This is a genomic window from Rhodanobacter lycopersici, from assembly GCF_040812335.1.
GTDB classification, from domain to species: Bacteria; Pseudomonadota; Gammaproteobacteria; order Xanthomonadales; family Rhodanobacteraceae; genus Rhodanobacter_A; species Rhodanobacter_A lycopersici.
This window is the reverse complement of the sequence record NZ_JBFOHK010000001.1, coordinates 830,452-945,794: the sequence shown is the minus strand read 5'-3', so window position 1 is coordinate 945,794 and position 115,343 is coordinate 830,452. Positions and strand designations below refer to the sequence as shown.

Here is a 115,343-nt window from a genome sequence, read left to right as displayed (position 1 = left end):
GCACGCAGCCGCCGGACTGGGTGAATCGCCGCCACCTGCTGGGCGTGGCGGCGCGTGCGATGCGCGAGGTGCTGGTGGATTCGGCGCGGCGCCGCAATGCCGCCAAGCGGCCGCGCGAAACCGATCGCCTGCAGATCACCGAAATCTCCATGGAGTTGTCCGACGGGGTCGACTACAGCGCCCTGGTCGAGTGCCTGGACTTGCTGGCCACGCTGGATCGTCGCCAGGCGGACATCGTGGCGATGCGCTTCTTCATGGGCATGAGTGCGGAGCAGATCGCGATGGCGCTGGAGATCTCCACCAGCACCGTGCAGCGCGAATGGCGGCTGGCGCGGGCTTGGCTGCAGCGCGAGCTGGCCAGCTGATCCGGGAGCCTGAACAGGTTCCCGGATCAGGCGTTTCCGGTTGTGGAATGCGCGCGTCGCAGCAGGTGGGCCAGCGTGTCGATGTTGTCCGTCAGGCGGTCACTGATGCGGGCCAACGACTCGGCTTCGGCGAGGCCGCCGTCTTGCTGCAACGGGACGAGCAGCGACTGTTGCAGGGCGCGCAGGTCGGGCAGGGCGTCGGGTGTGCGCCGCTCGCGGAGGGCGTTGGCGATGGCCTGCACGGTATCCGCGCAAGTGGCGACGAAGCTGTTCACGGCAGCAGGCCGCGGCGCCGGTTCGTCGCCCAGCGCTTCCAGCGCCATCGCGGTGCGTGCCAGGCGATTGCCGTTGGCGAACAGCGCGCGCGCCAGTTCCAGCAGTGACTGCGGAGTTCCCGGTTCCGCCCGCATGCGTTCGAGCGAGGCAAGCGCATTGCTGCGCGCGGTGCGCGCCAGGCTGCGCGTCTCGCGTTGCGCCTCGCGCTGCTCCGGAGCGGCCAGCGCGCGCAGGTAGCCGGCATAGGCGTCCAGCATTTCGGCGAGCGCGTCGCGGGCACGGCCACGCTCCCAGGTCGGCCAGACCAGATAGGTCAGCATCGCCATGCCGCATCCCAGCGCAGTGTTGACCACGCGATCGGCCACCGCCACGCCGGAATTGACACCTTCGAACGCGAGCAGGATCACCACGGTGCCGGTGAGCGCGGCCACCGCGATGCCGTAGTGCGCGTTGGCCAGCCAGCGGAACGCCATGCACAGTAACGCCATCAGCGCGAGATGCGCCCATGGCGAATCCGGCGTGAGGTGCAGCAGCGCAGTAGTCAGCACTAGGCCCAGCACGGTGCCCACCACGCGCAGCAGGCCGAAGTTGAAGGTGGCGGCGAAGTCGGCTCGCAGCACGATAGCCGTGGTCATCGGCAGCCAGTAGCCATGCGGCAGCTTGAGCAGGCGGGATGCCAGCAGCGCCGTGCTCAGGCAGACCGCCGTGCGTATCGCGTGGCGAAAGGCCACCGAACGCGGCGTGAGATTGGCACGCAGCATGGCCCACGCCGAGCTGCTTTGCAGCGTGCGCGGCAGTTGCGTTTCCGCCGCCGCTGCGCGCAGCTCACCGCGGCTGCCTGCCCAGTTCGTGTTGCGCACCGCGGCGGCCAGCTGGCCATCCAGTGCGCGCAGATACGGAGCCAGGCCATCGGGCGCGGTGCGCGCATCGTTGCGCAAGGTTCGCAGTGCGCGCTCCGCTTGCTGCGGCGGTTCGGCGGTTTCCAGTGCGCGTGCGATGGCCTCCAGCACGCGCGCGGCATTTTCGCGGTAGCGCGCATGCGCGGCGGGATCGGCATGCAGCGCGGAAATCGCCGTCAGTTCCAGCCGGATGCGTTCGGCCAGTTCCAGCAGCACGGTGAACGCTTCCATCGCGCGGCCATGCGCGCGATAGCGGCCGAGCAGGGTGTGCTGCAACGAAGTCATGGCGTCGGTAAGCGCGGGGTTCGTGTTTTCGTCGTCGCCCGGTTGGCGCGCCAGCGTGGCGAGGCCCGTGTACACGCCGGCCAGCGCATGGCGCTCCGGGCGATAGCGTTGCAGCGGCCAGGCAGCTACCGCGAACAGGGTGAGCAGCAGGCCGCCGCAAGCAATCAGGCCGGAAGCGAGCAGGGCGTTGCTGGACGATATCGGCGTGGCGGCTGCGATCACCAGCAGGATCATGCTGGTCATGCCCACGCGTGCCGCGTCCGTACCGAACACCACCAGCATGCCGCCACAGAAACCGAACGCGGCGGTGACCAGCAGCATCGGCAGCAACTGGCCGCCGATGGTGAAGCCCAGCAGCGCTGCCAGCCCTGCCACCAGGGCTGCCAGCAGCAGCCGGCGCATGCGCTGGCGATAGGGTCCGGGCTGGTCGGAGAACATCGTGTCCAGCGCACCGGCGCCCACGCCCAGGCCGACTTCCGGATACCCCGTGGCCAGCCCCACTCCCAGCGGCAGGACCACCGCGAGGGTATTGCGCAGCACCACCCACAGCGGTACGTCGGGCCGCTTGATGAGCGTCAGGCTTTCGACGAGCTGGGCTCGCAGGGAATAACCGCTGGCGGGCATGGGCCGAACTGGATGAGTGGGGAGTGGCGAGTATGGCAAAAACCGCCCGCGTCTCTCCCGGATTGATCAGAGCATCCCTGCTCAGGCCCTGCCGGCGAACTCCCCGGTCAGGGTGTTGACCCACACCTTCTCGTCGTTGGTGATGTATTCGGGTACCTGGATTTCCACCCCGGTGTTGAGCTTGGCGGGCTTGGTGCGCTTGGTGGCGCTTGCACCCTTCAATTCGGGTGCGGTGTCCACCACGGTGAGCACCACGCTGGTGGGCACCTGCAGGCCCACCGGTGCGTCGTCGATCAGCTGCACGTAGAAACCCTCCACGTCCTCGACGATGTAGCCGGCGTTGTCGCCCACCAGCTCGGGGCCGAGCAGGTACTGGGTGTAGTCCTCCGCGTCCATGAACACGAAGGCCTCGCCGTCCTTGTAGGAGAAGTTCGCGGCGCGGCGCACCAGGTCCATCTCTTTCAGGTCGTCGTCGGCGCGCAGGCTGAGGTCGTACTTGCGACCGCCGGGGATGGAGTACAGGGTGAAACGGAAGGTGACGTTGCCGCCGCGCGCGGTGGGCGAGCTGCGCTCGATGTCGCGTACCTGGTACACGGTACCTTCGTGCTCGACCACGTTGCCTTTCTTGACGTCGGAAGCTTTCATGGGTTGGAACCGGGTGTTGGATGATGGAAGGTTCGTCATTCCGGCGAAGGCCGGAATCCAGTCGAATACTGGCGCGAAGCACGCGGGATCAGTTTCGAGTGCTGCGCACGACATATTTCACTGGATTCCGGCTTTCGCCGGAATGACGGCAAAGAGGTTTATTTCGGTTGCAGCCGCACAGCGCCGTCGAGACGGATCGTCTCGCCGTTGATGTAGCGGTTGCCGAGGATGAAGGCCACGGTCTGGGCGAACTCTTCCGGCTTGCCGAGCCGCGATGGGAAGGGGATCGAGGCGGAGAGCGATTGCTGCACGGCCTCGGGCATGCCGTCCACCATCGGGGTCCAGAAGATGCCCGGGGCGATGGTCGCCACGCGGATGCCGAAGCGCGAGAGTTCGCGCGCCATCGGCAGGGTCATGCCGACCACGCCGCCCTTGGAGGCGGAGTACGCGGCCTGGCCGATCTGGCCTTCGTAGGCGGCGACGGATGCGGTGTTGACGATCACGCCGCGTTCACCGTCCTCGCCCGCCTCGTTGGACTGCATCAGCGCAGCGCCGGCTTTGGCCACATTGAAGCTGCCGACCAGGTTCACCATCACCGTGGTGGCGAAAGTAGAGAGCGCCATCGGGCCTTCCTTGCCCAGCACGCGGCCGGCGCCGAGGATGCCGGCGCAGTTCATCACCACGTTCAGGCCACCCATGGCCTCACGCGCGGCGGCCACGTTGGCGGTCACGCCGTCCTCGCTGGTGACGTCCGTCTTGTGGAAGCGCGCGGCGGCGCCCAGCGCCTGTGCGGCGGCCTGCCCCTTTTCCTCGTTGACGTCGAACAGCGTCACCTGGCCGCCATGGGCGACGAGGTACTGTGCCACCGCGTGGCCGAGACCGGAGGCGCCGCCGGTGACGATCGCCTTGACTTGATCGAGCTGCATGGGTATTTCCTCGAGAGGGCAGTCGGCAATGTTAACGCAGGGCCTGCCGGACGTGATGGTGAGGTGACGACGCGAATCGGCGTCCGGAATTCATGCCTGGTTGGGGAAGCCGGACGGATCGTGTGAGCGTCGCTGCCAGGGCCATGTCCTCTGGCCGGCTGCCGGGCGCGGCACGCGGTGCACGCAATGCGCCGTTCGATTCATCATCCAGGAGGTTTCCATGAAGAAGACATTGGGCATATTCGCACTCAGCAGTGTCCTGCTGGCCTCGGCCGGCATAGCCTTTGCTCAGCCGTATGTGCCGGCCCCGTACCAGGGGTATGGCCATCAGCAGGCGAACAGGTATCACGGCATGGCCGACCAGGGGCGTCATGAAGGCTGGTACAAGAAGGGCGGCCACCTGCCGGCCAACTATCGCGGCGGCCACTATGTGGTGAGCAACTGGCGCCAGGCGCACCTGCGCCAGCCGCCACGCGGCTACCACTGGGTGCGCAGCGACAACGGCGACTTCCTGCTGGTGGCGGTCACCACCGGCGTGATCGCCAGCATCATCGCGGCCAGCCACTGAGTTGGCGTTTGTGCCCGCCGGTCTTCCGCGCCACTGCGCCGGAAGACCGGCGAGGCGTTCAGGCCGGATCGACAGCCTGCGCGAGCATGGCCGTCCATGCGGGTAGCACGACCAAGGCGGCGAAGGGGATGGGCGCGGACGGTGGCGTCGCGCCGGGCTGCAGTTCCTTCTGCCATACGCCCACGTCCCACCATTGCCCCAGCTTCCATCCTGCCCGGCGCCACACGCCGGCCGGGACGAAGCCCATGGCTTCGTGCATCGCCACGCTGGCCGTGCCGGGCAAGGTGATCACGCCCACGGCCTGGGTAAGGCCTTGCAGGCGCATCGCGTCGAGCAGGATGGCGTAGAGCCGGCGCGCAATCCCGCGGCGCCGTGCGTCGGGATGCACGTAGATCGAGGTCTCGGCGATCCAGTCGTAGGCGGCGCGCTCGCGGAAGCGGCCGGCGTAGGCGTAGGCCAGCACCTCGCCACTTTCCTCCCACACCAGCCACGGGTAGTGCGGCAGGCGTGCCAGCAGGCGCTCGCGCATCGCTGCCACGCCGGGAAGGATGTTCTCGAAGGTGGCAACGCCGTCGCTGACGTGCGGCGCGTAGATCGCGTGGATCGCCTCGGCGTCACGCGGCTGGGCGATGCGGATCATCGGATGTCGGCCTTCACTTCTGGTATTTCCAGTTGCGCCGCTTGCCCTCGGCCAGCCATTCCAGCGTGGTGGCGATGCGCTTCTGGCGGGTGGCGTCGGTCTTGGCTTCGCCAATCCAGTCGGTGTACTCGCGCCGTGCGCCGGGCGGGAAGCCTGCCCAGGTCCTGCGCGCGGCAGCGTGCTGCCGTTTCGCGAGCAGCGCGGCGAGATCCTCGGGCGGCACCGGCGGCGGCTTGCTGCCTGCTCTGGGGCGCAGGTGCTTCACGCCGGCCTCGTTCAGGGCCATCGCCTTGCGGAGCAGGGCGGCCAGTTCCTGCTTCGGGGGCAGGTCCTTCAGCGCGGCGAGCTTGCCGAACTGGCCCATGCCGTCTCCATCGTTGCCGCCGGTGACTTCCTTCGACAGCCAGAAACCGAAGCTGCAGTGCTGCTTGAACGCGGCCATGTGGCACATCGGTGCGTCCTTGTAGCTGAAGAACGGCATGCCCCACTTGATGCCTTCCTCTACGCCAGGGCAGGTGACATGCACGATGGCACGCAGCTGTTCGAGGATCGGCTGGGCGAATTCGGCGGACCGGGCGATGTAGGCGTCGACGCGCGGGTCATGCTTGCTCATGGCATCGCCTCACAGTTCACGGATGAACCAGCGGTCGCAGCCGTGGTGGCCGGTGCCGCCCATCGGGGCGCAGATCGGCGCGAAGCCGTTGCGCCGGTACAGCGCCTGCGCTGCATCCATACCGGTGAGTGTTTCCAGATAGCAGCGACGGAAGCCGTGTGCGCGTGCTGCATCGAGGCAGCGCTGCATCATTGCCGTACCGGCGCCGATGCCACGTGCTTGCGGCAGGAAGTACATCTTGCGCAACTCGCACACGTCCGGTTCGCTGTCCGCCAGCGGCGCCACGCCGCCGCCGCCGACCACCACGCCATCGCGTTCGACCACGAAGTAGCTGCAGCGCGGCTGCGCGTAGGCCGCGCACATCGCATCCACCTCGGCATCGTGGATCGCGAAGCCGGGGCCGTCGGCGCCGAACTCGGGCATCACCGCGCGGATGATCGCGGCGACCGCCGCGTCGTCGCGCGGTTCGATGGGACGGATCAGGAAGGCATCGGTCATGGCGTACCTGCGGGCGTGCGGTACACCACGCCGTCTTTCATCACGAACACCGGGTGTGCGAGATCGCCGATGTGCGTGCTCGGATCGCCCGTGAAAGCGACGAGGTCGGCGCGCAGGCCGGACGCGACGCGGCCGAATACGGCCTGCTGGCGCAGGATGCGCGCGGCCACGTCGGTGGCGGCATGCAGCGCCTGCACGGGTGTCATGCCGTCGGCCACCATTGCAGCCGGCTCGCGCCAGTTCTCGCCGTGCGCGTACACGCCCACGTCGCTGCCGTTGCCGATGGTCACGCCCACCTTGAGCGCGGTGCGGAAGGCACGCGCGGATTCCTGCATGGCCGGCGTGGGCGCCGACTGCCCGGGCACATAGTGCTGGAAGTATTCCGATACGGCTTCCACCGCGGTGAGCGTGGGCTCGTAGGCCACGCCCTTCTGTTTCATCAGGCGGAAGGTGGCTTCGCTGGCGCCGTAGCCATGCTCGACGGTATCCACGCCGCCCTCCACCGCGTTGCGCACGCCGTCCGCGCTGGCCGCATGCGCGGCGACCGGGCGGCCGATCTGGTGGGCCGCCGCCACGATGGCCTTGATCTCGGCCGGGGACAGGGTGGGCATGGTCTCGCCGTGGTCGCCCACACGGTAGTCGGCGTACAGCTTGATCCAGTCCGCCCCGCGCGCCGCCTGCTCGCGCACGGCCGCCACGGCGGCATCCACACCAGTCACCGGCTGCGCGCCCTGCGGCAGGTCCAGGTCAGGCCGGAAGCCGCGCGGTCCCGGCCCGTAGCTGGCGGTGGCGACGATGGCGCGGGTGGCGACGAACATGCGCGGTCCGGGAATCAGTCCTTCCTCGATGGCGCGCTTGATCGACACGTCGGCGAAGCCGGCGCCTTCGGTACCCAGGTCGCGCAGTGCGGTGAAGCCGGCCAGCAGCGTGGCCTTGGCGTGCGCGGTGGCTTCCAGCGTGCGGTAGGCCAGCGGCTCGGTGAGCACCTGGTCGTTCCAGGATGTCTCGTTGTACGGATGCAGGAACAGGTGCGAATGCAGGTCGACCAGGCCGGGTGTGAGGGTGGCACCCGGCAATTCGACGCGCTGTGCATCGGCGGGTGCCTGGATGCTGGCGCGCGGGCCGACCGCGGCGATCACACCGTCGTGCACCAGCACGGCCCAGCCGGCGTGCGCGGCGTCGCCATCGGCGGTCCATACCCTGTCGGGTAGCAGCAGCCAGTCGCCCTTGGGTGTGGTCGCAGCAGCGGCCACGGAGCACAGTAGGAGCAGCAGGAGGGCTGCCGTCCACCGGATCATCGGGCTTGTGCGCATCGTTCGTCCCCTGGCCAATCAAGACGCCGATGATAGCGAGCGCGCCAGAGATTGCGGGAAGGTCAGCCGGCGGCCGTGCGCGCCCGGGTGACGCGGCTGGCGGTGTCCTTGTGCAATTGCGCGGACAGCCAAGCGCCGGTGGCGACCAGAAGGTCTAGGTCGACACCGGTCTGCATGCCCATGCCATGCAGCATGTAGGCCACGTCCTCGCTGGCCACGTTGCCGGTGGCGCCCTTGGCGTACGGGCAGCCGCCGGTGCCGGAGACCGCGCTGTCCACCACGCGCACGCCTTCCTCGAGGCAGGCGAGGATGTTCGCCAGTGCCTGGCCGTAGGTGTCGTGGAAATGCACGGCCAGCGCGGCCATCGGCACCTCCTGTGCCACCGCGTGCAGCATCGCGCGCGCCTTGCCCGGCGTCCCCACGCCGATGGTGTCGCCCAGCGAGATCTCGTGGCAGCCCAGTTCGTGCAGACGCCGGGCAACGCGCACCACGTCGCGCACCGGCACCTCGCCCTGGTAGGGGCAGCCGAGCACGGTGGAGACGTAGCCGCGCACCGCCACGCCGTCGGCCTTCGCCTGCTCCAGCACCGGCACGAAGCGTTCGATGGATTCGTCGATGGAGGCGTTGATGTTCTTGCGGTTGAATGCCTCGCTGGCGGCGGTGAACACGGCGACCGCGCTGGCGCCCACTTCGCGGGCACGTTCGTAACCCTGCAGGTTCGGCACCAGCACCGGATAGCTCACGCCCGGCACCTTGCGGATGCCGGTGAACACCGCGGCCGCGTCGGCGAGCTGCGGCACCCATTTCGGGCTGACGAAGCTGGTGGCCTCGATGGTCTCGAGGCCGGTGGAGGAGAGCCGGTCGATCAGCGCGATCTTCACCTCGGCCGGCAGCAGGGTCTTCTCGTTCTGCAGACCATCGCGGGCGCCGACTTCGACGATGCGCACGTGCTTGTCAGTGTTCATGGTTCGGCTCAATCCGCGAAAGTCACGGCCACGCGCTTGTTGTGGCTGCCCTTGTTCTCGATCTTGCTCACGCGCAGCGCGCCGATCTCGCCGGTGCGTGCCACGTGGGTGCCCCCGCAAGGCTGCAGGTCGACACCCGCTATCTCCACCAGCCGGATCTGCGGCAGGTGCAGCGGCGGGGTGACCGACATGGTGCGGATCAGTTCCGGCTGCGCGGCCAGTTCGGCGCCGCTGATGTGGCTGATGTGCAGTGGCGCGTCGGCGGCCACCAGGCGCTGCAGGCCTGCGGTGAGTTCGTCGGCATCGAGCGTGATCTCCAGGCCGCTGAGGTCGAAGTCCAGCCGGCCGCCATGGTCGGTGAGGTTGCCGCCGGTGACGCCGGCCTTGATCAGCGAGCCGAGCAGGTGCAGGCCGGTATGCATGCGCATGTGTCGATGGCGGCGTGCCCAGTCCAGCATCAGGGTGACGGTCGTGCCCGGAGCCAGCATCGGCGCGTCGGCGGGAAGCTGGTGCAGGATCTCGCGCGTCTCGCGGTCGCGGCGGGTGTCGAGGACGGGCCAGGCGCGGCCATCGGCCAGGCGCAGCGTGCCGGTGTCGCCCGGCTGGCCGCCGCCGACCGGGTAGCAGACGGTGTCGGCCAGCACCAGGCCGGCTTCGTCGTGGCGCAATACCTGCGTCTCGCACTCGCGCAGGTAGGGATCGCTGTAGAACAGTTCGGCCACGACAACCTCCTCGCTGGATCAGCTGGCGAAGCGCACCAGGATGGCGTCGGCCTCGACGAAGTCGCCTTGCGCGGCCGACACGCTCTCGATGGTGCCGGCGCGCGGGGCCTTCAAGGCCAGTTCCATCTTCATGGCTTCCATCACCAGCAGTTCCTGGCCTTCCTCGACGCTGTCGCCGGACCTGGCCTTCACCAGCACGATGCGACCTGGCATGGGCGCGATGATTTGGTTGCCGCCGGCGGCATCCTTCGATGCCCAGGCGTAGGCGGCGGCGCGGTCGAGGCGCCAGCGGCGGCCGGTGGCGTCGTGCAGCAGCACGCGATGCGCGTTGGTGCGCAGGTCGAAGCGTTCGGCTTCGTCGTCGAAGCGGGCACTGAGCGCAGCGTCACCCAGGCGTGCGCCGTGCACTTCGCAAACGCTGTCGCCGTGGTGCAGCCGGTAGTCGCCGGCATGGCCGTGGGCTTCGATCTCGAAACGGGCCTCCCCGCGCGTGAACGCGACGACGCGTTTGCCGGCATGTCCCACGCGCCAGGCATCGGCGCGAGCCCAGGGCGAGTGCGGATCGGCGGGATTTGCCGTCACGTGCGTCTCGTCGTGCAGCAGCGCCGCGGTGGCGGCGGCGAACAGCGTGCGTGCGTCAGGTTCGCTGTGCCCGGTGACGAATTCGTCGAGATGGCGGTCCAGGTAGCCGGTGTCGATGCGCGCCTCGACGACGGTCGGATGCCGCGCCAACCGTTCGAGGAAGGCGATGTTGGACTTCGGACCCTCGATCTCGCATTCGGCCAGTGCCTCGCGCAGGCGCTCGAGGGCTTGCGGGCGATCCTCGTCCCACACGATCAGCTTGGCGATCATCGGGTCGTAGAAAATCGTCACTGTGTCGCCCTGCACCACGCCGCCGTCGAGGCGTACGTGGCGCGAAGTCGCTGGCAGGCGCAGCGTCTGCAGCTTGCCGGAGCCGGGCAGGAAGTTCTGTTCGGGATCCTCCGCGTACAGGCGCACCTCGATGGCGTGGCCGTGCGAGGTCACCTGTTCCTGCGCAAGCGGCAGCGCTTTGCCGTCGGCGACGTGCAACTGCCATTCCACCAGATCCACGCCATGGGTGAGTTCGGTGACGGGGTGCTCCACCTGCAGGCGGGTGTTCATTTCCATGAAGTGGAAATCGCCCGCGGGGCCCACGATGAACTCCACCGTGCCTGCGCCCACGTAATTCACCGCGCGCGCGGCGGCCACCGCGGCGGCGCCCATCGCTGCTCGCGTTTCGTTCGTGAGGAAGGGCGAGGGCGTTTCTTCCAGCACCTTCTGGTAGCGGCGCTGCGCCGAGCATTCGCGCTCACCGAGGTGGATCACGTGGCCGTGGCGGTCGCCGAACACCTGGAATTCGATGTGGCGTGGCTGCTCGATATAGCGTTCCAGCAGCATCGAGGCATCGCCGAACGCGGCCTGCGCCACGCGTTGCGCGGTAGCCAGCGCCTCGGGGAACTCCGCGTCGCTGCGCACGATCTGCATGCCCTTGCCGCCGCCGCCCGCCGAGGGCTTGATGATCAGCGGGTAGCCGATCTTGTGCGCCTGTTCGGCAAGGAAGGCATTGTCCTGGTTGTCGCCGTCGTAGCCGGGCACCAGCGGCACGTCGTGTCTGGCCATCAGCTGCTTGGCGGCGGCCTTGGAGCCCATCGCCTCGATGCTTTCGGGATCGGGGCCGATGAACACGATGCCGGCTTCCTGGCAGGCGCGCGAGAAGGCGGTGTTTTCGGAGAGGAAACCGTAGCCGGGATGGATCGCCTGCGCGCCGCTCTTTTTCGCGGCATCGAGGATGGCGTCGATGCGCAGATAGGAATCGGCCGGGCGCGGTCCGCCGATCGGCCAGGCCTCGTCGGCGAGGCGCACGTGCCGGGCGTCGCGGTCCGCTTCCGAGTACACCGCGATGCTGCGGATGCCGAGCCGGCGGCAGGTGCGGATCACGCGGCAGGCGATCTCGCCGCGGTTGGCGATCAGTACGCGTTCGAACATGCGGGATCCTTGCGATCGGCCGGGGTTTGCCAAGCCCATAAAACTAGCAGATCACGCGTCGCGAACTGAGGCGCGGCGCAGCATGGCAGTCGCCTGCCGGGGCGCGACGAGTCGCGCAGGGAGCGTGATCAGCGTGCGGCGATCCATGCCGGTGCGCGCTTGTCGAGGAAGGCGGAGAGCCCTTCCTGACCCTCCGGCGACACGCGCAGGCGGGCGATCAGCGCGGCGTTGTCGTGGTCGATGCGCGCGGCGGCGGTTTCATCGAGGCCGCCCATGCGGAAGGCCAGCTGCTTGGCCTCGCGCTGCGCCTCGGGCCCGGCCTTGGCGAGCAGCCTGAGCGCAAAGTCGACGGCGTCATCCAGTGCCTCGGGTGCGACCACCTGGTGCAGCAGGCCGATGCGCTGCGCCTCGGCAGCGTCGAACACCTCGCCGGTGAGGAACAGCCTGCGCGCCTGGCGCAGGCCGATCGCGGCGACCACATAGGGCGAGATCACCGCGGGCACCAGGCCCAGCTTCACTTCGGTGAGGCCGAACTTCGTGCCGTCCGCACCGATCGCGATGTCGCAGCAGGCGACCAGGCCCACGCCGCCACCATAGGCCGCGCCATTGACGCGGGCGAGGGTGGGTTTGGGGCAGAACTGCAGGCTGCGCATCAGCCGCGCCAGGCGCAGCGAGTCGTCGCGGTTCTCCTGCTCGCCGGCCTTGGCCATGCCGCGCATCCAGTTCAGGTCCGCACCGGCGGAGAAGCTGGCGCCGCTGCCGGTAAGCACGACGGCGCGCACGGCCGGATCGCGGCCGGCCGCCTCGACGGCGGCGGCGAGTTCGGCGACCAGCGCGTCGTCGAAGGCGTTGTGCACCTCGGGGCGATGCATGGCGAGCGTGCGCACGCCGGCATGGTCGGTGGTCAGTACGGCAGAGGTCATCGACGTATCCCGCAGGGTAAAGGCCATCATCTTAAATCGTCGCGCAACGCTCCCCGGGTGGCGCTGCAGCAAACGCGAAATGTGGTTACAATGCGAACCATTCTTATTTGTAGCCGGATCTGCCGTGCGCCTGTCCGATTTGCCGAAGGGTATTTCCGCCGTGGTGGATCGCGTGGACGATGCCCACGCGGACGACCCGATCGCGCAACGCCTGCGCGACCTCGGTTTCGTCGACGGCGAGGCGGTGCGGGTGGCGGCGGTGGCGCCGATGGGCGGCGATCCGCTGCTGATCCAGATCGGCTTCACCCGCTTTGCCCTGCGCCGCGCCGAGGCGGACCGGGTCAGCGTGCGCTCCGCGGTGGCGGCATGAGCGCCGACGCGCTGCGCATCGCCCTGGTCGGCAATCCGAACTGCGGCAAGACCGCGCTGTTCAACCTGCTTACCGGCGGTCGGCAGAAGGTGGCGAACTACGCCGGCGTCACCATCGAGCGCAAGGAGGGGCGTTTCCTGGCGCCGTCCGGGCGCATGCTGCAGATCCTCGACCTGCCCGGTGCCTACAGCTTCGACACGGTCAGCCCCGACGAGCAGATCACCCGCGACGTGCTGGAGGGCAACTACCCCGGCGAGGCGCCGCCCGACCTGATCGTCTGCGTGGCCGACGCCACCAACCTGCGCCTGCACCTGCGCTTCCTGCTGGAGGTACGGCGGCTGGGCCGCCCCGTGGTGCTGGCGCTGAACATGATGGATGCGGCACGCCGGCGCGGCATCGTGATCGACGTGCCGGAGCTGTCGCGCCGGTTGGGCCTGCCGGTGGTGGAAACCGTCGCGGTGCGGCGCGGCGGCGCGCAGGCGCTGGTCGAGCGCGTGGACGGCGAGCTGCCGCTGCCCATCCCGGCGCAGGCCGACGACCCGGCCAGTCGCGCGAACCTGCATGCCGAGGTACGCGAACTGCTTGCCGCCACCGTGAGCATGCCGCGCCAGACCGCGGAACTGGACGACGCACTGGACCGCTGGGCGCTGCATCCGGTGTTCGGCCTCGCCATCCTCGCGGTGGTGATGTTCCTGGTGTTCCAGGCGGTCTATGCCGCCGGCAAGCCGATGAGCGACCTGATCGGCGACGGTTTCGGCTGGCTGGGCGGGCATCTGGCGACATGGTTGCCGGCGGGTCCGCTGCAGGGCCTGGTGACCGACGGCCTCTGCGGCGGCCTGGGCACGGTGCTGGGCTTCCTGCCCGAAATCCTGGTGCTGTTCTTCTTCATCCTCACGCTGGAGGAGTCGGGTTACCTGCCGCGCGCGGCCTTCCTGCTCGACCGCATGATGGTGGCTGTGGGCTTGACCGGACGCTCGTTCATCCCGTTGCTCTCCAGCTTCGCCTGCGCGATTCCCGGCATCATGGGCACGCGCTCGATCACCGATCCGCGCGACCGCCTCGCCACGATCCTGGTGGCGCCGCTGATGACCTGCTCGGCGCGGCTGCCGGTGTATGCACTGCTGATCGCCGCCTTCATCCCCTCGCGAACCGTGCTCGGCATGTTCAACCTGCAGGGCCTGGTGCTGTTCGCGCTGTATGCGGCCGGCATCGCCGGTGCGATGCTGGTGGGTTGGGTGATGAAGCGCATCCGCCGCGACCGCAGCGAGCATGCGCTGCTGATGGAGCTGCCTTCGTATCGCCTGCCCAAGGTGCGCGACGTGGCAATCGGCCTGTACGAGCGCAGCATGATCTTCCTGAAGCGGCTGACCGGCGTGATCCTGGCCCTGACCGTGCTGATGTGGGCCTTGTCCAGCTTTCCCGCACCGCCGGCGGGCGCCAGCGGGCCGGCGATCGACTACAGCTTCGCCGGTCATCTCGGCCGCGTCTTCGCGCACATCTTCGCGCCGATCGGCTTCAACTGGCAGATGAGCCTGGCGCTGATCCCGGCCTTCGCCGCGCGCGAGACCGCGGTGGCCGCACTGGCCACGGTGTATGCGGTAGGCGGCGAAACCGCCGCCGGCCTCGGTCCGGCGCTGGCTTCACATATCTCGCTGGCCAGCGCGCTGTCGCTGCTGGTGTGGTTCGCCTACGCGCCGCAGTGCATGTCCACGCTGGCGATCATCAAGCGCGAGACCGCTTCGTGGCGCAACGTGGCGATCTCGTTCGGCTACATGTTCGTGATGGCCTATGTGGCCTCGTTCCTTACCTACCAGATCGCGAGCGCATTGGCATGAGCACCGGCCTGCTGATCCAGTACATCGTGCTCGGCCTGGTCGTGGCGGCCAGCGTGCTGGTGGTATTCCGCAAGCTGGCGCCGCAGCTCACCAACCGTTGGCTGGCAGCAGCTTCGATCCGCCTCGCGCGTCGACGCGATTCGCACCTCGCCCAGGTGCTCAGCCGCCGCCTGCAGCCGAAGCAGGCTACCGGCAACTGTGCCGACGGCTGCGCCACCTGCGGTGCCTGCGGTTCGAAGAAGCCGGCCGCCGCCGCGCCCGCTCCCGCCGCCTCGCGTGGCCCGGGCGCCTCCGGTCACGCGCGCATGGCGGTGGAGCCGATGCCGCTGCATTTCCGGCCGCGTTCGCGCTAGCCGTACCCCGTCCTACATCCGGAACACGCCATAGCGCTGCGGCTCGATCGGCGCATTCATCGACGCGGAGATTGCCAGTCCCAGCACGCGACGCGTGTCGGCCGGATCGATGATGCCGTCGTCCCACAGGCGGGCACTGGCATAGTAGGGATGGCCCTGGCGCTCGTACTGCTCGCGGATCGGTGCCTTGAAGGTTTCTTCTTCTTCGGTGCTCCACGACTTGCCGCTGGCTTCGATGCCGTCGCGCTTCACCGTGGCGAGCACCGATGCGGCCTGTTCGCCGCCCATCACGCTGATGCGCGCGTTCGGCCACATCCACAGGAACCTTGCGCCGTAGGCGCGGCCGCACATCGCGTAGTTGCCGGCGCCGAAGCTGCCGCCGATCACCACGGTGAACTTGGGCACGTGCGAGCAGGCTACCGCGGTGACCATCTTGGCGCCGTCCTTGGCGATGCCGGCCTGTTCGTACTTCTTGCCTACCATGAAGCCGGTGATGTTCTGCAGGAACACCAGCGGCACGTTGCGCTGGTTGCACAGCTCGATGAAGTGCGCGCCCTTGAGCGCGCTCTCGGCGAACAGGATGCCGTTGTTGGCGACGATGCCCACGGGGTAGCCGTGGATATGCGCGAAGCCCGTGACCAGGGTCTTGCCGTAGCGCGCCTTGAACTCGTGGAACTCCGAGCCGTCGACGATGCGCGCGATCACTTCGCGGATGTCGAACGGGCGGCGGGTGTCCTCGGGGATCACTCCATACAGTTCCTCGGCCGGATACTTCGGCTCCAGCGGTTCGCGCAGCGCCAGCGGCATGTCCTTCCTGCGGTTGAGGCTGGCCACGATGTCGCGCGCGATGCTCAATGCATGCGCGTCGTTCTCGGCGTAGTGGTCGGCCACGCCCGAAATGGAGGTATGGACATCCGCGCCGCCCAGCGTCTCGGCGTCGACCACTTCGCCGGTGGCGGCCTTCACCAGCGGCGGGCCGCCGAGGAAGATCGTGCCTTGTTCGCGCACGATGATGGTCTCGTCGCTCATCGCCGGCACGTAGGCGCCGCCGGCAGTGCAACTGCCCATCACCACGGCGATCTGCGGAATGCCCAGGCCGGACATGCGTGCCTGGTTGTAGAAGATGCGGCCGAAGTGTTCCTTGTCCGGGAATACCTCGTCCTGCAGTGGCAGGAAGGCGCCGCCGGAATCGACCAGGTAGACGCAGGGCAGGCGGTTTTCCAGTGCCACTTCCTGCGCGCGCAGGTGTTTCTTCACCGTCATCGGGAAATAGGTGCCGCCCTTTACCGTGGCGTCGTTGGCGACCACCACCACCTCGGTGCCGCGTACCCGGCCGATGCCGGTGATGATGCCGGCAGCCGGCGCCGCATCGTCGTACATGCCGTGCGCGGCCAGCGGCGACAGCTCCAGGAACGGCGAGCCGGGGTCGAGCAGGGCGCGGATGCGCTCACGCGGCAGCAGCTTGCCACGGGCGACGTGCTTCTCGCGGGCCTTGGCGCCACCACCTTCGGCGCTATGTGCCAGTTCGCGCTGCAGATCTTCGGTCACGGCACGCAGCCGCACGCTGCTGGCCTGGAACTCGGGGGAACGCGGATCGATCTGCGAGACGATGACACTCATGTGCGGCTGCCGTCGAGATGAAACCGTGGATGATACCGGTTGCGTCGCGATGGCGAAAAACACACACAAAAAAACGGCCGCTACTCGCGGCCGTTTTCGAACCACTAAGGCGTGGATCAGTGACCCTTCATCGCGCCCTTCGCGGTGCTGGCAGCAGCCGGAGCGGCGGCGGTGGAAGCCGGGGCGGCGGCGGGAGCAGCAGGAGCAGCAGCGGTGGAAGCCGGAGCAGCCGCAGGAGCGGCGGTGGTGGCGGCCGGAGCAGCGGCAGCCTTCTGGGCCTGGTCAGCGGACTGCTGCGCCTGGTCAGCAGACTGCTGGGCGTTCTGCGCGGAATCCTGCGCGCCGTTGCTGCAAGCCGCCAGCAGCGCGACGAGCGCGGAGGCGAGTAGGGTACGCGTAAACTTCATGGTGGATCTCCTTTGCCGTGGAATGCCGTTTGGCCGTGTATTAATACCGCTTTCCAGTGTCGTGCGCCATATCTTTCGGTGTACCGCTTCAGGCTCTGTTGAAAGCCGGTTCAACGCATTTTCAGCGGGTCAGTATCAAGACGCGGCCGTTATGGCCACGTGATTCAATCCAGGCACTCCACCGCGATCGCCGTGGCTTCGCCGCCGCCGATGCACAGGCTGGCGATGCCGCGCTTGAGGCCGCGGGTCTTAAGGGCATTGAGCAGGGTCACCACCAGGCGGGCACCGCTGGCCCCGATCGGGTGGCCCAGGGCGCAGGCGCCGCCGTTGACGTTGAGCTTGGCGTGCGGAATCCCGAGTTCCTTGATGGGTGCCATGGCCACCACCGCAAACGCCTCGTTGACCTCGAACAGGTCGACGTCGCTGACTTTCCAGCCGGCTTTCTCCAGCACTTTCTGGATCGCACCCACCGGGGCGGTGGTGAACCATTCCGGCTCCTGCGAGTGGGTGGCGTGCGCCACGATGCGGGCCAGTGGCTTGAGGCCGCGCGCCTTGGCATCGTCGGCCGACAGCAGCACCACGGCCGCGGCACCGTCGGAGATGCTGGACGAGCTGGCGGCGGTGATGGTGCCGTTCTCCTTGCGGAAGGCAGGCTTCAGCGTGGGGATCTTGCCGATGTCGGAACGGCCGGGCTGCTCGTCGGTGTCCACCACCACGTCGCCCTTGCGGCCGGCCACGGTGACCGGAACGATCTCGCCGGCGAAGGCACCGGACTGTTGCGCCGCCAGGGCGCGCTTCACCGATTCCGTCGCGAACGCGTCCTGGTCCTCGCGGCTGAAGTGGTACTTGTCGGCGCACAGCTCGCCGAACACGCCCATGGCCTTGCCGTCATAGGGGTTGGTGAGGCCGTCCCAGGCCATGTGGTCGACCAGCTTGCCGTCGCCGTAGCGGATGCCGGTGCGGGCCTGCACCATGTGCGGCGCGTTGGTCATCGACTCCATGCCGCCGGCCACCACGACCGCCGCCGAGCCGGCCTTGATCAGGTCATGGCCGAGCATGATCGCCTTCATGCCCGAGCCGCACACCTTGTTGATGGTAGTGCAGCCGGCGGCCGGCGGCAGGCCGGCTTCCAGCGAAGCCTGGCGGGCCGGTGCCTGGCCGAGGTTGGCCGGCAGCACGCAGCCCATGATCACCTCGCCGACGTCGGCGGCGCCCACGCCGGATTGCTCCAGCGCGGCGCGGATCGCCGTGGCACCCAGCTTCGGCGTGGGTACGCCGGTGAACTGGCCGAGGAAGGAGCCGATGGCAGTGCGCTTGGCACCGGCGATGACAACGCTGACGTCCGACATGGGGATCTCCGCAGAACACGAATGGCGCGTGGCGCCGGGGAAGCAACCCGTGGATTATCGCAGCCGATGGCGCAGTGCGGCAAACCGGCTGGATGGGCGCGCAGGGCCTTGCAATCGCCTCTGGCGCGGTCGGCGCTGTGCCACACTGCGCTTCCACCGGAACCGCGTCGGCGGGCGTTGCCAGGGCGACGGTATCTCGAGGTGGCAGGCGTATCCAGGGAGCAGGGGAGAGGTCATGAAACCGCATGGGGAATCGGCCGCGCGCGGCCTGCGTTGTTGCCGGCTGGCGGGTGCCGTCGGCCTGGCCCTGAGTCTGACTGCCTGCGGGGGCGGCGGAGGCGGCAACGTCAAGCCGACGCCCACGGCACCGGCGTCGTCCTCGACCGCACCGCCGACACCGCCATCGGATGCTCAACTGTCGATCACCAATACCTACCTCGCCCACGACCAGGGTTACACCGGCGCGGGCGTGACCATCGGGGTGGTGGACAGCGGCATCATGTCGAGCAACCCGACCGTGGCCGGGCGGGTGCAGAAGGAGCTGATCTACGTCGACCCGACCCAGAACAACACCAGCATCCAGGACGTGGTCGGCCACGGCACCTGGGTTTCGGAGATTGCCGCCGGCACGCCGTTCGGAAAATTTGCCGGTGGCATCGCGCCGGGTGCCGACCTGGTCTCGGCGCGGATCATTTCGGACAACGCCCCGGATGACAACGGCTCCACGGCGCCCTCGCAGGTCACCACCACCGATGCGCAGTTCTTCGGCCAGGTCAATACGGACCTGATCAACGCCGGTGTCAAGGTGATGAACAATTCCTGGGGCGGCATCACCTGGGATACCACCAACACCACCATCAACCAGGCCTTCGACCAGGCCTACAGCCCGTTCGTGAACCAGCAGGGCGGCCTGGTGGTATTCGCTGCCGGCAACGATTCCGGGGCCAACCCCAGCACCATCGCGACCCTGCCCAATGTGGCGCCCGACCTCGCCAAGGGCTGGCTGGTGGCGGTGGCGGTCAACAGCAACAACCCCACCCAGCTGGAAGGCTATTCGAACAAGTGCGGTGCGGCGATGAACTATTGCCTGGCCGCGCCGGGCGACGTGATCGTGCTGGACAAGAACACCACCGCCAGCACCACCAACCCTTCCTATTACATCGTCGAGGGCACCTCGTTCGCTGCGCCGCAGGTATCCGGCGCGGCGGCGCTGGTATGGCAGGCCTATCCGTACTTCAGCAACGACCTGGTGCGGCAGACCCTGCTTGGCACTGCCGACCCGCTCGGCGGCTCGCAACCCAACCCCACCTATGGCTACGGCGAGCTGGACGTGGGCCGCGCGGTGAACGGACCGATGCAGTTCAACTGGGGCGACGTCACCGTCAGTTTCAGCGGCAGCTCGAACTGGAACAACCCGATCTCCGGCGCGGGCGGCCTGATCAAACAGGGCACGGGCACGCTCAACCTTACCCAGCCATCGACTTACACTGGCCTCACCCAGGTGCAAGGGGGCACCTTGAGCGCCAAGTCCCTGGCTGGCGCGGTCACGGTGGCCAGCGGCGGTACGTTGGCGGTCCCTGCAGGCAGCAATCTCGCCGTGGGCGGCAACTACGTGCAGGCAGCCGGCGGCACGCTGGCGGTATCGCTGGGTTCAACGTTGAATGTGGCCGGCACGGCCTCGATCGCCGGCAACGTGCTGGTGACCGGTACCAACGCGGGCTACACGATGAACTCGCACACCACCGTGCTTACTGCCCAGCAGGGACTCACCGGCACGTTTGCCTCTCCAGTGCAGCAGACCTCGAACGTGCTGGTCACCGCCACGTTCGGTTACGACGCCAACAGCGCCTGGCTCAATGTGAGCAAGGTGAGTGTGAGTGCGGTGCAGGGCACCAGCTACAGCGTCGCCTCCTATGCTGCGGCACAGCGTGTGGACGCGGCCTTCGGGCAGATCGACGCGCAATTGGCCGGCGCCGCGGCGAGCGGCTCGCCGGTGGCCAGCAGTTTCGTCGCCGGCGCGGCCACCCTGCAGCAGACGGCGACGCTGGCCAACCTGCAGCAATCGCTGGAAAGCCTCTCCGGCCAGTTGCACGCGGCCAGCGCGGCGATGACCTTCGAGGCGATCGACGCCGGCACGCGCGCCCTGACCAGCCACTTCGACCAGCTGCTGTCCGCGCCGCAGCAGCCGATCGGGGCATGGGTACAGAGCCTGGGCTACCAGGGCACCATGTCGCGCAGCGGATACAGCAACGTGGCCTACGACCTCAACGGCTGGATGGTGGGGCAGGACTTCCGCGTGGACGGCAGCGGCGTGGCCGGTTTTGCGCTGAGCGGCACCCGGGGCCTGGGCCGACTGACCGAAAGCGCGGACCAGGGTTACAGCCGTGCCGTGGAGGGCATGCTCTACGGCGGCACGATGCGCGGCAACTGGTATGCGATGGGTCGCTTCGGCTTCGGCGACTACCAGGAAACCATGCAGCGCCAGGTGCAACTGGGTGGCCAGTTCACCGGCGTGGGCAGCGACGACAGCGGCCGTTATGGCGTGGCCTACGGCGAGAGCGGCTATCGCATGATGCTGGGCGATACCCGAGTCACGCCCTACGCGAGCCTGGAATACGCGCAGATCCAGCGCAACGGCTTCGACGAAACGGGCGGCGACGGCTTCGGCCTGAAAGCCGATGCGCTCACCACCGCGCGCTGGCAGGCGGGTGTGGGCCTGCGCGCCAGCCGCAACTGGCAGCTCGGGCGCGCCGGCAACCTCAGCCTGCAGGGGCAACTGGCGTGGCAGCAGTCCTTCGGGCTGCGCGGCGAGGTGTTCGATGCCAGCTTCACCGGCGTGAACCAGTGGGCGCCACTGGGCGGCATCGGCCTGGCGCGCTACGGCGGCCTGGCCGGCGCCACGCTCAACTGGAGCATGAACCCGCACAGCAGCCTCGCGCTCGACTGCGAGCAGTACTTCGGCCAGGGCCAGCAGGCGACGATGGCGATGCTCAACTACAGGTGGACGTTCTGATACGGATGGCGACGGCGCGTTGCATGCGCCGCCGCCGTACGCCCAGAGCCTGTTTACGATCCCCCGCAGCCCGGGCCGGGTAGGAGCGCACCCTGTGCGCGATCGCTCTGGGGCTGATCGGAGCAAAAGCCTTCGCGTACAGGGTGCGCCCCTCCGTTTGGCATCCGCCCGTTGCGTTGCCACCGTGTGGTAGCCGCGACAAGGCAACGCAGGTCTTGCGGAGATCGTAGACAGGCGCTCAGACCAGCTCGACCTGCACCCCGGCGTTGCGCAGCGCCTCGACGAGCTCGGCCGGCGCGCTGTTGTCGCTGATCACCTTGTGCAGCTGGCGCACCGGCGCGATCACCGACAGGCTGCGCTGGCCCAGCTTGCTGGCGTCCAGCACGGCCACGGTCTGCCGCGCCACCCGGATCATCAGCGCGTTGAGCGCGGACTCCAGCGGGTCGGGCGTGGTCACGCCCACTTCGGGATCGAGGCCGTCCACGCCGAGGAACAACCGGTCGGCCGACAGCTTGGCCAGCGCCTGCTCCGCATCGGGACCGACCAGCGAGTAGGAGGTCTGGCGCAGCAGGCCGCCGAGCATCATCACGCGGACGTGCGGCATGCCCGACAGTTCCAGCGCGATGTTCAGCGCATTGGTGATCACGGTGAGCGATTCGAACTTGCGCTGGCGGATCTGCCGCGCGATCTCCACCGTGGTGGAGCCGGAGTCGAGGATGATCGTCTCGCCGTCGCGGATCATCGCCGCCGCCGCCTGGCCGATGCGCAGCTTCTGCGCGTGGCGGCGGGTTTCCTTGATGTTGAGCGGGATGTCGCTGCTGACCGGCATCACCGGCAGTGCGCCGCCGTGCGAGCGCACGATGGCCGAGGCGTTCGCCAGCGCCTCGAGGTCGGCGCGGATGGTGACGGCGGAAGTGTCGAACTTCTTCGCCAGTTCCTCCACCGTGGCGCGGCCGTGTTCCTCCACGTGCTCCACGATCAGGCGGCGGCGCTCGCCGAGCAGCAGGCGCTGGCGGGGTCTGGCGGCGGGCTTGGCGGTCTGTGTTTTGCTCATGCGGGCAGAATATGCAGGAGTCGGGCGGCGTTGTCATGATAGACCTTGCGCAGCACGGCGTCCGGCAGATTCAGCCCGTAGATCGACCAGCGCCCCTGCGGCGGGACCGGGGCGGGGGCATAGTCGAAGTATTCGTCCTCGGTTTCGAGGAAGCGATAGTAGATTTCGTACAGTTCGTCGCCGAACAGCTGCTGGGGCACGTCGTCGCCCCAGGGTGAGGGCACCGCGTCGGTGCCGAACAGGATGCGATCCTGGTAGCGGTCGAAGAAGCGCTGGGCGATGCGCGGCTGGCGGCCCAGCTCGCCGATGCGCGCGCTGATGTCCACCAGGGTGTTCGGGAAGCGCGCCAGGCAGGCCTCGACGGCGGCCAGGTTCTCGGCGTTGTTGCCCACGTGCAGCAGCACGAAGGTGGTGTCCGGGTGGCGCGCGATCATGCGGTTGCGCGCGTCGATCAGTTCCTGGTGGCTGGGGAACTCCGGGCCGTAGAACGACCAGTCCGGGTGGTTGGCCAGCTCCTCGTAGCGCTCGTTCCCGCCGTCGGTGGGCAGGAAGAACGCCTCCGGGTCGGAAACGTGCAGAAAAACTGGCATGTCCAGGCTCGCACAGGCTTCCCACATCGGGTCGAAGCGGCGGTCGTCCACGCCCACCAACGGACCTTCGTCGACGCGTTCGCGCAGGTACAGGCCCAGCGTCTTCAGCAGCTTCAGCCCGCGTGCGCCCGCGCGTTTGGCGTGCGCGATCGCGTCGGCCTGGCGCTGCGGGTAGTCCGGCTCGGGGAACAGCGCGAACGAAGGCTCGGTGAGGGTGAGGAAGCGGCCCGGCGCGGCGCGGTCGAACAGGCGGATGCTTTCCTCCAGCCCCTTGCCCACGCCGCCGGTGAGGTTCACCAGGGTGCGCACGCCCTTGCGGTCCATCACCGGCAACAGCGCTTCCGGGGTGGTGAACACGGTGATCTCTTCCCCGACCGACACGCCGTTGCGCACGCTCTTCGACCAGGTGAGGTGGGCGTGCACGTCGATCACCGGGAAGCGCGGCCGTTCGATGTGCGTCTGCGGCACGCGCAGCATGCTGCGCGGCTTGAAATCCTTCAGCTTGAGCTCGCCCTTGCTGGCGTCGCGTGCGGTCTGCAGCGGGTTCTTGCCGCTGGCCTCGATGCGCACGGTGCCGGCGCCGGTGGGCGGGGCGCAGCAGAGGCAGGATTTCTGGTGCTGCTTCAGCTTCAATCGAATAACTCGCTTCTTGCGTTCGCCTCCTCTCCCCGCCGGGGAGAGGATTGAGGTGAGGGGTGGGTGCTCGCGGAGATCTTCGATCAAAGCTCGCGCGGAAGCCATCTCATCGCAAACGTGGCCCCTCACCCCAGCCCTCTCCCCGGAGGGGAGAGGGAGTCAAGCTAGCGCGGGTGCTTCGCCATGATGTCGTGTACCTGGCGCACCAGGTTCACCGCCTGGTCGAACGGGCGCAGCCACATGTTGCGGCCGAACATCACGCCGTTCGCGCCGCTCTGCATGTAGTGCTCCACCTTGCGCAGCACCGCCGCGTCGTCGTCGTTCTTCTCGCCGCCGGAGAACAGCACCATCGTGCGGCCGGCCGAGCGCACCACGCGGGCGCAGCGGGCGGCGGAGTCTTCCTGCAGCTTGTCGTAGGGCGCCGGCACGTTGGCCACGCTGTCGTTCGGCTCGTGCAGCTTCACGATGTCCGCACCCAGCTCCAGCGCCACGCGCGCGGCGTAGTCCTGCGCGTACAGCGTGTTGGTGCCGCCCTTGGCGTTGACCGCGCTGCCACGCGGGTAGGACCACAGTACCAGCGGCATGCCGTAGCGCTCGCAGTCGCGGCGCACCTGTTCGAACTGGCGGAATTCGTCGTGCTGGCGCGGCGAGCCCACGTACATGGTGTAGCCCACCGCATCGGCGCCCAGGCGCACCGCGTCCTCCACCGAAGCGAACAGCGGCGAGGTGGCCTCGGCGTCGCTGGGGATGTTGGTCTTGCCGTTGAGCTTGAGGATCAGCGGCACGCGGCCGGCGTACTCGCGCATGTACTTCTCGGCCAGGCCGATGCCCAGCGCGATGGCAGAAAAGCCGCCGGCCGCGGCGAGTTCGAACTGGTACGACGGATCCACGGCCGGCGGATGGGGAAAGAAGTCGGTGGGGCCATGTTCCAGGCCCTGGTCCAGCGGCAGCACCAGCAGGCTGCCGTTGCGCGGACCGGAGCCGTACAGCAGGCGCCACAGGCGGGCCCGCTTGCCCTGCGACAGCGACAGCTGCGAAAACTTTTCGGAAGCTTGCGAAGGTACTTGTAAGTTCTGTTTCATTTCGAATACGCTGGTCTGGTGGGCGAATGGCTTCACATTCGAACGAAATGAGTCAAATGTCAATACTTAGAAATAAAACGAAAGAATTCGACAGTTTTGCCGCGCTGGCGGCGGCAAAACCGGAGGCGCAACGCGAGCGCGGCTATGCCGACACCTTGCGCGAGATCCTGCAACAGCCGGCGACCTGGCAGGCCACGGCCGCGCTGCTGCGCGAACCGTCGGTACAGGCGCAACTGCAGGCCGTGCTGACGCCGCGGCCGGCGCAAGTCGTGCTGACCGGTTCGGGCAGCTCGATCTATGCCGGCGAGTGCATCGCGCCCGACCTGCAGCAGGCGCTGGGTGTGCCGGTGCAGGCGATCGCCGCGGGCACCCTGCTCACGCACTGGCGTCGTGCGCTGCCGCCGGGCGGTGGCCTGCTGATCTCGATCGCGCGTTCGGGCGACAGCCCGGAAAGCGCCGGCGTGGTGGATCAGCTCCTGGCCGGCGCGCCGGACTGGCGCCATCTCGCCATCACCTGCAATGCGAGCGGCAAGCTGGCCACGCAGTACGGTGCTGAATCGCGCTACCGCACGCTGGTGCTGGACGAGCGCACCAACGACCGCAGCCTGGTGATGACCAGCAGCTTCACCAACCTGGTGCTGGCCGGCAGCGGGCTCGGCGGCCGCGCCGACGAGGCCGGCTGGCCGGATGGCGTGCGGCGCCTCGCCGACTGCGTGCAGCGCGTGTTCGACACCCAGGCCGATGCGCTGGCGTCGGTGGCATACGACGGCTTCGACCAGGCGGTGTACCTCGGCAGCAACGGCGCGCTGGGCGCCGCGCGCGAGGCGGCGCTGAAGATGCTGGAGATGACCGGTGGCCGTGTGCGTACGATGGCCGAGACCTTCCTCGGCCTGCGCCATGGCCCGATGTCCAGCCTCGGCGAAAACACCCTGGTGGTGGCCTTCCTTTCGCCCGACCCGGCAGTGCGTGCCTACGAGTACGACCTGCTGCGCGAACTCTCCCGCAAGCAGCTGGGCATGGTGCGCGTGCTGGTGGGCGAGGGCATTGCCGACGATGTGATCGGCGCGCAGGACGTGGCGGTGGATCTGCAGGGCCTGCAGGCCAGCGACGACGCGCTGCCGCTCATCGCCGACGTGGTGGTGGGCCAGTCGCTGGCGTTCTTCCGCTGCCTGGCCCTGGGCGGCAGGCCGGACGCGCCTGCCCAGGGCGTGCTTACCCGCGTGGTCGAGTCGTTCGCGCTGCATGCCGCGGGTGGCCCATCCGGGCGGCCCGAAAAAGGCGAGGAGAGCGTCGCGTGAAACGCATCCTCGTCGCCGGCGAACTCAACGTCGACCTGGTGTTCCGGGACTGCCAGGCGTTTCCCGCGCCGGGGCGCGAGGTGCTGGCCGAGGACGCCCTGGTCGTGCCGGGCAGTTCCTCGATGATCTGCGCGATGGGGCTGGCGCGGCTGGGCAATCCGGTGGCCTTCGCCGGCAAGGTGGGCGTGGACGGCTGGGGCGGCTTCTGCGTGTCGGCGCTGCAAGGCGCCGGCGTCGACGTGACCGCGGTGCGGCGCGATTCCAGCCTGCGCACCGGCATCACCGCCTCGTTCTCCACCAGCACCGATCGGGCGCTGGTTACCTTCGCCGGCGCGATCGGCGCGCTGCGCGCCGGGGACATCGATGACGCACTGCTGGGCAAGGCCGATCACCTGCACGTGTCTTCCTATTACCTGCAGAGCGCCTTGCGCCCGGAGCTCAAGTCGCTGTTCGCGCGGGCGAGCGCGCTCGGGCTGGGCACCTCGCTCGATCCGGGCTTCGATCCCGAGCAGCGCTGGGGCAACGAATGGCCCTGCCTGCTTGCCGAGGTCGACCTGTTCCTGCCCAACGACGTCGAACTCGCCGGCCTCAGTGGTTGCGAGTCGGTACTTGATGGCCTGCAGGCGCTGGACAACGGCCGCACCCGCATCGTGGTGAAGCGTGGCCGGCACGGCTGCGCCACGCTGGACGGTAGCGGCCGGTTGCTCGAGTCGCCGGCTTTCGCGGTGGACGCAGTGGACAGCACCGGCGCCGGCGACTCCTTCGATGCCGGCTTCCTGCATGCGTGGCTGCGCGGCCTGCCGCTGGTCGACGCCATGCGCTGGGGCAACGCCTGCGGCGCGCTCTCCACGCGCGGCGTGGGCGGCACGGCGCGGCAGGCCGATGCGGCCGAGGCGAAGGCGCTGCTGGAAGCAGCGCCATGATCACCGTGGCCGGCTTCAACACCGCGATCGACCACCTGATGCGGGTGGACACGCTGCATCTGGGCGAGGTCAACCGCACGCTGCACGAGCAGGTGCTGCCGGGTGGCAAGGGCCTGCACGTGGCGCAGACCGTCGCCGCGCTGGGCGAGCCGGTGCAGCTGATCGGCCTGATCGATGCGGCGCACCGCAACCTCACCGCACGGCGCATGAGCGAGCGCGGCGTGCTGTTCCACGGCGTCGAGATCGATGCGCCGCTGCGCCACTGCATCGCGTTGCAGAACGCGGTCGGGCAGATCACCGAAGTGCTGGGGCAGGGGCCGCAACTGGGCGAACGCGACCGCGCGGCACTGCATCGCGCGTTCCGCCGCGCACTGGCGGAGAGCGACTTGGTGGTCCTGTCCGGCAGCCTGCCGCGCGGGCTGGCTGCCGATACCTATGCCGAACTGGCGCAGCAGGTGCACGCAGCAGGCAAGCGTTGCCTCGTCGACGCCAGTGGCGAAGTGTTGCGGCAGGCGGTATCGGCGCAGCCGTTCCTGCTGAAGCCGAACCGCGACGAGGCCGAGGCGCTGTTCGGCCGCACCGTCGGCGATCTCGATGCCGCCGTCGGCGCGCTGCGGGAGCTGTCCGCTCGTGGCGTGGCGATGCCGGTACTGAGCCTGGGCGCGCTGGGTGCGGTGGGCATGGACGGGAGCGGTGTATGGCACGCCGCGGTCGAGCTCGAGCAGGTACGCAACACCGTGGGCTCGGGTGATTGCTTCCTGGCCGGCATGGCCGTGGCGATCAGGCGTGGTGAGCCGCTGCGCGAGGCCTTGCGCCTGGCAGTGGCCTGCGGTGCCGCCAACGCGATGGATGTGGAGACCGGTTATGTACGTCCGGATCAGGTCGAGGCGTTGCTCGACCGGGTCCAAGTGAGGGAATGGACACGCTGAGCGCAGGCGGAGCCAGCCAGCTTGCCGATGAGGATGAGCCGTCGGCGTTTGAACAGTTAGCGAGGCGCGGGGAGTGCAGCGGCTCGCGGCTATCCACCTAATGAAGCGATCCAGCAAGAGGGGCAATCCATGAAATCCGGCAGAAGCGTTTCGCTCAGACAGACCAGCCTGGCATCGGCGTTGGGTCTGCTTCTGGCATCAACGGCCGCCTACGGCCAGTCAACCACCAGCAGCATTTTCGGCCGCGTGCCGGCGCAGGCCGGCGAGAGCGTGACGGTCAGCAACGGCTCGGGCCTGACGCGCACCGTCGGCATCGACAGCCAGGGCCGGTACAACGCCAACCAGTTGCCCGTCGGCACGTACACGGTGAGCCTGATGCGCGACGGCCAGGTCATCCAGCAGCGCGCCAATGTGCTGCTGAAGGTAGGCGTCGGTTCGGAGGTCTCCTTCAGCGAGGAAGCGCCCGCGGGCGGCGCGACGAACGCAAAACAGCTGTCGGGCGTGAGCGTGACGGCCAACGCATTGCCGCCGATCGACGTCAGTTCGGTGGACTCGCGCACGGTGCTCACCGCCGACCAGCTGGCCAAGCTGCCGCTGGGGCATACCGCGGAAGCGGTCGCGCTGCTGGCGCCGGCGGCCAATTTCGGCGCGGGCGGCGCGGCCAGCACCACGGGCGAGCCGCTGATCAGCTTCGGCGGCTCGTCGTCCACGGAGAATGCGTACTACCTCAACGGCTTCAACACCACCGATCCCAACAACGCGGAAGGCGGCATCACCCTGCCGTACGGCTCGATCGACCAGGAAGAGGTCTACACCGGCGGCTACAGCGCGCAGTACGGCCGCAGCGACGGTGGCGTGATCAACATGATCGGCAAGAGCGGCACCAACGAGTGGCATTTCGGCGGGCAGTACCTCTACGAGCCGTCGTCGATGGTGGGCAGCCAGGACAACGTCTACTACGCGAACGGCCTGCCGCCGTCGCCCGTGGCCGGCCGATTGTACCAGCCCAACAGCAAGAACGACTACTGGTCGTCGGTGTACGACCTCTACGTCGGCGGCCCGATCATCAAGGACAAGCTGTTCTTCTTCGCCTCGGCGGAAATGACCAACACGCAGGGCAACACGGTCAACAGCGTCGAGACCGGCACCGACTCGCACTACAAGAACAAGCTGCCCAAGTGGTACGCCAAGGTGAACTGGAACATCACCGACAACAACCTGCTGGAGCTGACGGGTGCGTCGGAGAAGAGCGAAGACACCGGCACCGTCTACAACTACGACTACAACAACCTCACCGACGCGGGCTTCAAGTCCTACGCCAACGACACCAAGCACGGCGGCGACCTGTGGCTGGCGAAGTACACCAGCTACATCACGGACAAGCTGACCCTCACTGCCATGTACGGCAGCATGAAGACGCGCAGCTACAGCGAGAACCCCGCCTACGACCCGAGCGAGACCTACATCGCCGGCTACACGTACCAGAATCCGGCACTGAACGGCGGCACGCCGATCACCAACAACCAGAACGTCAGCGAAATCACCAACCCGGGCCAGAATTTCGTGACGACCAACCTGCGGGTGGCGTTGACCTATACGCTGGGCGACCACACGATCACCGCGGGTATCGACAACCTGCGCACGGCGGCCAGGGAGCAGGACGAGCTGACCTCCGGACCGGGCTACTACTGGGACTACGCCCAGACGAATACCCCGAACCAGCCGCAGGTTCCCGCCCTCGGCGTGGGCGCCATCGGCGATTACCCCAACGGGGCCAGCGGCTATTTCGTCACCAAGAACATCTTCAACCAGGGCGGCAACCTGTTCTCCACCGAGCGCGCCGAGTACATCGAGGACCAGTGGCAGTTCAACGACCGCCTGCTGCTCTCCATCGGCCTGCGCGACGACGGTTTCACCAACACCAATGCCAGCGCCATGGCCTACATGCGGCAGACCAAGCCGCAGTGGGCGCCACGCCTGGGCTTCAGCTGGGACGTGTTCGGCGACAGCTCGCTCAAGGTGTTCGGCAACGCCGGCCGCTACTACCTCGGCTCGCCGATCGCCCCGGGCGACCCCGCCAACGGCTACACCTCCACCTCGCAGTACTACACCTACGGCGGCATTGCAGCCAACGGCACACCTACCGGCCTGACCCAGGTCTCGGTGCCCGTGTCGGCGGACGGCGCCTACGGCCAGACGCCCGACCCGCGCACCATGACGGCGACCAGCCTCAAGGCCGAGGACCAGGACGAGTTCATGCTGGGCTTCCAGAAGACCGCCGGCCCGAACTGGGTCTATGGCGCCAAGCTCACCCGCCGCATCCTGCGCCACGTGATCGACGACTACTGCGATGCGGCGGCCGTCGTTGCCAAGGCGGCCACGGAAGGCATCACCGACGTCAACAACGCCACCTGCTACTACATCAACCCGGGCGAGGCCAACACCTTCGCGGTGCAGGATCCGAACGGCGTGTTCCACAGCGTGACGCTGTCCAACGCCGACATGCAGTTCCCGCATGCCGTGCGCCGCTACTACGGCCTGGACACCTTCCTGGAGCATCCGTTCGACGGCAAGTGGTACGCCAGGATCAGCTACACCTTCTCGCGCAGCTACGGCAACAGCGAAGGCGAGGGCCAGTCCGACATCAAGGCCATCGGCGGTACGCAGAACGTGGACTGGGACTTCCCGCCGCTGATGGTCTATGCCGACGGCCCGCAGGGCAACGACCACACGAACGTGATCAAGGCCTACGGTTACTACGCGATCACGCCCGAGTGGCTGGTGTCGGCCAACCTCAACCTGACCTCGGGTGGACCGAAGTACTGCCTCGGCTACTACGGCCCCAATGGCACCGACCCGGTCGGCTACGGTTCGCTCTACCATTGGTGCAACGGCCAGCCGTCGCCGCCGGGTGCGAATGGGCGTCTGCCCTGGATGAAAGAGCTTGACCTGGGCATCCATTACCGCCCGGCGTTCGCCGACCACAAGCTCTCCTTCAGCGTGGACGTGTTCAACGTGTTCAACGGCCAGGTGCCGCTCAACCTGTCGCCCGAGCTCAACACGACCAGCAGCAGCACGTACAGCGCGCTCTACGGCACGCCGCTGGTGCTGCAGCAGCCGCGCTACGTGCGGTTCGGTGTCACCTACGACTACTGACGTCTGCAACAACCCGCGCCGCCCGGTCGTACCGGGCGGCGTTTTACTTCAATGGCATCGCCGGGCTCGTCCTTGCGCCAACCGGCCGATGCCAGTGCACCAACACGAGAGGCAACCATGGCAGCATCGCGTCCGCATCCCCTTCGTCCGTCGCGCATGAGCGTGCTGGCTTCCTGTCTGCTGGCCGTGCTGGCGGGTCTCGGCGCGGCGCATGCCGAGGACAGCGTCGCCACCGGCAGGCTGGTGCTCCAGCCCGGCGCGGCGGCCTTCGCCGACCAGCAGGGCGTGGAGAGTTTCGGCAATGCCGCCATCGAGGCGCGGTGGAAGCTGGACGGCAAGCATCTGGTCGACATGACGGTGACCGACCGCGTACATCGCCGCACGTTCGCAGTGCCGGCGCCGTTCGCGCTGGTGATGGCCGACGGCGGCACGATCAAGGCTTCCGACATGAACCTGCTGTCGGCGCCGAAGGTGGTGGCACTGCCGGTGGATGCGCAGGCTTCGCGCTACTCCTCGCGGATTCCGGGCAACGCGGTGCAGGCCAGCTTCGGCGATGCGGACGGCCGCTTCCGCGTGGACTGGAAGCTGGTGCAGCGCGACGGCTCGCCCTATCTGCGCGAGGAGGTGAGCATCACCGCGCTGAAGCAGGACGAGAAGATCGCCAAAGTGTCGCTGCTGCAGTCGAGGGTGGAGGCCCCCGAGGTGGCGGGCACGGTGAATGGTTCGCCGATCGTCGACGGCGACGTCTACCTGGGCTTCGAGAACCCGTTGTCCGACAGCACGGCGTACCACCGCGAAGCGAGGTTGACATTGTCGCGCACGCTGCCGCTGGAGAAAGGCAAGACGGTGGTCTATTCGGCCGTGGTGGGCGTGGTGCGCGACGGCCAGCTGCGCCGCGACTTCAACAGCTACGTGGAACGCGAACGCGCGCACCCGTACCGCACCTTCCTGCACTACAACTCCTGGTACGACATCGGCTACTTCACCCCGTACACCGAGGCGGAGGCGCTGGACCGCATCAATACCTTCGGCGAGGAGCTGCATGTCAAGCGCGGCGTGAAGCTCGACTCCTTCCTGTTCGACGACGGCTGGGACGACCGCAGCGGCAGCTGGAGCTTCAGCAAGGACTTCCCGCACGGCTTCGTGCCGCTGCGCGAGGCAGCCGCGAAATATGGCGCAGCGCCGGGCATCTGGCTGTCGCCGTGGGGCGGCTACGGCAAGCCGCACGACGAACGCATCAGGAACGGCAAGGCGGCCGGCTACGAGATCATCGACGACGGCTTCGCGCTGTCCGGTCCGAAGTACTACCAGCGTTTCCATCAGGTCGTGATGGACATGATCGACAAGCAGGGCATCAACCAGTTCAAGTTCGACGGCACCGGCAACGTCAGCAGCGTATTCCCCGGCAGCCGCTTCGACAGCGACTTCGCCGCGGCGATCCAGCTGATCAGCGACATCCGCAAGGACAAGCCCGACACCTTCATCAACCTCACCACCGGCACCTGGGCCTCGCCGTTCTGGCTGCGCTACGCCGACACCATCTGGCGCGACGGCGAGGACGACTGGTACACCGGCGTGGGCACGATGCGCGAAAAGTGGATCACCTACCGCGACCAGCAGACCTACCAGAACATCGTGCTGAAGGGTCCGCTGTTCCCGATCGACTCGCTGATGCTCCACGGCATCATCTACGCGCAGAAGAACCCGCGCCTCAACACCGACCCGGGCCACGACTTCGCCAACGAGGTGCACTCCTACTTCGCCACAGGCACCGAGCTGCAGGAGATGTACATCACACCCTCGCTGCTCACGCCGCAGGACTGGGACACGCTGGCGGGCGCGGCGAAGTGGTCGCGCGCCAACGCCGACGTGCTGCGCGACAATCACTGGATCGGCGGCGATCCCGGCCGCCTGGACGTCTATGGCTGGGCCGCGTGGTCGCCGAAGAAGGGCATCGTCACCTTCCGCAACCCGGACGACAAGCCGCAACTGGCGGTGGTCGACCTGCAGCGCCAGCTGCAGCTGCCGCCCGGCGTGGCGCACCGCTTCGGCGTGCACGACGTGTGGAAGAGCGGCGGCGCCGACGTGCCGAAGACGCTGGATGCCGGGCACGCGAGCACGATCAGGCTGGCGCCGTTCGAGGTGTTGACGCTGGAACTGACGCCGGACTGATGGCGCCGCATCCGGCATGACGATGCGTCGTCCATGGGGATCGCGGTTCCGCTGCGGCGCCAGTGCACTCGTGCTGGCGTTGCTGCCGGGACTGTCGTACGCCCGTCCGTTGTCGTCATCGCAGCCATCGGGCGTGGACGCGCGCGTCGAACGCCTCGTGCGGGAAATGCCGCCGGAAGCGCTGCACCAGCTGGTGCAGAGCTACTTCATGGCAGGCCAGGCGAAGCAACCGCCCGGCAGCATCGGCGCGGCCGGCTACGTGCCGGCCATGCCGGCCTACGGCATCCCGGCGTTGCAGGAGAACGACGCCGGTATCGGCGTGAACAACTATCCCGTCGGCATCGACGCGCGTGGCTGGCCGGTCGGCGTGCGCGGCAAGGCGGGCGACGCCACGCCGTTGCCGTCGACGCTGGCGCTGGCCGCGACCTGGAATCCGCGTCTGGCCGAGGCAGGCGGCCGCATGATCGCCGGCGAAGCGCGCGCGCAGGGCATCAACGTGCTGCTGGCCGGCGGCATCAATCTCACGCGCGAGCCGCGCAGCGGACGTACCTTCGAGTACTTCGGCGAGGATCCGTGGCTGGCCGGCGCCATGGCCGCTGGGGAGATCCGCGGCATCCAGTCGCAACACGTCATTTCCACCATCAAGCATTTCGCGCTCAATGCGCAGGAGACGAACCGGCTCGCGATCAGTTCCGACATCGGCGAGCGCGCGATGCGTGAGTCCGACCTGCTGGCGTTCGAGCTGGCGATCGAGCAGGGCCGCCCCGGCGCCGTGATGTGCGGCTACAACAAGGTCAACGGCATCTACGACTGCTCCAGCGCGCACCTGCTCAACGGCGTGCTCAAGCGCGACTGGCACTATCCCGGCTGGGTGATGACGGACTGGGGCGGCGACCATGGCGTGACGGACGCGCTGGCTGGCGTGGATCAGGTGTCCGGCCAGGACTACACCGGCAGCGACAGCGGCAAGGGCAGCTTCGGCGCGCCGCTGATGCACACCATCGCCGGCCACACGATTCCCCTGAGCCGCCTGCGGGACATGGCGCGGCGCATCCTGCGCTCGATGCTGGCTAATGGCTTGTTTGACGTGCCGCCGCCGAAACCAGTGGATTTCGCCGCCGACGCCAAGGTGGCGCAGGACGCCGAGGAGCAGGCGCTGGTGCTGCTGAAGAACGGCGCCGCGCAGTTGCCGCTGGATGGCCGCGTGCGACGCATCGCGGTGATCGGCGGCCATGCCGACGCTGGCGTGCTTTCCGGCGGCGGTTCCGCACAGGTTTGGCCGGTGGGCGGCCCGGCGATCAAGCCGGTGCATCCCGACCTGCACGACAGCGCGTCGCCCTGGATCGTCTACGACCCGTCGTCGCCATTGCGGGCCTTGCGGCAGCGCCTTCCCCAGGCGCGCATCGACTTCGCCGACGGCCACGATCCCGCACGCGCAGTGGCGCTGGCGAAGTCCGCCAATGTCGCCATCGTGTTCGCCACGCAGTGGGAAGCGGAAGGCATCGATCTGCCGAATCTCTCCTTGCCGGATCATCAGGATGCGCTGATCGCCGCCGTGGCTGCCGCGAATCCGCATACCGTCGTGGTGCTGGAAACCGGCAGTGCGGTGCGCATGCCATGGTTGCCGGACGTAGCGGCAGTGCTCGAGGCCTGGTATCCGGGGGGACGCGGCGGCGAGGCCATCGCCGATGTATTGAGCGGCCGCACGAACCCCAGCGGCCGTTTGCCGATCACCTTTCCGCGCAACGAACGACAATTGCCGCGCCCGTTCGTCACCGGCGGTGCTTCCGTCGATTACGACATCGAAGGCGCGGCCGTCGGCTACAAGTGGTTCGACCGGCAGAAACTGGCTCCGCTGTTTCCCTTCGGCTACGGCCTGTCCTATACGCGCTTCGCATACTCCGATCTCAAGGTGAGCACCGGGCCGCGCGTGACGGTGAGTTTCACGGTGCGCAACGTGGGCGGACGCGCCGGCATGGATGCGCCGCAGGTTTACGTCGGCATGCCGGCCGCCGACGGCGAAGCGCCGAGGCGGCTGGCCGGTTTCGACAAGGTCGACCTGAAGCCGGGCGGGCAGGCGACCGTGTCGGTGACGATCGATCCGCGGCTTTTTGCAGTGTTCGATGTCGCCGCGGACCACTGGCGCGTGGCTGCCGGGCGCTATACGGTCGAGGTGGGCCATTCGTCGCGCGATTTCACCTTGCGCGGCAACGTGGACATGGAGGCGGCAAGCATCGCGCCGTGAGTGCGGCCAAGGGTGGCTGCCCGTTTGACCTTCGCGATCAGGGACGATCGCAAAAAGCCTTCTGAAGAGTGCGGCCAAGGATAGCCGCCCATTTGATCTTAGCGATCAAGGATGGTCGCAAAGAATCTTTGAAGAGTGCGGCCAAGGATAGCCACCCGTTTGATCTCCGCGATCAAGGATGATCGCAAAACTTAAAGAGGTGCGCAGATCATGGTGAACAAGTCACGCCGCAACCTGCTCAAGGCCGCCGCGCTGCTGCCGCTGGCCGCCGCCTGCGATGGACTGGCCTGGAGTGGTCTGGCATGGGGCGCAGGTGCACCTGCGACGCAGGCCAGCTTCGCGCTGGACATGACCCGCCCGGGGCGGCGCGTCGACCCCAGCCTGGCCAGCCTGAGCTATGAAACGCTGGAGCTGTCCGACCCCACGTTCTTCGCCGCGGACAACCACGGCCTGGTGCACCTGTTCCGCGAAATGAACCCGCATGGCGTGTTGCGCATCGGCGGCAACACCAGCGACGACACCGTGTGGGGCGGCTACAAGGGCAGCATGCCGACCTACGTCCCGCGCAGGCACGGGAAGCTGCTGCAGCCGCATGTGTTGAAGCCGGAAGGTTTGCAGGCGCTGGCCGGCTTCGTGCGCGCCACCGGCTGGAAGCTGGTGTTTGGCGTGAACCTGCGCATCGGCTCGCCGGAGATGGCGCTGGACCTGGCGCAGACCGTGCAGCGCCTGGTGGGCGATCAGCTGCTGGCGATCCAGATCGGCAACGAGGCGAACAACTACGAGCCTGACTACACCGCGTTCGATACCGCGTGGACACCGTATGCCAAGGCGCTGCGTGCTGCCGGCCTGCCGCTCGCCGGGCCGGATACCGGCGCGAACACCGACTGGGTGATCGAGTACGCGAAACGCCACGCCAGGGAGAACGTATTCCTCAGCCGGCACTATTACCGCGAGGCTGCGGAGAACGGCTCGATCCCGGACATGCTTGCCGGCGATCCCGGCTTCTTCGGCGAAGTCGAGCAGATCATGCGGGCGGCGGACCAGTACGGCTTGCCGTTCCGCATCTCCGAAGGCAATTCCTATTACAACGGCGGCCGCGACGGCACCAGCAACGTGTTCGCCTCCGCGCTGTGGGGCGCGGATTTCATGCTGGCGCTGGCGCAGCGCGGCGTGGCGGGCATGCACTTCCACGGCGGTACGCTGAACTCGGTGGAAGCCTCGCTGGGGCGCGTGGCGAAGGCGCCCACGGGCGGCGACATCGTGGCGCAGCGCGATGCGATGGCCTCGCGTTATTCCGCCATCGCCGGCAGTCGTGCGCTGGGTTACCAGCCGCGTCCGCTGTTCCACGGCATCACCTTGGCGCAGCGTTTCGCCGGCGCACAGATGCTGCCCGGCCGGCTCGATGCCGGTGGCGCCAACCTCACTGCCTACGCGGCGAAGCAGGGCGATGCGGTGCTGGTCGCGCTGATCAACAAGGATGCGCAGCGCGATGCTGCGGTCGCGTTGAGTGGTTTGCCGCATGGCGCGAAGGGCGAACTGATGCGCCTGCGCGCACCTGCGCTGGACAGCCGCCGCGACGTGAGTTTTGCGATGGATGGCCATGTGTCGGCCGACGCTGGCGGTGCGTGCCGCATCGCGGTACCGAAGGGCAGCGCCGCGTGGCTGCGATGGGCATGAGCGGCCCCATGGGGATAGGAGGACGAATGAACATCATCGTGCGAACGGCATTGGCATTGGCGTGCCTGCTTCCGGTGACCTTGTTGGCCGCCCCGGATGCTGTCACCGACCGACCGTTGCCCCTGGCAGGACCGCGCCCCAGCGCCGCCACCGTGCAAGCCTGGCAGGCACGCAAGTTCGGCCTGTTCATCCACTTCGGCCTGTATTCGGAACTCGGCGGCGTGTGGGACGGCAAGCGCATCACGCAGGGCTACAGCGAGCAGATCCAGTCCTTCGCGCCGGTGCCGATCGACCAGTACGAGGCGCTGGCCAAGCGTTTCGATCCGGAGAAGTTCGACCCGGACGCCATCGTGGCGTTGGCGAAAGCCGCGGGCATGAAGTTCATCGTGATCACCGCCAAGCACCACGACGGCTTCGCGATGTTCCACACCGCGCAGGATGACTACGACATCGTCGACGCCACGCCATACAAGCGCGACGTGGTGAAGGAGCTGGCCGACGCCTGCGCGCGGGCGCACATGCCGTTCGGCGTGTACTACTCCACCATCGACTGGCACTGGATGCACGGCCAGTATCGTCCCGACAACGACAACCCGATCACGCCCGCGCAGGCCGATTTCAACGTGGCGCAGATCCGCGAGCTGATGAGCCATTACGGCCCGATCAGCGAGGTGTGGTTCGACATGGGCAAGCCCACGCCGGCGCAGAGCGCGCGCTTCGCCCGCACCGTGCACGAGCTGCAGCCGCAGACCATGGTGTCCGGCCGCGTGTGGAACCACCAGGGCGACTTCAGCGTGATGGGCGACAACAGCGAGCCGGACGAGGGCATGGAAAAACCCTGGCAATCGCCCGCGTCGATGTTCCCCGAGACCTGGGGCTACCGCTCCTGGCAGGTGCGCGACGACCTGCCGGGCAAGGTGCGCGAGAACATCGCACGGTTAGTGCGCGTGGTGAGCGGCGGCGGCAACTACATCCTCAACATCGGCCCGGAGGGCGATGGCTCGGTGGTGCCGTACGAGGCCGGCGTGCTGCGCGACATCGGCGCATGGCTCAAGCCGCGCAGCGAAGCGATCTACGGCACGCACGCATCGCCGTTCCGGAAGCTGGATTTCGGCTACGCCACGCTGGGCGACCACACGTTGTACCTGTTCGTGGAGAAGCCGCCGGCAGACGGCGTGCTGCACTTGCCCGGCGTGGTCGATACCCGCTTCGGGCAGGGACGCGTGCTGGACGATGCGCAGGCGGGCGTCGGCAGCGTCGCGGTCGATGCGTCAGGTGCGAGCGTGAAAGTGGGCGCCCTGGCCAAGGCGGGCTACATGCCGGTGGTGGCGATTCCGTTCGACGGTTCCCTGCACGTGCGGCCCGATGCCGTGGCGCCTGGCGCGGATGGCCGCGTGGATCTCGCGGCCGCGCAGGCCGGGCATTTCCTCAACTACAACGGTTACGGCTACGACGACCCGTCCACGCTCTACAAGCTGCGCTGGTATGCGCAGGCCGGCGCGGGCGACTACACACTGACCGTGCATTACCGCGACGCACATGCGCCGGCGCAGCTGGATGTCTGGGTGGACGGCCATCCCCGCACGCTGGCGCTGCCGGCAGGCAAGGGCAACGCCAGCCTGCGCGTGAGCCGCGACCTGCGTGCCTTCCCGTATGCGATGCAGGTCGAGCTGACGCCGGTGGCGCCATTCCACAAGGGCGACCGTCTGCCGGCAACCATTGAAACCGTGGAGCTTGCGCACGCGGCTGCACCGTCGCATGGAGGATGAAGATCGATGTTCCATGCACGTTCGAGGAAACCATCCCGCCGACCGCGCTTCGGCTTCGCCCTGATTGGCCTGCTGCTGGCCTTGCCCGCACTGGCTGCCACGAAGCAGGCGCCCCCCTTCCACGATGACGAGGCGGATGCGCCATACAAGGTGTGGAACAGCACGCCGGCGATCACCATGCCGCCGCTGCTGCTCGACGTGTCCGGCACCTCGGTGGTGGTGGAGTGGATGACCGACAGCGACAGCGACGGCTGCGTGCGCTATGGCGAGCGCGGGCTGGACCACACCGCAGTGGCCGAGCACGACGGCCTGCTCGACGTCGGCACCTTCCACCGCGTGGTGATCGACGGCCTCGAACCGGGCCACAGCTACCAGTACCAGGTGGCTTCGCGCCGCGTGGTGGTGGTCAAGCCATACTGGCCCGAGCGCGGCAACACCGTGCAGGGCGAGACCCTGCGCTTCACCACGCTCGATCCGGCGCGTGACAGTGCTCGCTTCGCGGTGATCACCGACACGCACGAAAAGGTCTCGCGCATCCATACCCTGCTCGGCGAGATCCGCAAGACGCCCGAAGATTTCGTGGTGCACCTGGGCGACACGGTGAACTGGGCGGCTGGCGAACAGCAGCTCAAGGACGTGTTCCTTGCGCCCACCGCGGAGGATCTCGGCGGCATCACGCCGCTGCTCTACGTGCATGGCAACCACGAATACCGCGGCCCGTTCGCGCGGCAGCTCGGCCCCTACCTGCATGCGCAGAACGGCCGCTACGACTATGCGCGCGACGACGGCCCGCTGCACCTGATCGCGGTGGACACCGGCGAAGACAAGCCCGATGACACCAACGTCTACGCTGGGCTCAATGATCTGCGCGATTACCGCCGTGAAGGGCTGGTCCGCTTCGGTGCGGCGCTGTCCGATGCGCGCACGCGTAGCGCGCCGTTCACCGTGGTGCTCGGCCACCAGCCGGACTGGGGCTGGACCGGCGGCGACAACGCGAAGTGGACGCAACTGGCCAACCAGGCGCACGTCGACCTGTTCATCGCCGGTCACCTGCATTATTTCAAGCACATCAAGCCCGGCGAGCAGGGCAACGACTTCCCCATCCTCGTCGTCGGGCAGGACCAGGTGGCGTGGGTGGAGGCCACCGACACCGCGCTGAAGGTCAGGGTGACGGACAACCGAGGCAAGCTGATCGACGCGTTCACGCTGGCGCGCAAGACCAAATAGACACAGAGGCCCACGCATGAATCCCATCCTGACGCGCCGGCAATTCACCAAGGCCATCGGCGGCCTTGCGGCGGCATGCACTCTTCCGCTGGCGGCAAAAGCACAGGCAACAACCGCCGCAGCCGCGGGTGCGCAAGGCAGCACCGCGAAACGTGCTTTCCCCATAGGCTTCGTGTGGGGCACCGCCACGGCGGCCTATCAGGTGGAAGGCGCGGTCAAGGTGGATGGACGCGGCGAATCGATCTGGGACGTGTACGCGCACACGCCGGGCAGGATCGTGCATGGCGACACCGCCGACGTGGCCGACGACAGCTACCACCGCTACCCCGAGGACATCGCCCTGATGCGCGGGTTGGGCGTGGGCGCGTACCGGTTTTCGGTGGCCTGGCCGCGCATCTTTCCCGATGGCACGGGGCGCCCGAATGCCAAAGGTGTGGATTACTACAAGCGCCTCGTCGATGCGCTGCGCACGGCTGGCATCGAACCGTATTGCACGCTGTACCACTGGGACCTGCCCGAGGCACTGCAACGCAAGGGCGGCTGGCAGAATCGGGACACCGCCAAGGCCTTCGCCGACTACGCCGGCTACATGGCCGGCCAGCTCGATGGCCGCGTGCAGCACTTCATGACCATGAACGAGATCAGCACCTTCATCGGCAACGGTTACGGCAGCGCGTCGATGGCGCCGGGACTGGGGCTGAAAGGGCAGGCCTTGGAGCAGGCGCGGCACTACGCTTTGCTGGGCCACGGCCTGGCCGTGCAGGCGATACGCGCGGCCACCCATGCGAAGACCAGGGTGGGTTCGGCCGAAGGCATCAACGCAGCCATGCCGGCTTTCGACGAACCCGAGCACGTGGCTGCCGCGCGCAAGGCCGCGGTGGAGGAGAACGCCGGCTACCTGACCGCCATGCACACCGGTCGCTACACCGATCTGTACCTCAAGACGCTGGGCGCGGACGCGCCGAAGTTCACCACCGAGGAGATGCGCATCATCGGCAGCAAGACCGATTTCCAGGGCCTCAACATCTACACCGGCGACTACTACATCGCGGCCGACAACGAGCGCGGCTACGAGGCAGTGCCGTTCCCCTCTTCATATCCGAACATGCAAAGCAGTTGGATCCAGTTCGCGCCGGGTGCCATTTACTGGGGACCGAAGCTGATGGCGGAGGCGCTTGGCATCAGCGACATCTACATCACCGAGAACGGCACCTCCAGTACGGCAGCACCGGACACCCAGGGGCGCGTGCTGGACACCGATCGCGTGATGTTCCTGCAGCAATACCTCGGTGAGCTGCAGCGCGGTATTGCCGATGGTGCGCCGGTGCGTGGCTATTTCCTGTGGAGCCTGCTGGACAACTTCGAATGGAGCCGGGGCTATTCCGAACGCTTCGGCATCACCTGGGTGGATTTCGCCACGCAGAAGCGCACACCCAAACTCAGTTCGCGGTTCTACCACGACGTGATAGCAGGCAACGCGATATGAAACGATGGCTGCAACCATACCTGGTCTGCCTGCTGCTGGTGTGTGCCAGCATACCTGTCGCCTTCGCAGGCGAGCCGGCAAAGCCGGCCTTCGACACCGCGCCGGCGCGTGCGGCGTTGCAGCGCCTGCTTCCGCGCTGGCAGACGCAGTTCACCCTGGAGACGCTCGATCCCCTGAAAGGGCCGGATCGTTTCGTGATTCACGGTACGTCCGGACACATCGCCATTGCGGGCACCACACCGGCGGTGCTTCTTGCTGGTGTGGAAACCTATCTGCATGAAGTGGCGCACGTTGACATCGGCTGGCCGGGCGACAGCCTTTCGCACCTACCTGCCATGCTGCCGGCGCCCGACGCGCCGATAGAGCGCTGGGTCGTAGTGCCGGATCGCTATGCACTGAACGATACCGACGACGGCTATTCCAACGCCTACCTGGCCTGGCCGGCGTGGGAGCACAAGATCGACCTGCTCGCCCTGCACGGCGTCGACGAAGTGCTGATAACGGTTGGCACCGAGGAGGTATACCGCCGCACCTTCCAGGATTTCGGCTACAGCGATGCGCAGATGCGCGCGTGGATTCCCGCCACCGCGCACCAGCCATGGTGGCTGCTGCAGAACATGTCCGGCTTCGACGCGCCGCTGTCGCCACGGCAGTACGCACGGCGCGTGGCGCTGGCGCGGAAGATCGTGGCGCGCCTGCGCGAACTGGGCATCACGCCAGTGTTCCCCGGCTACTTCGGCACCGTGCCGCCGGGTTTCGCGGCGAAGCACCCCGGTGCGAACGTGGTGCCGCAGGGCAGGTGGGCGGGCTTCACGCGCCCTGACTGGCTCGATCCGCGCGATCCGCTCTACGCCAAGGTCGCGGCGGATTTCTACCGCCAGCAGCGTGCGCTGTTCGGCGACAGCACGATGTACAAGATGGACCTGCTGCACGAAGGCGGCCGCGCCGGCAACGTACCGGTGGCGGATGCCGCGCGCGGCGTGATGGCCGCGCTGCAGGCCGCGCATCCGGGCGCGCGCTGGGTGCTGCTGGGCTGGCAGCACAATCCGCTGCCGGCGGTGCTCGATGCGGTGGACAAACGGCGCCTGTTGATCGTCGACGGCCTGTCCGACCGCTACGGCAACCTGGATCGCGAGAGGGACTGGCACGGCGTGCCGTATGCCTTCGGCAGCATCCCCAACTTCGGCGGACATACCACGCTGGGCGCGAATGCGGACGTGTGGCTGAAGCGCTTCGCCGCTTGGCGCGACAAGCCCGGCAGCAAGCTGCGCGGCATCGCCTGGATGCCCGAGGCCAGCGGCATCGACCCGGCGGCGTTCGCGCTGTTCACCGCGCTGGCGTGGTCGCATCCACCGAGCGATGGCTCCGAATGGTACGAAGAATCATCATGGTTCAAGATGTATGCCGACAGCCGCTACGGCGGCGCCGACGCGCATGCCGAAGCCGCGTGGCGCATCCTCGGCGAAACCGCCTACGCGATGCCGTCCAACGGCGACTCGGAGCCGCAGGACAGCCTGTTCGAGGCACGCCCATCGCAGGATGTGTCCACGGCGGCGAGCTGGTCGCCCAGGGCGATGCGCTACGACGCCGGGCATTTCCAGCAGGCCATCTGCGAACTGCTGCAGGTGGCGCCGGCGTTGCGTGATACCAGCGCCTGGCGCCACGACGTGGTGGATGTGGCGCGACAGACGCTGGCCAACCGTGCCCGCGTGCTGCTGCCGCAGATCGAGGCAGCCTACGGTGCGAAGGATGCCGCACGTCTGCATGCACTCGATACCGAATGGCTGGGCGACATGGCCCTGCTCGACCGCCTGCTCGCCAGCGATCCGGACTTCCTGCTCGGCAACTGGCTCGCACCGGCACGTGCGGAGGCGGGCAACCAGGCCGAAGCATCGCAGTTCGAATACGACCAGCGCGCGATCATTACCGTGTGGGGCGGACGCGAAGGCGCCGACGAGGGCGGCCTGCACGACTACGCCAACCGCGAGCTGTCCGGCCTGGTGAGCGGTTTGTACGAACCGCGCTGGCGGCGTTTCTTCGCCTCGCTGGAACAGTCGCTGGCCACGGGCAAGCCGCCTGCAAAGATCGACTGGTATGCGATGGAGCATGCGTGGGCCGTCTCACGCACGGCAGAACCAACGGTGCCGCAGGGTGATCCGTGGCAGCTGGCGTCCAAAGTGACGCAGCGGCTCGGGGTATGCAAGCCGTGAGCCTGTCATTGAAAGAGATATATCTCATGCATTTGGCTGGGCGCACGTTGTTTGCACCGACGTTGCCGAGTGAATCCCTCTCCCTCCGGGAGGGGGCGGCAGCAGCCGGGAAAGGGTTCGGTCGAAGCAAGGCGCTACGGCAAGTCCGAACCCTCACCCCCAACCCCTCTCCCAAGGGGAGAAGGGCTCTACGCTGCCGACTTGCCGCAACTTTGCTGATTGTGATGTTGCCGTTCGCATCCCGAGCGCAGACCCTGCATGTCGCGCCGGCAGGTTCGGCCAGCGGCACTTGTGACACAGCATCGCCTTGCACCCTGCAAGCCGCGCAGGTGCAGGTACGCAAGTTGCGCGCCCAAGACCACGACAACATCGCCGTGCAGTTGCAGGACGGCACCTATCGCCTGCAACAGCCATTGCGATTCTATGCCCTGGACAGCGGCGCAAGCGGCCATCCCGTGCGCTGGCAGGCGGCACCGGGCACGCATCCGGTGCTGTCCGGCAACCGGCTGGTGCAGGGCACGCGTGATGGCGCGCTGTGGAGTTTCGCGTTGCCGTCGAACGATGCGCCATCGAGCATCTACATCGATGGCCAGCGCCGCTGGCCGTCCCGCAGCGGGACCTGTCCGCACTGCGTGGTGGATGCCAAAGGCTTGTCGAACGTGCCGCCAGCCATCCTGCACACCCTGCAGGTCGGCTCGCTGGCGGTGATGCACGAGCGCTGGCGCGATTTCCGTTGCGGCGTGGTTGCGCTGGGACAGGGCCGCGTCGACCTCGCGCAGCCGTGCTGGCACAACGCCACGCTGGACTCGGCCAAGAACGGCTGGTCGGTGGCCAGCCCCGTGGGCAAGTACTACGCCGGCGTGGACTGGTTCGAGAACCTTGCCGGCGATCCGTCCGCGCCCGGCAGTTACACGATCGATACTGCGCACCGCATGCTGCGCTATCGGCCGTTGCCCGATGAAGCCGCGCAGGCGCCTTCCATCGAACTGCCCGCACTCGAACAGCTGCTGGTGCTGAAAGGCTCGCATGATCTGGTCTTCAGCGGCATCACCTTCGCCGGCACCGAATGGCGCAAGCCGGAATCCGCCGATGGCTACGTACCGTTGCAGGCGGGCTACCTGGTGGACGGCGACAGCCGCACCGCGCTGCCCGACAATGGCGAGGGCATGACGCGCATCGGCAGCGCCGTGGATGTGGAAGCGGGCCGCGACATCGTGTTCGACCGCGACAGTTTCCGGCAGCTCGCGGCGGCGGGCATCGCCCTGGCGGGCGGCACGCACGGCGCGGCGGTGACGAACTCGCGCTTCACCGACATCGGCGGCGGTGCCGTGTTCGCCGGCGACACGGAAGGGCACCCCGCCGACCCGGCCAGCAAGACCTCCGGCATCGTGATCGACGACAACCGCATCGACCACGTGGCGCTGGCCTACCGCGACAACGTGGCGATCATGGCCGGCTTCGTCAACGGCATCGAGATCGCGCACAACACCATCAGCGATCTGCCTTACAGCGGCATCTCGGTGGGCTGGGGCTGGGATTACGAGGGCGAGACGCCGGTGCAGTCGTCCATCCATATCGTGGCCAACCGCATCGAGCGCGTGATGCAGCTGCTGGCCGACGGCGGTGCGATCTACACGCAGGCGCAATCGACGCCGGGCACTTCGTGCGTGGTTCGCAACGTCACCGACATGCGCCACAGCGGCGAAGGCAACGGCATCTACCTCGACGAACACAGCACGTACTTCGACGTCGAGCACAACGTGGTGCTGGGTTCCTGGGTAAGTGCCTGGGCCTCGTGGAGCGGCCACCTGCGCATCACCGACAACTGGACGGACGGCGCCGGCAAGCCGCACAACCCCGGCCCCACCAAGCTGTGGTCACCCAACTTCACCCACCTGAAAACGCTGCCGGCAGCGGCGCTGGCGGTGCAGGATGCGGCGGGTGCAAGGGACGGCCAGCCCGAACCTGCGTTGCCCATCCGTGTACCGGCCGCCTGCCCGTACCCATAGGAGACGGACCGATGCAACGCAGGCACTTCCTGAAACTCGGCGCGCTCGGCGTGGCCGGCACGCTCGCCGCGGATTTCCGGCTGCGTGCCGATGCGCTTCCCGCGCAGGACGAGCGCGCGCCGCGGCCCAATGACGGCAAGCCGCACCGCTTCAGCTTCGGCAAGCGGCAGTTCCTGCTGGATGGCAAGCCGTTCCAGATCAAGAGCGGCGAGATGCACCCGATCCGCATCCCGCCCGTGTACTGGCGCCAGCGCATCCGCATGGCGAAGGCGATGGGCCTCAACACCGTCAGCTTGTACCTGATGTGGAACGCCTACGAATCCGAGCCCGGCGTGTTCGACATGACCACGGGCGCGCGCGATTTCGCGCGCTTCATCCGCATCTGCGCGGAGGAGGGCATGTGGGTGTACCTGCGTCCCGGTCCCTTCGTCGCCGGCGAGTGGGACTTCGGCGGACTGCCGCCGTACCTGCTGCGCGACCCGAGCATTGTCGTGCGCACCAAGGATGATGCGCGTTACATGGCCGCGGTGCGCCGCTATTTCGACCACGTCGCGCCGCGTATCGCGCCGCTGCTGGTGGCGAACGGCGGGCCGATCCTGATGCTGCAGATCGAAAACGAATACGCCTCGTATGGGCGCGACCTCGGTTACCTCGAAGTGCTGCGCCAGTTGTGGCTGGAGCGTGGCATCAATGGCCCGTTCTCGATTTCCGACGGGCTCAGCCAGATCCAGTCCACGCACACCTACCTGCCGGGCGTGGCGCTGGGTCTGGACGGCGACACCGATTTCGACGCGGCGCAGGCGATCGCCGGCGATCATCCGGTGTGGATGGGCGAGGGCTATCCCGGCTGGATTTCCTCCTGGGGCGATGCGGATTTCCCGAAGGACGATTTCGAGCCGACGCTGAAGCAACTGCTGGCTGCCGGGCGCTCGTTCAATCTCTACGTGGTGCATGGCGGCACCAACTTCGGCCTGACCTCCAGCGGGATCTCGCGCGCGGACGGCAGCGGTTTCTCGTCGGTGACCACGAGCTACGACTACGGCTCGCCGATCAACGAACACGGCGCGCCCGCGCCGGCCTACCACCGCTTCCGCGCCTTGCTCGCGCAACACTCCCCGCGCAGCCTGCCCGAAGTGCCGGCGACGCCACCCATGGCGGGTTTCGATCCGGTGCAGGCGAAGCCGGTGGCCTCGTTGTGGGATCTTCTCCCGGCGCCGCAGAAGGTGCACGCGCCGCGTTCCAACGAGGAACTGTTCGCGCAGAACCAGGGCATGGTGCTCTACCGCAAGCGCGTGCGCGGCCGGCAGCTGCAGCTCACCGGCGTGCACGACTACGCCACGGTGTTCACGGACGGCAACTACGTGGACTACGTCTCGCGCGTCGTCGACCCTCGCCTGCACACCTCGGGCAAGTTCGCGTTGGACGGGCAGGAGCGCGTGCTCGACCTGCTGATCGACAGCTTCGGCCACATCGGCAACGCGCAGATATACAACGACCGCAAGGGCCTGGTCGGCGGCGCGAAACTGGATGGCCAGACGCTGCTGGACTGGGACGTGTACAGCCTGCCGGTGGACGACGCGCTGCTGCAGCGCATGCGCAACGCGCCTGCGCCGTCGGCACCCGACCGGCCGGGCCTGTTCTTCCGCGCCGAGGTCACGCGCGACGTCGAAGCCGATGCGTACGTGGACATGAGTGCGTGGCGCAAGGGCTACCTGTGGGTCAACGGCCATCTGCTCGGGCGCTACTGGAACCTGGGTCCGCAGCAGCGGCTGTATTGCCCCGCGCCGTGGTGGCGCAAGGGCGTCAACGAGATCCTCGTGCTGGATTTCCATCGCACGCGTGGTGCGACGATTGGTGGGGCCACCAGCCTGCACGGTTGAGGCATGTGTCGAAGCTGGCTCTGTTCGCCCGTCATCCCGGCGCAGGCTGGGATCTAGCAGCGACAAGGCTTATTCGAGCCGTACCGCCACTGGATTCCGGCCTGCGCCGGAATGACGATCCGGGTGGCTGATGTCTTACGGCATGCCGATATGCCTCTTGCCCAGCGATTTCGGCTCGGTAGCTGCGGCTCCACGGATAGCAGCGTAGGGAAGACTCGCGTTAGGCAGATCGACACGTTCGACCAGGTAAGCCTTGCCGGCCTGGGCATCGAAGCTCAGCACGTTCTGCTTGCCGGCCTCGGCAACGCGCTTGCCGCTACCTGACTCGACGGCTTCGATCGATTTCCCTGGCCACGGATTGCGCACCTTCATGTGCCCCTCGGCACCCGCCTCGATCACCACCGTGTCCGGCACGCCGTCGCGTATCTGCAGGTCGACCTTGCTGCGTTGCCGGATGTGGACCGTGGCATCGGCGTTCCAGCCTTTCGGCCATGCGGGTGCGATGCGGATCAGGCCGTCGTGGTCCTGCACCAGCGCATCCTGCAGGGTGGCGGCGACCACGCCGATCTGTTCGACGTAGAACTCGTTGCCGGTGAACTTGGCGAAGCCGCAGGGGTATTGCTGGTATTTGCCGGTGAGCGTGAGCAGGGCGGTTTTCACCTCGTCGGCGAGGCCGAGGTGGGCGGCTTGCAGCGGGTCATAGCTCCAGTCATTCTCGAATTTGTTCGGGCGTTGCATGTAGGTGCGCACGCCGAGCGCGTGCAGCGGGCCGCTGTCGTCGATCAGGCCATAGGGCCAGACGGGTTCGAGGCTGATGTTCTCGGTGTTCTGGATCGTTGCATTTGCATCGTACGACGGGCCGATCACCCTACCTGCGCTCGTTTGCCGCAGCGGGAACGCGGGGATCTTCGGCAACGCCTGCTGCAATTCGGCGACCAGCTCGGCATCGATGTGCAGGGTGTTCGCCGCCTCGATGATGATGGGGAACACCGCTTTCATCGCCGCGAGGTCGGTGGTGGGGTCGTGCACGTCCCACTGGGTCTCGTGTGCGTTGGAGGGGGAGGTGTGCAGCCGGCCGTCCGCGCCGGGTCTGGCGTAGGCTAGCAGGAAGCGCGCGGAGGCGGCCATCACCGGGTAGTTGGCGGCGAGGAAGCTGCGATCCCGCGTGGCGAGGTATTGCCGCCAGATCCACAGCGACACTTCGGCGCCGGTGGTCAGGGTGCGCGCGTTGTAATACGGCGGCGACTTCGCGCTGCAGTTGATGCGTGGCCCGCCCATCCAGCTTTCGTTCTCGTAGCCGCGGCCGTTGAAGCGCATGGTTTCCGGCACGCAGGCGCCGGGGCGGCCATCCATCTGCGCGCGCGTCCATGCCTCGATGTTGGCGAGGTTGTTGCGGTAGAGGTTGAAGTACGGCGCATTCAATGCGTACAGGCCGGCGCCGAGGTTGGCGGCGACCTGCATGCGCAGATTCCAGTGCCAGTAGGCGGAGGGTGCCCAGCGATGCTGATCGCGTGTGGAGGCGAACAGGTCGGCGAGGCCGGCCTGCGAGCCGGGCAGTGGACCACGGCTCTCGGCGGCGGTGGCGTACAGGTCGATGGCGCGCAGGTTCTCCATGTATTCCGCACTGCCGTCGGTGGAGCCGAGTTTCATCAGGCCGGCGCGCTGCCAGAACGCGTTCCACCAGTCGCGGTGCGCGGCGTCGGGAGTCCTGCCGGCGTCGGCGAGCAACGATTGTGCGCGTTGCAGGGCATCGCCGCCTTTCCACTCCGGCGCGGCGACCAGTATGCGGAACGAACCGTCAGCCGCGGGCTTGAACGACAGCTCCACGGCCTGCGGCCCTTGCACCTGCGCATGCACGTCGCGGGCCTGCGCCGTGATCGCGGCCAGCGAACCGAAGGTCTGCCCGGACGCACCCGCCTCGCTGTCGTCCTTCCACGTTTCGGCGAGCACGGCCACGCCCTGTTGCGCGATGGTCTGTGGCTTGCGCGGTTGCCACAGGTGCAGCAGCACCGACTGCCGCACATTTGGATCGGCGCCATGCACTTCGACCACGGCAACGTCGGTGTCGGGTTGCACGTAGACCATGGCCTGCATGCCTGCGCCGCTCTCGCGGAACTCGCCATCGTGGAGGGCGAGCCGGCCCGCATAGTCGGATGCTTTGGCCAAGGGCTTGAGGCCAGCGAACACCACCTGGCCCGGCGACAGGCGCCCCGGCAAGGTGTCCGCGCGATTGAGCTGCAGGGTCAGGCCGTCTTGCGACCAGACGGCGAGGCCAAGGCACCCGTTGCCCAGCGGCATCGCCTCGTCGGCGCGCAGGTTCGCGTGCTTCAGCACGATGTCGGAGCGGCTCACCACGCCGCCGACGTCCGCGTTGAAGCGCTGGTCGTGCCACGCGGTGGTGGTGTCGGCGGCATTGCACAGGGGCATGACCAGGCCGGCGGCGAATGTGAACGCGGCGAGCGCGATACGTTTCATCACTTGTGCTCCAGTGATGGCGCACAGGCTTGCAGCACGGACGGTGCACCGCCCAGTTGTTCGGCCAGAGCCCGGTACTTCGGCAGCAGCACCGCCGCCTGCGCATATAGCGCGGCGCTGTTGTGCGGATCCCAGATGCCGCCGTAACCCTTCAAGCCGGCCTTCTGCCGCTCGATGTCGAACGGCTCGCTGGTGTGCACGAATTCCTGGTGCTGCCGCTTGCCCTCGGCATACGGTGCCAGCCAGTCCAGCGCGGCGGCGAGGGAGCTGCCGGTGGCCGAGCGCGCTTCGAGCAGGTTGTCCTTGCCATAGGGCGAGAGCGCCAGCGCGGCCTGCACCAGCGGTTCGAGGTCGTAGGTGACGTAGTGCAGGGCGTCGCGTTGCGCGAAGTCCACCGTGCTGCCGTCGGGGCGGATATTCGCGGCGACCTGGGTCAGCAGCCGCTCGCGTGCGGCGGCGACCGGCTGCGGATCGCCCAGCGCGGCGGCGCTGGTGGCGAGCAGCTTGATGCGATGGCTCTGCCAGTTGTTGATGTCGTTGATGTAGGTGGAGCCGGCCTTGGCCTGCAGGTGGGCGAGATAGCCATCGGCGATGCGGCGGATCAGCGCGGCCATCGCGTCGCGCGTGGAGGCCGGCAGGGCGTCGCGGGTGAGCGCGTAGGCCTGGAACAGGTTGGCGAGGTTGGTTTCGTCGATGGGGTTGAAGTCGGGCTGGTAGGTGCTGGCCCAGGCATCGAGGTAGCGCGTCACCTGTTGCAGAAGTTCGGGCTTGCCGCTCAGGCGCCAGGCCACGGCGGCGCGCAGCGCCAGCGGCCAGTCGCGTTCGGCCGTGGCGCTGGCGTCGTGGATGCCCTGGTGCGGCAGCAGGCCCTGCGTGTGTACGTGGACCATGGGCTGCGGTTGGTCGTGCAGGTGCGCCAATGCCTCGGTCACCACGGCAGCGTTCGCATGGGCAGGCGCTGGCGTCGCCAGCGGGCACCACCAGCGCGGCGCATCGGCGGCGTGCGCCGTTGCGCAGGCAAGGGTGAGCAGGGCGGCGGGCAGGAGCTGGCGTGTGTTCATCGTGATTTTTTCTCGCTCAAGGCTTCCACTTCGCCGGCGGCAAGCAGGAAGGCGCCCACGCCATACACGTAGCTGGCGCCGGGTGGGTAGTCGCCGGGGGCGGCGCCGATCGGCTGGATGTCGCCGAGGCGGCCATCGGCGTAGATCTCGCCCACCAGGCCGCGCCAACCGCGTTCGATCACCGGGCGATAGGTCGCGCCGTCGAGCACGCCGTGGTGCACGCCCCAGGCCAGCGCGTAGACGATGAAGGCGGAGCCGGAGGTTTCAGGGCGCGGATAGGCGTCCGCATCGAGCAGGCCAGCACGCCACAGGCCATCACGACCTTGCAGTTGCGCGAGCCGCGCAGCCATTTCGCGGAACTGCTGCAGGTAGCGCGGGCGCTGAGGATAGCTGGCGGGCATCAGCGTCAGCACGCGCGCCAGGCCGGCCATCACCCAGCCGTTGCCGCGGCTCCAGAACAGCTTTTGCCCGTTGCGCTCGCGCTTCTGCAGGTAGGAGGCGTCGCGGCTGTAGAGATGTTCCGCCGGGTCGTACAGCAACGCGCTGGTGATCCACCACTGGCGATCCATGTAATCGAGATACGCCTTGTCGTGCGTGGCATCGGCGAGGCCGGCCCAGGTCGCCGGTGCCATGAACAGCGCATCGCACCACCACCACAGTGGATGCTGCGCATCGTCGGGAATGCGCATCTGCATGTCGTAGCGCTCGCGCAAGGGTTGCAGCATCGCCGGATCGGGCGTGCGTGCGTACAGCGCCAGCCAGGCCTGTGCCACCGCCTGGTCATCGGCGTGGTGCACGCGCGGGCCCAGGCCCCAATGCGTGTGTTCGCCCACGCCGCGCACGTAGTCCGCATAGCGCGGGTCGTGCAGCAGGTCGCTGGTGCCGAGGAAGCCGAGGTAGAGCGGGGCGAAGGTCCAGTCCAGGCTGTCGTGGTGGTCAACGCGCGGGAGTTGCCATGTGGCGACCAGGGCCGCAGCGCGGCGGATGTCGGCGGCCTTCATCGCACCGGAGAGCTGCGCGCGCGGCCCGGGGTTGGTTGGCGCATCGCCGGCCTGCGGATCGTCGGCGCGTGCCGGCGGGGGCGACAACGCCAGCAATGCGGTGGCCAGCAGGCACAGCGCGCAGGCCAGCAGGCGTGATGAAAATGGTGACGGAACGGGGCGTGCAGTCGACATGGCGATCCGTGATCTGGGCATGTTGTGGGCTGGGTCGAGCTTAGGCTAGAGTTTCAAAAGGTTTCAATAACTTTTGAAACTTTCGATTTCTTTCTGTCGGGTGGGCTCGGGCATGGCGATGGCGACACGCGGTATCGGGGGCGGCATCGCGCTGCTGGCGGCACTATGGGTGGCCACGGCAGGTGCGGCACCGGCTTCATCGACACCGCTGGAAGTGGCGGTGAGCAACCCGCTCGCGCTGGCCCGCCATGGCGAAGTGCTGTCGCTGCCCATGGCCGAGGTGCTGCAACGCCGACCGCAATGGCGCTCGCGCAGCTTGGCCGCGCGCGTCGAGGGCAGTACCGCGTGGCTGCCCGTGCAGGCCTATGCCGGCGATGGCGGTGCCGTGCCGGACCAGTTGCTGGTGCAGCTCGACATCGCGCCAAAGGCCACCGAGCAACTGGAGATTCTTCCCGCGCCCGCTTCGATGCCGGCGACGCCGAATCCGCTGTTCGCGCGCCTCGTACCCGAGCGCGACGACGACTTCGCATGGGAAAACGAGCAGGTGGCGTACCGCATCTACGGCACCGCGCTGGAAAAGACCGGCCAGGTGTTTCCCGGCATCGACGTGTGGTCGAAGCGGCCGCCGCGGCACGTGGTCAATGCCTGGTACAAGCGCGACGCCGAAGGGCAGCGCCTGAACGATCCCTCGATGTCCTACCACATCGACCACGGCGACGGCCTGGACAGCTACGACGTGGGCCACACACCCGGCGATGGCGGCACCGCGGGCTGGCTGGACGGCGCGCCGGTCGCCTCGCGCAACGCCTCACAGGTGCGCATCACCGCGCAGGGGCCGGTGCGGCTGCGTTTCGAGGTGGACTATCCGGCATGGCGCGTGGGCGACGTGACGCTGCAGCAGCACAAGGTCATCACGCTGGATGCCGGTTCGCATCTCAACCGGCAGGTGGTGACCTGGCGCATCGTAGGCGCGCCACGCGCCACCGTGGCCGCGGGCGTCGCCGTGCATGCCGGTGCGGATCTCGTGCATGACGGCGCCCCGCGGATCGTCGTGTGGGACACGCCGCAAAAGGCCAGCGCCGGCCGCATCGCCACCGCGCTGCTGCTGGCGCCCGGCGAAACCGCGCGCTACGCAGGCACGCACGACGCGGCCTGGGCGCTGTTCGACGTGGCCGACGGCGACAGCATCCGCTTCGCCTCCGGCTCCGGCTGGTCGCAGGGCGACATGCCCGATTTCCGCAGCTGGCAAAACTATTTGTATGATTATTCGATGCGCTGGTCGCATCCGCTGCAGGTGCGTTGGCCGGCAGCCCGGCACTGACGAAACCATCGAGGAATCCGCATGCAACGTCGAACCTTCCTGCGCTTGAGCGTGCTGACTCCACTGGCCTTGGGCGCAGGCTGGCGTGCCGGCAATCTCCGCGCCGCTGCCGCCGCCACAGCCGGCATCAAGCCCGATGGCCGCCCGCACCGCTTCGAACTTTCCGCGCAGCACTTCCTGCTCGACGGCAAGCCGTTCCAGATCCGCAGCGGCGAGATGCACCCGATCCGCATCCCGGCCGAATACTGGCGGCATCGCATCCGCATGGCGAAGGCGATGGGACTCAACACGATTTCCATCTACCTGATGTGGAACGCGCTGGAATCCGCGCCCGGCGAGTTCGACCTGACCACCGGCAATCGCGACTTCGCGAAGTTCATCCGGCTGTGCCAGGAAGAAGGCATGTGGGTGTACCTGCGCCCCGGCCCCTACATCTGTGGCGAGTGGGATTTCGGCGGGTTGCCGCCGTACCTGTTGCGCCATCCGCACATCCGCGTGCGCGACAAGGACGACGCCGACTACATGGCCGCGGTGCGCCGCTACATCGCCACTGTCGCGCCGGTGGTGAAGCCGCTGCTGGCGGAGAACGGCGGACCGATCCTGATGGTGCAGGTGGAGAACGAATACGCCTCGTTCGGCCACGATCTCGCCTATCTCGAAGCGATCCACGCGCTGTGGCAGCAGCACGGCGTGCACGGGCCGTTCTCGATTTCCGATGGCCTCGAGCAGGTGCGCAAGGCGAAGACCTACCTGCCGGGCACCGCGCTGGGCCTAGACGGCGACACCGATTTCGCGGGCGCGCAGGCCATTGCCGGCGAGATGCCGGTGTGGATGGGCGAGGGCTATCCCGGCTGGATCACCCACTGGGGCGACAAGGATTTCTCGCGCGGCGACTTCGCCGGCACGCTGGGCAAGCTGCTGGCAGAGGGGCGCTCGTTCAACATGTACGTGGTGCACGGCGGCAGCAACTTCGGCTTCGGCGCGGGCGCCAACGCGAATGGCGACTACTCGCACTTCCAGCCGGTGATCACCAGCTACGACTACGGTGCACCGATCGACGAGCACGGCGCACCCACGGTGGACTACCACACCTTCCGCAAGATGCTTGCCGCCCACGCGGCGCAGCCGTTGCCCGAGGTGCCGGTCACACCGCCGATGGCCGGCTTCGCGCCGTTCACGCCGCAGCCATACGCCGCGCTGTGGGACAACCTGCCAGTCGCGAAGCAGGTGCGGCGCCCGCAACCCAACGAGCTGCTGTTCGGCCAGGACCACGGCATGGTGCTGTATCGCCGTCCGCTGAAGGGCGGCGGCGAGCTGACGGTCGATGGCGTACGCGATTACGCCACGGTGTTCCACGGTGGGCGTTACGTCGATTACCTGTCGCGCGTGCAGCATCCGAAGCTGCATGCGGGCAACCGGTTGCAGTTGCCGGCAAGCCACGGCGAGGCGCCGCTGGAAATCCTCGTCGACAGCTTTGGCCATGTCGGCTTTGGCCAGGCGATGGCCGACCGCAAGGGCATCGTTGGCGAAGTGCGGCTCGGCGGCCAGCCGCTGGAGGGCTGGGAGGCGGTGAGCCTGCCGCTGGATGGCAAGTGGCTGGCGTCATTGCGGCCGTTGCGCGGCAAGCCCGCGCGGCCGGGCGTGTTCTTCAAGGCCGGCCTGGCGCTGCAAAAGCCGACCGACTGCTATTTCGACATGGCGGACTGGGCCAAGGGCTACCTGTGGGTCAACGGCCGCCTGCTGGGCCGCTACTGGAACCTGGGCCCGCAGCAACGGCTGTATTGCCCCGCCTCGTGGCTGCGCGCAGGCGACAACGAGGTGCTGGTGTTCGACTTGCACCGTACCGAGGCGGCGTCGATTCGCGGCACGGAAACATTGAAGGACGAGACTCCCGCTTCATGACCAGCTCCAGTTGTACCGGTTCCAGTCGTCGTCGCTTCCTCCGTCTGATGGCTACCAGTGCCGGCGCCGCCGCTGGCAGCATGCTGTTGCCGCCGAGCATCCGCCAGGCGCTGGCGACGCCGGCCCACCGCGCCAGCGGCAGCATCCGGGACGTCGGACATGTGGTGATCCTGATGCAGGAGAACCGTTCGTTCGATCATTATTTCGGCACGCTGCGCGGCGTGCGCGGCTTCAATGATCCGCGCCCGCATCTGCTTCCCGATGGCAGGCCGGTCTGGTACCAGCCGCCGGCGCGGAGCAAAACGAAGCGCTACCACGATCGCGGCGTGCCGGACGATGCCGCCTACGTGCTGCCGTTCTACCTCGACCCGCGCACCACCACCGAACACCAGAACTGGCTGGACCACGGCTGGAACAGCGGCCACCTGGCCTGGAACCAGGGCCGGTACGACCAGTGGGTGGAGCAGAAGCAGGACCCGCTGACGATGGGTTACCTCAAGCGCGAGGACCTGCGTTTCCATTACGCGCTGGCCGACGCGTTCACCGTCTGCGACGGCTACCACAGCTCGATCCACGGGGCCACGGCGATGAACCGGATGTACCTGTGGTCGGGCACCTGCGATCCGCGCAATGCCTACGGCACGCGGCCGACCGGCCCCGGCATGGACGAGCGCATGCACGTCAACGGCTACACCTGGACCACGTACCCGGAACGACTGGAGGCGCACGGCATCTCGTGGAAGCTGTACCAGGGCGGCAGCGGCCAGCCGGGCACGCCGACCGACAATTTCACGGACAACGCGCTGGAGTATTTCGCCAGGTACCAGGTGGCCGAGGGGGCCGATCCGCTCGGCCCGCTAGTGCGCAAGGGCGCATCCACGCACACGCTGGCCGAATTGCGCGACGACGTGCTGCACGATCGCCTGCCGCAGGTGACCTGGATCGTGCCACCGAAGAAATACAGCGAGCATCCGTCCGCTTCGCCCAGCGACGGCGCCGACTACATCAACCAGGTGCTGGAGGCGCTGGTGGCGAATCCGGCGGTGTGGAGCCGCACGGTGCTGTTCCTCAACTACGACGAGAACGACGGCCTGTTCGACCACGTGGTGCCGCCGATGCCGCCGCTGACCAGCTGGTCGAACGGCAACGGGATGGTGTCGGACGGGTTGCGCGACAGCCTCGACGACGAGTTCCTCGATCTCGACCGTTATCCCGGGTACCAGCCGTCGCTGGTGCCCGGTGCGGATCCGGGCGGCCTGCAACCGATCGGGCTGGGGCCACGCGTGCCGATGGTCGTGGTGTCGCCGTGGACCACCGGCGGCTGGGTCTGTTCGCAGACTTTCGATCACACCTCGGTGCTGCAGTTCCTGGAGGCGCGCTTCGGCGTCGCCGAACCGAACATCAGTGCGTGGCGCCGCGCGGTCTGCGGCGACTTGCTCGCTGCGTTCGATTTCGCCGGGCCGCCCGACCGCCGCATCCATCATTTCCACCCGCCAGCCGCGCTGCACAGTGCCAACGCGCCTTTCCTGGTGCCGGCGGCGCAGGCTATGCCGGTGCAGGAGCCGGGCGTCCGCCCCGCGCGCGCCTTGCCGTATGCATTCGCCGTGCAGGGGCGCGAGGAACGTGCCGCCGGGCGGTTCTGGCTCGACTTCGACAATGCCGGCAGGGCGGGCGCCGCCTTCTACGTCTACGACAACATGGCGCCGGAACGCGCGCCGCGGCGCTACACGGTATCGGCTGGCGACCGTCTGTCCGACTACTGGGTCCCCGCGCCCGGGCCCGGCGCCTATGACCTCACGGTGCGCGGCCCGAACGGCTACCTGGGCCATTTCCGGGGGAGCGTCGGCGCGGGTTCCGCCCGGCAGGCCACCGCGCTGGAAGTGCAGCTGCAGCCCGACACGGCGTCGGGCCGGCTGGTGGTGCAACTGCGCAACAGCGGAACGGATGCCTGCCGTTGCCGGATACGCAATGCCTATGTCCACGAAAATCCGCGCGATTGCGAGGTGGCCGGCGGCGCCAGCGTGGAGAGTGCATGGCAGCTCGACGCCAGCGCGGGCTGGTACGACCTCATCATCGATCGGCCCGGCGATCCGCTGTACCTGCGCCGCTTCGCCGGCCATGTCGAGAACGGCCGGCCCAGCACCAGCGATCCCGGTCCGGTGTCGCCGGCGTAGACGCGCCGCAGTGCTTCCGCGTCGCGGAACTCAGGCCTTGCCGTGGAACAGCTCGCGGCCGATCAGCATGCGCCGGATCTCGTTGGTGCCCGCGCCGATCTCGTACAGCTTGGCGTCGCGCAGCAGGCGGCCGGCGGGGAACTCGTTGATGTAGCCGTTGCCGCCCAGCGACTGGATCGCCTCCAGCGCCACCTGCACCGCGTTGACCGAGGCGTTGAGCAGGCAGGCGGCGGGATCGATGCGCGACTTCACGCCGCCGTCGAACTGCTGCGCCACCATGTAGGCGAAGCCGCGCGAGGACTGCAGTGCGGTATACATGTCGGCCACCTTCGCCTGCATGATCTCGAAGGTGCCGATCGGCGCGTTGAACTGCTTGCGCTCGCGCACGTAGGGCAGGGTGAGGTCCATCGCCGCCTGCATCAGGCCGATCGGGCCGCCGGAGAGCACCAGGCGCTCGGTGTCCAGGCCGCTCATCAGCACGCGCACGCCTTCGTTGACTTCGCCCACGATGTTCTCGGCGGGGATCTCGCAGTCCTCGAACACCAGCTCGCAGGTGTTGGAGCCGCGCATGCCCAGCTTGTCCAGCTTCTGCGCGGTGGAGAAACCCTTCATGCCCTTCTCGACGATGAAGGCGGTCATGCAGCGGCTGCCCGCCGGGCGCGGTGCGGTGCGCATGTAGACCAGCAGCACGTCGGCGTCGGGGCCGTTGGTGATCCACATCTTCGAGCCGTTGGCGACCCACACGCCGCCCTTCAGCTCGGCCTTGCAACTCATCGAGCCCACCACGTCGGAGCCGGCGCCCGGCTCGCTCATCGCCAGCGCGCCCACGTACTCGCCCGAGCACAGCTTGGGGATGTACTTCTGCCGCTGCGCCTCGTTGCCGTTGTGGAAGATGTTGTTGACGCACAGGTTGGAGTGCGCGCCGTAGGACAGGCCCACCGAACCGGACGCGCGCGAGATCTCCTCCATCGCCACCATGTGCGCGAGGTAGCCCATGCCGGTGCCGCCGTACTCGGTCGGGATGGTCATGCCGAGCAGGCCCAGCTCGCCGAACTTGCGCCACAGGTCGGCGGGGAACAGGTTGTCGTGGTCGATCTGCGTGGCGCGCGGCGCGATTTCCTTCTCGGCGAAGGCGTGCACGGTATCGCGCAGCAGGTCGATTTCTTCGCCGAGCGGGAAGGGACGCATGGACGGCATTCCAGGGGAGTCGGGGCGTAAATGATAGCGTGCCGGCAGTGCAGGCGGTTCGGCGGCGCATCAAGTCTCCGGCACGAAACGGAAACGCCGGCGCATGGCCGGCGTTCCGTTCATCGGGTTTTGGGCGGGCCGACGCTCAGGGCAGCTTGACGAGCTTGGCCTTCAGCGCGACGCCTGACATCAGGAAACCCTTGTGGCATTCGTAGTTCTGGCCGTCGCTGAATGGGGTGTCGTTGTAGTTGCTGACGATATCCGTCACCGCGTTGGCACCGGCCTGCTTGGCCTCGTTCTGCAGATAGATGAGATCGGTGGCGAGCACGTGGTTGCAGGTTTCCTCGTCGCTCTTGCCGAAGGCGTTGGTCTTGCGGTTGATGGTGACGTTGTCGTTGACCACCTTGCCGTGCGGGCCGCTGCCGGCCAGGTAGAACTTCACGCTGCCGTCGATCAGGCCGGCCTTCTGGGCGGCCGCCACGCCGTTCTCGAACGACAGGTGGATCACCTTGTCACTGGCCATGGCGGCGGCCGGGGCGGCCAGGAGCAAGGCGGTGAGGCCGATGGTGAGTGCTTTCATGCGTTTCTGTCTCCTTGGGTGGTCGGTTGGATGGGCAACGGCCGTACCGGCTTCGAACGCTGCGCCGGTCCGGCATGCTGGGTCAGCACAGGCCGCCGTTGACGGCGAGCACCTGGCGGGTGATGTAGCCGGCCTCCGGGCTCACCAGGAAGGCCACCGCGGCGGCGACCTCCTCCGGCGTGCCGGCGCGCTGCGCGGGGATGGCCTTGAGGATGTCCTCCACCGGCACGTCGACGTCGAGCATGTCGGTGTCGATCAGCCCCGGCGCCACGCAGTTCACGGTGATCCTGCGCTTGGCCAGCTCCACCGCCAGCGCCTTGGCCGCGCCGATCACGCCGGCCTTCGATGCGCTGTAGTTGACCTGGCCGCGGTTGCCGATCAGCCCCGACACCGAGGTGATGCAGACGATGCGGCCCGGTGCGCGGCGGCGGATCATCGGCATCACCAGCGGGTGCAGCACGTTGTAGAAGCCGTCGAGGTTGGTGCGCAGCACGCGGTCCCAGTCCTCGTCGGTGAGCGCGGGAAACGCGCCGTCGCGGGTGAGCCCGGCGTTGCACACCACGCCGTAGGGTGCGCCGTGCCGTTCCACGTCCGCTTCCAGTGCGGCGCGGCACGCTTCGCGGTCGGCGATGTCGAACTGCAGCACGCGCGCGGCGCGGCCCAAGCGCTCGACGTCCGTGCGCACCGCCTCGGCCTCGTCGCGCTTCGCGCGGCAATGCAGGACGAGGTCGTGGCCGGCCTGCGCCAGCCGCAGCGCGATCGCACGGCCGATGCCGCGGCTGGAGCCGGTGACCAGGATGGTGTCAGCCATGGCTTGGTTCCGTTGCAGGTGATGGGGACTTGTCGTTTTGGAACAGGGCGCTCGCGTCGGGCGGGCTGAACACGGTGAGCCGTGCCTCGGCCAGCACGCCGGGCGCCTCGATGCGGCAGGCGAACACGCCCATGCCGCCGTCGTCGTGGAAGTCGCGCCGCGCCTCGATGCGCAGCTCGCTGCCTGGCGCGAACGCGGCCACGTTGCAGGCGTAGTGGCGGGTGCCGAGCAGGAAGCCCAGCCGCACCGGCTCGCCCGCGATCTTCGCCTGGCAGCCGGCCCAGGCGGCGATGGCCTGCGCCATCAGCTCCACGCCCATCCACGCGGGCAGCGTGCCGTCCGCATCGTGGAACAGGCCGGAGGCCGGGATGCGCCGGCTGCACACGGCATGCTCGGGGCCATGCTCCAGCACCGCGTCGAGCAGGATCATCTCGCCCGCGTGCGGCAGCAGCTCGGCGATGGGCCACGGCGTCATGCGGCATCTCCCAGGATCAGGCAGGCATTGTTGCCGCCGAAGGCGAAGGAGCTGCTCATCAGCCGGCGCGGCCTGTCATTCGGCAGGCGCGCACCGGCCTCGACGAAGCGCAGCGCGGGCAGCTCGGGATCGGCCAGACCGTCCCACCGCTGTGGCGGCAACCGGCCATCGTGCAGGCTGAGCCAGCAGAACGCCGCTTCCAGCGCGCCGGCGGCGGCCAGCGTGTGGCCGGTGAGCGGCTTGGTCGACGAGCAGGGCACGCCGTGCGGGAACAGCGCGGCCACAGCCTGCGCCTCCATCGCGTCGTTGTGCGTGGTGGCGGTGCCGTGCAGGTTGAGGTAGTCGATCTGCGCGGGCTCCAGACCGGCCTGCGCCAGTGCGGCACCCATCGCCTGCCGGGCGCCCAGGCCTTCCGGGTCGGGCGAGGACATGTGGTACGCGTCCGAGCTCGATCCCGCGCCGAGCAACTGCACGGGACCGTGCTCGCGCGCCAGCAGGAACAGCACGGCGGCCTCGCCGATGTTGATGCCGCGCCGCTCGCGCGAGAATGGATTGCAGCGCGCGGGATCCATGGCGCCCAAGGCATGGAAACCGTTCAGCGGCAGCCGCGCCAGCGTGTCCACGCCGCCGCAGATCACTGCATCGCAGAGACCGGCCTGCAGCAGCCGCTGCGCGCTGATGATGGCGCGCGCACCGGCGGTGCAGGCGGTGGAGATCACGTAGCAGGGGCCGGCCAGCTCCAGCCATTCGGCGAGGAACTCGGCGGGGCCGGCCAGCTCCTGGTGTGCGTAGCGGTAGTCCGCCGGCCACGTGCCATCCCGGCGTTGCGCGGCGAGGCCATGGGTGGCTTCCTCGATGCCGCCGGTGCTGGTGCCCAGCACCACGCCGACGCGCGCGTTGCCATGCGTGGCGATGGCGGCGCGGACGTCCGCTTCGATCTCCTGCGCCGCGGCCAGCAGCAGGCGGTTGCAGCGGTTGTCGCGCGTGGCCGCCAGCGCAGCGGGGACCTCGGGCAGCGGCGTGCGCACCGCGCCCAGCGGCGGCGCATGTTCCGGAATCCGGCCGGATTCCGCGTGCAGGCCGTGTTCCGCGCCGGCGAACAGCGCCTCGGATACCGCGGCCTTGCCCGCGCCCAGCGCGCAGACCACGCCCAGCGCGTTGAGATAGGTCGCGCTCATGCCGGCGGCGGTTTGCGGGCGACCACGTTGACCAGGGTTTCCTCGCGCTGGCCGGGCGGCGGCGGGGCGCGCAGGCCCCAGCGTTCGAGCAGGCCGAAGTCCTTCGCCCGGCTCCACCACAGGTAGGGCAGCGAGACGTTGGCATCGGTGAACTCGAAGCCCTGCGTGCGCAACATCGCGAGGTAGCCGTCGGCGCTCTTCTGCACATGCATCGGGTGGCGGAAGAACCAGCGGATCACCCAGCTGTCGATGTAGGCCTTGGTGGATTCCGCGAACAGCAGCCGGCCGCCGGGTTTCAGCACGCGCCAGAATTCGGCCAGCGCGCGCTCCTGCTCGACCAGGTGATGGAAGGTCTGGTGGCAGAACAGCACGTCCACGCTGGCATCGGGCAGGTCGATGTGCGCGCAGTCGGCGGCGATCAGCTCCGCGGCGATGCCTTCGCGCTGCGCCTCGGTGCGCGACAGCGCCAGGCTGTGCGGATCGGCGTCCAGTCCGATCATCCGGTCCGGCGCGAAGGCCGCCTGCAGCAGGCGGAACGACTTGCCCTGGCCGCAGCCGGCGTCGAGCAGCACGCCGCCGCGGGGCAGCGGCTCGCCGAGCAGGCGCTTCAGGTCGTTGATCGCCACGCGCAGCACATGATGCTGCCAGGTGCGGGTGGCGAGGAAGCGGAAACCGATGCGGGTTTCTTCGACGTAGGTAGGGCTAGCGTAAGTCATGGGCTCTTATTGAAGAGTGCGGCCATGGATGGCCGCCCGTTTGATCTTCGCGATCATGGATGATCGCCGGAAATACAGTCGGAAATACACGCCTCCACAGCGTTCACCAGCACAGCCGGCGAAACCAGCTGCATCACGCCGTCGGCAAGGCGCACCGCCACCTGCACGGTGCTGGCGCGGGTGAGGCGCTCGCCGCTGGCGGCGTCGCTGACGAGGTAATGGATCTTCAGGCGGTTCTGCCACTCGACCAGGTCGGCGCGCACCACGAGACGCTGGCCGAAGCGCGCGGCGCGGGCGTAGCGCAGCTGCAGGTCGATCACCGGCCACGCGTAGCCGGCCGCCTTCATCTGCGCGTAGTTGTGGCCGATGCGGTCGAGCAGGGCGCAGCGGGCGATTTCCAGGTACTTCACGTAGTGGCCGTGCCACACCACGTCCATCGAGTCGATGTCGAAGAACGGCACGGTGACTTCCGTATCCACCTGCAGCACGCCGCGGCTACGCATCGGTGCTTTCCCAGTACGGATAGAAATTGAACCACTGCTGCGGTGCCAGCAGGCACCACTGCGCGAGGCGGTCGGCGTAGCGCTGCGCCCAGCCGGCGATGGCGGCATCACGCTGGCCGCGCTGCCACGTCGGCGTGTCGAGGAAGCGTTCCAGCCGGATCTCGTAGCGGCCGTCGATCTTCAGGCAGCACATCAGGTTCACCGGGCAGCCGAGCAGCCCGGCCAGCAGCCACGGCCCCTGCGCGAACGCGGCGGGGCGGCCGAGGAAGTCCACCGCGACGCGGCGGCCGTCGTGCAGCGGCACGCGGTCGCCGGCCATGGCCAGCCACTCGCCGCGTTCGAGGCGCTGCGACAGGTCGAGCATCAGCGCGGCGTCCAGCTCGCTGACCTGGATCAGCCGCATGCGCTGCTCGCCCGCCTCGCCGAGCAGGCGGTTGAGGTGTGCGACATGGTGCGTGTGCACCAGCACGTTCAGCGGCACCTGCTCGCCCAGCTCGGCCAGCGCGCGGCAGACATCGAGGTTGCCCAGGTGCGTGCCGACCAGCAGCTGGCCGCGGCCGCCCTGGCGGGTCGCCAGCAGCTGCGCGCGCAGCCCGTCGGGGTCGAGCAGGCGCACCTGCTCCAGCCGCAGCGCGCCGCGCCACACGTCGAGGCGGTCCAGCAGACAGTCGGCGAAGGCCATGAACTGCGCGAACACGCGGCGCGGGGCGGGACGCAGGTCGGCGCGGCCGCTCCAGGCGGCGAGGCGCTCCAGGTACTCGCGGATGCTGCGCCGTGCGCGGCGCCCGGTGAGGAAGAAATACAGCACGATCAGGTGCAGCAGCGGCGACAGCAGGCGCCGGCCACAACTGCGTGCCACGAAGGCGGTGAAGCGCATCAGCAGCAGGTTGCCGCGCTCGCGTTGCGCGGACCAGTGCTGCTGCGTGGCCAGCTGCGCCTCGCTCATGCGCGCGGCTCCAGCACGAGGCGGCCGGAGGAGTACGCCAGCTCGCCCTCGCGGTAGGCGAAGTGCAGCTTGCCGCGCGCGTCGTCGAGGCGCAGCGTGAGCGTCACCCGGTCGCCCGGCCGCAGCAGGCGCTGGAACTTCAGCGCCTCCATCTCGCGGCAGTGCGGCGAGGTGCCGAGGCGCGACGCAGCCAGCTGCAGCGCCCATGCCACCTGCACCGCGCCGGGCAACACCGGCGCCTGCGGGAAGTGGCCCGGGAAATGCGCGAGATCCGCGGGCACCCGCAACTGCAGTGTGCAGCCGGCGTCGTCGCGCTGTTCGCGCAGGATCACGGGGTTGGTGCGCCGCACGCTCATGCGTTCACCCGCAGCCGCTTGCGCAGCAGCCATTCGCCCACGAACAGCGGACCCATGATGAAATACACGATCAGGCCGTTGTACAACGTCCACCATTTCAGCGGCGCATACAGCGTGAGCACGGCCGACACCACGGCGTTGAACACGAAGAAACCCACCCACACCCAGGTGACCTTGCGCGTGTAGGGAATCGCCGCAGCCGGCAGATCCGGTTCGCGCACGCGGGCGATGCGCTCCACGACGGGCGGCCCGTAGGCCAGGCTCAGCCCGAACGTGAACAGCAGGAACAGGCTGATCAGGGTGGGGTACCAGCGCAGCAGCGAGGATTCGCCGCTCACCGCCAGCATGGCGCAATAGGCCAGCGCCACGCCCAGCATCCAGCGGCCGCCCGGCTCGCGCCACAGGAACGGCGCGCGCAGCAGCCACACCGCGGCCAGCGCGAGCGCGAACACCGGCGGCGCCACCGTTTCCATGCCGAAATAGACCAGGAACGGATACAGCACGCCGACCAGCGGCAGCAGGATGTTGATCAGCTTGCGCATGCGGCCCGCTGGCTGGCGACGAAGGCGGCGAGGCTGGCCACGCTGGCGAAGTGGCGGCGCGCGTCCTTGTCGTCCGAGGCGATGCGGATGTCGTAGCGCTTCTGCAGCGCCAGCGCCAGTTCCAGCGCGTCCACCGAATCCAGCCCCAGCCCGTCGCCGAACAGCGGCTGCTGTGGCGGGATGTCCGTGGCGGCGAGGTCTTCCAGGTTCAGCGTGTCGATGACGAGCTGGGCGATCTCCTGCTCCAGCGCGGTATGGGTCGGTGCGTTCACGAGGCGGCGAGCTCCCTGTGGAAGAGTTGGTGCAGATGGTCGTTGAGCTGGCGCGAGGCGATCGGCGGCGGGGCGGCGGCGCTGAACAGGGCCGGATCGATGTCCGCGCCCACGCGCAGCCGCACCCGGAAGCGGCGGTCGGGAATGCGGTACCACGGCTGCCCCTTGGTCAGCGTGGGCGGATCGACGGTGATGAACACCGGCGTCACCGTGCGCGCGCCGCGCAGCGCGATGGCTGCCGCGCCGCGATGGAACTGTGGTGGCTGGCCGGGCACGGTGCGCGTGCCCTCGGGAAACACGATCAGGCATTGCCCCTCGCGCAGTACGCCGGCGGCGCGCTCGAGCATGCCCATGCTGCCGTCGTTGCCGATGTATTGCGCGGTGCGCACCGGGCCGCGCGTGCACGGGTTGTCGAACAGGCTCTGCTTCACCACGCAGTTCGCATCGCGGATCTGCGAGGCCAGGAACACCACGTCGATCAGCGAGGGATGGTTCGCCACCACCAGCTGGCCGGGGCGGCCCAGCCGCTCGGCACCGTCGATCGCGAAGTCCAGCACACGGGTGCGGTACATGAACTGCACGTGCAGGTGGAAGGCGCGGCTGATCGCGGCGCGCGCACGCCGGCGCCGTGCGATGGCGTCACCGGGCAGGCAGGCCAGCAGCGGCAGGATCAGCACGCGCAAAAGCAGGCCGCCGAGGCCGAACAGCACGAAGCTGGCGCCGGTCGCCAGCAGGCGCCAGGCCCAGGCGTCGCGGCGTTGGTTCAGCGGATATGTTGCCAGTTCCATCGGCGGGTCTTCCAGGTGTGTTGAAGCGTGGTCTCGCCCACGAGCAGGGCGCGCAGGAAATCCAGTGCATGCGGCCAGGCGCAGGGTTCGGCGCCGTCGCCGCGAGCCTGCTCCAGCCGCCAGTCGCTGCCTGCGGATGTTGCCGTGTCGGTTTTCCCCAGTCGCAGTGCCACAGCATAGGAGAACGGCACATCCGCGATCCACTGCGCATAGGCGGCTGGCGGCAGTTCCTCGGCCACCACCACCAGGGCCGACGGCGCACCGGCGGCCAGCTGCAGCGCGCCTTCCAGCAGCACATGCTCGAAGGTGTCGGCCTCGCCGGCGATGGCCGCGGATTCGCCGCGCTGGCCGCGCAGGATCGACCACTGGCCCGCGATCGCGTTGTGCACCGACAGGCCGAACTGGGTGGGCGACAGCGGCTGGCCGTCGACGATGTCGGAGAGCAGGGCCAGTGTCTGCGGCGTTTCGCCGTGGCGCGAGCCGAATACGAAGGGCAACTGCTCGCTCTCGCCGCACAGCGGCCACGCGGTTTCCAGCGTCATCCGCGCCAGCCGGCCCAACCGGCGCCGCTGCAGGGCGGGCAGGAAGGCGCAGGCCGGCTGCGCCTGTGCGTCGTCGGGCACGGCATGCGGCGCCTGCGCCCAGGCCTGCCAGTCCGCCGCGCTTTCCAGGCCCGGCGCCCAGGCGCGCCAGCCTTCGAGGTGGAACGCGATCATGCGGCGCCCTCCGCGTGGCGGCGGAACAGCAGCGTGGCGCAACTGCCGCCGAAGCCGAAGCTGTTGCTGAGCGCCGTGTCGATGCGGTGTTCGCGGTTCGCCGTGAGCAATGGCGCGTCGGCGAAGGCGGGGTCAGGGTCGTCCAGCGGCGCGCCGGCGGCGAGGAAATCGTGCTCCAGCATCAGCAGGCAGGCGATCGCATCCAGCGCGCCGGCGGCGCTGGGCGCGTGGCCGAGCAGGCCCTTGATCGAAGAGAGCGGCGGCACCGCTGCGCCGTGTTCGGCGAACACGCTGGCGATGGCCTGCCATTCGGCGAGGTCGCCCTGCGTGCCGCAGGCGTGCGCATTGATGTAGTCGGGCAGCGTACCGGCCCGCTCCAGCGCCTGGCGCAGCGCGCGGGCGATGCCGCCGGCACCGGCGACGACCATGTTGGCCGCGTCGGTGGCGCTGCCGTAGCCGGCGAGTTCCGCGAGCACGCGGGCGCCGCGCGCGTGCGCGTGCTCCAGCGATTCCAGCACCAGCACGCCGGCGCCTGCGGCCAGCGCGAAGCCGTCGCGCTCGCGATGGAACGGGCGCAGGGCGTGCGCCGGCTCGGCCTGCGGCGACAGCGCCCCCATCGCGTCGAACCACATCGCGGTACTGGGGTGCAGTTCCTCGGCGCCGCCGGCGATCACCACGTGCTGGCGGCCGAGCTGGATCAGCTCCATCGCGTGGCCGATCGCGTGGGCCGAACTGGTGCAGGCCGAGCTGATCGTGTAGCTGCTGCCGCCGATGCCGAAGGCCTGGGCGAGGCCGGCCGACAGCGCACTGCTCATGCCGCGCGGCACCAGGAAGGGTGACAGTTTCGCGATGCCACGGACGCGATGGTCTTCCAGCGCTTCCTCGTGTTCGCTGAGTGCCGCACCGCCACCCAGCACCAGGCCGCAATCGGGCCCGGCGAGGCGCACGGCCGGCAGTCCGGCCTGCGCCAGCGCCTCGTTCGCCGCATGCCAGGCGTACAACGCCGGGGGCGGAAGGAAGCGGCGCAGCTTGCGCGGCGGTTCCGGCGGCAACGTGGCCTCGTCCACCGGGCCGCCCACGCTGCCATGCATGCCCAGCGCCGTGAAGGCGTCCATGCGGCGCAGGCCGTGGCGGCGCGTGCGCAGCGCATCTAGCAGCGCGGCGGTGCCCGCGCCCACGCAGCTCACCGCGCCCATGCCGGTGACCGCCACGCGCGGCAGGCCGTTGGCGTCGCGCCATGGCATCAGGCGACCGCCTTGAAGATCAGCGAGGTGTTGATGCCGCCGAACGCGAAGTTGTTGTTCATCACCACGTCGGTGGCGAGGGTGCGGCCTGTGCCGGTGAGGTAATCCAGCTCGGCGCAGTCGGGCGCGCGTTCGTCGAGGTTGAGCGTGGGGGCGAACCAGCCCTCGCGCATCATCGCGATCGCCCACCACGATTCCAGCGCACCGCAGGCGCCCAGGGTGTGGCCCACGTAACTCTTCACCGCGCCGACCGGCACGCGCGCACCGAGCACTTCGGCTGTGGCGTGGCTTTCGGCGACGTCGCCGCGGTCGGTGGCGGTGCCGTGGGCGCTGACGTAGCCGATGGCGCTGGCCGGCAGCTGCGCGTCTTCCAGCGCGAGGCGCATCGCCACCGCCATTGTTTCGGCCGTGGGCTGGGTGATGTGGGCGCCGTCGGAGTTGCAGCCGAAGCCGGCCACCTCCGCGTAGATCGTGGCGCCGCGCGCCTTCGCGTGTCCGTATTCCTCGAGCACCAGGGTAGTGGCGCCTTCGCCCACCACCAGGCCGTCGCGGCGCGCGTCGAACGGGCGCGGGGTGAGCCCGGGTTCGTCGTTGCGCGTGCTGGTGGCGAACAGCGTGTCGAACACCGCGGCACCGGGACCGGAGAGCTCCTCCGCGCCGCCGCAGAGCATCAGCTTCTGCCGGCCGTAGCGGATCGCCTCGTAGCCGTAGCCGATCGCCTGGCTGCCCGACGTGCAGGCGCTGGAGGTGGGGATCACGCGGCCCCTGAGACCGAAGAACACGCCCACGTTCACCGCCGTGGTGTGCGCCATGGTCTGGATGTAGCTGGTGGCGGTGATGCCCTGCATCGAGCCGGTCTCCAGCATGCGCCCCACCACGCGTACCGGCTCCACGCTGCCGCCGGAAGAACCGTAGGCCACGCCCATGCGGCCGTCGCGGATCGAGGCGTCGTCGAGCAGGCCGGCGTCGCGCAGCGCGTGTTCGCTGGCGGCCACCGCGAGCTGCGCGACGCGACCCATCGAGCGGGTCTTCTGGCGCGGCCAGGGCGGTGGTGCGAAGTCGTCCACCGGGCAGCCGAGGCGGCCGTTCAGCGCATCGAAGTAATCCCATTCGTGCATGCGGCGCACCGCGTTGCGACGTGCGCGCAGGCGCGCGGTGATCGTGGTCCAGTCGTGGCCCAGCGGCGTGATGCCGCCCATGCCGGTGACGACGACGCGATTCATGCGTGCGGCATCCTTGTGGTGGAACGGGTGGTCGAGGCATCGGCCCGGCTCGCCGGCACCAGCAGCGCGGTGAAGCCGATGCCCAGCAGCAGGGTGAGTCCGAAATCGCGCAGCGCCGGCAGCGAGCTCAGCGCCAGCAGGCCGAAGGAAAGCAGCGCGGTGAGCGCGGAAAGCAGCACGCTGGCGTACATCGCGCCGGGCCGGTCGGCGGTATGCGTCTCGCCCTCGTGCAGGAACACGGCGTAGTTCGCACCCACGCCCAGCACCAGCATCAGCGCCATCCAGTGGAACAGGGTCAGCGGCTGGCCAAGGTAGCCCAGTGCGGCGAGCGTGAGCGCGATGCCCAGCACCGGCGGCGCCAGCACGCGCGGTGCGCGCTGCCAACCGTAGCGCCAGCCGAACACCGGCACGATCAGCAGCATCGCGGCGAGCAGCCACACGCTGGCGTAGCCGCGGTAGCGGCCGAACAGGGCGGACACGCTGGCCGGCTTGTCCACCAGTTGCACGCCGGGCAGGCCGGTGGCTGCATGCGCGAGCAACGCATCGTTTTCGCTGCCCTGCGGCAGCACCAGCGAGGCGCAGCCTTGCGTGCTGCAGCCCATCCACAACTGGCGGAACGGAGTGGACAGCGGGGTCAGCAGCCAGTGGTCCAATTGCAGCGGCGTACCGGGCCACGCGGCGAGGTACGCATCGATGGCCGTCGCACGGAAACCCGCATCGGCCAGCGCCTGGCGCAGGTGCGCGGGATCGTCGAACAAGCGGGCGAGCAGGGCGTGGTCGCCCGCCTGCCGCGCTTGCGAAGGCACCATGCCCGCCAGGCCCAGCCAGCCTTCCAGCCTGCCGTCGTCGACCAACGCCTGCAGGCGTGTTTCCAGTGCCTCCTCGCGCTGCAGGGTCTGCTCGCTGTCCTTGCCCTGCACCAGGTAGAACTGGCTGCCATTGCCCAGCCCGGTGATCTCGCGGATCTGCGCTTCCTGCGCGGTGAGCGCGGCGGGCTGGGCGATCAGGCGATGCACGTCGTCGTCGTGGCGCAGCCGCATCCAGCCGGGCAGGGCGACCATAAGCAACAGCAGCGCTACCAGCGCACCGCGCCAGCCGTGCGCCGGCCGGGCCAGCCCATGTTGCAAGGCGCGCGCGCCACGCACCAGTGCCGGCGTCATCGGTTTCGACGGACGCTGCAGCAGGGCGGGCAGCAGCCAGAACACGCTGAGGCAGGCGGCGCCCATGCCGCCGATCGCGAACACTGCCATCTGGCGCAGCGCGGGGAACGGCACCAGCCCCAGCAGCGCATAGCCCAGCAGCGACGTGGCCAGCGCCAGCAGCAGGGCGGGACGCACCTGGCGCAGCCCGCTGCCGGCCCGCCACTGCGCGCCGGCGTTGGCGCGCGCGCTCAGGTACTGGATCGAGTAGTCCACCGCTTCGCCCAGCAGCGCCGCGCCGAACACCAGGGTCAGCAGATAGATCTTGCCGAACACCAGCAGCGCGAGGGTGGTGGCCGCGAGCACGCCCACGGCGGTGGAAAGGAAGGCGAGCAGCAGCGGCCCGGGCGAGCGGAACACGCCGAGCAGCAGCAGGGCGATGCCGATCGAGGAGATCCAGCCCACCATGTGCACGTCGTGTTCGGCGCCGGTGCGCGCGGCGGCGGCGTAGAACACCGCGCCGGTGCGCAGCATCCGGGTGCCGGGGTAGTCGCGTTCGACTTGCGCTTCCGCCTCGCGCAGGGCGTCCAGTGCGCGGCGCTGCACGCCGTCGTCGTAGGAGGAGCCGTCCAGCGTGGCGGTAACCAGCACGTATGTGGCCTTGTCGCGATGGGCGACCAGCAGGTCGTCCTCCGGCAGCAACGGCGAGCGGCTCCACGGCTGCTGCGCCAGCCAGTGTTGCAGCCAGCCGAAGGGATCGTCGGCGAGCGGTACGCCCACGCCGGTGAGGAAGGGTTCGTTGAGCCGCTGCGCCAGCGCCTGGGCGGGGTCGTAGCCCGGTTGCGCCAGGGCGTCGCGGTCGGCATCGGTGAGCAGCCAGTCGCGGTGCGCCAGATACGGCGCGATCATCTGCGCGATGTCGAACGGCGGCAGTTCGGCGGTTACCGAGCTGAATACCTTGTGCGCGGCCAGTGCCTTGCCCAGCGCGCGGGCGGCGCCCTTGGCGCGGGTGTCGTCGCCGTTTTCCACCAGCAGCACCATGCGGTCGCCGTTGGCGTGGGCCAGCCGCTCCACCGCGGTTTCGGCCAGCGGGTTCTGTCCGGTGGCGGGCAGCATGGCCAGCAGGTCGGTCTGGATCGGCAGCGGGCCGCGACCGAACAGCAGGTACGCGCCCAGCGCGGCGACCAGCAGGGTGGCGACCGCGAACAGACCGGCGCGCAGCTTGAGCGTTCGCGGCGTCATGGCAGGCCGAGCGCGCGCTTTTCCAACGCATCGGGCGTACCGGCGTCGCGGGTATGGGCGAAGCGGATCTCGGTACGCGAGCCGTCCTGCATGGCGATGGTGATGCCTTGCAGGTAGCTGTCGCCTTCCAGGCTGATGCTGCCCAGCACGCGCGCCACGCGCTCCTGTTTCGGCACGAAGCGCAGCGTCCATTGCCTGGACGTGCCGCTGGCCTCGACGCTGAACTGGCGCAGCGCCTCGTCCATCTTGCCGCCCAGCATGCCCTGCAGCATCTGCGAGACCTGGCTGACGCCGCGCTCGCCGCGCATGGGACGGGCGTTGCCGTCCGCGTCGATGCGCGCGGTGCGGCTGCCGGTGAGCGCCAGGGTTTCCTGGTAGGGCGAGACGGTCTGCCACAGCATGCCGTGGCCCAGCACGAACAGCAGCCGGCCTTCGCTCACCTGCGGCTTGTCCAGCGCGGGGTTGCTGCGGGTCTGGGTGAAGTCGGCGCGCACCGCGGCGTGGCGGCCCAGTTCGGCCAGCACATCCTGCAGCAGGGTGCCGTCCGCCTGGGCGCGCGCGAACGGTGCGAGGCAGCAAAGCAGCAGCAGGGCGATCAGTCGACGCATGCGTTTTCTCCACGGAACCGGCGCCACAACAATCGCGGCGCCCGGGGCAGCATGCCAAGCAACAGCCGCGTGTGCATCGCCGAGATGCGCAGGTTGTCGCGAAACATCCGGAAGTGGGACAACCCGTTCGCCGGATAGATCACCCGGGTCGGCACGTTGACCACGGGCATGCCGCGCCAGACCAGGCGCACCGCGGTCTCGGTGTCGAAATCCATGCGTGCGGGCAGCGGCTTGCGCGCGATCTCGGCGCAGGTGGCCGCGAGCGGGTACAGGCGGTAGCCGCACATCGAATCGCGGATCGCCAGCGACAGCGTTTCCAGCCACACGCAGGCGTGGGTGACGTAGCGTCCGTACAGCCGTGCGCGCGGCACGCTGGCGTCGTAGATCGGCGCGCCGCAGATCAGCGCACGTGGGCGCGCGCGCGCCGCGTCGAGGAAGCGCGGCACGTCATCGGTGTCGTGCTGGCCGTCGGCGTCGATCTGCAGCGCGTGGCTGTGGCCGGCCTCGCGCGCGGCGAGCAGGCCCATGCTGATGGCGCGGCCCTTGCCCTGGTTGTGCGGCAGCCGCAGCAGGCGCACGCCATCGGTGTCCTGCGCCAGCGCGTCGAGCACGCTGCGCGTGGCGGCGTCGCTGCCGTCGTCGACGATCAGCACGGGCAGGCCGTGCGCGCGCAGCGCCTGCACGGTGCCCGCGATGGTGCTGCCGTGGTTGTAGATGGGGATCAGCGCGCAGGGGGCGAAGCGGCCGTGGGCGTCGTCCGGCATGGCCGGGCTCAGCGTTCGAGCAGGCCGCGTACGGTGCCTACCACATCGCCCACGGTACGCACGTTCTTGAAATCCTCCGGCTTGATGCGCATGCCGGTCATTTCCTGCACCTGGATCGCCAGGTCCACCGCGTCGATGCTGTCCAGGCCGAGGTCGGCGAACAGGTGGGCGGACGGCGTGACGCGCTCCGGATCGATCTCGAAGGTGTCGCGCAGTACGTCGCGCAGGCGCTCAAGGATGTCCGTGTCGCTGATGTCGGCTGCCAGGATGGTGCTCATGTCGCGTTCTGCTCTTGTAGTTCCGTGCGTGTCGTGACGCCTTCCGGGGCGGTTGTTCCGCACGGGATGGCCAGGCGTCGGTGCGACGCCCGACCGGGCCGGCATCGGCGATGCCAGTCTTCCCGACGAGGCGGTTCCCCTGTCGCGCGCGCCGGCGAACCGGCACGCCACTATCGCGGGTAGTGTAGCAGAGCCCCGCCGTGGGCCGGGCATGACGGACGACAGGGCGACACAGCGAAAGAGGCCGCCTTGCGGCGGCCTCTCGGGTGAATCCGGTGCTGGAAACCGCCAGGGTCCCCGTGGCAGGCCGGGCTCACTGGCCGCGCATGCGGCCCTGGAAGCGGGTACCGCCGTTGCCCATGTGCGGCAGCTTGATCTTGCCGATCGCGCTGATGCGCTCTTCGGCGAGACGGTCGGCGGCCTTGTAGGTGGGCACGTTCTGGGTCTTGCTGATCTCGAAGATGCGGCCCAGGTTGTAGTAGATCGTGCGCATCATGCGCATCGCGCGCTCGCGGTTGTAGCCGTCGATTTCCAGCGACACGTTCATCACGCCGCCGGCGTTCACCGCGTAGTCCGGCGCGTACAGCACGCCGCGGCGGGTCAGTTCGTCGCCGATCGCGTCGGTGGCCAGCTGGTTGTTGGCCGCGCCGCAGATGATCTTGGCCTTGATGCGGTCGATGGTCTGCTCGTTGACGGTGCCGCCCAGCGCGCAGGGGCTGTAGACGTCGGCGTCGACGTCGTAGATCTCGTCCAGGCCCACGGCCTCGCAGCCCAGCTCGTCGACGCAGCGCTGCACGGCGTCCTTGTTGATGTCGGTGACGAACACCTTGGCGCCCTGCTCGCGCAGCAGCTTGATGAACTCGCTGCCCACGTGGCCGCAGCCCTGCACGGCGAAGCTGTACTTGCCCACGTCCTCGTTGCCGTGCTTGAAGTTCAGCGCGGCCATCAGGCCCTGCAGGGTGCCGAACGCGGTGAACGGCGAGGGGTCGCCCGAGCCGCCGTGCACCTGGTGCACGCCGGTGACGTACTCGGTCTCACGGAACACGTATTCCATGTCGTTGACGTCGATGCCCACGTCCTCGGCCGTGATGTAGCGGCCGTTGAGCGAGTTGACGAAGCGGCCGAACGCGCGGAACAGCGCCTCGGACTTGTCCTTGGAGGGATCGCCGATGATCACCGCCTTGCCGCCGCCCAGGTTCAGGCCGGCCACGGCGTTCTTGTAGGTCATGCCGCGCGACAGGCGCAGCACGTCGTTCACGGCCTCCTGCTCGGTCTTGTACGGCCACATGCGCAGGCCGCCGAGCGCGGGGCCCAGCACCGTGTTGTGGATCGCGATGATGGCCTTCAGGCCGGCGTCTTTGTTGTGGCAGAAGACGACTTCTTCGTGACCCGTGTTGGCGATGGTTTCGAAAATCATTGGTACGGCGACTCCATGGAGAGGTGCCCGCAGGCATCCAGGATGACGGCATCGCAGCGATGGCCGTCGGGGAACAGCAACGACACGAATGCGTCGCTCCGGACGGGCCAGGGCGACGAACCAAGTCGACCATTCTAGTACGGCGACCCGCGCGGACCGTGCCGCGACGCAGCAAGAGGGCAGTTTGCACCGCATCCGAAACATGAACGATAGATGAATAAATCTGGCGGGCGTGCCTGCCTTTCACGCGCCATTGCGCATTGGGTAGTGAGAGGAAAACTCGGCGGCGTTCGTCCCGCCGTACCGGACGCGTCCATGCGTCCCGGTGCGGCGCGCGTCCCGGGATCAGGCTCGGCAGGGAACCGCGGCGCGCGAGGCCATCGCGCGCCTTCGGCCTCCCCGCAGCAGTTCGCGTGCACGGCAAGCCGACACCTTGCATTCAAGGCAGTACCTACGTCCCGGGAGACATCGCATGGCCAAGCAGAGCAGTCAGAAGTTCATCGCGCGAAACCGCGCGCCGCGGGTGCAGATCGAGTACGACGTCGAGGTCTACGGCGCCCAAAAGAAGGTGCAGGTGCCGTTCGTGATGGGCGTGATGTCGGACCTGTCCGGCACCAACAATGCCGAGCTGCCGCCGATCGAGGATCGCAAGGCGCTGGAGATCGACGTGGACAACTTCGACAGCCGCCTGCAGTCGATGAAACCGCGGGTTTCCTTCGCCGTACCGAACACGCTCACCGGCGAAGGCAACCTCAGCGTGGACATCACTTTCGAGAGCATGGACGACTTCTCGCCCGCCGCCGTGGCCCGCAAGGTGAGCTCGGTGGCCAAGCTGCTGGAGGCGCGTACCCAGCTCGCCAACCTCGGCACCTACATGGACGGCAAGGCCGGCGCGGAGAAGCTGATCTCGCAGGCCATCAACGACCCGGCGCTGCTGCAGTCGCTGGTGTCCGCACCCAAGCCCGGCGACGCCGGCAAGGACGGGGAGTAAGCCCATGGCAACCGAGAAACTGGCCGAACAGGGCGGTGAAGTCCAGACCCTGGTACCCGATGATTTTGCCGCGCTGCTGAGCAAGGAGTTCAAGCCCAAGAGCGATCGTGCGAAGGAAGAGGTGGAGTCCGCCGTCCGCACGCTCGCCGAGCAGGTGCTGAACAAGGCCGACATCGTCTCTGACGACGTCACCCAGACCATCAACGCCTATGTGGCCGAGCTGGACCGCAAGATCAGCGAGCAACTCAACCTGATCATGCACCACGCGGATTTCCAGAAGCTGGAAAGCGCCTGGCGCGGCCTGCACTACCTGGTCAACAACACCGAGACCGACACGCAGCTGAAGATCCGCGTGATGAACATCTCCAAGAAGGAGCTGGGCAAGACGCTGAAGCGCTACAAGGGCACGGCGTGGGACCAGAGCCCGATCTTCAAGAAGATGTACGAGGAAGAGTACGGCCAGCTGGGCGGCGAACCCTACGGCTGCCTGGTCGGCGACTACTACTTCGACCACAGCCCGCCCGACGTGGAGCTGCTGGGCGGCATCGCGCAAGTCGCCGCGGCCGCGCACGCGCCGTTCATCGCCTCGGCCAACCACACCCTGATGGGCATGGACAGCTGGAGCGAGCTGGCCAACCCGCGCGACCTCGCCAAGATCTTCTCCACGCCCGAATACGCCGCGTGGCGTTCGCTGCGCGAGTCGGACGACGCCAAGTACCTCGCACTGGCCATGCCGCGCACGCTGGCGCGCCTGCCGTACGGCGCCGGTACCGATCCGGTGGAGGAGTTCGACTTCGAGGAGGACACCTCGGGCGCCGACTCGTCCAAGTACACCTGGCAGAACGCCGCCTATGCGATGGCGGTGAACATCAACCGCTCGTTCAAGGAATACGGCTGGTGCTCGCGCATCCGTGGCATCGAGTCGGGCGGCGCGGTGGAAGGCCTGCCGGTGCACACCTTCCCCAGCGACGACGGCGGCGTGGACATGAAGTGCCCCACCGAGATCGCGATCACCGACCGCCGCTCGGCCGAGCTGGACAAGATGGGCATGATGCCGCTGGTCCACCGCAAGAACTCGGACATGGCCGCCTTCATCGGCGCGCAGTCGCTGGCCAAGCCGGAGGAGTACGACGATCCGGACGCCACCGCGAACGCGGCGCTGAGCTGCCGCCTGCCGTACATGTTCGCCTGCTGCCGCTTCGCGCATTACCTGAAGTGCATCGTGCGCGACAAGATCGGTTCGTTCAGCAGCCGCGAGTCGATGCAGAACTGGCTGACCAACTGGATCATGCAGTACGTCGACGGCGATCCGACCAACTCCAGCGAACAGACCAAGGCGCGCAAGCCGCTGTCGGCGGCGGAGGTGGTGGTGGAGGAGGTCGAGGGGGCTCCGGGTTACTACACCTCGAAGTTCTACCTCAAGCCGCACTACCAGCTGGAAGGCCTCACCGTGTCGCTGCGACTGGTATCGCGGCTGCCGTCGGCAGCCAAGGCCTGACGAGCGCCGGATCCGGGCGCGGCCGCCGCAGGCGGTCGCGCCCGCGCCGGACGGCAGGAGGGACGCCGCCGCCGTCGGGTGTCGGCGGGAACGCAGGGCATCGTCTGGGTGGCATCGCGGGGGAAGTGGCGGCAAACACGTGACAACCGGCCAGGGCGCAGCCCGGCCGGGCAGGTCAATTCATCAACAGGTGATCGAGGAGAAGGTTCATGGCATTCGACATGCACATCAAGTTCGGCTCGGGCAAGGTCGAGATCAAGGGGGCATCCAACCACAAGGTGCACAAGGGCGACGTGCCGATCCTGGCGTGGTCGTGGGGTGTCAGCAACACCGGTGACCTGCATACCGGCGCGGGCTCGGCCAGCGGCGGCAAGGCGCACGTGCAGGACATCTCCATCACCAAGTACGTGGACGGCTGCTCCAACGCGCTGCTCAATGCCTGCTGCACCGGCGGCCGCATCGATCAGGCCTGGCTGTACGTCACCAACGCCACCGGCGAGCAGACCGACTTCCTCACCATCGAGTTGAGCGAAGGCGTGCTGATCACGTCGGTGTCCACCGGCGGCAGCGGCGGCGAGGACAAGCTCACCGAGAACATCACCCTGCACTTCGGCAAGTTCAAGTACTCGTTCCAGCCGCAGACCGACAAGGGTGCCAAGGACGGTGGTACCAAGGACTTCACCTACGACATCCAGCAGGTGGCCAGCGCCTGAGGCTGATCGGCTTCTTGCAGTTCCTCGTTCCACCAACCCTCCACTAGCCGGGTGTGCGCATGACCCCAGAGAACATGCTGAAAGAAGGCCGGTTGGACGAGGCGCTGCAAGGGCTGACCGCACAGGTGCGCGGCAATCCGGCGGACGCGAAGGCGCGGGTGTTCCTGTTCCAGCTGCTGGCCGTGCTGGGGCAGTGGGAGCGGGCGCACAACCAGCTCAAGGTGAGCGGCGAGCTCGATCCGCTCAACACGCTGATGGTGGAAGCCTACAGCCGCGCACTGGCCGGCGAACTGGACCGGCAGCAGGTGATGGCCGGCACGCACCCGCCGATGGTGATCGGCGAGCCCGCGCAGTGGCTGGCGCTGCTGTTGCAGTCACTGAAGCTGCAGGCCGAGGATCGTCACGCGCAGGCGCAGCCCCTGCGCGAACAGGCCTTCGAACAGGCCGACGCGGTGGGCGGCGAGATCGACGGCACGCCGTTCGAATGGATCGCCGATGCGGACTCGCGCTTCGGGCCGTGCCTGGAGATGATCGTCAACGGCGGCTACGCCTGGGTGCCGTTCACGCGCCTGAAGAAGCTGGTGTTCGAGGCACCCACCGATTTGCGCGACAAGGTATGGGCGCCGGTGCAGGTGACCTGGAGCAACGGCGGCGAAGCGGTGGGTTTCGTGCCGTGCCGCTACCCCGGCTCCGAACTGGCGCCGGACAGCGAGCTGGTGCTGGCGCGGCGCACCGACTGGACCGACCTCGGCGGCGAATGCTTCGTCGGCTCCGGCCAGCGCATGCTGGCTACCGATGCCGGCGACTATCCGTTGCTGGATATCCGCAGCATCGTCTTCAACGCGGCCTGAGCGGATCCGGTACGCCATGGCCGAATTGACCACCCAGGAGCGGCTGCAGCCCTCGCTGCTCGACCGGCTCACCGACGACGAGCCGGGCAAGGCCGACGAGAGTCGCGAGAAGCGGGTGATCTCGGCCACGCGCCTGCGCGACTGCGTGACGCGCGACATGTCCTGGCTGCTCAACTGCGTGAACTTGGGGGCGGAGACCGAGCTGGCGGACTACCCGGATGTGGCGAACTCGGTGCTCAACTTCGGGATTCCCGACCTCACCGGTGCGGCGTTGTCCGGCGTCAAGGCCGACGTGCTGCAGCGCCAGGTGCGCGACGCCATCCTCGCCTTCGAACCGCGGCTGACACCCGGCACCCTGCAGGTCACCGCGAAGGCGGACATCCAGCGCATGGACCGCCAGTCGCTGATGTTCAATATCGCCTCGGAGATGTGGGCGCAGCCGATTCCCCTGAATCTCTACCTCAAGACCGAGGTGGATCTGGAGACCGGCAGGTTCAACGTGTCGGAGAGCTTCGGCTAAGAGAGCCTGCCCATGATCCCCAAGCACCCCGCGTTGTCATCGAGTGGCCGTCAGGTGGTAGGGCGTGGCGCCGGCCTGCCTGGCTGGCAGGCCAAGCCGCGCGCTGCCGCATGGCGGCCACTCGATGGCAACCCGCAGGGCCGGGTCTGTTTGCCCGCATCCCTGCGTCATCACTCAGTCGTGGACCGACGTCCACTCCTTCGTTCTTCCTTGGCCTGCGCGCAAACAGCTCCCGGCGCGGGGCGCTTGGGGATCATGGGCAGGCTCTAACCATGGACCCGCGCCTGCTCCGCTACTACAACCGCGAATTGCAGCACGTCCGCGAGATGGGCGGCGAGTTCGCGCGCGAATATCCCAAGATCGCCGGCCGCCTCGGCATGGAAGGCTTCGAGTGCGCCGACCCCTACGTGGAACGGCTGCTGGAGGGTTTCGCCTTCCTCGCCGCGCGCATCCAGCTCAAGCTCGATGCGCAGCATCCGGTGTTCACCCAGCACCTGCTGGAGATGATCTACCCGCACTACCTCGCACCGGTGCCTTCGATGGCGGTGGTGCAGCTGAATCCCGACGTGAAGGAAAGCGCGCTCGCCACCGGTCCCGTGGTGGCGCGGCAGACCGCGCTGCGCGGCCTCACCGGCCATGACGAGCGCACCGCCTGCGAATACCGCACGGCGCACGATGTGGCCCTGTGGCCGCTGGAGCTGACCGAAGCCAAGTATTTCGAGACGCCGGCCGCGCTCGCCGCCGCCGGCGTGCCGCTGCCGACGGATCGTGTGGTGCGCGCCGGCCTGCGGCTGAAGTTCACCGTCACCGCCGGGGCGCAGGCGAACATGCTGGCGCTGGACGAGCTGCCGCTGTTCATCGCCGGCGTCGACGAACTGCCCAAGCGCCTGTACGAGCAACTGCTCGGCAACGCGGCGGGTTACCTGGTGCGCACGCCCGGGGCGGGCGGCCTGGTCAGCGAGTTCTTCGACGGCAGCTGCATCCGCGACAAGGGCTTCGCCGACGACGAGGCCCTGCTGCCGTACACCGACCGTTCGTTCAGCGGCTACCGCCTGCTGCAGGAATACTTCGCCTGCCCGGAGCGCTTCCTGTTCGCGGTGTTCACCGGCCTGAAGCAGGTATTGGCGCGCTCTTCGGCCTGCGAGTTCGAGATCGTGACGCTGTTCGACCGCAGCGTGAGCCGCCTGCACAACGCGGTGGACGCGGGCAACTTCCGGTTGTTCTGCACGCCGGCGATCAACCTGTTCCCGCGCCGCGCCGACCGCATCCACCTGCAGCAGGGGCGCACCGAATACCACATCCTGGCCGACCGCACCCGGCCGATGGATTTCGAGATCCACAGCGTCGCCGACGTGGAAGGTTTTGGTGACCGCCAGGAGCCGGAGCAGCGCTTCCAGCCGTTCTACGGCAGCGACGAGCGCACCTGGCACAGCGGTGCCGCCGCGTTCTACACCATCCGCCGCGAGCCGCGTCTGCTGTCCTCGCGCCAGCGCCTGCACGGCGCGCGCTCCAGCTACGTGGGCAGCGAGGTGTTCATTGCGCTGGTCGACGCCAACGACGCGCCCTACGCCACGCAGCTGCGCCAGATCGGCATGCGCCTGCTGTGCACCAACCGCGACCTGCCGCTGCAGATGCCGGTGGGCAAGTCGCGCACCGATTTCACCCTGGACACCGGCGCCCCGGTGGCCTCGATCCGTTGCGTGGCCGGCCCCACCAAGCCGCGCGCGCCGACGGCCAACGGCGAAACCGCCTGGCGGCTGATCAGCCACCTGCAGCTGAATTACGTCTCGCTGCTGGGCGACAGCGGCGAGGAAGGCGCGTCGGCGTTGCGCGAGATGCTGACGCTGTACAGCGACGAGTTCGACGCCGGCGCTCGTCGCCAGATCGAGGGCGTCAAGGCGGTGGCCGCACAGCCGGTGGTGCGGCGCATTCCGGTGCCGGGACCGATCAGCTTCGGCCGCGGGCTGGAGATCACGCTGACCTGCGACGACGGCGCCTTCGAGGGCACCGGCGCCTTCCTGCTTGGCGCAGTGATGCAGCACTTCTTCGCGCGGCACGTCTCGGTGAATTCCTTCACCGAGACGGTGCTGCGCACCCTGGAACGCAACGAGGTGGCCCGATGGCCGGCCCGACTCGGCAAGCGCCAGATCCTGTAGCGCCGGCTCGCATGGAGCTCGAGCGCGCGCTGCGGGAGCAGCCGGAGGGCTTCGAGTTCTTCGAGGCACTGCGACGGCTCGAGTGCGCCCATCCCGGGCGGCCGCGGCTGGGTGAATCCGCCAAGCCGACGGAAGATGCCGTGCGCCTGTGCCACACGCCCTCGCTGGCATTCTCGCCGCGTGCGGTGGACCGCTACGAGCCCGCCGCCGAGGGGCGGCCCGCGCGATTGCACGGCCTGTTCCTTGGCCTGTTCGGGCCGAATGCGCCGCTGCCGCTGCACCTCACCGAATACGCGATGGATCGCCAGCGCAACGCGAAGGACTCCACCCTGGTCGCGTTCGCCGACATCTTCCACCATCGCATGCTGAGCCTGTTCTACCGCGCCTGGGCCAGCGCGCAACCCACCGTGCAGCTCGATCGCCCGGGCGAGGATCGCTTCCGCCTGTACATGGGCGCGCTGGTCGGGCTTTCCACGCGTGGCCTCGAGGCGCGCGATGCGCTGCCCGACCAGTACAAGCGTTTCTTCGCCGGCCGCCTGCTGATGCAGGCGCGCAACGCTGAAGGCCTGCGCGGCATGCTGGAACACTTCTTCCGCATACCCGTGCGCGTGCTGGAGTTCGTGGCCAGCTGGATGCGCCTGCCGCACGAGGCGCACCTGCGCCTGGGCGCCTCGCCCGAGGTGGCCGGACTGGGCCGCACCGCGGTGCTGGGCGAATACGTGTGGGGCTCGCAGCAGCGCTTCCGCCTGCGCCTGGGGCCACTCACCCGCGCGCAGTTCAACAACTTCCTGCCCGGCGGCGAAGCCTTGCGCCAGCTGGTGGCGGCGGTGAAGACCTACGTGGGCGAGGAGAAGGCCTGGGACGTGCAGCTGGTGCTGCGACGCGCCGAGGTGCCGACCATGAAGCTGGGCCAGTCCGGGCGCATGGGGCTCTCCACCTGGATCGGCGAGCCGCGTCGGGATGCCGATGCGGATCAGGTGATCCTGAGACCGGTGGGCTAGGCGATGAATACCCAGACCTACATGCGTCGAAAGCCCCTCTCCCTCCGGGAGAGGGGTTGGGGCGAGGGTCCGGCCATGCTGCGACGCCTTGCCTTGCCCGAACCCTCTCCCGCCTGCCGGCTCCCTCTCCCGGTGGGAGAGGGATTCACTAGTCGGCATCCGCACGACGGCATCACCACCATCGAAATTGCGGCTTCGCGGCCGTCCACGTCACCTCAGGGGTAGATCCATGGCAGAGATCAGTCGCAGCGCGCTGTTCGGCAAGCTCAACAAGCTGGCGTACCGGGGCATCGAGAGCGCCACCGTGTTCTGCAAGTTGCGCGGCAATCCGTACGTGGAGCTGGTGCACTGGATCCACCAGATCCTGCAGCTGCAGGATTCGGACCTGCACCGCATCGTCAAGCAGTTCAACCTCAACCCGTCGAACCTCGCGCGCGACGTCACCGACGCGCTGGACCGGCTGCCGCGCGGCTCCACCAGCATCTCCGACCTTTCCAGCGACGTGGAGGAAGCCGTCGAGCGTGGCTGGGTGTTCGCCACCTTGATGTTCGGCGAGGCGCAGGTGCGTACCGGTTATCTGATGGTGGGCGTGCTGCGCATGCGCCACCTGCGCAATGCGTTGCTCGGCGTCTCGAAGGAATTCGAGAAGATCAAGCCCGAGGCGCTGGTGGAGAAGTTCGCCGAGGTGGTGGCCGGTTCGCCCGAGGACGGCCAGAGCGCCAGCGACGGCTTCAAGCTGGGCGGCGGCGCCGCGCCGGGCGAGGCCAGCGGTGCGATGGGTCCCGCGCAGATGGGCAAGCAGGAGGCGCTGCGCCAGTTCACCGTCGACCTCACCGAGCAGGCGCGCAACGGCAAGATCGACCCCATCGTGGGCCGCGACGAAGAGATCCGCCAGGTGGTGGACATCCTGATGCGCCGTCGCCAGAACAACCCGATGCTGGTGGGCGAGGCCGGCGTGGGCAAGACCGCGGTGGTCGAAGGCTTCGCGCTGCGCATCGCGCGCGGCGACGTGCCGCCGCAGCTCAGGGACGTGGAACTGCGTACGCTGGACGTGGGCCTGCTGCAGGCCGGCGCCAGCATGAAGGGCGAGTTCGAGAACCGCCTGCGCCAGGTGATCGAGGAAGTGCAGTCCTCGCCGAAGCCCATCATCCTGTTCATCGACGAGGCGCACACCCTGGTCGGCGCGGGCGGCGCGGCCGGCACCGGCGACGCCGCCAACCTGCTGAAGCCCGCGCTGGCGCGCGGCAATCTGCGCACCGTGGGCGCCACCACCTGGGCCGAATACAAGAAGCACATCGAGAAGGACCCCGCGCTCACCCGCCGCTTCCAGACCGTGCTGGTGGAAGAGCCCAGCGAGGAGAAAGGCATCCTGATGATGCGCGGCGTGGCCAGCGTGATGGAGAAGCACCACCGCGTGCAGATCCTCGACGAGGCGCTGGAGGCGGCGGTGAAGCTGTCGCATCGCTACATCCCCGCGCGCCAGCTGCCCGACAAGGCGGTGAGCCTGCTCGACACCGCCTGCGCACGCGTGGCGATCAGCCAGCACGCCGTGCCGCCCGAAGTGGACGACACCCGCAAGCGCATCGAGGCGCTGGAAACCGAACTGGCCATCATCGGCCGCGAGAAGACCGTCGGCGTGGACGTGGCCGAGCGCGAGGCCAGCGCCAGCGAAAAACTCGCCACGCAGAAGGCGCGACTGGAAAAGCTCGAAGCCGACTGGCAGGCCGAGAAGGCACTGGTCGAACAGGTGCTCGCCTTGCGCGCCAGGCTGCGCGGCGACGCCGCGCCGGTGGAAGGCACCGGCAGCAAGCTGGAAGCGGCCGCCAACGCCAAGGCAGTCGCCGGCGCCGACGCGGAGGTCGTGACTGAAGGCGGAGGCGACGCGCCCGCAGCCATCGCCGGCCTGAGCGATGCCGAGCGTGCCGCCACGCTGGAACAGCTCAAGGGCCTGCAGGCGCAATTGGCCGAACTGCAGGGCGAGCACCCGTTGATCCTTCCCACCGTGGATTACACCGCGGTGGGCTCGGTGGTCGCCGACTGGACCGGCATCCCGGTCGGCCGCATGGTGCGCAGCGAGCTGGAAACCGTGATGAACCTCGCCTCGATCATGGGCAAGCGCGTGATCGGCCAGGACCACGCGATGGAGATGATCGCCAAGCGCATCCAGACCAGCCGCGCGGGCCTGGACAACCCCAACAAGCCGATCGGCGTGTTCATGCTTGCCGGCACCTCCGGCGTGGGCAAGACCGAAACCGCGCTGGCGCTGGCCGAGGCACTGTACGGCGGCGAACAGAATCTCATCACCATCAACATGAGCGAGTTCCAGGAGGCGCACACCGTTTCCACGCTCAAGGGTGCGCCTCCCGGCTACGTGGGCTACGGCGAAGGTGGCGTGCTCACCGAGGCGGTGCGCAGGAAACCGTACTCCGTGGTGCTGCTGGACGAGGTGGAGAAGGCCCACCCCGACGTGCACGAGATCTTCTTCCAGGTGTTCGACAAGGGCGTGATGGAGGACGGCGAAGGCCGCTCCATCAATTTCAAGAATTGCCTGATCCTGCTCACCACCAATGCCGGCACTGACCTGATCGCCGGCCTGTGCAAGGACCCGGAGCTGATGCCGGAACCCGAGGGCATCGCCAAGGCACTGCGCGATCCGCTGCTCAAGGTGTTCCCGCCCGCGTTGCTGGGACGCCTGGTGACGATCCCGTATTACCCGCTGAGCGAAACGATGCTGGGCGAGATCGTCAAGCTGCAGCTGGGCCGCATCAAGAAGCGCATCGAGGCGCGCTACCGCATCCCGTTCGACTACGACGACGACGTGGTGAAGCTGGTGGTCGGCCGCTGCACCGAGAACGAATCGGGCGGACGCATGATCGACGCGATCCTGACCAACACCATGCTGCCCGACGTTTCGCGCGAATTCCTCAACCGCATGATCGCGGGAGCGCCGGTGACGGGGGTGAAGGTCGGGGCCGGCAGCGGGGAGTTTACGTACGCGTTCGCCTGAGCGCCCGGGTGCGTGGCGAATCGACCGCCAAGGCATGAACTTTCATCGCTTTGCCCCTGTGTTTGGCAAGAAGAATGTTGGAGGACGTGGTTGTGACCGTGTCGTATCGAAACTATCAGGACCATCGCATCAACGAGCTGGTGTTTGCCGGTACGCATGACGCCGGCATCAACAAGGGCTCGGGAAACGAAAAGACGCAGGATCTGGACATCGGCGGCCAGGCGACGGCGGGTGCCCGCATCTTCGACCTGCGTATCGCGGCTAAGTCCACGGGCCTCACCGGTTCGGGCGTCCTGAAGGCCTATCACGGCCAGGGTCTGCACAAGTCCATCGGCGGCAACCGCCTGGTGGCCGGTACGTGGGGCGGGGGGCTGGAGGGCATGCTGCAGGACGCAAGGCGGTTCGTGACGACCAAGGGCAGCGAATTCCTTTTCCTCAAATTCGACCATTGCAAGAACTGGGGCAAGATCGCCGAGATGTGCGTCGACGTCCTCGGGAATTCGATCTATACCGGCGGCGGCAACCTCAACATGAAAACGGCCGGCGAGCTGGGCGGCAAGGTGGTCGTGCTGTTCACCAATGCCGGGCTGCGGGAGATCGGCGGCGCCAGGCCTGCGCAGGGCATCATCGGCATCAAGAGCCTGTACGAGAAGGGCGAGAACCAGAAAGCCTACGACCCGAACTACGTCGGCCTGCAGTACCACGGCAAGGGTGGTACCAGCGCCATGAACGGCAAGTCCGACGACAAGAAGATCAACGAGAACGTCAAGAAGCAGACGACGATCGTCAACTCGGGGCGGAAGATCAACGGCGGCGATCCCCGCGTGATGGGGATGATCTACTGGACGTCCACCGGACTGTTCCGGAACATCAAGTCGCGCGACGACTTCAACTGGGTGAAGGGCGGTTTCGGCGACGGCATGGTCAAGCTGTGGCTCGATGGCGTGGGCGAATACATCGACGACAACCTGCCGCTCTACATCATGCGGGACGCCTACGGTTCCGCCAGCGTGCTGAAGCGGTTCATGCCCAACTTCGTCATGATCGATTTCGCCGACAGCCAGAAATGCGAGACCGTCTTCGCTCTCAACGAGTTGAAGGGGACGCGGCTGGTCCAGGCGGCGATCAACTACGGCGCGGTCAGCCCGGAGCGGTACCAGGACGGCCTGCAGAAAACCCTGCAGAGGGGGTGGGTGCGGGCGGTTTGATGTCGCGTCTGGCAGGCATGGGTGTGCCCGCTGTGGGGCGCGCCGCATGGCGAGGTAGTGGTGTTGGGCCGCTTAACGGCGCCGGTTGGATGAACGCGATGAAGCGTGCGACAGCAGGCTGCCGAGTTGTTGCTGCACAACGGACACCGTCGGTGCGGTATGACGGTGCGCTTGGGCCACTTATCGAGAGACGGATATGGAGCTGAAGATCATCTCGTGGAACATCCGCCACTTTCGTGAGAAGAAAATCTTCGACTTCATTCACACGCTGTGGGAGGTCATCGTTTGGTGCGACGTTTGCTTTATCTATGAGGATCACACGGGCAATGGAACGGCTCTGGCCAAGGCATTGAACGAGTACGAATCCAAGCTGCCCTTGGACAAGGTGCGTAACCACTGGAAGGGTGAAGAAATCCATGCCACGGACGAATACGTCGCCATTGTTTGGAAAGGCGGTGTTCAGGTGACTCCACACTCCGCCGCTACAGCGGTTTTCTCGGAACTGATGTCGGGAGAGCGCTGCCCCGCCGCGGTGAAGATCGAAAAGTCCGGAAAGAGTTCGATCGTGGCGGCATGGCACGCCTACGGTCCGGCTAAAGTTTCCGCCAAGGACCTGTTCCAGAAAATTCTTCAGGTAAACATTTGTGATGTTCTCATCGGCGATTTCAATTTTCAAACCTTCGCCACAGGGCTTGGTTCGGGTGGCTTGAATGTCACCGATGATGATTTTTCGCTGGTGGAGTCGCTGGATTTCAAGGTTCCACCCATGCGCACCAGTCCTACTACCAGCTTCGGATCGAGTGTGGTGCCCAGTAGTTCGAGCGCGGTTCCTGTGGTGGCCAGCTCCAGTTCGTCCTCTTCACCGGATCCGGTGTTTGGCGGTAAATCGCCGCCGATGCGTAGTTCGAGGCTGGAAGATAAGGTTTACATGAAGGAGATCGTGCCCGCAAACCATCAGGGTTCGACGACCTATACCGAGGATCGAGTGGGCAAGCGCAGTACTGGATTGGATCGTTGCCTGGTCCGCAAGCAATTCGTCGGTTCGTGTAAGTTGATGGTGGCCATGCCGGAATGGTTCGATGAATTGTTCTGTCTGACGGATCACATGGTTTTGCAGTTGATTATCGATATCTGATCGAGGACTAAGCTGGATGGGCCGCATAAACAACAGGAGCCGGTCAGGCCCACTTATGCTTCGACGATGCGACGGATAGCTTAATTTGACCCCGTTGTTCGACCCCGTTGTTCGTTAAGTCGAAAGCGCCAGGTCATTTGGAATAAAACCGAGGATGCGGCAATGGCGATTTACTTAACCGATGAGGACGCACTGCGCAGCTTGCGCGCAGCCAAGTTCAAGAATTTCAAGGACTCGAATGCCGCGCTATCAGGAGCTTATCTGGAGGACTATGCGGCTATCGCCGTCTTTCTTTGCGATCTGGTTCGCTTTCCCCGCTACCTGAATAGTGTCTCGGCCAATCTTTGGTCCATCTATAACATGTTGCCGGACGGCGAAGGCAATCGATTCACCAGAGCCATAGGTTCCATGGCTAACGACATGGGGTTCTCGTTCCAGTCGCATCTTAAAGTCTCCACGCCGACCAATGTCGTGTTGATCACCGGTGACGAGCCAAAGTTTGGTTCCTATGTGCGGAACAAGCTGTTCTGGAAGGACAGTATGGATGGAAGGCACGGAGAGCACTCCCATAGCTTGCAGTGGCTAACTATTGCTCATGCCGAGATTACCCGGAACTCGGCTGCGGATCTCTACGCGAAGTCTGTGGATTTTCGATGCACCAACGGTAATGGAGAGGACATTTACCTATGGAGCTGGCTGGTCGATTGTTTTACGGAGGATATGAAAGGGGCTGCCACGAAGCTGCCGGGTGGCGTGGAAACGCTCGGGTCCAATTCGTTCCGGGCCCCGCAGTACCTCATGGACTACCTGATGATCGGCCCGGTCGGGATGCTGAGCGAGCACTTCGTGGCTCAGTATCTATATTGGCGCTACAGAAATAGAAATTGGCTGAAGGTCAAGCTTGTCGTGGATCCCGAGACCTATGAGTCTCACAAGGAAGTCACTTCCATCCAAGAAGGCGATCTCAAGGCGCACGGAATAAAGAAGCATTCGACCACGGAGTGGTCGCCCAGCATCAAGAAGGCAAGTAGTTCCAAGGAAGCGGCAACGATTCGCTCCTTCAGTCGAGTGGTAGCCAGTACCTCTCCGGCGAAGCCGGTCAAATTGTCGATTCCGGTCACCTTCCACGGTCGGGATGGACTGCTTCGATTCAGGAATATCGAATAGCCCGAAAAACGGGGCAGGTTCTGAGGTTTCCCCGCGTTTCTTCCTTCCGGATCAAGCATCTGGCGCATGATCGGGTGGAAGAAAGTGCGCGCATGACGCAGTCTTCAAGGTGACTAAGCCAAAGAAGGACTGACGACCATGCGCGCCAGCCAAGTATTGCAGAAGTGTCTGTCCCGCTCTCTGTCGGGCATGCACGCGTTGCGCGAACGCTCATTGCTGCGTACCGTTGAAGCCCTGTTGCGCGGGCGCAGGCTGACACTGATCGATGTCGCACGTTCATGGCCCGGTGCCACCCGCGTGCGTGCACCACTGGACCCGCTGCTGAAGATCGCCAGCAAGAACATCAACAGCTCGCGCCTGCAGCTGGAAGGGCTGGCTTCCGACAAGGGCACGCACGTCAAGAAAGGCTTCTTCGCCGGCATCAAGAGCAAGGCGATCAAGCAGTTGGGCCTGTCCTGAGCGCCGCTTCCAGCGGCTGGGATGGGCCGCCGGGCAAGGCGATGCATGACACGAATTGCCTGGCGATTGCGCATTGGGAAGAGTGAGGAGTCCCCATGCAGCCAGCCGCCCGCCTTACCGACATGCATACCTGCCCGATGAGCACCGGCCCGGTGCCGCACGTGGGCGGTCCGATCAGCGCGCCCGGCGCGCCCACCGTGTTGATCGGCGGCCTGCCGGCGGCGCGCGTGAGCGACATGGCGGTGTGCGTGGGGCCGCCGGACAGCATCATCAAAGGTTCGCCCACGGTGCTGATCGGCGGCCTACCGGCGGCGCGGATGGGCGACAGTACGGCGCACGGCGGGGTGATCGTGCTGGGCTGCTTCACCGTGTTGATCGCGTGAGCCGGCGCATGAACCGGGGTCCGGCGCAGGTCGTCGTCCGCCCATCGGCCGCGCGCGCGGCGGCGCCGGACTGGCGCGCCTCGCTGCAGCAGGCGATGCAGGCGCACCAGGCCGAGGATCTCGACACGGCCGAGCGGCTCTACCGCGAGGTGCTGGAGCTGCGCGTGGCGCAGCCCGACGCACTGCATTACCTCGGCGTGCTGTGCCACCAGCGCGGGCGCAGCGACGAAGGCGTGGAGCTGATCCGCACCGCGCTGCAGGTCACGCCGAAACACCCGGACGCGCACAACAACCTCGGCAACATCCACAAGGAATGCGGTCGCCTGCGCGAGGCGGAAGCCTGCTACCGCAAGGCGCTGGAATGCGGTCCGCAGCATTACAACGCGTTGAGCAACCTCGCCGTGGTGCTCGAGGCGCAGGAGCGCCCGCAGGAAGCCTTCGAGGCGTACGAGAAGCTGCTGCGGCAGGCGCCGCGCTACGCCCAGGGGCACTACCTGCTGGGGCTGTTCCTGCGCAACCACGCGCAGGGCATCGAGCACATCGAGCAGTCGGTGGACTGTTTCCGCCAGGCGTACGCGCTGGAGCCGCGCTTCGTGCAGGCGCTGGAGGCGCTGAGCGTATCGCTGTACGTGCTGGGCCGCACCGACGAGGCCGTGCAGGTGTACCGCGACTGGCTGGCGCGCGAGCCGGACAACCCGATCCCGCGCCACATGCTGGCCGCCTGCGGCGGTGCCGAGGCGCCGCAGCGCGCGGGCGACGCCTACGTGCGCGACATCTTCGACCGCTTCGCCGACAGCTTCGACGAACAGTTGCTGCAGAACCTCGACTACCGCGCGCCGCAGGTGCTGGCGGATGCATTGGGTACCGTGCTGCCGCCGCCCGCCACCACGCTCGACGTGCTGGACGCCGGTTGCGGCACCGGCCTGTGCGCGCCGCTGCTGCGCCCGCATGCGCGCCGGCTGGCGGGCGTGGACCTTTCCGGCGGCATGGTGGAAAAGGCGCGCCAGCGCGGCGGCTACGACGCGCTGGACGTGGCCGAGCTCACCGCGTACCTGCAGGGGCAGGCCGATGCCTGGGACGTGGTGCTCTCGGCCGATACCCTGGTGTATTTCGGCGAACTGGGTCCGGTGCTGGCCGCCGCCCATGCCGCGCTGCGGCCCGGCGGCTGGCTCGCCTTCTCGCTGGAAGCGGAGGCGGGCGACGAGGATGGCGTGACGCTCACTGCCAGCGGCCGCTACCGCCACTCGCGCACCCACGCGCTGCGTGCGCTGGAACGCGCCGGGTTCGGCGACATCCGTATCGCCGAGGACAGCCTGCGCAAGGAATTCGGCCAGCCGGTACGCAGTTGGGTGGTGCTGGCGCGCCGCGGCGGCGACGCGATGCCGGCAAGCGGGCGACTAGCGACATGAGCACGCCTCCCGGCTCCGCCATCGAAACGGCATCGCGGCAGGAATGGCCGCGCTGGAAAAGCGATTGCAGCGGCTTCGTGCACGCGGTGGCCGGCGATCTCGGCATCGCCCTGTCGGGCAACGCCAATGCGATGGTCGACGCGATGGACGCCAAGGCCAGCGGCTGGATCGATCTGGGGCACGACCCCGCGCTGGCGATCGGTTACGCCAACCGCGGCTTCTTCGTGGTGGCCGGGCTCAAGGCGGCCGGGCACGGGCATGTGGTGGTGATCGTTCCCACGTCGCCGGGCAGCCGCTATCCGGTGGGTTACTGGGGGCGCCTGGGTGGCGTGGGGCGGGAGAAGACAGGGATCAACTGGTCGTGGAATCATCACGACCTGCCCAAGGTCGACTATTACGCGAAGCCCGTGCCGGAGGGGCACTGATGCGCATGGTCCGTGCCCTGCTGTGCCTTGCCCTGGTGCCGGTCCCTGCCGTTGCCGGCACCTGTCGCCTGGCGCCCGTGAACATCGTCGGCAGCGTGGGCAGGCTGGGCGACGTGTCGGTGGCGTTCGGCGCAGCCGACGACGCGCAGCATCCGAGCGCGTGGCAGGGGCCCCTGCAGATCACGACAGGCACCGCGCCCGCCTGCACGGTCAGCGACGAGGTGGCCATCGTCGAGAACCCCGTGGTGATGGGCGACGGTGTGCTGTATGTGCCGACCTACTCGGGCAGCAACAACCGCCTTTACGCGGTGGACACCACGAGCTGCCGCGTGTTGTGGCGCAGCCGCGCTTTCGACGGGCCGACGCGCTTCAGGGATGGCCGCCTCATCATCGGCGGCCGGCGGGTGCCGCTGGACCGGCAATGCCACCCGGCAGGCATGGCGGGGAAAGGCCGATAGGCGCGGCCTGATCGCAGGGCTGCCCCGCGTGCACAAGCGCGTGGCCCGGGCCGGGCGCGCCGGAAAAGGGCCTGCCGGTCAAGCGCCTGGATCGCCGCCGCGGCGATTTTTCCGGTGCATGACCCGAAATCCCATTCGATTGCGCATTACAGGGGGAGGAGTTCCTATGCCACCCGTCGCCCGCCTTGCCAGTCCGCACGTCCATCCGTTGTCCCGGGGCCGCTTCCGCTGCCCCGCGCCCCCGCGATGCCGGTCGCCCGGCCGGGGCGTGCAGGGGGCGGAACCCTGCGGGAGCAACGCCGGCATGACCGGCTCCCGCCATTTCCCAGGAGCGTAGTCGCATGGGTGATCCCATCTCGATCACATCCAGCCAGTGCGACAACCTGCTGTTCGTCGGCATGAGCGCGGACGAGGAGCTGGGCGAGCTGTTCCGGTTCGAACTGCAGTTCGAGAGCGAGGACGCGAACATCGACCTGACCTCGCTGCTGGGCTCGTCGATGACCGTGACCTTGTCCCTGCAGGACGGCTTCGAGCGCCATTTCAACGGCATGGTCTGCGAGGCGTCGCAGACCGGCGTCGCCACCGTCGACACGCTGGTGTACGCGCAGTACGCCGTCACGCTGGTGCCCAAGCCGTGGCTGCTGGAGCAGATCGTCGACTGCCGCATCTTCACCGAGATGACCGCCCCGGACATCATCCAGCAGCTGCTGGAGGAATCCGGCTACACCGACGTGAAGAACAGCCTCACCGGCAACTACGCGCAGCGCGACTACTGCGTGCAGTACCGCGAGGATTGCCTGGCCTTCATCCATCGCCTGATGGAACAGGAAGGCATCTACTACTACTTCACCCACGACACCAGCAAGCACACCATGGTGCTGGCCGACGGCGTGGGCGCGCATGCCGCCGTCGACGCGTTCAAGAAGGTGCCGTTCTCCGCCGGCGCCGGCGGTGCGCTGGGCAAGGCGGCGAGCATCGCCACGTTCGGGGCGGTGCGCGGCGTGGATGGCGCTACCTTCAAGCTGACCGACTACAACCCGCTCACGCCCAAGGCCTCGCTGCTCTCGACGCAGACCAGCAACGGCAACCAGCCGGCGACGACCTACAGCGCCTTCGATTTCCCCGGCGCGCATGCAGACGCGAGCGTGGGCCAGCACTATGCCAACGTGCGCGCCGAGGCCCTGACCGCCGCGCGCTCCGGCTACCACGGCACCACCGATGCCTGCGGCGCGGAGGCCGGCAACCTGTTCACCCTGAGCGGCTACTCGCGCAAGGAGCTCAACCAGGAATACCTGCTGACCGCGACCCAGAGCTACCTGCGCGGCGGCGGCCATGCCTCGGGCAGCGGCGACCATCTCGAGTTCCAGTGCCAGTTCCGCGCCCTCCCGAGCAGCATTCCGTTCCGCAAGGAGTTCCGCACCGCGAAGCCGAAGATCGTCGGCCTGCAGACCGCCATCGTCACCGGCAGCCAGACCGACGAGGACATCGCGGTCGACCAGTACGGCCGCGTGCAGGTGAACTTCCACTGGAACATGCCGGACAAGCCGAACGCGCAGTGCTCCTGCCCGGTGCGCGTGGCCTCGCCGTGGGCCGGCAAGGGCTGGGGCGCGGTGAGCATCCCGCGCGTGGGTCAGGAAGTGGTGGTGAGTTTTCTCGAAGGCGACCCGGACCGCCCGCTGATCATCGGCAGCGTCTACAACGCCGCCAACACCGTGCCCTACGGCCTGCCCGACAACAAGACCCAGAGCGGCATCAAGAGCCGCAGCCTGCTCGGCGGCACCGACGACTTCAACGAGCTGCGCTTCGAGGACAAGCAGGGCAGCGAGGACTTCATCATCCACGCACAGAAGGACATGCACGAGGAAGTGGAGAACGACCACGTGGTGACGATCGACCACGACGAGACGGTGGAGGTGAAGAACAACCAGACGCTCACCGTGGATAACGACCAGACCGAGACGATCAAGCACAACCGCACGGTGACGGTGCAGAACGACGACCAGTTGAACGTGAGCCAGAACGGCTCCGCCTCGATCGGCCAGAAGTTCTCGCTCAGCGCGGGCACCGAGATCGACCTGGTCTGCGGCGCCGCCAGCATCACGCTGAAGAGCTCGGGCGAGATCGACATCAAGGGCGTCAACATCTCGATTTCCGGCGACGCCACGGTGAAGGTGGCGGGCCAGGCCTCGGTGGACATCGGCTCCGGCGCCAGCGTGAAGGTGCATTCGGACGCGATGATGGACGTGGAGGGCGGCGCGATGACCACGGTGAAGGGGGCGATGCTGCAGCTCACCGGCGACGGCATGGCCAAGCTGGGCGGCGGCATCACCATGATCGGCTGAGGAGGCAGGCCCATGTCCGCAATCATTCAAGCGTCGGTGCAGATGGGCTTGTCGCCCGCGGCCAGCGCGCAGCTGCGGCCGGAGATGACGCCGCAGGCGGCGGTGCAGTCGCTGCTGGATGCCGGCGAGGCGCAGGACGCGCTGAAGCTGCTGGCGCGCCTGCTGCCCAAACGCTACGCGGTGGCATGGCTGTGCCAGTGCGCGCGCGACCAGCCGCTGGAGCTGGAGGACAAGGCCGGCGCCTCGCTGGCGGAGAAGTGGGTGCGCGAGCCTACCGAGAGCAATCGCCGCGCCGCCTACGAGTTCGCCAACTCCGGCGGCTACAAGTCGCTGGGTGCATGGATGGCCGCGGCGGCGGGCTGGTCGGGCGGCAGCCTGGCGCCGGCCGCGCAGGAGACGCCGGTGCCGCCGCCGGAACACCTCACGGCCTGCGCCACGGTGGCGGCGGCCAACCTGATGGCGGCGCTGGTGGCCGAACACTTCGCGGCACGCCGCGCCGGGTTCGTCGCCCGCGCCCTGACCCTGCTCGGCACCGGCGAAGCGGCCGGCAAGGGAGCTTGAGCGTGGCGATGCAGACACTGACGCTTGCAGTGCTCGGCCGGCAGGCCGCGCAGTTCGGCAGCCGCAGCCAGAAAACCTTCCTGGGTGCCGGCGGCAGCATCGGCCGCTCGGAGGATTGCGACTGGGTGCTCAGCGCGCCGGGCGTGTCGCGCATCCATGCGATGGTGCGCTACCTCAACGGCATCTATTTCATCGAGGACCGCAGCACCAACGGCATGCTGCTCAACAGTGCGCCGCTGGCCAAGGGCGAGCCCGCCGCGCTGAAGGACGGCGACCGCCTGCAGATCGACACGTTCGAAATGTCGGTGCAGTTGCAGGCACAGGACCAGGCAGCAGAGGCGCCACCCGCGGCCGCATCCGCGCCGGCTTTCGCGCCCGCGCCCCTGCCCGCGGGCGACCCGATGGATTTCGGCCTGTCCGACCTGCTGTCGCCGGCCAAGCCCTCGGCTGCCGCCGCGAGCTCCAGCCTGATCCCCGACGCCGCTTCGGCCGGCGCCGACCTCGATCCGCTGAGTTTCCTCGACGCGCCCTACGCGACGCCGGCGCCTGCACCCGCGGTGCCGCAACCGGAGCCGATTCCCAGCTGGAACCACACGTCCGGCACCGCCGATCATTTCCGTCCACCGGTCACCGACGTGCAGCGCCAGGCGCAGATGCTGCCGGAGAACTGGGACCTGACCATGGGCGATTTCGCGCCCGAGGCGACGCCGGCCACACCGGCTGCACCGCCCATGGCGCCGCTGGCGGCCGCACCGTCGGCGGCCGCGTCGGCGACGGGTGCGTTGCCGGCGGAACTGCAGCAGATCCTGCTGATCGTGGCCGATGGCGTGATGGACGTGCTGCGCGCGCGCGCCGAGATCAAGAACACCTTCCGCCTGCCGGTGACGATCATCCAGCGCTCGGAGAACAATCCGCTGAAGTTCGCGCCCACCGCGGACGAGGCGGTGCAGCGCATCCTGGCGCCGACCGGGCCGGCCTTCCTGTCCGGCAGCGCCGCCTTCCAGGACGCCTTCGAGGACATCCGCTGCCACCAGATGGCGATGCTCGCTGGCGTGCGCGCGGCGTTCGAATCGCTGCTGGTGCATTTCAATCCCGACCGTTTCGAGCACGAGGCCGACGGCGGTGCGAAGCGCGCGGCCTTCGGCGGCAAGGGCCGCTACTGGGACCGCTACCGCGAGCACTTCGAAGAGCTGATGGGCAACCCCGACGAGTGCTTCCGCCGGCTGTTCGGCGACGAGTTCGCACGTGCCTACGAGGAACAGCTGGCGCGACTGAAGTCGGTGCGGCGGGCAGGGCAGGCATCGCGTCCGGCAGGCAAGGGCGCATGAAACCAACGACGAGCGAGTGCGAGGCATGACGCAGAACAACAAGGTGATCTGGAGCGAGGGGCTGTTCCTGCGGCCGCAGCACATGCAGCAGCAGGAGCGCTACCTGGAGCGCTTCGTCGAGCTTCGGGCCGGCAGCCTGCGCCCCCATGCCTGGGGCTTCCACGAGCTGGAGCTGGAAGCCGACCTGCTGGCGATCGGCAAGCTCGGCATCAAGCGCGCCCGCGGCATCTTCCCCGACGGCACGCCGTTCGCGATGCCGGGCGACGATCCGCTGCCGCCGCCGCTGGAGGTGGACGCGAACTGGCGCGACCAGACCGTGTTCCTGACCTTGCCGCTGCGCTCGCCGACCCAGCCCGACAGCGGGCGACCCGAGGCACCGGCGGAGAAACTGTTCCGTTTCCGCGTGCGCGAGGCCGAGGTGCGCGATGCCTCCGGCAGCACCGACGGTGCCACGCCGCTGGAAGTGGGCGGCATGAGCAGCCGCCTGCTGCCGCAGTCGCAGCCGACGGAAGGGCTTACCCGGATGCCGCTGGCGCGCATCGTCGAATGCCGCACCGATCGCCGGGTGATGCTGGACGATGCCTTCATGCCCACCGGCCTGTCCTGCCAGGCGGTGCCACGACTGGTGACCTTCCTCACCGAGCTGCTCGGCCTGTTGCACCAGCGCGGCGAGGCCCTGGCCAGCCGGGTGGCACTGACCGACCGCGGCGGCGCGGCGGAAATCGCCGACTTCCTGCTGCTGCAGGTGGTGAACCGCTGCCAGCCGCTGGTGGCGCACCTGGCCGAGGCGCCGCTGCTGCATCCGGAGGAGCTGTACCGGGTACTGGTGGCGATGGCCGGCGAACTGGCCACCTTCACCGCACCGGGCAAGCGGCCGCCCGCGTTGCCGCCGTATCGCCACGAGGCCTTGCGCGAGAGCTTCGAGCCGGTGATCGCCGCGCTGCGCGCCAGCCTCAGCGCGGTGATGGAGCAGAACGCCACGCCGATCCCGCTGCAGGAGCGCAAGTTCGGTGTGTGGGTGGCGGTGGTGCCCGACCTCACCCTGCTGGACAACGCCGCCTTCGTGCTGGCGGCGAAGGCCGACGTGAAGTCCGAGGAGCTGCGCCGGCAATTGCCCGCGCAGTCGAAGATCGGCCCGGTGGAAAAGATCCGCGACCTGGTGAACCTGCAGCTGCCGGGCATCCCGGTGTCGCCGATGCCGGTGGCGCCGCGGCAGATCCCGTACAACGCCGGCTACCTGTATTTCGAGTTCGACCGCCACGCGGCGATGTGGCGCGAGCTGAAGACGTCCGGCGGCATCGCGTTCCACTTCGGCAGCGGTTTCGCCGGGCTGGATCTGCAGCTGTGGGCGATTCGAGGAGGGTGAGCCTGCTTATGGCCTTCAAACACACCGCGTTGTCATCGAGTGGCCGCCAGGTGGTAGTGCGTGGCGCAGCGCCTGACTGGCCGTCAGGCCAAGCCGCGCGCTGCCGCATGGCGGCCACTCGATGGCAACCCGCAGGGCCGGAGCTGTTTGCCCACATCCCTGCGTCATCACTCAGTCGTGGACCGACGTCCACTCCTTCGTTCTTCCTTGGCCTGCGCGCAAACAGCTTCCGGCGCGGAGTGCTTGAAGGCCATAAGCAGGTTCAGAGATGAATACGCCCAAGGGACCCTACGACGACGATCCGATGCGCGACGCCACCGTGGTGCGTCCGCGCGGCGCCGCGCCCGCGCCGGTGCCTGCTCCCGCGCCGGTCGCGCCACCACCGCCGGCAGCTGCGCCGCGTGCCGCGGCGGCCACGCCGGCCGAGATCAGCGCCTTCCTCGGCGGCGGCATGAATCCGCTGGTGCAGGCGGCCAGTCCCTTGCTGCTGCTGGCGGTGCAGCTGCGCCACAGCGCCACGCCGCCGGACGCGCACCATCTGCGCGAACAGGTGGTGGCCCAGGTACGCAAGTTCGAGAGCCACGCGCAGCAGGCGAACATTCCCCAGCAGACCGCGGTGGCCGCGCGCTACGTGCTGTGCACCATGCTCGACGAGGCGGTACTCAACGCGCCCTGGGGCGAGCAGAGCGGCTGGGCGCAGCAGACCCTGCTGGTGACCTTCCACGGCGAGTCCTATGGCGGCGCGAAGTTCTTCCAGATCCTGGAGCGCCTGTGCGCGGATTTCTCGCGCCACCTCGACCTGATCGAGCTGATGTACATCTGCCTCGCGCTGGGCTTCGGCGGGCGTTACCTGATCGAGGCGGGCGGCCGCGCCAGGCTGGCCGACATCCAGGAAGACCTGTACCGGCGCATCCGCGCGCAGCGTGCGCCTGCCGCGCAGGAACTGGCGCCGCACTGGCGCGGCATCCAGGACAAGCGCAATCCGCTGATCCGCTACGTGCCGCTGTGGGTGATCGTGGCCGCGGCGGCCTGCGTGCTGCTTGGCGCCTACCTGTACTTCCATGCGCGACTGAACACGCTGTCCGCGCCGGTCAGCGCGCAGCTGGCGCAGATCGGCCTGGAAAGTCCCACGCCACCGGCCATGGCGCAACTGGACAAGACCAATCCGCCGCCGGCGCATCCCACGCTCAAGCAATTGCTGGCGCCCGAGGAGCAGGCCGGCAAGCTCGCCATCATCGAGCAGGGCAACGGCCGCGAACTGGTGCGGCTGTCGGCCACCGGCATGTTCGCCTCCGGCGGCGTGGACGTGAGCGATGCCGAACTGCCGCTGCTGCACGCGATCACCGCGGCGCTGAACCAGGTGCCGGGGCGGGTGATCGTGGTGGGGCATACCGACGACCAGCCGATCCGCTCGCTGAAGTTCAAGGACAACTTCGCGCTCTCCGCGGCACGCGCGCATGCGGTGCAGCAGGTGCTCGGCGAAGGCCTGGACAACCCCGGCCGGCTCGAAGCCAGCGGCGCGGGCGACTCGCAGCCGATCGCGCTGCCGCCGAACCTGCCGGCCAATCGTGCGCGCAACCGGCGCGTGGAACTGATGTACATCCCCGAGGGTTGAACCAGTGGCCAAGTTCCTGACCATGTTGAAGACCGGCTGGTTCATCACCCTCGTCGGCATCGTGCTGCTGGCGCTGCTGATCTGGCTGGGCGGCCCGTACCTGGGCATCGGCGCGTCACAGCCGCTGGCCGGCGTGGCGGCGCGGCTGTTGCTGATCGTGCTGATCGTGGTGGTGTGGCTGGCGATCCTGCAGATCCGCGCGTGGCGCGCGCGCGGCAAGGCGCAGCAGATGTCCGGCGAACTCGCGGGGCAGGGCGCCGCGTCCGGCGAGCGCGACGATCGCAGCGCGGCCGAGCGCAACCAGCTGCAGGCGCGCTTCCAGGAGGCGGTCGACACCCTGCGCAAGACCCGTCGCGGCGGCAACCTGTATGCGCTGCCGTGGTACGTGGTGATCGGTCCGCCGGGCTCGGGCAAGAGCACGCTGCTGCAGAACTCCGGGCTCAACTTTCCGTTGTCCGAGCGCTTCGGCAAGGAGGCGCTGCGCGGCATCGGCGGCACCCGCAACTGCGACTGGTGGTTCACCGACGAGGCGGTGTTCCTCGACACCGCCGGCCGCTACACCATGCAGGATTCCGACCGCGCCGCCGATGCCTCGGCGTGGGCGGAGTTCCTCAAGCTGCTGCGCAAGTACCGCAAGCGCCGGCCGATCAACGGCGTGGTGATCGCGATGAGCATGTCCGACCTGCTCACGCTGGACGAGGCGGGGCTCGCGGAACACATCCAGGCGATCCGGCGCCGGCTGGACGAGCTGGCCACGCACCTGCGCATCGGCGTGCCGGTGTACCTCACCTTTACCAAGTGCGACCTGGTCGCCGGCTTCGGCGAGTTCTTCGACGATCTCAGCCCCGAGCTGCGCAGCCAGGTGTGGGGTTTCTCGTTCCCGCTCGAAGCGACCATGGACGGCAGCGCCGCCAAGCGCTTCGGCGAGGAGTTCGACCTGCTGCTGCGCCAGCTCGACACGCGCATCCTCGATCGCCTGCACGCCGAGCGCGACCGCAACCGGCGCGCGGCGATCCTGTCGTTCCCGCAGCAGCTGTCCGCCCTGCGCGACATCGCGCGGCGCTTCGTGGAAGGCGTGTTCAGCGGCCACGCCTATGCCGCGCAGCCGCTGCTGCGCGGCGTCTACCTCACCTCGGGTACGCAGGAAGGCACGCCGATCGATCGCATGATGGGTGCGGTGGCGCGCACCTTCGGCGTGGACGCGGCGCAGTTGCATGTGCCCGGCGCGCAGCGACGCACCTTCTTCGTCGAGCGCCTGCTGAAAGAGGTCCTGTTCGGCGAGTCGGGCTTCGCCGGCACCAACCCGGCGCTGGAGCGGCAGAAGGTGCTGCTGCAGGCCGCGTCCTACGCGGTCGTGCTGTTGCTAACCGTGCTGCTGCTGGCCGGCTTCGGCACCAGCTACGGACGCAACCGCGGTTACCTTGCCCAGGTGCAGGCCGCGCTGCAGGGCTACCCGGCCAAGAGCGACCTCGACGCCGCGACCACCCAGAAGGAGTATTTCGCCCGCGTGCTCGAGCGCCTGGAAGGCCTGTCCGCCGTGCAGGACGCCGCGAACAAATACCGGGACCACGTGCCGATGGGCATGCGCTTCGGCCTCTACCAGGGCAGCGCGGTGGGCGGGGAGGTGCACGATGCCTACCTGCGCGAACTGAACGGCCTGCTGCTGCCGGGCGTGGCCGCGCAGTTCCGCATCGGGCTCACCGGCAATGCCAGCGATCCGCAGGCGCTGTACTACTACCTCAAGGGCTACCTGATGCTGGGCGAGCCGCAGCACCAGAACGCCGACGAACTGGTCGCGCTCACCAACATCGAGTGGCGCAAGGTGTTCCCCGGCGACCCGGTGCTGCAGCAGGCGCTGGCGAAGCATTTCCATGCGCTGGTGGCTGAGCCGGGCCGGCTGCGCGCGCTGGGCCTGGACAAGACCCTGGTGGAGCAGGCGCGCAACACCCTGCGCACGGCCGACCTGCCCACGCTGATCTACGGCAACCTCAAGCTCGGCGCCGGCAGCACGGACTATCCGCCGCTGCAACTGGACAAGGCGCTGGGCCTGCTCGGCAACGTGTTCGTCCGCAAGAGCGGCACGGCGTTGTCCGAGCCGGTGCCGGCGCTGTATACCCAGCCGATGTTCCAGTACGAGGCGAGCAAGGGCATCGCGCAGGCGGTCGAGCAGTTCGCCAAGGACGACTGGGTGTTCGGCGCCACGCCCATCGACAGCCTGCAGAAGGCACGCCTCGCGCAGCAGGTGCAGGCCTTGTACGAGCAGGACTACATCAAGGCCTGGGACGATCTGCTCGCCGACCTGCAGTTGCAGCCGGTCACCAGCATCCAGGACGCCAGCGCGATCGCCGCCAAGCTGTCGGGGCCCAGCTCGCCGCTGAAGGCACTGCTCAACACGGTGCGCGACAACACCAGCGACATGATGAAGGCGCCGCCGCAGGATGCCGGGGACAAGGCGCTGGCCGGCGCGGAGCAGGCCGCGGAGAAGAAGGCGGCGCAGAAGCTCACCCAGAACGCGCTGGCCCGCGCACTCGCTTCGAGTGGCGGTGGTGCCGCCGCGCCCGCGGCTGCACCACCGGGCGCGGCGATCAGCGCGCACTTCGCCACGCTGGACCAGCTGAGCGCCGGCGCACCGGGTGCCGCGCCGATCGACCAGACCCTGCAGGTGCTCGACCAGCTGAGCAAGACGCTGCTGACCATGACCGATTTCAGCAACGCCGCCGGCCAGCCCAACCCGCAGCTGCTATTGGCGCAGCAGCAGGCATCGCAGCTGCCGGCGCCGGTGTCCGGCTGGGTCAATGCGGTCACCGGCAAGAGCCAGGCGCTGGTGGCCAGCGGCACCAAGGGCGCGCTGGGCGACCAGTTCCAGCAGGTGGTGGGCAAGGACTGCGCCAGTTTCGTGCGTGGTCGCTACCCGTTCTCGCCGGACAGCCGCACCGACATCCCGCTGCAGAACTTCGGCGAGCTGTTCGGCAACGGCGGCAGCTTCGACACGTTCAACAAGCAGACCCTGTCCAAGCTGGTCGACGCCAGCGGCCGCAACTGGCAGTGGAAGACCGGTCCAGGCGCGGTGGCCGGTCCGCCGGGCGTGCTGGCGCAGGCGCAGATGGCCGACGACATCCGCCAGATGTATTTCCGCAGCGGTAACCTGCCCGAAGTGGATTTCACCGTGCAGGCGCCGCTGCTCGATCCCGGCATCGGGAAGCTGGAGTTCGACGTCGACGGCCAGAAATACGTCTACCAGCCCGGTGGCGCCACCAGCATGGCGATGAAGTGGCCGGGGCCGCAGCCGGGCCACGTCACGATCTCCGCATGGGACAGCTCAGGCACCCTGCTCAGCACCTTCGACTACCAGGGCGACTGGGCGTTCTTCCGCGCGCTGCAGGCGGCGCACCTGCAAAAGCAGTCGGACCTGAGCTTCCTCGCCAGCTTCAACTTCGGCGGCAAGACGGCGAAGCTGACGATCCAGGCCAGCAACCTGAAGAATCCGTTCCTCAATACCGAAGTGCAACGTTTCCGGTGCGGGGGATGACCGCATGCCGAATCCGACAGGGGTGGGATTCTTCGGCAAGCTTCCCGGTACCGGGGATTTCGTGCAGCGGCGCCTGCCGGCGTCCTTCGTGGACGTGTGGGACCGCCATTTCGAGCAGGCGGTCAGCGCCAGCCGTGCGCGGCTGGGCGACGACTGGGCGCAGGCATGGCGCGACGGCGCAGTGTGGCGCTTCGTGCTGGCGCCGGGCATCTGCGGCGACATGGCCTGGGCCGGCGTGACGGGACCGGCCACGGATCGGGTCGGGCGCTGCTTTCCGATGGTGATCGCCGTGCCGCTGGCGGATGCCGCCGCCGTCGATGCGGCCCTGCGCAACGATGCCTGGTTCGCCGCCGCCGAGCGCGCGCATCGCGACGCGCAGGCGCGATGCGAGGGTGTCGAGGCATTCGAGGCGCGCATCGCTGCGTTGCCGGATCCGCTGGCTCCGCCCGATCCGGTGCGCGAAGCCGTGTCACGGGTCGACTGGCGCAGCGCGGGCCATTGGCGTCTGCCGCTGCCGCCGGCTGTCGACACGGTGTTCCTGTCCGCGTTGTGGGCGCAGTTGCAGGCTTTGCCCGGATACGCATTGTGGTGGACGGCGGGTGCGGCGCGGATACCGGCCAGCGCGCTGGTCACCCGCGGCCTGCCCGAGCCGGCCGCGCATGCCGGCATGCTCGATGTGGCGCATGCCGACATGCCCTGGCAGACGCCGGGCGCGTTCGCAGCACCGCGCGCGCCCCGGCCGCCAGCCGCACAGGCGGTATCGCCGCCGCCGGTGCAGCCAGAGCCGACGCCGGTCCGCCTGCCCGACGACTTGTCCGAGCTGTTCGCCGACCTGGCGCCGCATCTGGACGCGGTCGAACCCAGTGCGGCGGAAACCACGCAGCGCGCCGCCGACGTGGGCGGCGCGCGCGTGCTGCACCGCTACGATTGCGCGCTGACCATGGTGGTGGCGGACGACGGCGCACCCGATCCGCGCCGGCAGGCGGCCGCGTCGGTCAGCGAGCTGATCGGCCGCTTCGTGCCCAGCGACTTCGTCGCCGGCATGCAGGCCCTGCGCACGCGTCTTCTTGTGCTGCACACGCGCCTGGGCCAGCTGGCCGAGGATCACGCCGAACCGGTGCACGAGGATGGCGCGGTGATCGCGGTGCGCGTCACCGGGCGCTGGGCCGACCTGCTGCGCATCGGCACCGCGAGTGCCTGGCACTGGCGCGCGGGCCAGCTGCATCCCGTGTTCGCCGGCGGCGAGCTGCCGCCCGATGGCGCGGGGCTCGGCGGCGAGCTGGACGACCTGCTGTTCAGCCGCACCTCGCCGGTGGCACCGGGTCTTGGTGCGCCCACGCAGCCGATCTGCGACGAGATCGTCTGCGAGATCGATACCGGCGACCGCCTGCTGCTGCTGGCTACCCGCAAGTTGGCGGAACTGCAGCCTCTGCTACTGGCCGAGGCGCTGGCGTTGCCGTCGCCGGACGCCGCGTGCGCGCACATCGCCGCCGCGGCGGGACTGGGTTCCAACGCGGCCGGCTGGCCGCTGGCCGTGATCGAGGTGCAGCCATGACCCTGCATTACCAGTCCGCTGGCCGTACCGAGACCGGCAAGGTGCGTCGGCACAACGAGGACTCGATCCTGCTGCGCGACGACGTCGGCCTGTGGGTGGTCGCCGACGGCCTGGGCGGCCATGCCGCCGGCGACTACGCCAGCCAGATGATCGTCGAGCGGCTGGGCGCGCTGCCGCGCAAGGGCAGCGTGTTCGACTTCATCGAGGCGATCGAGGACAGCCTGCAGCAGATCAACGCCGACCTGATCGCCACCGCGCTGGAGCGCGGCAGCGACATCATCGGCTCGACCGTGGTGCTGCTGGTGCACGACAAGGACTTCATGCTGTGCGGCTGGGTGGGCGACAGCCGCGCCTACTGCAACGAGGACGGCCATCTGCGCCAGATCACCCGCGACCACGTGCACGGCACCAAGGACGACATCACCCAGTTCGGCGGCGGCGTGGCGACGGCGCAGGCGGGCGCCGGCGTGCTCAGCCGGGCGGTCGGTGCCGAGGAACGCCTGTTCATGGACTGGGTGGTGGCGAGCAACCGGCCCGGCACGCAATTCCTGCTCTGTTCCGATGGCATCAACAAGGAGCTGGGCGACGAGGAACTCGATGTCGAATCCCGCAACCAGCCCGAGCCGCAGGCACTGCTGGCCCGCCTGTTCGAACTGTCGCTGCAGCGCGCCGCGCGCGACAACATTTCCGCCGTGATCGTGCGTCTCCAGGATTGAGCAAAGCCTCCCCATGACTCCTATTGCCGAACTGATCGCCGACTACCAGGCCAAGCGGCTCTCGCTGCCCGGGCTGTTCGAGGCGCTTACCGCACGCGGCGCGCTGCCGGACGAAACCTGCCGCGACGAGCAGGCCCTGCTCGAGGCGATGGCGGCCGACGGCCGGCTCGAGCCGACCTTGGCGCGTGCGCTTGCCGCGAAGCTGCGCAGCCTGCAGCCGTCTGCGCCGGCGCCGGCAACGCCACTCGCAGCACCGGCTGCGGCGGTGGACGAGGACGTGACGAAGGTGCGGGTGTCGGATCGCGCGGCCGCGCCGCCGCCGGATGCCGAGATGACCATGGTGCAGCCCGCCTCGCGCCCACCGGCGCCCGCCAGCGATGCGGATGCCACCATGGTCGCGCCCGCCTCGCGCCCGCCCGCGGCCGACACGCCGCAGGCCACCGCCGTCACCGGCACCCAGGGCACCGCCTCCAGCAGCAGCTTCAACCGTTCCAGCTGGGAAAAGGTGGCCGAGGCCGAAACCGGCGATTACGCCACCGTCGGCATGCTGCTGAAGGGGCGCTTCCTGCTGGAACGCGAGATCGGCCGCGGCGGCATGGGCGTGGTCTACCTCGCCCGCGACGAACGCAAGGTGGAGGCACGCGACCGCGATCCCTACGTGGCGGTGAAGGTGCTGAACGACGAGTTCCGCCGCCATCCCGACTCGCTGATCGCGCTGCAGCGCGAATCGCGCCGCGCGCAGCTGCTGGCGCACGACAACATCGTGCGCGTCTACGACTTCGACAAGGACCGCACCATCGTCTTCATGACGATGGAGTACATCGACGGCACCGACCTGCGCACGCTGATCCGCGAACGCGCGTACCACGGCATGCCGCTGGCCGAGGCGCGGCCGCTGATCGAGGGCATGGGCTGGGCACTGAAGCGCGCCCACGCGGCCGGCATCGTGCACTCGGACTTCAAGCCCGGCAACGTGATGGTGACGCGCGAGGGCGTACCCAAGGTGTTCGACTTCGGCATCGCGCGCGCCGGCAAGCACCTGAGCGAGGCTACCGGCGAGGAGACGGTGTTCGACGCCGGCACGCTGGGCGCGCTGACGCCGGCCTACGCCAGCCTGGAGATGATCCAGGGCAAGGAGCCGTCGCCGTCCGACGACATCTACGCGCTGGGCTGCGTGACCTTCGAGCTGCTCACCGGCAAGCACCCGTTCGACAAGCAGAGCGCCGAAGTGGCGATGAAGGAGGGCCGCAAGCCGCCGCTGGTGCCCGGCCTGACCCGGCGCCAGTACAAGACGCTGTGCGACAGCGTTGCGTTCCATGCCGAGCAGCGCCTGCAGAGCGCGAGCGAGCTGATCGACGGCCTGCGCGAGATCGGCCTGCGCGAGCGGCTGGTGCCATGGCTGGGTTACGGCGCGGTCGCCGCGGTGGTGATCGCCGGCGGCACCTGGGGTACGGTCAGCTACCTGCACCAGCATCACCTGTCCCAGGTGATCGCGCGCTTCGCGGCCGGCAACCCGCATCACTACGCGAACGAGAACGATGCGATGCAGGCGCTGGACGGCCTCGGCGAGGACGATCGCAAGCGGCTGGTGCTGGACCAGGGCGAGACGATTCAGAACTTCCTGCTCGCGCGCATCGATGCCTACTGGAACCCGGCCAAGGGCCACTACGACTTTCCCGGTGCCCAGCACGTGTTCCAGTTGCGCGACCAGTTGAAGCTGTACTCGCCCAAGCTGGACAGCCGGCGCACCGAAGTGACCCAGCAGAAGAACGACCTGCTCAACACGCTGGATACCGAGCTGTCGCAGCGCGTCACCGCCGGCGCGATCTTCGAGAACCAGCCCGACAACGCGGTGGCCACGCTGGACCGCATCCGTGCGATCGATCCGCACAGCGCGCTGCTGCGCAACGCCGAGCTGGAGCTGAAGTACGACATCGCGATCGGCCAGTCGCTGAGCGCCGACCATGTGGACGAGGCGCGCCAGCGGCTGGCGCTTGCCACCCGGCTGTTTCCTGATTCGACGCGGCTGAAGCAGCGCGCGGCGCAGCTGGCCGCTCTGGCCGTCCCCGCGCCGACTGCACCGGCGCCAGGTGCACCGGTGCAGAGCATCGCGCAGGCACGCAGTGCGCTGGCCGCGCTGGTGGCCAGCCCGTCGGCGAACGCCAGCTGGCAGCAGTCGGTGGCGAGTGCGATGGTTGTGCTGCACAACGACCAGTCGCCGGAAACGCGTCGCCTGGTGGCGGCGCTGGGCACTGCCATCGCAGGTGTCGCGGGGCAGCAGACCGATCCGGTGCACCTGCCGCAGGATCTGGCGCTGGTGAATCTCGGCCTGCAGTACGCGCCGCAGTCGGCGCCGCTGCTCGCCCAGCGCGACAAGCTGGCCGCGTTGCAGAGCCAGGCGCAGGCCCAGCTCGACCAGGAAGCCGCCACGGCCGAGGTGGCCTCGCGCATCGAGTCGGTGCGGCGGGCGGCGGCCGCCGACGACAGCGCCAAGGCGCTGGAATCGCTGGCCCGCATCCGCACCCTGCAGCCGGACAATCCCTTCCTCGCCAAGGAAGGCCCGCAACTGGTGGCCTCGGCCTATCTGGGGCAGGCCGACGAGCAGTTCCAGCGCGGCAAGTACCAGGCTGCATCGAACGTGTTGGCGCAGGGCCTGAAGGCGCTGGGCAACCGCAGCGACCTGCGCAATGCGCAGCAGCGCTACGAACTCGTCGCCGCGCTGCTGAAGGCCAACGGCAAGCCCCTGGCCGAAGCCGACTACCAGCGTCTGGGCACCCAGCTGAGCGGCGCCCGCAAAGCCGATGCACAGGGGCTGGACGACCTGGAATCCGACCTGAAGCAGCATGGCCACCTGCCGCAGGGCAGCCTGGCCGCATGGCTGGACAGCCTCAAGCCCAGCACCGCCGCCGCAACGGTGGCGCCGTCCCCGGCAGCCCCCGTGCCGTCCGCACCCTCCGCACCGCCTGCCGTCACGCCAGGCCATGCGCCGAACGAAGCGGCGGCGACCAGGCCCGTCCCCGGCGCCGCGGCCAAGACTCCGACGGAAGCCGCCGGCACGGCCGCACCGGCCACGGTCGCCGCCGGCGCCGGCAGCGATCCCTGTGCCCGCCCGGACCTGGTCGGCAAAGGTCGCGCCTGTTCGGACACCCTGGGCGCCAGCGGGCGCGGTCCAGCCCTGGTGGTGATCCCGGCCGCGGGTGGCGGCAAGCCCTATGCGATGTCCCGCACCGAAATCACCGTGGGCGAATTCAACCGCTACTGCAAGGCCAGTCATGCCTGCGCCGGTTTGCCGGCGAGCGACCGGGATGCCAGCCAGTTGCCGGCCAGCAACATCAGCCTGGCCCAGGCCAGGGCCTACATGCAGTGGCTCAGCAGCGCCAGCGGCTACACCTACCGCCTGCCCAGCGATGCCGAATGGATGCATGCGGCGCAGGCAGGGAGCGGCTGGAAGCAGTCGCCGGACAGCAATTGCATCCCGCCCTCGGCCAGCGACGACAGCGGCGGCGGCCCGATTTCCGCACTGGGCCGCGAACCCAACCCCTGGGGGCTGGTGAACATGACCGGCAATGTCTGGGAGTGGGTGAGCGACGGCGGCGGCGTGATCGTGCGCGGCGGCAGCTACAACAGCTACTGGTCCGATTGCACGGTGGACAGCCATCGGAGCGACAATGGCAGCGCGCAGAAGGACGTCGGGTTCCGGGTGCTGCGGGAGCTGAAATGAGCGAGCGGGAGCGGCGGGTCAATCAAGGGCTTCGTGTCCTCGACGAAGCCCATTACAGCGGGCGGATCAGCCGCGAGGAATACCGCCTGCGACGCCGCCAGCTGCTCGGCTCCCTGTGCGACAGCCACGGCATCACGGCCCGCAACACCTTGCGCGGCAGGATCACCCAGCAGGGCGGGCGCAGCGCGTCCGGCGCCCATGCGCAAACCGCGTCGGCGGAATCCCTGCCGACCCCCTTCGCCGCCCGCCACGCCGTGGCATGGAAACAGCTGCTGGCCTTCGCATCCGGCCTGGTGCTGTGCGCGCTGCTGCTGTACTGGCTGCTGCGGGGAAATTGACGACGGCATCCCGGTTTGCGCAACCGGTCCGTCCGGCGTGACTGAAAAAGCCGCCGCTTTGCGCATTGAGTACCAAGGACGGTCTGGTTTCGATGATCGTGGATCCGGACCCGGCAGGCAGTCCGGCACGTGTCGTCCCTCCACCATGGCCAAACCGCGGGATGGCACGAGCGCCATTGGCGTCGTGCACGTTCGTCATCGATCATGGGAAGGGGATTGCCGTGCGCAGGGTCTGTCTGGCAGCAGCGTTGGCGCTGGTCCTGGGGACCGGAGAGGCATGGGCGCAAGTGGCAGGGGGGAGTCCGCCGCAGATCCTGGTCAGCGGCGTGTCGGCCACCGCCGGACCCGGAGCGCAGTCCGCCGTGCAGGCCATCATCGACCGCGAATACCAGCAGACGCTGGCGGCAGACGGCCACCCCGCCGCGCTGACCGCGGTGCAACTGCAGGCGCTGGCCGACCGGATCACCCTGGCCTTGCACAAGGCCGGCTACCCGGATGCCCACGCCTACCTGCCCGATCAGGTGATGGCCTATACGGTGCATACGACGGCGGGCGCCGGCCAGACGGCCGTCGCGGCGGCATCGGTCGTGGCGCAGGCGGCGCCGGGCGCCGCGCCCCGGCCCGCTGCACAAACGCCTGCCGCGCCCGTGCCCGCGGCGCCACCCGACCGGGTGGTGCCGCCGCTCAGGGAGCGCGATGTCGGCAGTGCGCAGACGCAGCGGATCGCCGTGCTGGGCTTCCACGTGGACGGCGTGGGCGAGCACAAGGGCACCGGCATCACGCCGGCCAGCATCCAGTCGCTGGCCGACGCGCAATTCCACAAGCTCGGCGGCGGCAACGGGCAGCCGGCGCAGCTCGGCTTCGACCAGTTGCAGGGCGTGGCCGACACGATCACCGATCGCTACCGCAAGGCCGGCTTCATCGTGGCCCTTGCCTTCCTGCCGGCGCAGACGGTGGGCAACGACCACATCGTGCGCATCCAGGTGCTGGAAGGAAAGATCGGTCGCATCATCGTCAAGGGCACCAGGCGCTACCACCCTGGCGTGATCGCGGCGCCGGCCGAGAAACTGCGCGGCAAGGCGTTGCAGAAGAACGACGTGGACACGGCGCTGCTGTACGACCGCGACCTGCCGGGCGTGTCGGTGACCTCCACCTTCCAGCCCGGCGAGCAGACCGGCGACACCGACCTGATCATGGTCGCGCGCGAGGCGCCGCGGCCGTACACCATCACCCTGGGCGCGAACGACTACGGCACCGACCTCACCGGCCGCTATCGCGCGGAGGCGGGCATCACCTGGAACAGCCCGCTGGGCATCGGCGACAGTCTCGCCGCCAACGTCGACTATGCGATGGACCCCAGCCAGAACGTCTACGGTTCGGTGGCCTATCGCGCGCCGACGGTAGTGGTGCCCGGACTCAGCATGGTGGTGGGTGCCACCCGCAGCGAGCTGCAGATCAACTCCGGCCAGTTCGCCAAGCTCAACGTGGAGGGCCCCAGTTCCTCCTACTTCGGCGGCGCCGACTGGAAGTTCGTCAACGACGAAGACCTGAAGATGGCCGGCACCCTGCATCTCATCCGCGAGGAGTCGAAGCTGAACCTGGGCGGCTTCGACTTCCCGTTGTCCGACGAGCGCTTCGACGTGGCCGACCTGGGTTTCGGGATGCAGCACATCGACAAGCGCTTCAACGGCGTGGACATCCTCCAGGTCGATGTGCGCAAGTCGATCAGCGACGATTCGAAGCAGCCCGACCTGGTCAGTCCCGACCATTCCAGAAGCTTCCTGTCCGAGCGGATCTCGTACACCCGCCTGCAGTTCCTCACCCGCACCCAGCGGCTGTACTTCAAGTTCAACGGGCAATACAGCGACGACGTGCTGGCGCCGCTGGAGCAGTTCGCGATCGGCGGCCCGGACAGCGTGCGCGCCTACCCGATCGCCGACTCGCTCAGCGCCCGCGGCTACTACACCTCGCTGGAGTATCACGTGGACGCGCCGGGTTTCAGCGACAAGGTGTCGCCATTCCGCGGCCGGCCGTGGCGCGAGCTGCTGGAATTGGAAACCTTCCTCGACTACGCGCGCGGCTTCCCGGTGGCCCAGGAGCGCGCCAGCGGACTCACGCCGGTGACCTACAGCGGCGCCGGCGCAGGCTTCATCTTCCGCCTGCCGTTCTGGCACCACCTCGAATTCCACCTCGACGGTGCCGTGCCGCTGGGCAGCCAGAAGGCCTCCGACGACCACGGGTACCACGTGTACGGGCGCTTCGGCCTCACGTTCTGACGGACACGATCATGAACAAGATCACGGCTAACACCACTCGGGTTTCCGGTGCACAGGCAAATGCAGGGGCGCGGTCGCCGCTGGAACGGTTGCATCGGCGGCGGCTGGTGCTCAGCCTGTCGCTGGCGCTCGGCTCGCTGTCGTTCTGCGGCGGCGCGCTGGCCGGGTCCGGCGGCGTGGCGCCCGGCACCACGCCGATCGGCGGCGTGGTGGTCGGCGGCGCGGGCTCGATCGCGCAGAACGGGCTCAACACCGTGGTCAACCAGCAGTCCACGCTGCTGGCGCTGAACTGGCAGAGCTTCAACCTGGGCAAGGATGCCTCGGTGCTGTTCAAGCAGCCCTCGTTCAACGCGGTGGCGCTCAACCGCATCCTCGACCAGAACCCCAGCCAGATCTTCGGCCACATCAACTCCAACGGCCAGGTGTTCCTGATCAACACCCACGGCATCATCTTCGGCAGCGGTGCGCAGCTGAACGTAGGCGGCCTGGTGGCGAGCACGCTGGACCTCACACCCACCGATTTCCTCTCCGACCATTTCAACCTCGACGCCCATGGCGGCAGCGCCGGTGTCGTCAATCACGGCACCATCCAGGCCGCCAGCGGCGGCTCGGTGAGCCTGATCGGCGGACAGGTGGAGAACGACGGCCTGATCGTGGCGAACTACGGCCACATCAACCTCGATGGTGCCGACAAGGCAGTACTGGATTTCGACGGCGACGGCCTGATCAGCGTGCAGGTCACCGGTGCCTTGCAGCAGCGGCTGAACACCGACGAAGCCGCGGTGACGAACAACGGCACCCTGCAGGCCGACAGCGGCACCGTGGTGCTGCAGGCCTCGGCCGCGAAGGACCTGTTCACCAACCTGGTCAACAACACGGGCGTGATCGACGCGCACGGCATCAGCACCGACGGTGGCGTGGTGCGGCTGGTGGGCACGGGCGGCAACACCGTCGACAGCGGCAGCATCGACGCCAGCGGTGTGCACGGCGGCAGCGTGCAGCTGCTTTCGGACCAGGACGTGGACGTCGGCGGCAGCGTGGATGCCTCCGGTGCGCTGGGTGGTGGCAGCATCCGCGTGGGCGGTGGCGAGGGCCTGTTGCAAGCCGCCAACACCACGATCGAGGCCGGTGCTTCGTTGAACGCCGACGCCACGCAGTCGGGCAACGGCGGTTCCATCGCCGTGTGGAGCAACCAGACCAGCAATGTCGCAGGCAACTTCAGCGCCCGGGGCGGTGCCCTGGACGGCAACGGCGGCAGCATCGAGACTTCGGGCGAGCACGTCCACGTGGCCGACGGTACACGGGTCAATACCCTGGCGCCGCGTGGGCAGAGCGGCGACTGGCTGATCGACCCGGAAGATTTCACCATCGCGCTCACCGGTGGCGACATCACCGGTGCCACGTTGAGTGCCAATCTTTCGAGCGGAGACGTCACGATCCTGTCCAGCCAGGGCACGAAAACCCCTGGCGGCACCGGCAGCATAAACGTCGACGACGCGGTGAGCTGGGGCAGCCACAAGCTCACCCTCACGGCTGCCGACAACATCAATATCGATGCGGCAATGACGGTCAGCGGTACGGCTGGTCTGGCGTTGAATCCCGCGACTGCGAATGGTGCCGGGGCCAGCGCAGAAAGCGCCGTGACTGCTGGCACGACCATTATCGGCAGCAGCGGAAGCCTGACTCTCGGCGGCTCCGGCGCCATGGCGCTCGGCAGCCTCACCGACAACGGCACGTTCGACATCTCGGGCTTGACCGCTGGAACCACGGTCACCAGCCTGGCGGGTGGCGGCACGGTGTCCCTCGGTGCCAACACGCTGACGCTGAGCAACGCGTCGGACAGTTTCGCTGGCGTGATCGGCGGTACGGGCGGCAGCCTGACGCTGACGAGCGGCACGGAAACGCTGACGGGTACGAACACGTACACGGGCGGCACGACGATCAGTGGCGGCGAACTCGTGGCGGGCAACGCCGCCGCGCTGGGCACGGGCGCGGTGAGCATGGCGGGCGGCAGCACGCTGGGCTTTGCTGCGAGCGGTCTGTCCCTGGGCAACGCCATCACGCTCAACGGCGCGGCGACGGTGGACGTGGCGAGTGGGCAGAGCGACACGCTGACCGGGATCATCAGCGGCGCCAACGGCAGCCTGAGCAAGACCAGCGCCGGCACACTGACCTTGAGTGGCGCGAACACCTACGGCGGCGGCACGACGATCAATGGCGGCGAGCTCGTGGCGGGCGACGACGCCGCGCTGGGCACAGGCGCGATGAGCATGGCGGGCGGCAGCACGCTGGGCTTTGCTGCGAGCAGTCTGTCGCTGGGCAACGCCATCACGTTCAACGGCGCGGCGACGGTGGACGTGGCGAGCGGGCAGAGCGACACGCTGACGGGGATCATCGGCGGCGTCAGCGGCAGCCTGACCAAGACCAGCGCCGGCACGCTGACCTTGAGCGGCGCGAACACCTACGGCGGCGGCACGACGATCAATGGCGGCACGCTGGCGATCGGCAGCGGCGGCAGCCTGTCGTCAACTGGCGCCGTGACCCTGGCGGGGACGGGCACATTCGATATTTCTGCCGCGGGCGACCAGACCATTGGCTCGCTGGCTGGTACGGCGGGCAGCGTCGATCTGGGCGCCAACACGCTGACCCTGGGCAATGCGTCGGGCAGCTTCGCTGGCGTGATCGCCGGCACGGGCGGCAGCCTGGCACTGACGAGCGGCACGGAAACGCTGACGGGCGCGAACACGTACACGGGCGGCACGACGATCAATGGCGGCACGCTGGCGGTCGCTTCGGACAGCGCACTGGGTGCGGCCACCGCCGGGGTGACGATCAACGGCGGCACGCTGGAGAACACGGCAGCGTTCAGCACCGGTCGAGCTATCACGCTGGGCACGGGCGGCGGCACGCTGCAGACCGACGCCGCGCTGACGGTATCGGGGGTCATCAGCGGCACCGGCCTGACCAAGACCGGCACGAGCACGTTGACGCTGACGGGCACGAACACGTACACGGGCGGCACGGCGATCAATGGCGGCGAGCTCGTGGCGGGCAACGACGCCGCGCTGGGCACGGGTGCGCTGACCATGGCGGGCGGTAGCACGCTGGGTTTTGCTGCCAGCGGTTTGTCGCTTGGCAACACCGTCACGCTCAACGGTGCGGCGACGGTGGACGTGGCGAGCGGCCAGAGCGACACACTGACGGGCGTCATAAGCGGCGCCAGCGGCAGCCTGACCAAGACCAGCGCCGGCACGCTGACCTTGAGCGGCGCGGACACCTACGGCGGAGGCACGACGATCAATGGGGGCACGCTGGCGATCGGCAGCGGCGGCAGCCTTGCCGCGACCGGTGCGGTCACGCTCGCCAACGCCAGCGGTGCGGTTTTCGATATCTCCGCCGCGGGCGCCCAGACCATCGGTTCGCTGAGCGGGGGCGGCGCGACGGGCGGTACGGTGGCGCTGGGCGCCAACACGCTGACCCTGGGCAATGCGTCGGGCAGCTTCGCTGGCGTGATCGGCGGCGCGGGCGGCAGCCTGGCGCTGACGAGCGGCACGGAAACGCTGACGGGCGCGAACACGTACACGGGCGGCACGACGATCAGTGGCGGCGAGCTCGTGGCGGGCAACGACGCCGCGCTGGGCACGGGTGCGCTGACCATGGCGGGCGGCAGCACGCTGGGTTTTGCTGCCAGCGGTTTGTCGCTGGGCAACGCCATCACGCTCAACGGTGCGGCGACGGTGGACGTGGCGAGCGGCCAGAGCGACACGCTGACGGGCGTCATCGGCGGCGCCAGCGGCAGTCTGACCAAGACCAGCGCCGGCACGCTGACCTTGAGCGGTGCGAACACCTACAGCGGCGGCACGGTGATGGATGCCGGCATCTTGTCGGTCGCGGCGGACGGCAACCTGGGCGGCGCCAGCGGCGGGCTGACCTTTGACGGCGGCACGCTGGAAACCACGGCG

General features: G+C 68.2%; 89 protein-coding genes and 1 pseudogene (1 of these 90 running past the window's edge). 50 read left to right on the top strand and 40 right to left on the bottom strand.

Annotated features, from left to right (window positions below; genetic code table 11):
- Positions 1-365: the 3' portion of an ECF-type sigma factor gene (locus ABQJ54_RS04255; RefSeq protein ID WP_367853020.1), read on the top strand. The gene continues 196 nt to the left of window position 1, outside the view; only the last 365 of its 561 coding nucleotides appear in the window; its start codon lies off the left edge, out of view; the stop codon is at positions 363-365.
- A gap of 26 nt (positions 366-391) precedes the next feature.
- On the opposite strand, the gene ABQJ54_RS04250 is transcribed toward ABQJ54_RS04255, so the two are convergent.
- The 3 genes from ABQJ54_RS04250 to ABQJ54_RS04240 all read right to left on the bottom strand — a co-directional run bounded on the left by ABQJ54_RS04250 (position 392) and on the right by ABQJ54_RS04240 (position 4,020).
- Positions 392-2,449 carry an FUSC family protein gene (locus ABQJ54_RS04250; RefSeq protein ID WP_367853019.1) on the bottom strand — a complete coding sequence of 686 codons (2,058 nt, stop codon included), beginning with the start codon at positions 2,447-2,449 and terminating at the stop codon, positions 392-394.
- A gap of 81 nt (positions 2,450-2,530) precedes the next feature.
- Entirely contained in the window at positions 2,531-3,094 is a 564-nt protein-coding gene (efpL, locus tag ABQJ54_RS04245; protein ID WP_367853018.1) for an elongation factor P-like protein EfpL, read from the bottom strand.
- A 158-nt stretch (positions 3,095-3,252) separates the two neighbouring features.
- A complete protein-coding gene (locus ABQJ54_RS04240) occupies positions 3,253-4,020 on the bottom strand; it encodes an SDR family NAD(P)-dependent oxidoreductase (RefSeq protein ID WP_367853017.1) in 768 nt (255 codons plus the stop codon).
- Between the two features lie 220 nt (positions 4,021-4,240).
- Between ABQJ54_RS04240 and ABQJ54_RS04235 the strand changes: the two genes are divergently transcribed.
- Positions 4,241-4,588: an RcnB family protein gene (locus ABQJ54_RS04235; RefSeq protein ID WP_367853016.1), complete on the top strand. Its 348-nt coding sequence runs from the start codon at positions 4,241-4,243 to the stop codon at positions 4,586-4,588.
- Positions 4,589-4,646: 58 nt separating this feature from the next.
- Here ABQJ54_RS04235 and ABQJ54_RS04230 read toward each other — a convergent pair whose 3' ends face one another.
- The 8 genes from ABQJ54_RS04230 to ABQJ54_RS04195 form a co-directional block, all read right to left on the bottom strand.
- Entirely contained in the window at positions 4,647-5,228 is a 582-nt protein-coding gene (locus tag ABQJ54_RS04230; RefSeq protein ID WP_367853015.1) for a GNAT family N-acetyltransferase, read from the bottom strand.
- A gap of 13 nt (positions 5,229-5,241) precedes the next feature.
- Positions 5,242-5,841: a YdeI/OmpD-associated family protein gene (locus ABQJ54_RS04225; protein ID WP_367853014.1), complete on the bottom strand. Its 600-nt coding sequence runs from the start codon at positions 5,839-5,841 to the stop codon at positions 5,242-5,244.
- A 9-nt stretch (positions 5,842-5,850) separates the two neighbouring features.
- Positions 5,851-6,339, bottom strand: coding sequence for a GNAT family N-acetyltransferase (locus ABQJ54_RS04220; protein WP_367853013.1), 489 nt, complete (start codon positions 6,337-6,339; stop codon positions 5,851-5,853).
- Positions 6,336-7,652 (bottom strand): metal-dependent hydrolase family protein, encoded by a 1,317-nt coding sequence (locus ABQJ54_RS04215; protein ID WP_367853012.1) that lies wholly within the window; start codon positions 7,650-7,652, stop codon positions 6,336-6,338. Before ABQJ54_RS04215 ends, ABQJ54_RS04220 begins: the two co-directional genes overlap by 4 nt.
- A gap of 62 nt (positions 7,653-7,714) precedes the next feature.
- Positions 7,715-8,617 (bottom strand): hydroxymethylglutaryl-CoA lyase, encoded by a 903-nt coding sequence (locus tag ABQJ54_RS04210; RefSeq protein ID WP_367853011.1) that lies wholly within the window; start codon positions 8,615-8,617, stop codon positions 7,715-7,717.
- An 8-nt stretch (positions 8,618-8,625) separates the two neighbouring features.
- The gene (locus tag ABQJ54_RS04205) at positions 8,626-9,339 is read right to left on the bottom strand and encodes an alanyl-tRNA editing protein (RefSeq protein ID WP_367853010.1); all 714 of its coding nucleotides are present in this window, start codon (positions 9,337-9,339) and stop codon (positions 8,626-8,628) included.
- A gap of 18 nt (positions 9,340-9,357) precedes the next feature.
- Positions 9,358-11,346, bottom strand: coding sequence for an acetyl/propionyl/methylcrotonyl-CoA carboxylase subunit alpha (locus ABQJ54_RS04200; RefSeq protein ID WP_367853009.1), 1,989 nt, complete (start codon positions 11,344-11,346; stop codon positions 9,358-9,360).
- A gap of 128 nt (positions 11,347-11,474) precedes the next feature.
- Positions 11,475-12,269 carry an enoyl-CoA hydratase-related protein gene (locus ABQJ54_RS04195; protein ID WP_367853008.1) on the bottom strand — a complete coding sequence of 265 codons (795 nt, stop codon included), beginning with the start codon at positions 12,267-12,269 and terminating at the stop codon, positions 11,475-11,477.
- Between the two features lie 124 nt (positions 12,270-12,393).
- Between ABQJ54_RS04195 and ABQJ54_RS04190 the strand changes: the two genes are divergently transcribed.
- From ABQJ54_RS04190 to ABQJ54_RS04180, 3 genes are read left to right on the top strand one after another with little or no spacing between them, the layout of a single operon-like run.
- Positions 12,394-12,639, top strand: coding sequence for a FeoA family protein (locus ABQJ54_RS04190; protein WP_367853007.1), 246 nt, complete (start codon positions 12,394-12,396; stop codon positions 12,637-12,639).
- Positions 12,636-14,474 (top strand): ferrous iron transporter B, encoded by a 1,839-nt coding sequence (feoB, locus tag ABQJ54_RS04185; protein ID WP_367853006.1) that lies wholly within the window; start codon positions 12,636-12,638, stop codon positions 14,472-14,474. Before ABQJ54_RS04190 ends, feoB begins: the two co-directional genes overlap by 4 nt.
- Positions 14,471-14,827: a DUF6587 family protein gene (locus ABQJ54_RS04180; protein WP_367853005.1), complete on the top strand. Its 357-nt coding sequence runs from the start codon at positions 14,471-14,473 to the stop codon at positions 14,825-14,827. Before feoB ends, ABQJ54_RS04180 begins: the two co-directional genes overlap by 4 nt.
- Before the next feature lie 12 nt (positions 14,828-14,839).
- Here ABQJ54_RS04180 and ABQJ54_RS04175 read toward each other — a convergent pair whose 3' ends face one another.
- From ABQJ54_RS04175 to ABQJ54_RS04165, 3 genes are all read right to left on the bottom strand, one after another.
- On the bottom strand, positions 14,840-16,447 hold the full coding sequence (locus ABQJ54_RS04175; protein ID WP_367853004.1) for a carboxyl transferase domain-containing protein: 1,608 nt from the start codon (positions 16,445-16,447) through the stop codon (positions 14,840-14,842).
- A 116-nt stretch (positions 16,448-16,563) separates the two neighbouring features.
- Positions 16,564-16,854 (bottom strand): hypothetical protein, encoded by a 291-nt coding sequence (locus ABQJ54_RS04170; RefSeq protein ID WP_367853003.1) that lies wholly within the window; start codon positions 16,852-16,854, stop codon positions 16,564-16,566.
- A gap of 164 nt (positions 16,855-17,018) precedes the next feature.
- On the bottom strand, positions 17,019-18,203 hold the full coding sequence (locus ABQJ54_RS04165; protein ID WP_367853002.1) for a thiolase family protein: 1,185 nt from the start codon (positions 18,201-18,203) through the stop codon (positions 17,019-17,021).
- A 235-nt stretch (positions 18,204-18,438) separates the two neighbouring features.
- On the opposite strand from ABQJ54_RS04165, the gene ABQJ54_RS04160 reads away from it, so the two are divergent.
- Complete coding sequence (locus ABQJ54_RS04160; RefSeq protein ID WP_367853001.1) at positions 18,439-21,216, top strand: S8 family serine peptidase; 2,778 nt, start codon at positions 18,439-18,441, stop codon at positions 21,214-21,216.
- A 238-nt stretch (positions 21,217-21,454) separates the two neighbouring features.
- Here the strand turns inward: ABQJ54_RS04160 and ABQJ54_RS04155 are convergent, their stop codons facing one another.
- From ABQJ54_RS04155 to ABQJ54_RS04145, 3 genes are all read right to left on the bottom strand, one after another.
- Positions 21,455-22,270: a DeoR/GlpR family DNA-binding transcription regulator gene (locus ABQJ54_RS04155; RefSeq protein WP_367853000.1), complete on the bottom strand. Its 816-nt coding sequence runs from the start codon at positions 22,268-22,270 to the stop codon at positions 21,455-21,457.
- A complete protein-coding gene (locus ABQJ54_RS04150) occupies positions 22,267-23,493 on the bottom strand; it encodes an amidohydrolase family protein (RefSeq protein WP_367852999.1) in 1,227 nt (408 codons plus the stop codon). The genes ABQJ54_RS04155 and ABQJ54_RS04150 overlap by 4 nt, the downstream gene beginning before the upstream one ends.
- A gap of 167 nt (positions 23,494-23,660) precedes the next feature.
- Positions 23,661-24,578, bottom strand: coding sequence for a class I fructose-bisphosphate aldolase (locus tag ABQJ54_RS04145; protein WP_367852998.1), 918 nt, complete (start codon positions 24,576-24,578; stop codon positions 23,661-23,663).
- A gap of 56 nt (positions 24,579-24,634) precedes the next feature.
- On the opposite strand from ABQJ54_RS04145, the gene ABQJ54_RS04140 reads away from it, so the two are divergent.
- From ABQJ54_RS04140 to ABQJ54_RS04080, 13 genes are all read left to right on the top strand, one after another.
- Positions 24,635-25,876: an SIS domain-containing protein gene (locus ABQJ54_RS04140; RefSeq protein ID WP_367852997.1), complete on the top strand. Its 1,242-nt coding sequence runs from the start codon at positions 24,635-24,637 to the stop codon at positions 25,874-25,876.
- Complete coding sequence (locus ABQJ54_RS04135; protein ID WP_367852996.1) at positions 25,873-26,799, top strand: carbohydrate kinase family protein; 927 nt, start codon at positions 25,873-25,875, stop codon at positions 26,797-26,799. The genes ABQJ54_RS04140 and ABQJ54_RS04135 overlap by 4 nt, the downstream gene beginning before the upstream one ends.
- On the top strand, positions 26,796-27,728 hold the full coding sequence (locus ABQJ54_RS04130; RefSeq protein WP_367852995.1) for a 1-phosphofructokinase family hexose kinase: 933 nt from the start codon (positions 26,796-26,798) through the stop codon (positions 27,726-27,728). The genes ABQJ54_RS04135 and ABQJ54_RS04130 overlap by 4 nt, the downstream gene beginning before the upstream one ends.
- Before the next feature lie 129 nt (positions 27,729-27,857).
- Entirely contained in the window at positions 27,858-30,884 is a 3,027-nt protein-coding gene (locus tag ABQJ54_RS04125) for a TonB-dependent receptor (RefSeq protein ID WP_367852994.1), read from the top strand.
- Positions 30,885-31,001: 117 nt separating this feature from the next.
- Positions 31,002-33,056 (top strand): alpha-galactosidase, encoded by a 2,055-nt coding sequence (locus tag ABQJ54_RS04120; RefSeq protein WP_367852993.1) that lies wholly within the window; start codon positions 31,002-31,004, stop codon positions 33,054-33,056.
- A gap of 16 nt (positions 33,057-33,072) precedes the next feature.
- On the top strand, positions 33,073-35,301 hold the full coding sequence (locus tag ABQJ54_RS04115) for a beta-glucosidase family protein (RefSeq protein ID WP_367852992.1): 2,229 nt from the start codon (positions 33,073-33,075) through the stop codon (positions 35,299-35,301).
- Positions 35,302-35,511: 210 nt separating this feature from the next.
- Positions 35,512-36,978 (top strand): hypothetical protein, encoded by a 1,467-nt coding sequence (locus ABQJ54_RS04110; RefSeq protein WP_367852991.1) that lies wholly within the window; start codon positions 35,512-35,514, stop codon positions 36,976-36,978.
- A 26-nt stretch (positions 36,979-37,004) separates the two neighbouring features.
- Positions 37,005-38,747: an alpha-L-fucosidase gene (locus ABQJ54_RS04105; protein WP_367852990.1), complete on the top strand. Its 1,743-nt coding sequence runs from the start codon at positions 37,005-37,007 to the stop codon at positions 38,745-38,747.
- 6 nt (positions 38,748-38,753) lie between these two features.
- On the top strand, positions 38,754-39,974 hold the full coding sequence (locus ABQJ54_RS04100) for a purple acid phosphatase family protein (RefSeq protein WP_367852989.1): 1,221 nt from the start codon (positions 38,754-38,756) through the stop codon (positions 39,972-39,974).
- 16 nt (positions 39,975-39,990) lie between these two features.
- Complete coding sequence (locus ABQJ54_RS04095; RefSeq protein ID WP_367852988.1) at positions 39,991-41,460, top strand: GH1 family beta-glucosidase; 1,470 nt, start codon at positions 39,991-39,993, stop codon at positions 41,458-41,460.
- Positions 41,457-43,670, top strand: a complete 2,214-nt coding sequence (locus ABQJ54_RS04090) for an alpha-N-acetylglucosaminidase (protein WP_367852987.1) — start codon at positions 41,457-41,459, stop codon at positions 43,668-43,670. The genes ABQJ54_RS04095 and ABQJ54_RS04090 overlap by 4 nt, the downstream gene beginning before the upstream one ends.
- Before the next feature lie 344 nt (positions 43,671-44,014).
- Positions 44,015-45,679 (top strand): right-handed parallel beta-helix repeat-containing protein, encoded by a 1,665-nt coding sequence (locus ABQJ54_RS04085; RefSeq protein WP_367852986.1) that lies wholly within the window; start codon positions 44,015-44,017, stop codon positions 45,677-45,679.
- Between the two features lie 11 nt (positions 45,680-45,690).
- A complete protein-coding gene (locus ABQJ54_RS04080; RefSeq protein WP_367852985.1) occupies positions 45,691-47,559 on the top strand; it encodes a beta-galactosidase in 1,869 nt (622 codons plus the stop codon).
- 135 nt (positions 47,560-47,694) lie between these two features.
- Here the strand turns inward: ABQJ54_RS04080 and ABQJ54_RS04075 are convergent, their stop codons facing one another.
- From ABQJ54_RS04075 to ABQJ54_RS04065, 3 genes are read right to left on the bottom strand one after another with little or no spacing between them, the layout of a single operon-like run.
- Positions 47,695-50,034: a glycosyl hydrolase family 95 catalytic domain-containing protein gene (locus tag ABQJ54_RS04075; RefSeq protein ID WP_367852984.1), complete on the bottom strand. Its 2,340-nt coding sequence runs from the start codon at positions 50,032-50,034 to the stop codon at positions 47,695-47,697.
- Positions 50,034-51,095 carry an alginate lyase family protein gene (locus tag ABQJ54_RS04070; protein WP_367852983.1) on the bottom strand — a complete coding sequence of 354 codons (1,062 nt, stop codon included), beginning with the start codon at positions 51,093-51,095 and terminating at the stop codon, positions 50,034-50,036. The genes ABQJ54_RS04075 and ABQJ54_RS04070 overlap by 1 nt, the downstream gene beginning before the upstream one ends.
- Complete coding sequence (locus ABQJ54_RS04065) at positions 51,092-52,270, bottom strand: glycoside hydrolase family 88/105 protein (protein WP_367852982.1); 1,179 nt, start codon at positions 52,268-52,270, stop codon at positions 51,092-51,094. The genes ABQJ54_RS04070 and ABQJ54_RS04065 overlap by 4 nt, the downstream gene beginning before the upstream one ends.
- Before the next feature lie 118 nt (positions 52,271-52,388).
- On the opposite strand from ABQJ54_RS04065, the gene ABQJ54_RS04060 reads away from it, so the two are divergent.
- Genes ABQJ54_RS04060 through ABQJ54_RS04050 form a run of 3 tightly spaced genes read left to right on the top strand, consistent with a single transcriptional unit; the run spans position 52,389 to position 57,667 of the window.
- Complete coding sequence (locus tag ABQJ54_RS04060; protein WP_367852981.1) at positions 52,389-53,591, top strand: DUF4861 family protein; 1,203 nt, start codon at positions 52,389-52,391, stop codon at positions 53,589-53,591.
- A 21-nt stretch (positions 53,592-53,612) separates the two neighbouring features.
- A complete protein-coding gene (locus ABQJ54_RS04055; RefSeq protein WP_367852980.1) occupies positions 53,613-55,493 on the top strand; it encodes a beta-galactosidase in 1,881 nt (626 codons plus the stop codon).
- Positions 55,490-57,667, top strand: coding sequence for a phosphocholine-specific phospholipase C (locus ABQJ54_RS04050; protein ID WP_367852979.1), 2,178 nt, complete (start codon positions 55,490-55,492; stop codon positions 57,665-57,667). The genes ABQJ54_RS04055 and ABQJ54_RS04050 overlap by 4 nt, the downstream gene beginning before the upstream one ends.
- Positions 57,668-57,697: 30 nt before the next feature.
- Here ABQJ54_RS04050 and ABQJ54_RS04045 read toward each other — a convergent pair whose 3' ends face one another.
- From ABQJ54_RS04045 to ABQJ54_RS03950, 20 genes are all read right to left on the bottom strand, one after another.
- Positions 57,698-58,855: an isovaleryl-CoA dehydrogenase gene (locus tag ABQJ54_RS04045; RefSeq protein WP_367852978.1), complete on the bottom strand. Its 1,158-nt coding sequence runs from the start codon at positions 58,853-58,855 to the stop codon at positions 57,698-57,700.
- A gap of 145 nt (positions 58,856-59,000) precedes the next feature.
- A complete protein-coding gene (locus ABQJ54_RS04040; protein WP_367852977.1) occupies positions 59,001-59,435 on the bottom strand; it encodes an excinuclease in 435 nt (144 codons plus the stop codon).
- A gap of 82 nt (positions 59,436-59,517) precedes the next feature.
- Positions 59,518-60,246, bottom strand: a complete 729-nt coding sequence (gene fabG / locus ABQJ54_RS04035) for a 3-oxoacyl-ACP reductase FabG (RefSeq protein ID WP_367852976.1) — start codon at positions 60,244-60,246, stop codon at positions 59,518-59,520.
- Complete coding sequence (locus ABQJ54_RS04030; protein ID WP_367852975.1) at positions 60,239-60,721, bottom strand: hotdog family protein; 483 nt, start codon at positions 60,719-60,721, stop codon at positions 60,239-60,241. The genes fabG and ABQJ54_RS04030 overlap by 8 nt, the downstream gene beginning before the upstream one ends.
- Positions 60,718-61,899, bottom strand: coding sequence for a beta-ketoacyl-[acyl-carrier-protein] synthase family protein (locus ABQJ54_RS04025; protein WP_367852974.1), 1,182 nt, complete (start codon positions 61,897-61,899; stop codon positions 60,718-60,720). Before ABQJ54_RS04025 ends, ABQJ54_RS04030 begins: the two co-directional genes overlap by 4 nt.
- Positions 61,896-62,615, bottom strand: coding sequence for a class I SAM-dependent methyltransferase (locus ABQJ54_RS04020; RefSeq protein ID WP_367852973.1), 720 nt, complete (start codon positions 62,613-62,615; stop codon positions 61,896-61,898). The genes ABQJ54_RS04025 and ABQJ54_RS04020 overlap by 4 nt, the downstream gene beginning before the upstream one ends.
- Positions 62,616-62,668: 53 nt before the next feature.
- On the bottom strand, positions 62,669-63,118 hold the full coding sequence (locus ABQJ54_RS04015) for an acyl-CoA thioesterase (protein WP_367852972.1): 450 nt from the start codon (positions 63,116-63,118) through the stop codon (positions 62,669-62,671).
- Positions 63,111-64,064 carry a lysophospholipid acyltransferase family protein gene (locus tag ABQJ54_RS04010; RefSeq protein WP_367852971.1) on the bottom strand — a complete coding sequence of 318 codons (954 nt, stop codon included), beginning with the start codon at positions 64,062-64,064 and terminating at the stop codon, positions 63,111-63,113. The genes ABQJ54_RS04015 and ABQJ54_RS04010 overlap by 8 nt, the downstream gene beginning before the upstream one ends.
- A complete protein-coding gene (locus ABQJ54_RS04005; RefSeq protein ID WP_367852970.1) occupies positions 64,061-64,420 on the bottom strand; it encodes a 3-hydroxyacyl-ACP dehydratase FabZ family protein in 360 nt (119 codons plus the stop codon). Before ABQJ54_RS04005 ends, ABQJ54_RS04010 begins: the two co-directional genes overlap by 4 nt.
- Entirely contained in the window at positions 64,417-64,962 is a 546-nt protein-coding gene (locus ABQJ54_RS04000; protein ID WP_367852969.1) for a COG4648 family protein, read from the bottom strand. Before ABQJ54_RS04000 ends, ABQJ54_RS04005 begins: the two co-directional genes overlap by 4 nt.
- Positions 64,950-65,234 carry a phosphopantetheine-binding protein gene (locus tag ABQJ54_RS03995; protein ID WP_367852968.1) on the bottom strand — a complete coding sequence of 95 codons (285 nt, stop codon included), beginning with the start codon at positions 65,232-65,234 and terminating at the stop codon, positions 64,950-64,952. The genes ABQJ54_RS04000 and ABQJ54_RS03995 overlap by 13 nt, the downstream gene beginning before the upstream one ends.
- A complete protein-coding gene (locus tag ABQJ54_RS03990) occupies positions 65,231-66,022 on the bottom strand; it encodes a lysophospholipid acyltransferase family protein (protein ID WP_367852967.1) in 792 nt (263 codons plus the stop codon). The genes ABQJ54_RS03995 and ABQJ54_RS03990 overlap by 4 nt, the downstream gene beginning before the upstream one ends.
- Positions 65,998-66,738, bottom strand: a complete 741-nt coding sequence (locus ABQJ54_RS03985) for a beta-ketoacyl synthase chain length factor (protein WP_367852966.1) — start codon at positions 66,736-66,738, stop codon at positions 65,998-66,000. The genes ABQJ54_RS03990 and ABQJ54_RS03985 overlap by 25 nt, the downstream gene beginning before the upstream one ends.
- On the bottom strand, positions 66,735-67,982 hold the full coding sequence (locus ABQJ54_RS03980; RefSeq protein ID WP_367852965.1) for a beta-ketoacyl-[acyl-carrier-protein] synthase family protein: 1,248 nt from the start codon (positions 67,980-67,982) through the stop codon (positions 66,735-66,737). Before ABQJ54_RS03980 ends, ABQJ54_RS03985 begins: the two co-directional genes overlap by 4 nt.
- A complete protein-coding gene (locus ABQJ54_RS03975) occupies positions 67,982-69,205 on the bottom strand; it encodes a beta-ketoacyl-ACP synthase (protein ID WP_367852964.1) in 1,224 nt (407 codons plus the stop codon). The genes ABQJ54_RS03980 and ABQJ54_RS03975 overlap by 1 nt, the downstream gene beginning before the upstream one ends.
- Positions 69,202-71,586 (bottom strand): MMPL family transporter, encoded by a 2,385-nt coding sequence (locus ABQJ54_RS03970; protein WP_367852963.1) that lies wholly within the window; start codon positions 71,584-71,586, stop codon positions 69,202-69,204. The genes ABQJ54_RS03975 and ABQJ54_RS03970 overlap by 4 nt, the downstream gene beginning before the upstream one ends.
- Complete coding sequence (locus ABQJ54_RS03965; RefSeq protein WP_367852962.1) at positions 71,583-72,194, bottom strand: LolA family protein; 612 nt, start codon at positions 72,192-72,194, stop codon at positions 71,583-71,585. The genes ABQJ54_RS03970 and ABQJ54_RS03965 overlap by 4 nt, the downstream gene beginning before the upstream one ends.
- On the bottom strand, positions 72,182-72,958 hold the full coding sequence (locus tag ABQJ54_RS03960; protein ID WP_367852961.1) for a glycosyltransferase family 2 protein: 777 nt from the start codon (positions 72,956-72,958) through the stop codon (positions 72,182-72,184). Before ABQJ54_RS03960 ends, ABQJ54_RS03965 begins: the two co-directional genes overlap by 13 nt.
- Positions 72,959-72,966: 8 nt before the next feature.
- A complete protein-coding gene (locus tag ABQJ54_RS03955; protein WP_367852960.1) occupies positions 72,967-73,236 on the bottom strand; it encodes an acyl carrier protein in 270 nt (89 codons plus the stop codon).
- A gap of 313 nt (positions 73,237-73,549) precedes the next feature.
- Positions 73,550-74,653, bottom strand: coding sequence for a Glu/Leu/Phe/Val dehydrogenase dimerization domain-containing protein (locus tag ABQJ54_RS03950; protein WP_367852959.1), 1,104 nt, complete (start codon positions 74,651-74,653; stop codon positions 73,550-73,552).
- A gap of 472 nt (positions 74,654-75,125) precedes the next feature.
- Between ABQJ54_RS03950 and tssB the strand changes: the two genes are divergently transcribed.
- From tssB to ABQJ54_RS03810, 28 genes and pseudogenes are all read left to right on the top strand, one after another.
- On the top strand, positions 75,126-75,644 hold the full coding sequence (tssB, locus tag ABQJ54_RS03945; protein ID WP_367852958.1) for a type VI secretion system contractile sheath small subunit: 519 nt from the start codon (positions 75,126-75,128) through the stop codon (positions 75,642-75,644).
- Positions 75,645-75,648: 4 nt separating this feature from the next.
- A complete protein-coding gene (tssC, locus tag ABQJ54_RS03940) occupies positions 75,649-77,142 on the top strand; it encodes a type VI secretion system contractile sheath large subunit (RefSeq protein WP_367852957.1) in 1,494 nt (497 codons plus the stop codon).
- A gap of 209 nt (positions 77,143-77,351) precedes the next feature.
- A complete protein-coding gene (locus tag ABQJ54_RS03935) occupies positions 77,352-77,855 on the top strand; it encodes an Hcp family type VI secretion system effector (protein WP_367852956.1) in 504 nt (167 codons plus the stop codon).
- A gap of 53 nt (positions 77,856-77,908) precedes the next feature.
- Positions 77,909-78,706, top strand: a complete 798-nt coding sequence (locus ABQJ54_RS03930; RefSeq protein ID WP_367852955.1) for a type VI secretion system accessory protein TagJ — start codon at positions 77,909-77,911, stop codon at positions 78,704-78,706.
- A gap of 16 nt (positions 78,707-78,722) precedes the next feature.
- The gene (gene tssE, locus ABQJ54_RS03925; protein WP_367852954.1) at positions 78,723-79,226 is read left to right on the top strand and encodes a type VI secretion system baseplate subunit TssE; all 504 of its coding nucleotides are present in this window, start codon (positions 78,723-78,725) and stop codon (positions 79,224-79,226) included.
- Between the two features lie 272 nt (positions 79,227-79,498).
- Positions 79,499-81,382: a type VI secretion system baseplate subunit TssF gene (tssF, locus tag ABQJ54_RS03920; protein WP_367852953.1), complete on the top strand. Its 1,884-nt coding sequence runs from the start codon at positions 79,499-79,501 to the stop codon at positions 81,380-81,382.
- On the top strand, positions 81,346-82,383 hold the full coding sequence (tssG, locus tag ABQJ54_RS03915) for a type VI secretion system baseplate subunit TssG (protein WP_367852952.1): 1,038 nt from the start codon (positions 81,346-81,348) through the stop codon (positions 82,381-82,383). The genes tssF and tssG overlap by 37 nt, the downstream gene beginning before the upstream one ends.
- 229 nt (positions 82,384-82,612) lie before the next feature.
- Positions 82,613-85,390, top strand: coding sequence for a type VI secretion system ATPase TssH (gene tssH / locus ABQJ54_RS03910; protein ID WP_367852951.1), 2,778 nt, complete (start codon positions 82,613-82,615; stop codon positions 85,388-85,390).
- Positions 85,391-85,488: 98 nt separating this feature from the next.
- Positions 85,489-86,598 carry a phosphatidylinositol-specific phospholipase C domain-containing protein gene (locus tag ABQJ54_RS03905; RefSeq protein ID WP_367852950.1) on the top strand — a complete coding sequence of 370 codons (1,110 nt, stop codon included), beginning with the start codon at positions 85,489-85,491 and terminating at the stop codon, positions 86,596-86,598.
- Positions 86,599-86,794: 196 nt separating this feature from the next.
- A complete protein-coding gene (locus tag ABQJ54_RS03900; protein ID WP_367852949.1) occupies positions 86,795-87,733 on the top strand; it encodes an exonuclease/endonuclease/phosphatase family protein in 939 nt (312 codons plus the stop codon).
- Between the two features lie 162 nt (positions 87,734-87,895).
- Positions 87,896-88,900 carry a LirA/MavJ family T4SS effector gene (locus ABQJ54_RS03895; protein WP_367852948.1) on the top strand — a complete coding sequence of 335 codons (1,005 nt, stop codon included), beginning with the start codon at positions 87,896-87,898 and terminating at the stop codon, positions 88,898-88,900.
- Positions 88,901-89,038: 138 nt separating this feature from the next.
- Positions 89,039-89,209, top strand: a pseudogene (locus ABQJ54_RS03890) (IS4 family transposase); the annotation flags it as partial.
- Between the two features lie 245 nt (positions 89,210-89,454).
- Positions 89,455-89,742, top strand: coding sequence for a PAAR domain-containing protein (locus ABQJ54_RS03885; protein ID WP_367852947.1), 288 nt, complete (start codon positions 89,455-89,457; stop codon positions 89,740-89,742).
- A 95-nt stretch (positions 89,743-89,837) separates the two neighbouring features.
- A complete protein-coding gene (locus ABQJ54_RS03880; protein ID WP_367853564.1) occupies positions 89,838-91,151 on the top strand; it encodes a tetratricopeptide repeat protein in 1,314 nt (437 codons plus the stop codon).
- A complete protein-coding gene (locus ABQJ54_RS03875; RefSeq protein WP_367852946.1) occupies positions 91,148-91,576 on the top strand; it encodes a hypothetical protein in 429 nt (142 codons plus the stop codon). The genes ABQJ54_RS03880 and ABQJ54_RS03875 overlap by 4 nt, the downstream gene beginning before the upstream one ends.
- Positions 91,576-92,034 carry a PQQ-binding-like beta-propeller repeat protein gene (locus ABQJ54_RS03870; RefSeq protein WP_367852945.1) on the top strand — a complete coding sequence of 153 codons (459 nt, stop codon included), beginning with the start codon at positions 91,576-91,578 and terminating at the stop codon, positions 92,032-92,034. Before ABQJ54_RS03875 ends, ABQJ54_RS03870 begins: the two co-directional genes overlap by 1 nt.
- Before the next feature lie 341 nt (positions 92,035-92,375).
- Positions 92,376-94,376, top strand: coding sequence for a type VI secretion system Vgr family protein (locus ABQJ54_RS03865; RefSeq protein ID WP_367852944.1), 2,001 nt, complete (start codon positions 92,376-92,378; stop codon positions 94,374-94,376).
- Positions 94,377-94,388: 12 nt separating this feature from the next.
- Positions 94,389-94,937 carry a DUF6931 family protein gene (locus ABQJ54_RS03860; protein ID WP_367852943.1) on the top strand — a complete coding sequence of 183 codons (549 nt, stop codon included), beginning with the start codon at positions 94,389-94,391 and terminating at the stop codon, positions 94,935-94,937.
- 2 nt (positions 94,938-94,939) lie between these two features.
- Positions 94,940-96,265 (top strand): type VI secretion system-associated FHA domain protein TagH, encoded by a 1,326-nt coding sequence (tagH, locus tag ABQJ54_RS03855; protein WP_367852942.1) that lies wholly within the window; start codon positions 94,940-94,942, stop codon positions 96,263-96,265.
- A gap of 25 nt (positions 96,266-96,290) precedes the next feature.
- Positions 96,291-97,631 (top strand): type VI secretion system baseplate subunit TssK, encoded by a 1,341-nt coding sequence (gene tssK, locus ABQJ54_RS03850; protein ID WP_367852941.1) that lies wholly within the window; start codon positions 96,291-96,293, stop codon positions 97,629-97,631.
- Positions 97,632-97,899: 268 nt separating this feature from the next.
- Positions 97,900-99,246 (top strand): type IVB secretion system protein IcmH/DotU, encoded by a 1,347-nt coding sequence (icmH, locus tag ABQJ54_RS03845; RefSeq protein ID WP_367852940.1) that lies wholly within the window; start codon positions 97,900-97,902, stop codon positions 99,244-99,246.
- 22 nt (positions 99,247-99,268) lie between these two features.
- Complete coding sequence (tssM, locus tag ABQJ54_RS03840; RefSeq protein WP_367853563.1) at positions 99,269-102,775, top strand: type VI secretion system membrane subunit TssM; 3,507 nt, start codon at positions 99,269-99,271, stop codon at positions 102,773-102,775.
- A 4-nt stretch (positions 102,776-102,779) separates the two neighbouring features.
- On the top strand, positions 102,780-104,330 hold the full coding sequence (gene tagF / locus ABQJ54_RS03835; protein ID WP_367852939.1) for a type VI secretion system-associated protein TagF: 1,551 nt from the start codon (positions 102,780-102,782) through the stop codon (positions 104,328-104,330).
- Positions 104,327-105,046, top strand: a complete 720-nt coding sequence (locus tag ABQJ54_RS03830) for a PP2C family protein-serine/threonine phosphatase (RefSeq protein ID WP_367852938.1) — start codon at positions 104,327-104,329, stop codon at positions 105,044-105,046. The genes tagF and ABQJ54_RS03830 overlap by 4 nt, the downstream gene beginning before the upstream one ends.
- A 13-nt stretch (positions 105,047-105,059) precedes the next feature.
- The gene (locus tag ABQJ54_RS03825) at positions 105,060-108,767 is read left to right on the top strand and encodes a protein kinase domain-containing protein (protein ID WP_367852937.1); all 3,708 of its coding nucleotides are present in this window, start codon (positions 105,060-105,062) and stop codon (positions 108,765-108,767) included.
- Positions 108,764-109,105, top strand: a complete 342-nt coding sequence (locus ABQJ54_RS03820; protein WP_367852936.1) for a hypothetical protein — start codon at positions 108,764-108,766, stop codon at positions 109,103-109,105. The genes ABQJ54_RS03825 and ABQJ54_RS03820 overlap by 4 nt, the downstream gene beginning before the upstream one ends.
- Before the next feature lie 524 nt (positions 109,106-109,629).
- Positions 109,630-111,381: a ShlB/FhaC/HecB family hemolysin secretion/activation protein gene (locus tag ABQJ54_RS03815; protein ID WP_367853562.1), complete on the top strand. Its 1,752-nt coding sequence runs from the start codon at positions 109,630-109,632 to the stop codon at positions 111,379-111,381.
- An 11-nt stretch (positions 111,382-111,392) separates the two neighbouring features.
- Positions 111,393-115,343: autotransporter-associated beta strand repeat-containing protein (locus tag ABQJ54_RS03810; RefSeq protein ID WP_367852935.1), on the top strand; the 3,951-nt coding region annotated here is incomplete at its 3' end.

What these genes read in the sequence shown, in the direction of transcription:
- ABQJ54_RS04250 (WP_367853019.1), bottom strand. Translation starts at nt 2,449, where the DNA reads ATGCCCGCCAGCGGTTATTCCCTGCGAGCCCAGCTCGTCGAAAGCCTG.
- efpL (WP_367853018.1), bottom strand. Translation starts at nt 3,094, where the DNA reads ATGAAAGCTTCCGACGTCAAGAAAGGCAACGTGGTCGAGCACGAAGGT.
- ABQJ54_RS04240 (WP_367853017.1), bottom strand. Translation starts at nt 4,020, where the DNA reads ATGCAGCTCGATCAAGTCAAGGCGATCGTCACCGGCGGCGCCTCCGGT.
- ABQJ54_RS04235 (WP_367853016.1), top strand. Translation starts at nt 4,241, where the DNA reads ATGAAGAAGACATTGGGCATATTCGCACTCAGCAGTGTCCTGCTGGCC.
- ABQJ54_RS04230 (WP_367853015.1), bottom strand. Translation starts at nt 5,228, where the DNA reads ATGATCCGCATCGCCCAGCCGCGTGACGCCGAGGCGATCCACGCGATC.
- ABQJ54_RS04225 (WP_367853014.1), bottom strand. Translation starts at nt 5,841, where the DNA reads ATGAGCAAGCATGACCCGCGCGTCGACGCCTACATCGCCCGGTCCGCC.
- ABQJ54_RS04220 (WP_367853013.1), bottom strand. Translation starts at nt 6,339, where the DNA reads ATGACCGATGCCTTCCTGATCCGTCCCATCGAACCGCGCGACGACGCG.
- ABQJ54_RS04215 (WP_367853012.1), bottom strand. Translation starts at nt 7,652, where the DNA reads ATGCGCACAAGCCCGATGATCCGGTGGACGGCAGCCCTCCTGCTGCTC.
- ABQJ54_RS04210 (WP_367853011.1), bottom strand. Translation starts at nt 8,617, where the DNA reads ATGAACACTGACAAGCACGTGCGCATCGTCGAAGTCGGCGCCCGCGAT.
- ABQJ54_RS04200 (WP_367853009.1), bottom strand. Translation starts at nt 11,346, where the DNA reads ATGTTCGAACGCGTACTGATCGCCAACCGCGGCGAGATCGCCTGCCGC.
- ABQJ54_RS04195 (WP_367853008.1), bottom strand. Translation starts at nt 12,269, where the DNA reads ATGACCTCTGCCGTACTGACCACCGACCATGCCGGCGTGCGCACGCTC.
- feoB (WP_367853006.1), top strand. Translation starts at nt 12,636, where the DNA reads ATGAGCGCCGACGCGCTGCGCATCGCCCTGGTCGGCAATCCGAACTGC.
- ABQJ54_RS04180 (WP_367853005.1), top strand. Translation starts at nt 14,471, where the DNA reads ATGAGCACCGGCCTGCTGATCCAGTACATCGTGCTCGGCCTGGTCGTG.
- ABQJ54_RS04175 (WP_367853004.1), bottom strand. Translation starts at nt 16,447, where the DNA reads ATGAGTGTCATCGTCTCGCAGATCGATCCGCGTTCCCCCGAGTTCCAG.
- ABQJ54_RS04170 (WP_367853003.1), bottom strand. Translation starts at nt 16,854, where the DNA reads ATGAAGTTTACGCGTACCCTACTCGCCTCCGCGCTCGTCGCGCTGCTG.
- ABQJ54_RS04165 (WP_367853002.1), bottom strand. Translation starts at nt 18,203, where the DNA reads ATGTCGGACGTCAGCGTTGTCATCGCCGGTGCCAAGCGCACTGCCATC.
- ABQJ54_RS04160 (WP_367853001.1), top strand. Translation starts at nt 18,439, where the DNA reads ATGAAACCGCATGGGGAATCGGCCGCGCGCGGCCTGCGTTGTTGCCGG.
- ABQJ54_RS04155 (WP_367853000.1), bottom strand. Translation starts at nt 22,270, where the DNA reads ATGAGCAAAACACAGACCGCCAAGCCCGCCGCCAGACCCCGCCAGCGC.
- ABQJ54_RS04145 (WP_367852998.1), bottom strand. Translation starts at nt 24,578, where the DNA reads ATGAAACAGAACTTACAAGTACCTTCGCAAGCTTCCGAAAAGTTTTCG.
- ABQJ54_RS04140 (WP_367852997.1), top strand. Translation starts at nt 24,635, where the DNA reads ATGTCAATACTTAGAAATAAAACGAAAGAATTCGACAGTTTTGCCGCG.
- ABQJ54_RS04130 (WP_367852995.1), top strand. Translation starts at nt 26,796, where the DNA reads ATGATCACCGTGGCCGGCTTCAACACCGCGATCGACCACCTGATGCGG.
- ABQJ54_RS04125 (WP_367852994.1), top strand. Translation starts at nt 27,858, where the DNA reads ATGAAATCCGGCAGAAGCGTTTCGCTCAGACAGACCAGCCTGGCATCG.
- ABQJ54_RS04120 (WP_367852993.1), top strand. Translation starts at nt 31,002, where the DNA reads ATGGCAGCATCGCGTCCGCATCCCCTTCGTCCGTCGCGCATGAGCGTG.
- ABQJ54_RS04115 (WP_367852992.1), top strand. Translation starts at nt 33,073, where the DNA reads ATGACGATGCGTCGTCCATGGGGATCGCGGTTCCGCTGCGGCGCCAGT.
- ABQJ54_RS04110 (WP_367852991.1), top strand. Translation starts at nt 35,512, where the DNA reads ATGGTGAACAAGTCACGCCGCAACCTGCTCAAGGCCGCCGCGCTGCTG.
- ABQJ54_RS04105 (WP_367852990.1), top strand. Translation starts at nt 37,005, where the DNA reads ATGAACATCATCGTGCGAACGGCATTGGCATTGGCGTGCCTGCTTCCG.
- ABQJ54_RS04100 (WP_367852989.1), top strand. Translation starts at nt 38,754, where the DNA reads ATGTTCCATGCACGTTCGAGGAAACCATCCCGCCGACCGCGCTTCGGC.
- ABQJ54_RS04095 (WP_367852988.1), top strand. Translation starts at nt 39,991, where the DNA reads ATGAATCCCATCCTGACGCGCCGGCAATTCACCAAGGCCATCGGCGGC.
- ABQJ54_RS04090 (WP_367852987.1), top strand. Translation starts at nt 41,457, where the DNA reads ATGAAACGATGGCTGCAACCATACCTGGTCTGCCTGCTGCTGGTGTGT.
- ABQJ54_RS04080 (WP_367852985.1), top strand. Translation starts at nt 45,691, where the DNA reads ATGCAACGCAGGCACTTCCTGAAACTCGGCGCGCTCGGCGTGGCCGGC.
- ABQJ54_RS04075 (WP_367852984.1), bottom strand. Translation starts at nt 50,034, where the DNA reads ATGAAACGTATCGCGCTCGCCGCGTTCACATTCGCCGCCGGCCTGGTC.
- ABQJ54_RS04070 (WP_367852983.1), bottom strand. Translation starts at nt 51,095, where the DNA reads ATGAACACACGCCAGCTCCTGCCCGCCGCCCTGCTCACCCTTGCCTGC.
- ABQJ54_RS04065 (WP_367852982.1), bottom strand. Translation starts at nt 52,270, where the DNA reads ATGTCGACTGCACGCCCCGTTCCGTCACCATTTTCATCACGCCTGCTG.
- ABQJ54_RS04060 (WP_367852981.1), top strand. Translation starts at nt 52,389, where the DNA reads ATGGCGACACGCGGTATCGGGGGCGGCATCGCGCTGCTGGCGGCACTA.
- ABQJ54_RS04055 (WP_367852980.1), top strand. Translation starts at nt 53,613, where the DNA reads ATGCAACGTCGAACCTTCCTGCGCTTGAGCGTGCTGACTCCACTGGCC.
- ABQJ54_RS04050 (WP_367852979.1), top strand. Translation starts at nt 55,490, where the DNA reads ATGACCAGCTCCAGTTGTACCGGTTCCAGTCGTCGTCGCTTCCTCCGT.
- ABQJ54_RS04045 (WP_367852978.1), bottom strand. Translation starts at nt 58,855, where the DNA reads ATGCGTCCCTTCCCGCTCGGCGAAGAAATCGACCTGCTGCGCGATACC.
- ABQJ54_RS04040 (WP_367852977.1), bottom strand. Translation starts at nt 59,435, where the DNA reads ATGAAAGCACTCACCATCGGCCTCACCGCCTTGCTCCTGGCCGCCCCG.
- fabG (WP_367852976.1), bottom strand. Translation starts at nt 60,246, where the DNA reads ATGGCTGACACCATCCTGGTCACCGGCTCCAGCCGCGGCATCGGCCGT.
- ABQJ54_RS04030 (WP_367852975.1), bottom strand. Translation starts at nt 60,721, where the DNA reads ATGACGCCGTGGCCCATCGCCGAGCTGCTGCCGCACGCGGGCGAGATG.
- ABQJ54_RS04025 (WP_367852974.1), bottom strand. Translation starts at nt 61,899, where the DNA reads ATGAGCGCGACCTATCTCAACGCGCTGGGCGTGGTCTGCGCGCTGGGC.
- ABQJ54_RS04020 (WP_367852973.1), bottom strand. Translation starts at nt 62,615, where the DNA reads ATGACTTACGCTAGCCCTACCTACGTCGAAGAAACCCGCATCGGTTTC.
- ABQJ54_RS04015 (WP_367852972.1), bottom strand. Translation starts at nt 63,118, where the DNA reads ATGCGTAGCCGCGGCGTGCTGCAGGTGGATACGGAAGTCACCGTGCCG.
- ABQJ54_RS04010 (WP_367852971.1), bottom strand. Translation starts at nt 64,064, where the DNA reads ATGAGCGAGGCGCAGCTGGCCACGCAGCAGCACTGGTCCGCGCAACGC.
- ABQJ54_RS04005 (WP_367852970.1), bottom strand. Translation starts at nt 64,420, where the DNA reads ATGAGCGTGCGGCGCACCAACCCCGTGATCCTGCGCGAACAGCGCGAC.
- ABQJ54_RS04000 (WP_367852969.1), bottom strand. Translation starts at nt 64,962, where the DNA reads ATGCGCAAGCTGATCAACATCCTGCTGCCGCTGGTCGGCGTGCTGTAT.
- ABQJ54_RS03990 (WP_367852967.1), bottom strand. Translation starts at nt 66,022, where the DNA reads ATGGAACTGGCAACATATCCGCTGAACCAACGCCGCGACGCCTGGGCC.
- ABQJ54_RS03985 (WP_367852966.1), bottom strand. Translation starts at nt 66,738, where the DNA reads ATGATCGCGTTCCACCTCGAAGGCTGGCGCGCCTGGGCGCCGGGCCTG.
- ABQJ54_RS03980 (WP_367852965.1), bottom strand. Translation starts at nt 67,982, where the DNA reads ATGCCATGGCGCGACGCCAACGGCCTGCCGCGCGTGGCGGTCACCGGC.
- ABQJ54_RS03975 (WP_367852964.1), bottom strand. Translation starts at nt 69,205, where the DNA reads ATGAATCGCGTCGTCGTCACCGGCATGGGCGGCATCACGCCGCTGGGC.
- ABQJ54_RS03970 (WP_367852963.1), bottom strand. Translation starts at nt 71,586, where the DNA reads ATGACGCCGCGAACGCTCAAGCTGCGCGCCGGTCTGTTCGCGGTCGCC.
- ABQJ54_RS03965 (WP_367852962.1), bottom strand. Translation starts at nt 72,194, where the DNA reads ATGCGTCGACTGATCGCCCTGCTGCTGCTTTGCTGCCTCGCACCGTTC.
- ABQJ54_RS03960 (WP_367852961.1), bottom strand. Translation starts at nt 72,958, where the DNA reads ATGCCGGACGACGCCCACGGCCGCTTCGCCCCCTGCGCGCTGATCCCC.
- ABQJ54_RS03955 (WP_367852960.1), bottom strand. Translation starts at nt 73,236, where the DNA reads ATGAGCACCATCCTGGCAGCCGACATCAGCGACACGGACATCCTTGAG.
- ABQJ54_RS03950 (WP_367852959.1), bottom strand. Translation starts at nt 74,653, where the DNA reads ATGATTTTCGAAACCATCGCCAACACGGGTCACGAAGAAGTCGTCTTC.
- tssB (WP_367852958.1), top strand. Translation starts at nt 75,126, where the DNA reads ATGGCCAAGCAGAGCAGTCAGAAGTTCATCGCGCGAAACCGCGCGCCG.
- tssC (WP_367852957.1), top strand. Translation starts at nt 75,649, where the DNA reads ATGGCAACCGAGAAACTGGCCGAACAGGGCGGTGAAGTCCAGACCCTG.
- ABQJ54_RS03935 (WP_367852956.1), top strand. Translation starts at nt 77,352, where the DNA reads ATGGCATTCGACATGCACATCAAGTTCGGCTCGGGCAAGGTCGAGATC.
- tssE (WP_367852954.1), top strand. Translation starts at nt 78,723, where the DNA reads ATGGCCGAATTGACCACCCAGGAGCGGCTGCAGCCCTCGCTGCTCGAC.
- tssF (WP_367852953.1), top strand. Translation starts at nt 79,499, where the DNA reads ATGGACCCGCGCCTGCTCCGCTACTACAACCGCGAATTGCAGCACGTC.
- tssG (WP_367852952.1), top strand. Translation starts at nt 81,346, where the DNA reads ATGGCCGGCCCGACTCGGCAAGCGCCAGATCCTGTAGCGCCGGCTCGC.
- tssH (WP_367852951.1), top strand. Translation starts at nt 82,613, where the DNA reads ATGGCAGAGATCAGTCGCAGCGCGCTGTTCGGCAAGCTCAACAAGCTG.
- ABQJ54_RS03900 (WP_367852949.1), top strand. Translation starts at nt 86,795, where the DNA reads ATGGAGCTGAAGATCATCTCGTGGAACATCCGCCACTTTCGTGAGAAG.
- ABQJ54_RS03895 (WP_367852948.1), top strand. Translation starts at nt 87,896, where the DNA reads ATGGCGATTTACTTAACCGATGAGGACGCACTGCGCAGCTTGCGCGCA.
- ABQJ54_RS03885 (WP_367852947.1), top strand. Translation starts at nt 89,455, where the DNA reads ATGCAGCCAGCCGCCCGCCTTACCGACATGCATACCTGCCCGATGAGC.
- ABQJ54_RS03880 (WP_367853564.1), top strand. Translation starts at nt 89,838, where the DNA reads ATGCAGGCGCACCAGGCCGAGGATCTCGACACGGCCGAGCGGCTCTAC.
- ABQJ54_RS03875 (WP_367852946.1), top strand. Translation starts at nt 91,148, where the DNA reads ATGAGCACGCCTCCCGGCTCCGCCATCGAAACGGCATCGCGGCAGGAA.
- ABQJ54_RS03870 (WP_367852945.1), top strand. Translation starts at nt 91,576, where the DNA reads ATGCGCATGGTCCGTGCCCTGCTGTGCCTTGCCCTGGTGCCGGTCCCT.
- ABQJ54_RS03865 (WP_367852944.1), top strand. Translation starts at nt 92,376, where the DNA reads ATGGGTGATCCCATCTCGATCACATCCAGCCAGTGCGACAACCTGCTG.
- ABQJ54_RS03860 (WP_367852943.1), top strand. Translation starts at nt 94,389, where the DNA reads ATGTCCGCAATCATTCAAGCGTCGGTGCAGATGGGCTTGTCGCCCGCG.
- tssK (WP_367852941.1), top strand. Translation starts at nt 96,291, where the DNA reads ATGACGCAGAACAACAAGGTGATCTGGAGCGAGGGGCTGTTCCTGCGG.
- icmH (WP_367852940.1), top strand. Translation starts at nt 97,900, where the DNA reads ATGAATACGCCCAAGGGACCCTACGACGACGATCCGATGCGCGACGCC.
- tssM (WP_367853563.1), top strand. Translation starts at nt 99,269, where the DNA reads ATGTTGAAGACCGGCTGGTTCATCACCCTCGTCGGCATCGTGCTGCTG.
- tagF (WP_367852939.1), top strand. Translation starts at nt 102,780, where the DNA reads ATGCCGAATCCGACAGGGGTGGGATTCTTCGGCAAGCTTCCCGGTACC.
- ABQJ54_RS03830 (WP_367852938.1), top strand. Translation starts at nt 104,327, where the DNA reads ATGACCCTGCATTACCAGTCCGCTGGCCGTACCGAGACCGGCAAGGTG.
- ABQJ54_RS03825 (WP_367852937.1), top strand. Translation starts at nt 105,060, where the DNA reads ATGACTCCTATTGCCGAACTGATCGCCGACTACCAGGCCAAGCGGCTC.
- ABQJ54_RS03820 (WP_367852936.1), top strand. Translation starts at nt 108,764, where the DNA reads ATGAGCGAGCGGGAGCGGCGGGTCAATCAAGGGCTTCGTGTCCTCGAC.
- ABQJ54_RS03815 (WP_367853562.1), top strand. Translation starts at nt 109,630, where the DNA reads ATGGCCTATACGGTGCATACGACGGCGGGCGCCGGCCAGACGGCCGTC.